Annotated in this window: 92 protein-coding genes, 1 tRNA gene, 1 other RNA gene and 8 pseudogenes (1 of these 102 running past the window's edge); 50 read left to right on the forward strand and 52 right to left on the reverse strand. The window is 51.9% G+C overall.

The genetic code is table 11. The features are described from left to right. A partial coding sequence (locus D6C13_RS10810; protein WP_120132905.1) for an MFS transporter occupies positions 1 to 570 on the reverse strand: 570 nt, incomplete at its 3' end. Between the two features lie 239 nt (positions 571 to 809). Between D6C13_RS10810 and D6C13_RS10815 the strand changes: the two genes are divergently transcribed. Beyond that, positions 810 to 1805 (forward strand): acyltransferase, encoded by a 996-nt coding sequence (locus D6C13_RS10815; RefSeq protein ID WP_120132758.1) that lies wholly within the window; start codon positions 810 to 812, stop codon positions 1803 to 1805. A 6-nt stretch (positions 1806 to 1811) separates the two neighbouring features. Here D6C13_RS10815 and D6C13_RS10820 read toward each other — a convergent pair whose 3' ends face one another. The 5 genes and pseudogenes from D6C13_RS10820 to D6C13_RS10840 form a co-directional block, all read right to left on the reverse strand. Further along, positions 1812 to 2726, reverse strand: coding sequence for a GlxA family transcriptional regulator (locus tag D6C13_RS10820; protein ID WP_120132759.1), 915 nt, complete (start codon positions 2724 to 2726; stop codon positions 1812 to 1814). Positions 2727 to 2772: 46 nt separating this feature from the next. After that, a pseudogene (locus tag D6C13_RS10825) lies at positions 2773 to 3315 on the reverse strand (isochorismatase family protein); the annotation flags it as partial. 143 nt (positions 3316 to 3458) lie between these two features. Continuing rightward, positions 3459 to 4055: a DJ-1/PfpI family protein gene (locus D6C13_RS10830; RefSeq protein ID WP_120132761.1), complete on the reverse strand. Its 597-nt coding sequence runs from the start codon at positions 4053 to 4055 to the stop codon at positions 3459 to 3461. An 87-nt stretch (positions 4056 to 4142) separates the two neighbouring features. Then, complete coding sequence (gene idnD, locus D6C13_RS10835; RefSeq protein ID WP_120132762.1) at positions 4143 to 5174, reverse strand: L-idonate 5-dehydrogenase; 1032 nt, start codon at positions 5172 to 5174, stop codon at positions 4143 to 4145. Positions 5175 to 5318: 144 nt separating this feature from the next. Then, positions 5319 to 6500: pseudogene (locus D6C13_RS10840) on the reverse strand (benzoate/H(+) symporter BenE family transporter); the annotation flags it as partial. A gap of 137 nt (positions 6501 to 6637) precedes the next feature. On the opposite strand from D6C13_RS10840, the gene D6C13_RS10845 reads away from it, so the two are divergent. Both D6C13_RS10845 and D6C13_RS10850 read left to right on the forward strand, forming a co-directional pair. Further along, on the forward strand, positions 6638 to 7204 hold the full coding sequence (locus D6C13_RS10845; protein ID WP_120132763.1) for a helix-turn-helix domain-containing protein: 567 nt from the start codon (positions 6638 to 6640) through the stop codon (positions 7202 to 7204). A 29-nt stretch (positions 7205 to 7233) separates the two neighbouring features. Continuing rightward, entirely contained in the window at positions 7234 to 7686 is a 453-nt protein-coding gene (locus D6C13_RS10850) for a GNAT family N-acetyltransferase (RefSeq protein WP_120132764.1), read from the forward strand. Here D6C13_RS10850 and D6C13_RS10855 read toward each other — a convergent pair. Next, entirely contained in the window at positions 7670 to 8152 is a 483-nt protein-coding gene (locus tag D6C13_RS10855; protein WP_120132906.1) for a GNAT family N-acetyltransferase, read from the reverse strand. The two genes, D6C13_RS10850 and D6C13_RS10855, sit on opposite strands and share 17 nt — an antisense overlap. 14 nt (positions 8153 to 8166) lie before the next feature. Then, entirely contained in the window at positions 8167 to 8706 is a 540-nt protein-coding gene (locus D6C13_RS10860) for a hypothetical protein (RefSeq protein ID WP_120132765.1), read from the reverse strand. A 162-nt stretch (positions 8707 to 8868) separates the two neighbouring features. On the opposite strand from D6C13_RS10860, the gene yfcF reads away from it, so the two are divergent. Continuing rightward, positions 8869 to 9501, forward strand: coding sequence for a glutathione transferase (gene yfcF, locus D6C13_RS10865; RefSeq protein WP_120132766.1), 633 nt, complete (start codon positions 8869 to 8871; stop codon positions 9499 to 9501). 40 nt (positions 9502 to 9541) lie between these two features. Here yfcF and D6C13_RS10870 read toward each other — a convergent pair whose 3' ends face one another. Together D6C13_RS10870 and bhsA are read right to left on the reverse strand one after the other, a co-directional pair. Beyond that, entirely contained in the window at positions 9542 to 9988 is a 447-nt protein-coding gene (locus tag D6C13_RS10870) for a GNAT family N-acetyltransferase (protein WP_120132767.1), read from the reverse strand. A 184-nt stretch (positions 9989 to 10172) separates the two neighbouring features. Further along, on the reverse strand, positions 10173 to 10430 hold the full coding sequence (gene bhsA / locus D6C13_RS10875; protein WP_120132768.1) for a multiple stress resistance protein BhsA: 258 nt from the start codon (positions 10428 to 10430) through the stop codon (positions 10173 to 10175). Between the two features lie 406 nt (positions 10431 to 10836). On the opposite strand from bhsA, the gene D6C13_RS10885 reads away from it, so the two are divergent. Continuing rightward, complete coding sequence (locus D6C13_RS10885; RefSeq protein WP_120132770.1) at positions 10837 to 11085, forward strand: GlsB/YeaQ/YmgE family stress response membrane protein; 249 nt, start codon at positions 10837 to 10839, stop codon at positions 11083 to 11085. A gap of 143 nt (positions 11086 to 11228) precedes the next feature. On the opposite strand, the pseudogene D6C13_RS25790 reads toward D6C13_RS10885, so the two are convergent. The 13 genes and pseudogenes from D6C13_RS25790 to atzF all read right to left on the reverse strand — a co-directional run. Beyond that, positions 11229 to 11339 (reverse strand): annotated as a pseudogene (locus tag D6C13_RS25790) (type II toxin-antitoxin system Phd/YefM family antitoxin); the annotation flags it as partial. Positions 11340 to 11427: 88 nt separating this feature from the next. After that, positions 11428 to 11811 carry a hypothetical protein gene (locus tag D6C13_RS10895; RefSeq protein WP_120132772.1) on the reverse strand — a complete coding sequence of 128 codons (384 nt, stop codon included), beginning with the start codon at positions 11809 to 11811 and terminating at the stop codon, positions 11428 to 11430. 310 nt (positions 11812 to 12121) lie between these two features. Next, complete coding sequence (locus tag D6C13_RS10900; protein WP_120132773.1) at positions 12122 to 13762, reverse strand: glycosyl hydrolase family 28-related protein; 1641 nt, start codon at positions 13760 to 13762, stop codon at positions 12122 to 12124. A gap of 593 nt (positions 13763 to 14355) precedes the next feature. Further along, positions 14356 to 14877, reverse strand: a complete 522-nt coding sequence (locus D6C13_RS25795; protein WP_208642885.1) for a hypothetical protein — start codon at positions 14875 to 14877, stop codon at positions 14356 to 14358. An 83-nt stretch (positions 14878 to 14960) separates the two neighbouring features. Further along, positions 14961 to 15135 (reverse strand): annotated as a pseudogene (locus tag D6C13_RS10910) (isochorismatase family protein); the annotation flags it as partial. 105 nt (positions 15136 to 15240) lie between these two features. Beyond that, positions 15241 to 15939: an urea ABC transporter ATP-binding subunit UrtE gene (gene urtE / locus D6C13_RS10915; RefSeq protein ID WP_120132774.1), complete on the reverse strand. Its 699-nt coding sequence runs from the start codon at positions 15937 to 15939 to the stop codon at positions 15241 to 15243. Positions 15940 to 15950: 11 nt separating this feature from the next. Beyond that, positions 15951 to 16748 (reverse strand): urea ABC transporter ATP-binding protein UrtD, encoded by a 798-nt coding sequence (gene urtD, locus D6C13_RS10920; RefSeq protein WP_120132907.1) that lies wholly within the window; start codon positions 16746 to 16748, stop codon positions 15951 to 15953. Between the two features lie 8 nt (positions 16749 to 16756). Next, complete coding sequence (urtC, locus tag D6C13_RS10925) at positions 16757 to 17830, reverse strand: urea ABC transporter permease subunit UrtC (protein WP_120132775.1); 1074 nt, start codon at positions 17828 to 17830, stop codon at positions 16757 to 16759. Then, on the reverse strand, positions 17830 to 19407 hold the full coding sequence (urtB, locus tag D6C13_RS10930) for an urea ABC transporter permease subunit UrtB (protein WP_120132776.1): 1578 nt from the start codon (positions 19405 to 19407) through the stop codon (positions 17830 to 17832). The genes urtC and urtB overlap by 1 nt, the downstream gene beginning before the upstream one ends. A 144-nt stretch (positions 19408 to 19551) precedes the next feature. Beyond that, on the reverse strand, positions 19552 to 20820 hold the full coding sequence (urtA, locus tag D6C13_RS10935) for an urea ABC transporter substrate-binding protein (RefSeq protein ID WP_120132777.1): 1269 nt from the start codon (positions 20818 to 20820) through the stop codon (positions 19552 to 19554). Between the two features lie 85 nt (positions 20821 to 20905). After that, the gene (locus D6C13_RS10940; RefSeq protein ID WP_120132778.1) at positions 20906 to 21628 is read right to left on the reverse strand and encodes a GntR family transcriptional regulator; all 723 of its coding nucleotides are present in this window, start codon (positions 21626 to 21628) and stop codon (positions 20906 to 20908) included. 26 nt (positions 21629 to 21654) lie between these two features. Further along, on the reverse strand, positions 21655 to 25302 hold the full coding sequence (gene uca, locus D6C13_RS10945) for an urea carboxylase (protein WP_120132779.1): 3648 nt from the start codon (positions 25300 to 25302) through the stop codon (positions 21655 to 21657). Positions 25303 to 25312: 10 nt separating this feature from the next. Next, entirely contained in the window at positions 25313 to 27163 is a 1851-nt protein-coding gene (gene atzF, locus D6C13_RS10950; protein ID WP_120132780.1) for an allophanate hydrolase, read from the reverse strand. A 342-nt stretch (positions 27164 to 27505) separates the two neighbouring features. Between atzF and D6C13_RS10955 the strand changes: the two genes are divergently transcribed. The 5 genes from D6C13_RS10955 (at position 27506) to D6C13_RS10975 (ending at position 30791) form a co-directional block, all read left to right on the forward strand. Beyond that, the gene (locus D6C13_RS10955; protein ID WP_425272712.1) at positions 27506 to 27970 is read left to right on the forward strand and encodes a MarR family winged helix-turn-helix transcriptional regulator; all 465 of its coding nucleotides are present in this window, start codon (positions 27506 to 27508) and stop codon (positions 27968 to 27970) included. Between the two features lie 136 nt (positions 27971 to 28106). Beyond that, positions 28107 to 28529 (forward strand): organic hydroperoxide resistance protein, encoded by a 423-nt coding sequence (locus D6C13_RS10960; protein WP_112291684.1) that lies wholly within the window; start codon positions 28107 to 28109, stop codon positions 28527 to 28529. Positions 28530 to 28771: 242 nt separating this feature from the next. After that, complete coding sequence (gene eptB, locus D6C13_RS10965) at positions 28772 to 30451, forward strand: kdo(2)-lipid A phosphoethanolamine 7''-transferase (protein WP_120132782.1); 1680 nt, start codon at positions 28772 to 28774, stop codon at positions 30449 to 30451. Between the two features lie 100 nt (positions 30452 to 30551). Beyond that, positions 30552 to 30628: transfer RNA gene (locus D6C13_RS10970), tRNA-Pro, on the forward strand. 33 nt (positions 30629 to 30661) lie between these two features. After that, a non-coding RNA gene (locus tag D6C13_RS10975) (RtT sRNA) lies at positions 30662 to 30791 on the forward strand. Positions 30792 to 30853: 62 nt separating this feature from the next. On the opposite strand, the gene D6C13_RS10980 is transcribed toward D6C13_RS10975, so the two are convergent. Both D6C13_RS10980 and D6C13_RS10985 read right to left on the reverse strand, forming a co-directional pair. Next, positions 30854 to 31333 (reverse strand): type II toxin-antitoxin system YhaV family toxin, encoded by a 480-nt coding sequence (locus D6C13_RS10980; protein WP_120132783.1) that lies wholly within the window; start codon positions 31331 to 31333, stop codon positions 30854 to 30856. Between the two features lie 6 nt (positions 31334 to 31339). Next, positions 31340 to 31684 (reverse strand): type II toxin-antitoxin system PrlF family antitoxin, encoded by a 345-nt coding sequence (locus tag D6C13_RS10985; protein ID WP_120132784.1) that lies wholly within the window; start codon positions 31682 to 31684, stop codon positions 31340 to 31342. An 831-nt stretch (positions 31685 to 32515) separates the two neighbouring features. On the opposite strand from D6C13_RS10985, the gene dppA reads away from it, so the two are divergent. The 5 genes from dppA (at position 32516) to dppF (ending at position 38312) form a co-directional block, all read left to right on the forward strand. Next, positions 32516 to 34123, forward strand: coding sequence for a dipeptide ABC transporter periplasmic-binding protein DppA (gene dppA / locus D6C13_RS10990; RefSeq protein WP_120132785.1), 1608 nt, complete (start codon positions 32516 to 32518; stop codon positions 34121 to 34123). Positions 34124 to 34328: 205 nt separating this feature from the next. Continuing rightward, positions 34329 to 35348, forward strand: coding sequence for a dipeptide ABC transporter permease DppB (gene dppB / locus D6C13_RS10995; RefSeq protein ID WP_120132786.1), 1020 nt, complete (start codon positions 34329 to 34331; stop codon positions 35346 to 35348). 10 nt (positions 35349 to 35358) lie between these two features. Continuing rightward, positions 35359 to 36273 (forward strand): dipeptide ABC transporter permease DppC, encoded by a 915-nt coding sequence (gene dppC, locus D6C13_RS11000; protein ID WP_120132787.1) that lies wholly within the window; start codon positions 35359 to 35361, stop codon positions 36271 to 36273. 10 nt (positions 36274 to 36283) lie between these two features. Then, positions 36284 to 37309 (forward strand): dipeptide ABC transporter ATP-binding protein, encoded by a 1026-nt coding sequence (dppD, locus tag D6C13_RS11005; protein ID WP_120132788.1) that lies wholly within the window; start codon positions 36284 to 36286, stop codon positions 37307 to 37309. Then, positions 37299 to 38312, forward strand: a complete 1014-nt coding sequence (gene dppF / locus D6C13_RS11010) for a dipeptide ABC transporter ATP-binding subunit DppF (RefSeq protein WP_120132789.1) — start codon at positions 37299 to 37301, stop codon at positions 38310 to 38312. The genes dppD and dppF overlap by 11 nt, the downstream gene beginning before the upstream one ends. A 267-nt stretch (positions 38313 to 38579) precedes the next feature. Here dppF and ompA read toward each other — a convergent pair whose 3' ends face one another. Then, the gene (gene ompA, locus D6C13_RS11015) at positions 38580 to 39629 is read right to left on the reverse strand and encodes a porin OmpA (RefSeq protein ID WP_120132790.1); all 1050 of its coding nucleotides are present in this window, start codon (positions 39627 to 39629) and stop codon (positions 38580 to 38582) included. A 160-nt stretch (positions 39630 to 39789) separates the two neighbouring features. Further along, on the reverse strand, positions 39790 to 40419 hold the full coding sequence (locus tag D6C13_RS11020; protein ID WP_120132791.1) for a helix-turn-helix domain-containing protein: 630 nt from the start codon (positions 40417 to 40419) through the stop codon (positions 39790 to 39792). A 325-nt stretch (positions 40420 to 40744) separates the two neighbouring features. Between D6C13_RS11020 and D6C13_RS11025 the strand changes: the two are divergent. The 7 genes and pseudogenes from D6C13_RS11025 to D6C13_RS11055 all read left to right on the forward strand — a co-directional run bounded on the left by D6C13_RS11025 (position 40745) and on the right by D6C13_RS11055 (position 45485). After that, a pseudogene (locus D6C13_RS11025) lies at positions 40745 to 41643 on the forward strand (DUF3289 family protein). After that, positions 41640 to 42080, forward strand: a complete 441-nt coding sequence (locus tag D6C13_RS11030; protein ID WP_120132792.1) for a DUF943 family protein — start codon at positions 41640 to 41642, stop codon at positions 42078 to 42080. The pseudogene D6C13_RS11025 and the gene D6C13_RS11030 overlap by 4 nt, the downstream one beginning before the upstream one ends. A 55-nt stretch (positions 42081 to 42135) precedes the next feature. Then, on the forward strand, positions 42136 to 42588 hold the full coding sequence (locus tag D6C13_RS11035) for a DUF943 family protein (protein ID WP_120132793.1): 453 nt from the start codon (positions 42136 to 42138) through the stop codon (positions 42586 to 42588). A gap of 225 nt (positions 42589 to 42813) precedes the next feature. Beyond that, entirely contained in the window at positions 42814 to 43260 is a 447-nt protein-coding gene (locus D6C13_RS11040) for a DUF943 family protein (RefSeq protein ID WP_120132794.1), read from the forward strand. Between the two features lie 379 nt (positions 43261 to 43639). Continuing rightward, a pseudogene (locus D6C13_RS11045) lies at positions 43640 to 44539 on the forward strand (DUF3289 family protein). Next, positions 44536 to 44979 (forward strand): DUF943 family protein, encoded by a 444-nt coding sequence (locus tag D6C13_RS11050; protein ID WP_120132795.1) that lies wholly within the window; start codon positions 44536 to 44538, stop codon positions 44977 to 44979. The pseudogene D6C13_RS11045 and the gene D6C13_RS11050 overlap by 4 nt, the downstream one beginning before the upstream one ends. Positions 44980 to 44984: 5 nt before the next feature. Further along, positions 44985 to 45485, forward strand: a complete 501-nt coding sequence (locus D6C13_RS11055; RefSeq protein ID WP_167458021.1) for a DUF943 family protein — start codon at positions 44985 to 44987, stop codon at positions 45483 to 45485. 72 nt (positions 45486 to 45557) lie between these two features. On the opposite strand, the gene D6C13_RS11060 is transcribed toward D6C13_RS11055, so the two are convergent. From D6C13_RS11060 to D6C13_RS11090, 7 genes are all read right to left on the reverse strand, one after another. Further along, complete coding sequence (locus tag D6C13_RS11060; protein ID WP_120132797.1) at positions 45558 to 46571, reverse strand: family 8 glycosyl hydrolase; 1014 nt, start codon at positions 46569 to 46571, stop codon at positions 45558 to 45560. A gap of 9 nt (positions 46572 to 46580) precedes the next feature. Beyond that, the gene (gene bcsD / locus D6C13_RS11065; protein ID WP_120132798.1) at positions 46581 to 47060 is read right to left on the reverse strand and encodes a cellulose biosynthesis protein BcsD; all 480 of its coding nucleotides are present in this window, start codon (positions 47058 to 47060) and stop codon (positions 46581 to 46583) included. 18 nt (positions 47061 to 47078) lie between these two features. Further along, entirely contained in the window at positions 47079 to 51041 is a 3963-nt protein-coding gene (locus tag D6C13_RS11070) for a cellulose biosynthesis protein BcsC (protein ID WP_120132799.1), read from the reverse strand. Positions 51042 to 51120: 79 nt separating this feature from the next. After that, a complete protein-coding gene (gene bcsB / locus D6C13_RS11075; protein WP_120132800.1) occupies positions 51121 to 53628 on the reverse strand; it encodes a cellulose biosynthesis cyclic di-GMP-binding regulatory protein BcsB in 2508 nt (835 codons plus the stop codon). After that, the gene (gene bcsA / locus D6C13_RS11080) at positions 53625 to 55724 is read right to left on the reverse strand and encodes a UDP-forming cellulose synthase catalytic subunit (protein ID WP_120132801.1); all 2100 of its coding nucleotides are present in this window, start codon (positions 55722 to 55724) and stop codon (positions 53625 to 53627) included. Before bcsA ends, bcsB begins: the two co-directional genes overlap by 4 nt. Before the next feature lie 29 nt (positions 55725 to 55753). Continuing rightward, positions 55754 to 56557 carry a cellulose biosynthesis protein BcsQ gene (bcsQ, locus tag D6C13_RS11085; protein ID WP_120132802.1) on the reverse strand — a complete coding sequence of 268 codons (804 nt, stop codon included), beginning with the start codon at positions 56555 to 56557 and terminating at the stop codon, positions 55754 to 55756. Continuing rightward, positions 56548 to 57357: a cellulose biosynthesis protein BcsO gene (locus D6C13_RS11090; protein WP_120132803.1), complete on the reverse strand. Its 810-nt coding sequence runs from the start codon at positions 57355 to 57357 to the stop codon at positions 56548 to 56550. Before D6C13_RS11090 ends, bcsQ begins: the two co-directional genes overlap by 10 nt. Positions 57358 to 57915: 558 nt before the next feature. Between D6C13_RS11090 and hmsP the strand changes: the two genes are divergently transcribed. The 3 genes from hmsP to D6C13_RS11105 all read left to right on the forward strand — a co-directional run bounded on the left by hmsP (position 57916) and on the right by D6C13_RS11105 (position 63258). Continuing rightward, positions 57916 to 59898 (forward strand): biofilm formation regulator HmsP, encoded by a 1983-nt coding sequence (gene hmsP, locus D6C13_RS11095; RefSeq protein ID WP_120132804.1) that lies wholly within the window; start codon positions 57916 to 57918, stop codon positions 59896 to 59898. Between the two features lie 235 nt (positions 59899 to 60133). Continuing rightward, on the forward strand, positions 60134 to 61426 hold the full coding sequence (locus D6C13_RS11100) for a dicarboxylate/amino acid:cation symporter (protein WP_112291844.1): 1293 nt from the start codon (positions 60134 to 60136) through the stop codon (positions 61424 to 61426). 314 nt (positions 61427 to 61740) lie between these two features. Beyond that, positions 61741 to 63258, forward strand: coding sequence for a M16 family metallopeptidase (locus D6C13_RS11105; RefSeq protein WP_120132805.1), 1518 nt, complete (start codon positions 61741 to 61743; stop codon positions 63256 to 63258). A gap of 223 nt (positions 63259 to 63481) precedes the next feature. On the opposite strand, the gene kdgK is transcribed toward D6C13_RS11105, so the two are convergent. Together kdgK and D6C13_RS11115 are read right to left on the reverse strand one after the other, a co-directional pair. After that, on the reverse strand, positions 63482 to 64420 hold the full coding sequence (gene kdgK, locus D6C13_RS11110; RefSeq protein WP_120132806.1) for a 2-dehydro-3-deoxygluconokinase: 939 nt from the start codon (positions 64418 to 64420) through the stop codon (positions 63482 to 63484). Between the two features lie 203 nt (positions 64421 to 64623). Further along, positions 64624 to 64827: a 2-hydroxymuconate tautomerase family protein gene (locus D6C13_RS11115; RefSeq protein WP_120132807.1), complete on the reverse strand. Its 204-nt coding sequence runs from the start codon at positions 64825 to 64827 to the stop codon at positions 64624 to 64626. A 324-nt stretch (positions 64828 to 65151) separates the two neighbouring features. Between D6C13_RS11115 and pdeH the strand changes: the two genes are divergently transcribed. Both pdeH and D6C13_RS11125 read left to right on the forward strand, forming a co-directional pair. Further along, positions 65152 to 65928: a cyclic-guanylate-specific phosphodiesterase gene (gene pdeH / locus D6C13_RS11120; RefSeq protein ID WP_120132808.1), complete on the forward strand. Its 777-nt coding sequence runs from the start codon at positions 65152 to 65154 to the stop codon at positions 65926 to 65928. Between the two features lie 211 nt (positions 65929 to 66139). Then, positions 66140 to 68194: an AsmA family protein gene (locus tag D6C13_RS11125; RefSeq protein ID WP_120132809.1), complete on the forward strand. Its 2055-nt coding sequence runs from the start codon at positions 66140 to 66142 to the stop codon at positions 68192 to 68194. Positions 68195 to 68326: 132 nt separating this feature from the next. Here D6C13_RS11125 and D6C13_RS11130 read toward each other — a convergent pair whose 3' ends face one another. The 4 genes from D6C13_RS11130 to D6C13_RS11145 form a co-directional block, all read right to left on the reverse strand. Then, on the reverse strand, positions 68327 to 69103 hold the full coding sequence (locus D6C13_RS11130) for a CDP-diacylglycerol diphosphatase (RefSeq protein WP_120132810.1): 777 nt from the start codon (positions 69101 to 69103) through the stop codon (positions 68327 to 68329). A gap of 58 nt (positions 69104 to 69161) precedes the next feature. After that, entirely contained in the window at positions 69162 to 70484 is a 1323-nt protein-coding gene (locus tag D6C13_RS11135) for an MFS transporter (protein ID WP_120132811.1), read from the reverse strand. Positions 70485 to 70770: 286 nt separating this feature from the next. After that, positions 70771 to 71895, reverse strand: coding sequence for an inner membrane protein YhjD (gene yhjD / locus D6C13_RS11140; protein ID WP_120132812.1), 1125 nt, complete (start codon positions 71893 to 71895; stop codon positions 70771 to 70773). Between the two features lie 84 nt (positions 71896 to 71979). Next, positions 71980 to 72879, reverse strand: a complete 900-nt coding sequence (locus tag D6C13_RS11145; protein ID WP_208642886.1) for a LysR family transcriptional regulator — start codon at positions 72877 to 72879, stop codon at positions 71980 to 71982. A 126-nt stretch (positions 72880 to 73005) separates the two neighbouring features. On the opposite strand from D6C13_RS11145, the gene D6C13_RS11150 reads away from it, so the two are divergent. Continuing rightward, positions 73006 to 73764 (forward strand): SDR family NAD(P)-dependent oxidoreductase, encoded by a 759-nt coding sequence (locus D6C13_RS11150; RefSeq protein ID WP_120132814.1) that lies wholly within the window; start codon positions 73006 to 73008, stop codon positions 73762 to 73764. 3 nt (positions 73765 to 73767) lie between these two features. Here D6C13_RS11150 and D6C13_RS11155 read toward each other — a convergent pair whose 3' ends face one another. Further along, positions 73768 to 74514 carry a flagellar brake protein gene (locus D6C13_RS11155; RefSeq protein ID WP_120132815.1) on the reverse strand — a complete coding sequence of 249 codons (747 nt, stop codon included), beginning with the start codon at positions 74512 to 74514 and terminating at the stop codon, positions 73768 to 73770. A 397-nt stretch (positions 74515 to 74911) separates the two neighbouring features. Between D6C13_RS11155 and D6C13_RS11160 the strand changes: the two genes are divergently transcribed. The 5 genes from D6C13_RS11160 (at position 74912) to mqo (D6C13_RS11180) (ending at position 79313) form a co-directional block, all read left to right on the forward strand. Then, on the forward strand, positions 74912 to 75490 hold the full coding sequence (locus D6C13_RS11160) for a cytochrome b (RefSeq protein ID WP_120132816.1): 579 nt from the start codon (positions 74912 to 74914) through the stop codon (positions 75488 to 75490). A gap of 30 nt (positions 75491 to 75520) precedes the next feature. Further along, complete coding sequence (locus D6C13_RS11165; RefSeq protein ID WP_120132817.1) at positions 75521 to 76063, forward strand: tetratricopeptide repeat protein; 543 nt, start codon at positions 75521 to 75523, stop codon at positions 76061 to 76063. A gap of 80 nt (positions 76064 to 76143) precedes the next feature. Beyond that, positions 76144 to 76599 carry an RNA polymerase sigma factor gene (locus tag D6C13_RS11170; RefSeq protein WP_244212677.1) on the forward strand — a complete coding sequence of 152 codons (456 nt, stop codon included), beginning with the start codon at positions 76144 to 76146 and terminating at the stop codon, positions 76597 to 76599. Next, positions 76596 to 77384 carry an anti-sigma factor family protein gene (locus tag D6C13_RS11175; protein WP_120132819.1) on the forward strand — a complete coding sequence of 263 codons (789 nt, stop codon included), beginning with the start codon at positions 76596 to 76598 and terminating at the stop codon, positions 77382 to 77384. The genes D6C13_RS11170 and D6C13_RS11175 overlap by 4 nt, the downstream gene beginning before the upstream one ends. Positions 77385 to 77672: 288 nt before the next feature. Further along, positions 77673 to 79313 (forward strand): malate dehydrogenase (quinone), encoded by a 1641-nt coding sequence (mqo, locus tag D6C13_RS11180; protein WP_120132820.1) that lies wholly within the window; start codon positions 77673 to 77675, stop codon positions 79311 to 79313. Between the two features lie 117 nt (positions 79314 to 79430). On the opposite strand, the gene D6C13_RS25470 is transcribed toward mqo (D6C13_RS11180), so the two are convergent. After that, the gene (locus tag D6C13_RS25470; protein WP_147408180.1) at positions 79431 to 79637 is read right to left on the reverse strand and encodes a hypothetical protein; all 207 of its coding nucleotides are present in this window, start codon (positions 79635 to 79637) and stop codon (positions 79431 to 79433) included. Positions 79638 to 79696: 59 nt separating this feature from the next. Here D6C13_RS25470 and mqo (D6C13_RS11185) point away from each other — a divergent pair, with 59 nt between their 5' ends. Beyond that, positions 79697 to 81349 carry a malate dehydrogenase (quinone) gene (gene mqo / locus D6C13_RS11185; protein WP_120132821.1) on the forward strand — a complete coding sequence of 551 codons (1653 nt, stop codon included), beginning with the start codon at positions 79697 to 79699 and terminating at the stop codon, positions 81347 to 81349. 89 nt (positions 81350 to 81438) lie between these two features. Here mqo (D6C13_RS11185) and D6C13_RS11190 read toward each other — a convergent pair whose 3' ends face one another. The 4 genes from D6C13_RS11190 to ebgR all read right to left on the reverse strand — a co-directional run bounded on the left by D6C13_RS11190 (position 81439) and on the right by ebgR (position 87613). Next, positions 81439 to 82938: an amino acid permease gene (locus tag D6C13_RS11190; protein WP_120132822.1), complete on the reverse strand. Its 1500-nt coding sequence runs from the start codon at positions 82936 to 82938 to the stop codon at positions 81439 to 81441. Between the two features lie 51 nt (positions 82939 to 82989). Continuing rightward, positions 82990 to 83442, reverse strand: coding sequence for a beta-galactosidase subunit beta (locus D6C13_RS11195; RefSeq protein ID WP_120132823.1), 453 nt, complete (start codon positions 83440 to 83442; stop codon positions 82990 to 82992). After that, positions 83442 to 86498 carry a beta-galactosidase subunit alpha gene (gene ebgA / locus D6C13_RS11200; RefSeq protein ID WP_120132824.1) on the reverse strand — a complete coding sequence of 1019 codons (3057 nt, stop codon included), beginning with the start codon at positions 86496 to 86498 and terminating at the stop codon, positions 83442 to 83444. The genes D6C13_RS11195 and ebgA overlap by 1 nt, the downstream gene beginning before the upstream one ends. Positions 86499 to 86632: 134 nt before the next feature. Then, positions 86633 to 87613: a transcriptional regulator EbgR gene (ebgR, locus tag D6C13_RS11205; protein WP_208642887.1), complete on the reverse strand. Its 981-nt coding sequence runs from the start codon at positions 87611 to 87613 to the stop codon at positions 86633 to 86635. Between the two features lie 212 nt (positions 87614 to 87825). Between ebgR and ygjJ the strand changes: the two genes are divergently transcribed. The 4 genes from ygjJ (at position 87826) to D6C13_RS11225 (ending at position 92062) form a co-directional block, all read left to right on the forward strand. Further along, the gene (gene ygjJ, locus D6C13_RS11210) at positions 87826 to 88908 is read left to right on the forward strand and encodes a protein YgjJ (protein ID WP_120132826.1); all 1083 of its coding nucleotides are present in this window, start codon (positions 87826 to 87828) and stop codon (positions 88906 to 88908) included. Beyond that, entirely contained in the window at positions 88908 to 91289 is a 2382-nt protein-coding gene (gene ygjK / locus D6C13_RS11215) for an alpha-glucosidase (protein ID WP_244212678.1), read from the forward strand. The genes ygjJ and ygjK overlap by 1 nt, the downstream gene beginning before the upstream one ends. A 241-nt stretch (positions 91290 to 91530) precedes the next feature. Continuing rightward, positions 91531 to 91788 carry a type II toxin-antitoxin system Phd/YefM family antitoxin gene (locus D6C13_RS11220; RefSeq protein WP_120132827.1) on the forward strand — a complete coding sequence of 86 codons (258 nt, stop codon included), beginning with the start codon at positions 91531 to 91533 and terminating at the stop codon, positions 91786 to 91788. Next, positions 91775 to 92062: a type II toxin-antitoxin system RelE family toxin gene (locus tag D6C13_RS11225; RefSeq protein WP_279630064.1), complete on the forward strand. Its 288-nt coding sequence runs from the start codon at positions 91775 to 91777 to the stop codon at positions 92060 to 92062. Before D6C13_RS11220 ends, D6C13_RS11225 begins: the two co-directional genes overlap by 14 nt. Here the strand turns inward: D6C13_RS11225 and cytX are convergent. After that, positions 92059 to 93321: a putative hydroxymethylpyrimidine transporter CytX gene (gene cytX, locus D6C13_RS11230; protein ID WP_120132829.1), complete on the reverse strand. Its 1263-nt coding sequence runs from the start codon at positions 93319 to 93321 to the stop codon at positions 92059 to 92061. The two genes, D6C13_RS11225 and cytX, sit on opposite strands and share 4 nt — an antisense overlap. A gap of 191 nt (positions 93322 to 93512) precedes the next feature. Between cytX and D6C13_RS11235 the strand changes: the two are divergent. From D6C13_RS11235 to D6C13_RS11260, 6 genes and pseudogenes are all read left to right on the forward strand, one after another. Next, a pseudogene (locus D6C13_RS11235) lies at positions 93513 to 95032 on the forward strand (type I restriction-modification system subunit M). Further along, on the forward strand, positions 95025 to 96293 hold the full coding sequence (locus D6C13_RS11240; protein WP_120132830.1) for a restriction endonuclease subunit S: 1269 nt from the start codon (positions 95025 to 95027) through the stop codon (positions 96291 to 96293). Before D6C13_RS11235 ends, D6C13_RS11240 begins: the two are co-directional and overlap by 8 nt. Beyond that, entirely contained in the window at positions 96286 to 97284 is a 999-nt protein-coding gene (gene rhuM, locus D6C13_RS11245) for a RhuM family protein (RefSeq protein ID WP_120132831.1), read from the forward strand. The genes D6C13_RS11240 and rhuM overlap by 8 nt, the downstream gene beginning before the upstream one ends. A gap of 3 nt (positions 97285 to 97287) precedes the next feature. Beyond that, positions 97288 to 100608, forward strand: coding sequence for a type I restriction endonuclease subunit R (locus tag D6C13_RS11250; protein ID WP_120132832.1), 3321 nt, complete (start codon positions 97288 to 97290; stop codon positions 100606 to 100608). A 7-nt stretch (positions 100609 to 100615) separates the two neighbouring features. Further along, positions 100616 to 101389 (forward strand): M48 family metallopeptidase, encoded by a 774-nt coding sequence (locus tag D6C13_RS11255; RefSeq protein WP_120132833.1) that lies wholly within the window; start codon positions 100616 to 100618, stop codon positions 101387 to 101389. A 29-nt stretch (positions 101390 to 101418) separates the two neighbouring features. Next, complete coding sequence (locus tag D6C13_RS11260) at positions 101419 to 102798, forward strand: DUF6880 family protein (RefSeq protein WP_120132834.1); 1380 nt, start codon at positions 101419 to 101421, stop codon at positions 102796 to 102798. Between the two features lie 5 nt (positions 102799 to 102803). Here the strand turns inward: D6C13_RS11260 and D6C13_RS11265 are convergent, their stop codons facing one another. Beyond that, the gene (locus D6C13_RS11265; RefSeq protein ID WP_120132835.1) at positions 102804 to 103460 is read right to left on the reverse strand and encodes a Qnr family pentapeptide repeat protein; all 657 of its coding nucleotides are present in this window, start codon (positions 103458 to 103460) and stop codon (positions 102804 to 102806) included. Between the two features lie 187 nt (positions 103461 to 103647). Here D6C13_RS11265 and dcp point away from each other — a divergent pair, with 187 nt between their 5' ends. The 3 genes from dcp (at position 103648) to D6C13_RS11280 (ending at position 107769) form a co-directional block, all read left to right on the forward strand. Beyond that, positions 103648 to 105792 carry a peptidyl-dipeptidase Dcp gene (gene dcp, locus D6C13_RS11270; protein ID WP_120132836.1) on the forward strand — a complete coding sequence of 715 codons (2145 nt, stop codon included), beginning with the start codon at positions 103648 to 103650 and terminating at the stop codon, positions 105790 to 105792. Positions 105793 to 105943: 151 nt separating this feature from the next. Further along, positions 105944 to 107002: a bifunctional transcriptional activator/DNA repair enzyme AdaA gene (locus tag D6C13_RS11275; RefSeq protein WP_120132837.1), complete on the forward strand. Its 1059-nt coding sequence runs from the start codon at positions 105944 to 105946 to the stop codon at positions 107000 to 107002. A 14-nt stretch (positions 107003 to 107016) separates the two neighbouring features. Beyond that, complete coding sequence (locus D6C13_RS11280) at positions 107017 to 107769, forward strand: isocitrate lyase/PEP mutase family protein (RefSeq protein ID WP_120132838.1); 753 nt, start codon at positions 107017 to 107019, stop codon at positions 107767 to 107769. Here the strand turns inward: D6C13_RS11280 and D6C13_RS11285 are convergent. After that, the gene (locus D6C13_RS11285; protein ID WP_120132909.1) at positions 107741 to 108955 is read right to left on the reverse strand and encodes an MFS transporter; all 1215 of its coding nucleotides are present in this window, start codon (positions 108953 to 108955) and stop codon (positions 107741 to 107743) included. The two genes, D6C13_RS11280 and D6C13_RS11285, sit on opposite strands and share 29 nt — an antisense overlap. 132 nt (positions 108956 to 109087) lie before the next feature. After that, the gene (locus tag D6C13_RS11290) at positions 109088 to 109789 is read right to left on the reverse strand and encodes a TetR/AcrR family transcriptional regulator (RefSeq protein WP_120132839.1); all 702 of its coding nucleotides are present in this window, start codon (positions 109787 to 109789) and stop codon (positions 109088 to 109090) included. 84 nt (positions 109790 to 109873) lie between these two features. On the opposite strand from D6C13_RS11290, the gene D6C13_RS11295 reads away from it, so the two are divergent. Together D6C13_RS11295 and D6C13_RS11300 are read left to right on the forward strand one after the other, a co-directional pair. After that, entirely contained in the window at positions 109874 to 111373 is a 1500-nt protein-coding gene (locus D6C13_RS11295; RefSeq protein WP_120132840.1) for an MDR family MFS transporter, read from the forward strand. A gap of 301 nt (positions 111374 to 111674) precedes the next feature. After that, on the forward strand, positions 111675 to 112127 hold the full coding sequence (locus D6C13_RS11300; protein WP_120132841.1) for a hypothetical protein: 453 nt from the start codon (positions 111675 to 111677) through the stop codon (positions 112125 to 112127). On the opposite strand, the pseudogene D6C13_RS11305 reads toward D6C13_RS11300, so the two are convergent. After that, positions 112120 to 112596 (reverse strand): annotated as a pseudogene (locus tag D6C13_RS11305) (Hcp family type VI secretion system effector). The gene D6C13_RS11300 and the pseudogene D6C13_RS11305 overlap by 8 nt on opposite strands. 303 nt (positions 112597 to 112899) lie before the next feature. Here D6C13_RS11305 and D6C13_RS11310 point away from each other — a divergent pair. Further along, positions 112900 to 114747 (forward strand): ABC transporter ATP-binding protein, encoded by a 1848-nt coding sequence (locus D6C13_RS11310; RefSeq protein ID WP_120132842.1) that lies wholly within the window; start codon positions 112900 to 112902, stop codon positions 114745 to 114747. Between the two features lie 4 nt (positions 114748 to 114751). Here D6C13_RS11310 and D6C13_RS11315 read toward each other — a convergent pair whose 3' ends face one another. Beyond that, on the reverse strand, positions 114752 to 115343 hold the 3' portion of the coding sequence (locus tag D6C13_RS11315; RefSeq protein WP_120132843.1) for a GNAT family N-acetyltransferase. 530 nt of this gene lie beyond the right edge of the window; the window shows 592 of its 1122 coding nt (coding positions 531-1122); its start codon lies off the right edge, out of view; the stop codon is at positions 114752 to 114754.

A 115343-nucleotide genomic window follows, 5' to 3' on the forward strand; every position in this document is an offset into this window, starting at 1 on the left:
TTTCCATAAACCCCACAGCGCAATGGCGGCGAGCACGGCAAATATCACAAACATCACCTGCCACGGCGCAACATGGATCAGCGCCGCACCGGCCAGCGGGCCGAGCAGTGGCGCAATCAGCGCGACGTTGGCCATCATGGCGGTGATTTTGATACACACCGATTCCTCAAAAGATTCCTGTATCGCGGCATACCCGACGGCGCCGATAAAGCACAGGCTAATCCCCTGAAGGAAACGCATCACCATAAACTGTTCGATGTTTTGTACGAATAAAATCGCCAGACAGGTAATGATGAAAAAGGTCACGCCGGTCAGCAATACCGGACGACGCCCGCGGCGGTCTGACAACGGCCCGAGCAGCCATTGCAGGAACATCCCGCCAGCAAGATAGGCGGTCATGGATGTCGGCACCCATTCTTCCCCGGCATTAAAATTAGCCACGACGGCCAGCATGCCCGGTTGGATCATATCGTTGCCGATATAGGTCGCGAACTCGAAAAGCACCAGACACAGAGGGAACAAAAGCGCCTGCCGACCCAGAAGGGACGCAGTATTTGGAGAATTATGCATTTTTAGTTATTTCACAGACGTTAGGCTAATTGGTTGAAAATTAGCAAAAAATAAGAGACTGTCCGGGCGGGTTTCGCAAGCGAGGCAGTAATGCCGGCTATTTTGCCGATTATTTGAGCGCAACGCAATCATCTGATTTATGTTCAGCACAATCTGAGATCAGTGCTTTTGCCTTGTTAGCCGCGTGAAAGCTCGCTACGCTGCAAAGAGACCCATCGATAAGAAGGAAATTGCAGGTAATGAGCCAAAAAATCAGCTGGATAGATAATCTGCGCGCGCTCGCCTGCATGATGGTAGTGGTGATCCACGCCAGCACGTCGCTGGTGGTGAATTTCGCTGCGGTCCATACGGCTGAATGGACCGTCGCCAATCTGCTCAATTCGGCTTCACGGGTCTGTGTGCCGCTGTTCTTTATGATTTCCGGCGCGCTGTTCTTTGGCGAGAAGAGTGCACAAAAACGGCATTTCCTGCGCGTCACGTTATGCCTGTTGTTCTACAGCGCCGTCTCGCTGATTTACATTTTCACGATGACAAAAATCGGATTTTGGCCGTCTTTGCGCCTGATTCTGGAAAAACCGGTGTTTTATCACCTTTGGTTCTTCTACGCGATTATCGTCATTTACCTGCTTTCCCCGCTGATTAACGTCAAAGCCGTTTCCGGAAAATACCTGCTTATTGCCGGGCTTCTGCTTGGCGTGCTGGCGAACCCGCAACTTCCGGCAGTGACATGGCAGAAAATCCATCTTCTGCCGCTGGATTTGTACATCAGCGGCGATACATTTTATTACGTCCTTTACGCCCTGATGGGGCGCGCCATCAGCCAGCTTCAGACTGAGAAAACGGCGGTCACGCTGGCGGCCAGCGTTACGTTTATTCTCAGCACGCTGGCGATTGCCACGGGCACATACAGGCAGATGCAAATTAACCAGAATTTCGCCGACACTTTCTACGTCTACAGCGGCCCGCTGGTGTTTATTTCCGCCACGTCGCTATTTGTGGTTTCCAAAAACGGACTGGCGCATCGTATCCTGCCGGGATTTGCGCCTATCTCCCGTTATTCGCTAGCTATCTACGGCTTTCACGCGCTGATCATCATCGGGTTACGCAGTCAGCACTTCGATTTTCCGCAATATCCGCTGCTGAACGTCGCGTATCTGTTTGCCTGCGGACTGGGCGGTGGTTTATTACTGGCGATGGCGCTGGGAAAAATAGACCGGCGGAATTGGGTGAGCTGAACGCCTTCAGCCCCATCGTTCCTGCGCCCGCCTGAATTGCCTTGCTGACGAGAATCCGGCGGCGAGGGCGGCTTTTTCGATACCCGCGCCCTGTTGCAGGCGCTGCTGCGCGACGGCGATGCGCAGTTGTTCGTGGTAGTCGCGCACGCTGATGCCCAGATGCTGGCGGAATAAACGGGTGAGGTGGCGGCCGCTGATGTGCGCTCTGGCGGCGACGTCTTCCACCTGCCAGGCGGATTCAGGTTCGGCGGCCATCAGGTTTTGCGCGCGATGTACGGCGGGGTGCAGGTGATTGCGGTAGCGCAGCCACGGGGAAAGTTGCGGATCATCGCCGCCACGGCGGAAATACACCACCATTTCGCGGGCGACATCCAGCGCGGCCTGCGGCCCTGAATGCGTGGCGATCAGATGCAGCGCCAGATCGATACCGGCGCTGATGCCCGCGCTGGTCAGCACAAAACGGTCTTCGACAAATATCCGGTTATCTTTTACCTGCGCGGCGGGTACCTGCTGGCGTAAACGGTCGATCACATCGTGGTGCGTGGTGCACTGATAGCCATCGAGCAGCCCGGCTTTACCGGCCAGCAGGCTGCCGGAACAGATACAGACCAGCGTTAAACTCCCCGTTTCAATCGCCTGTTTCTGCTGATGCAGCCAGTCGCAGGCAGTTTGGGCCACCTGCGAGGTAAAGTTTTCGGCGGATTCCGCCACGCCCGGCATGATCAGAATACTGCCTGCGGGGAGACATTCGGGCAGCGGCTGTAAATGGCTGACCGTCAGGCCGGTCGACATCATGACTTCCGCCTGCGGCCCGATGTAATGCAGGCGGAACTGCCCGCTCAGGCGCAGCGCTTCCGCCGGACCGGTGAGGTCTAACGACATCACGCCGGGTAGCGTCACAAAGTAGACATTGCGCTGCATAGTGTTCATCCGTCCGCAGGAGAAAACGCTATCTTCACACAGCGCGGTCGAGTTGCGCCAGCGCACCGGATACGTCGGTGATGGTGGCAAAGCGGTCGGCGAGAACCAGTTCGGTACGCAATTTAATGTCCTGCGCACTCAGCGTGACGCCGCTGGCGTGGGTCATCGGGAAAGTCAGCGTCGCTTCGGTCACAAAAGTCACGGAATAGCCGAGATCCGACGCCACGCGCGCCGTAGTTTCGCAGCATTGTTCGGTGCGCATTCCGGCGATGATCAGATGCGTGATGCCGTTTTCACGCAGCCAGCCGTCGAGGCCGGATTCGGTCAGGGAATTGTGCACGTGTTTATGCACCACGTGTTGCGACGTGTGTGTAAGAAAAGACATTGGTGTCACCAGACCGGAATCTAGCGAAAACACGCCATCAGGATTGACGTGAAACACGTCGATGGCCGGCACGTTGCGGGTCTGACAGCCGTCGATCAGGCAGGTTAATGCTGCTCTGAAAGCCGGTAAATCATCCTGCTGCCAGAAATCTTTTTCTTCGAAGGAACGCTGAACGTCGATATTTAACAGGGCGCTGTGTGTCATTTTCGGACTCCGTCTGATGAGTGTGAAGTCAGTGTGCGCCTGAAAGAGAGAAGGGAGAATGCCAAAAACGGACATGATACTGACGGCGGCGGACGACTTATGCCATCCGCCGGCAGTTCAGTGTTTTAATCACAGCATTTTGATCAGAGATTCTGGTCAGCGCGCCAGTGGTGATAATCGATATGGTCAGCCTGGAAATTAGTGGTTGCAGCGTCACCGGTCAGGCGGTACGCCAGCTGGAAAGCAAAATCAAACGCCAGCCCTAATCCTTTACCGCTCAGCAGGTTGCCGTCTTCCACAAAGGACTGATTGACGTAAACACCGTCTTTCACGTCTTTGTATAAATCGCCTGAACACACGTAGCGTCGCCCTTTCAGCAGGCCGTTCCCACCCAGCACGCGCGCCGCAGCGGAACACAGCGGACAGATAAGTTTTCCGGCTTCATCATGACGCCGGACAAATTCCACCACCTCTTTGCTGGCCGCCAGCGCCACTGAACCTTCCGGCCCGCCGGGCATGACGACGGCATCGAATAAACGGTCGCCCTGTGCAGAAAGCAATTCGTTGGCCTGCATCTGAATACCGTGATAGGTACGAAGCGTCAGGCTTTTCTGGCAGGCCAGCGTAGTGACCTGAATCTCCAGTCGCTCGAGAATATCGAGCACAATCACCGCTTCGCCTTCTTCAAATCCGTCGGCCAGCAGCAGCGCGACCTGCTTTTTCACGTTGTCCTTTACCATAATGCAAATGTCCTCTGAGGATAAAAATCAGAGGACATCATAAAATGAAACGATGTTTTAATATTGTGAGTGTCGTTGCAGACTGAACTAGAAAACCAGCTGCACTTTCGATGCTTTGGATTTATCCATCGCGTAATCCAGTGCTTCGACCAGACTTTCCTGCGGGAATTCGGCTGACAGTAACGGCATCGGATCGACGGTTTTATTCGCCAGCCATTCAACTGCGGTGTTGAATTCTTCCGTGAACCGGAAGCTGCCGACCCAGTTAATCTCTTTAGCAATCAGCATCATCAGCGGGAATTCATTCACCACCGGCCCCATGCCCACCTGTACCAGCGTGCCGCGTGCGCGGGTCACTTCCAGACAACGGCGGATGGAAGACGGATGGCCGGAGGCGTCAAAAGATACGTCGAAGAAACCTTTATCCGCCTGATATTCGCTGAAATCGCCCTGCGCGGCATCCAGCGCTTTACTTGCGCCCACCGCCAGTGCCAGCGTGCGGCAGCGTTCGCTGGGGTCTGTCACCACGATTTGCGCGGCACCTTTGGCTTTCGCCGCCAGTACGATTAAACAGCCAATCGGGCCGACGCCGGAAACAAACACCGTTTTGCCATGTATATCGCCCGCCTGATTCACGGCATGAATGGCAACGGCCAGCGGTTCTGCGAACACCATCAGACGGTCGCTGACCTGATTGTCGTAAGGAATGCACTGGTTGCTGTCGACGATTTTGTACTGCGTGAACGCGCCGTTGATGTGCGGGAAATACATCGCGCTGCCGAAAAATTTCATGGTGGTGCACTGATTTTCATCGCCGGAAAGACAATATTTACAGGCTTTGCAAGGCTTGCTCGGGTTCAGCGCGACTTTCTGGCCGGGCTTGAAATCCGGGTTATCCGATTTCTCTACCACACCGACCACTTCGTGGCCGAGTACCATCGCCTCGCGCACTTTGAAATCACCCACCGCGCCGTGTTCGTAATAATGCAAATCGGAACCGCAGATGCCGCCGCGGGTGATTTTCACCAGCGTGCCCTGGCCTGTGTAGTCGATGGTCTGGTCGATCACCGAGACGTCTTTTTTCCCGGTCACGACGCAGGATTGTGTGGCAATAGTCATGGAATTCTCGCTCTTTAAAGGGCCTGATTGCGCCCAGTAAAGAGGGTTTGCCGGTCAGAAAATGTGATCGTCGTCACTTTGCGCCGTGTTACGAAAACCTGTTACCCATAACTTGAACGGACTCAACCTTTCCCGGGCGGATTTATCACGGTTTCGCGCCGGAATGCTGAGGATCAGATGCGTGATTACGCCACCCGCCAGCCCCCAGAATGCCGAACCAACACCCAGCAGCGTGACGCCGGAGGCAGTGATCAGAAAGGTGATAATCGCCGCATCGCGCTGACGTTCGTTTTCCAGCGCGCGGTACAAACTGCCCGCAATGGTGCCGAGCAACGCCAGCCCGGCGATAGTGTGGATCAGCGCTTCAGGCAGTGCGGTAAAGACCATGCCGATAGAGCCACCAAACACGCCGGCAATCAGATAGAAAACCCCTGCCGCGACGGCGGCCATATAACGCTTTTTCGGGTCAGGATGGATATCCTCGCCCATACAAATCGCGGCGGTAATGGCGGCAATGCACACGGTAAATCCGCCGAACGGCGCTAAAATTAACGCCGTCAGCGCCGTCCAGGAAATCAGCGGTGAAACGGGCAGGTGATAGCCATGCGCTTTCAGTGTGGCGATCCCCGGCGCATTTTGTGAGGCCATGGTCACGACAAAAAACGGAATGCCAATGCCGATAATGGAGGAAAGCGTGAAATGCGGCATGACAAACGCCGGTGCGGCGAAGGTCAGTGTCTGGCCGTGCAGCGCGATATCACCCTGCAATCCGGCGACGATCAGCCCGGCCGCCAGCGCGAGCACCACCGCATAACGCGCCACGGCACGTTTCGCCAGCAGATACACCAGACACATGGTGCCTGCGAGGGCGAAATTGCTTTGCAGCGAGGTAAACGCATTCAGTCCGAAACGCAGCAGGATCCCGCCCAGCATCGCAGCCGAAAGCGCCTGCGGAATATAATGCATCAGTCTGGCAAACAGGCCGGTCACGCCGCACAGCAGGATCAGGCCGGTGGCAAAAACAAACACACCGATGGCGTCGTTAAGCGAGGTGCCGGGCAGGCTGGTGACCAGTAACGCTGCGCCGGGCGTTGACCAGGCAGTCACTACCGGCGTGCGGTAGTAAAGCGACAAGCCAATACTGGTGACGCCCATACCGAGCCCCAGCATACTCAGCCAGCCGCCGATTTGTGCCACGCTGGCGCCCGCCGCTTCCGCCGCCTGAAAGATAATCGCTGCGGAGCTGGTATAACCGACTAAAACCGCGACAAATCCGGCGATTACCGCCGAAAAAGTGACATCCTGCAAACTGAAACGTGTGGCCATTTGTGAAAATCCTTCGGGTGAGCGGATGCTGGCGGTATGCTGTTGTGCGTTATAGCGCACATATGATGCGCTCAAGATATCACTGTGCGTTATAACGCACAATCGCGATGAACGATCATCGTCGCAGAGGAGACAAAATGCAGGAACTCACCCGTCATATTGGCAGCCAGCTGAAAGCGGTACGCAGCGAGCGCGGCTGGAGTCTCACTCAAACGGCAGAGCAGACCGGCGTCAGTAAGGCCATGCTGGGTCAGATTGAGCGTGGCGAGTCCAGTCCGACGGTGGCGACATTGTGGAAAATTGCCAGCGGACTGAATGTCTCGTTCTCTGAGTTTCTCGAAACGTCACCTGAACAGTCAGCGGCGTTGCATCGTCACGGTTTACTGACCACGTTTAACAGCAAAACCTCGGGGATGTGCGTCGTGCCGTTATTTCCCTACGACACGACCTTGCGGATGGACATGTTTGTTATCGATCTCGAACCGGGCGGTTGCAGCGAATCCACGCCTCATGAAGCCGGGGTTATTGAGCATGTGATTGTGATTGATGGTGAGCTGACGCTGACCGTCGACGGTGTGACGCGCTTACTGGGTGCCGGTGAAGCCCTGCGTTTTGCCGCCGACTGCCCGCACGCTTACCGCAACGAAAGCAGCCATTCCGTGCGTTTCCATGACCTGATACATTATCCGCAGTCGCGTCCGTAACGTTTTTATTTCCTGAGGAGAATGACCTGATGAGCCAGCCGCAAGATATTGTGATCCGCCCGTTAACGCCCGCTGACCGCGAAGGTTGGGAAATTCTCTGGCGTGATTATCTGGATTTTTACCAGTCAGATTTGGATCCGGCGCAGTTTGATTACACTTTTCAGCGTTTGTCACAGCCTGACTATGCCGACATGTTTGGTTATGTGGCGGAGTATGAGGGGAAACTGGTCGGCCTGGTGAACTGCATCAATCACGATCACGGCTGGCACATGCAGCAGGTGGTCTATTTGCAGGATTTATATGTCGATGACACTGCACGCAAGCTGGGGATCGGGCAGAAACTGATTGAAGCGGTTTACGCATACGCCGACCAGAACGACAAAGCCAATGTCTACTGGACGACGAAAACCTCAAACCATACAGCCCGCAAACTCTACGACCGTATTGGCGTGCTGACTGAATTTATTAAGTATTCCCGCTAATCGGTTTACGCATATTCATTTTGGTCGTGACGTAACCAAGACTGGCGTACAGTGCCTGTGCACCGGGATTGCTGGCAAAGACATTCAGTTCGATTGCCACACAGCCCTGTTCCCGCAGGCGTTCTTCCATCAGTCTGAATGCCGCCGCCGCATGACCCTGACGACGAAATTGCGGATAAACTGTCAGTTCGTACACGAATGCGCTACGCATACCATAGCGTTCCACGTTGGAAAACCATAAATAACCTGCGGTTTCGCCGTGCTCTTCGGCTTTGATCTCGAATAGATAATGATCCGGCGTATCAATGCCTTGAGGCAGCGCACTTTGCGTTGAACTGCACGCACGTTCTAATGCCGACTCTGCCTGCCAAAGACCGGCGGTCACGTTCTCTTCGGCATAATCCTTCGCCAGCTGTCCAGCAAAATCCTGATAAAACGCGGCACTCATCGGTACTAAAACGGTCATCATTTCCCTCTGATTTATTTAGTGTTTTCCGGTTTCTTATAAGGCGTGACATAGCATTCGCTGATGGTCGTGGAGTGGCTTTCGACTTGCGTGATGATGTAGCCCTTATCGGTCAGCGCCACGGAGCTGTAAGGCGTTTCGTTATGCTTATCGGAAATCACGTCTTCGAATGACTGAATGATTTTCGCCTTCTCATTGGCACGCGCCGGATCGTCAAGCCCGTCAACCTGAATCATGGCCTGTTTGAATTGGTTGTTGAAAGAGGTTTCCCCCGCGCGGCTTTCGATAATCGCCTTGATGTTCACCGTAATGTCATTGCCGAGCAAAAACAGCGTATTACTCTGATAAATCAGCACGTTTTTCCGCTTCGACACGACAAAGCCGTTCTCAATGACTTTCATTTTGCTGTTGTTCGCATATGTCACGTCATCGAGGCAGATGGTTTTATCCCCGACCTTAAACTGGCTGAAGCGCGCTTTGATTTCTTTCGGCGTGGAAGCCGCCTGCGAACACAATGGGGCAAGCAGCAAAAGAGGTAAGAGCCATGACTTCATAGGAGTTCCCTGGAAAGGTGCTGAATCAGCCGACATAACAGCAGTATAGGGAGACGTGGGCAGGATGCGAACGTTTATCTTTACCGGCCGGTTTTTTAACGACACATCCCGCTTTCTGCGCTATGTTTTTCTTCCTTTGCTTTATTTTTTCAGGAGATTTCCATGAGCCAGTCTTCGCTGATTTTGTATTCCGATGCTAATTTTTTCAGTCCTTACGTGATGTCTGCTTTTGTGGCGCTGACTGAAAAGGGCATCCCGTTTGAACTGGAAACAGTCAGCCTGGCCGATGCGGAGAACCTGAAAGAAACGTATTCCGCGCTGTCCCTGACCCGTCGGGTTCCGACGCTGACCAACGGCACCTTTGTGTTGTCCGAATCTTCGGCGATTGATGAATATGTTGAAGAGCTTTTCCCTGCGCCGACGTTTCCGGCTATCTATCCGGCGGATCCGGAAAACCGTGCCAAAGCGCGTGAAGTGCAGGCGTGGCTGCGCAGTGATCTGATGCCAATCCGTCAGGAGCGCTCAACAGAAGTAGTGTTTGCAGGGGCAAAATATCCGCCGCTTTCTGCAACCGGCCAGCAGGCCGCTGAAAAGTTGTATGCCGCCGCCGAACGTTTGCTGGGCGACAAAGAACATTTGTTTGGGGAATGGAGCATTGCGGATGTGGATCTGGCGCTGATGCTGAACCGTCTGCGGCTTAACGGCGATGCCATGCCGGAGATACTGGCGGCTTACGCTGAGGCACAATGGCAACGGCCTGCGGTTCAGGAATGGCTGGCGTTGTCGGCTAAATAACTGAAACATTGCGCGGCCAGTGCAGCCGCGCGTTGATCATTTAGCCTAATGTCTTGGTCAGGAAATACCGCGTATGGGTAGACGGCGCATCTTCAGGCGTGCGGGTGTCGCGGATATAATCTTCCAGCGCCAGTTGCATCTGGTAGCCCATCCGCTCATAGAATGGCCGGGCCTGAAAACTAAAGGTATCAACCAGCGAATAGCGACATCCCCGCGTTTTGGCTTCTGCTTCCGCTTCTGCAATCAGCTGTGTCCCGACATCTTTTCCGCGTAACGACTCATCCACCCACAACATTTGGATATACATCCAGTTACCGACCGTTTCCGCCACAATCCCGGCCTGTTTGCTGCCGTTTTCATCTTCTACAAAAACACCTAACGCACGAAATTTCGACTGCGGGATAAAGTTGCGGTTGAAATTACGCATGCCAGTTTTGATCTCCTCGAGATCGTCTTCCGTCGGGGCATGGCTGAGGCGGGTCTTCATGACAGATTCCTTTTTTAGTTAACGTTTGGTCGTGGCGAAGCGAAGGCAAAAAAAACAGAATAGTTAACGAGATAGAGGATATGCAATGAGAATGTTAAAAAATGTGGTTTAAAGCCGGGGCAAATAAAAAAGCCTGTGGAAGTCGGGCTTCCACAGGCTTTTCAGAGGGTTTTATTACCGGAGATTATTTATAGATTTCAGCGTCAGCGTGCAGTTTGTTATTACCGGTCACAGAGATGATGCGGTAAGAAGATGCACCTGCGTCTTTAGCCTGCTGAGATAATTTCGCTTCCAGACCGCCGAGGGTGGTGGAGTTGGCTGCGGAGATTACGCCGATTTTCTGCATGTCATTGGATGGCTGAGTAATCTGTTGAGCCGCGAAGCTACCAAAAGAAATCAGGGAAAGGGTTGCAGCTACAGCAAAAATTTTGACGTTTTTCATGATGATTAATCCATTCAGGTTTGTGAGAGTGAAAGGTGTTTGCCTTTCGATGGATGCATAATAGGCCGGATAGCGGACGATGAAAAACGGATTGATTTGAGTATCTCGTTCAAAATATTTGTTCTATATTTTACGCAATTTTACGTCCCCGTGCGGGTGGCTGACGAAACCGCATTCGTGCTGACACAGCCTGAAAGTGCCTTAGATTTCTCTGCGTTTCTCTCCCTTCCTGCTGATTTTGGGCGGTTTTGTCGAAAGGGTGCTAGACTTTACTTGCAGTTCAAGAAGAGGGGCGTGGGTGTAAAACACACTTTCAGCTCGCAGAACCGGAGCGGTTCTGCTCTTGTTTAGCTAACTTGGTTGAACAATATTCACGGTAACGGAAATTTATTCGGAGGAGTCGAAAATGGGAATTTTATCCTGGATTATCTTTGGTCTGATTGCAGGTATTCTGGCGAAATGGATCATGCCTGGCAAAGATGGCGGCGGATTTATTCTGACTGTCGTTCTGGGTATTGTCGGTGCCGTGATCGGCGGCTATATCAGTACTTTCTTCGGCTTTGGTCGCGTAGACGGATTTAACTTCGGCAGCTTCGTTGTCGCTGTTATCGGTGCGATTGTGGTTCTGTTTATCTACCGTAAAGTCAGAAGTTAAGGTTTCGGCCTTATGTAGAAATGCTAAAAGCCGCGCAAGTCGCGGCTTTTTTGTGTCTGTTACTCCTGAAGAATCGCCTGATAACAGGCGTCAGGTTCATGCAATCTCATAGCAAGAATATCGGCTGGAGAACGGCTGTGATGCATGACTGCGACGGGTTTGCCGTTACGATTGATCTGAACAGGTTCACGCTGGACGCTCAAAAGAACATCGCCAAATTGAGTTTTTACTTCATTAGCGCTTAATGATTTCATTTTGCTTCCTTCGAATGTTTCGTTCGATTCATTCGAAGAATTTTACGCCTGATAGCCTCAGATTGCCTGAGATTTCATCAATTCAATTTCACTCCACCGGCGACGTCGGCAGCCGCACGATGTCCTGATTATCATTGCCCATCCAGTAAACGCCTTCCTTCGCCCAGAACGGCCCTTCGATAAAATCCAGCAGGTCGGAATACTCTTCGTAGAACTGTTTGCCGTCGCGATTGTACACACGCATATAACCGGAATAATGCCCACCATCACCCGGCATGGTCATGCGTGGGATAAATTCGAAGGTCCGGAACTCACGCACCACATATTGCTGATTCGGGCTCCACTGCTCGAAGACGAGTTTCCCCTGTTTCCACCACTGATAACCTGCCGTGATAAGCGCGACCAGTACCGCCAGCGTTACCCAGCGCTTGCGCTGACGCACCAGGGCTTCGTGACTTTTGATTTTTGGCATTTTGATCCCCAATCAATTTAAAACTATTTCACTTCCCGCACAGCTGCGCCTTAATCTCAGGATCCAGCAGGTAATAAAGTCCCTGCGCGCCAGTATAATGAGGCGAAGAAGGGGCTGACAGCGAAATGATTTTCCGGTGAGCGCCGAATATTTTGCAGCGGGATTTTTAGCAGGAAAGAAGTGTGAGATGCCGCAAACCGCAGCGGCGGGCAGCAAATAATTTGATGCTGACACGCCGCTGGTGAGGAGAATTTTGTCGAAAGAGTGTGATGAACGTTAGATAGTTTCGACTATGACTCACGATGAACTATTAATCTCCATAGTATGCGATGCGAAGCTCCTTCATCACGTTGTTTAGGACATTGTTTTTCATAGTAATTAATACGTCGAGACTATTATCCAATCCGTGAGATGACGTTTTATTAGGAATATATCCCGGTGTTGTAGCTGTAGCCTGTGTGACAAGATTTGTATCAATCGGTATATCAGAGATAGCATTTCTATTATTTGTCATCTCTATAAATGGTGTTGTATTACTATTCCCATCAAATGCCGTCATTCTTCTTAGTGAAAGATTTACACTTGATGCACCCGCTGGGTTACCTGTGAGAGCATTTTCTCCAAAAGTTAAATAGCATCGCACATCTGCAATGGCTTTCATGTTGTCTGGGATATTATAAAGAAATGATATTTCGGTTCCCGCTTTTGTTGCTACTGTTTTATTTAAGTTGACAATATTTGCATTTGACTTGTCGCTAAACATAATATCACCAGGTCTAAGGTATTTGTATTGATATTTCCAACCTTTTATGATGTTATTTTGTAAGTATACAGAAGGTAATTTATCTGTATTGAATTTGAAATTTTTCACATCAAAATTAATAGTGTTTCCCGTTGCATTAAGGTTTCCAAAATAAATATCATAAAGACAGTTCTTTGTCATTACGTTATCAAAGATATTGTTTTTGGAATAAATGCTAATAGCATGGTCACAACCATTGGCAGACACTCCATTAATAAAGTTCGGTCTCGATGCATCATTAAAGTCGGCTAATGTATAATACGTTGAAACAGCATTGATGGCATTACCAATAAAGATGTTTCTAATGATGCAACCTTTAGCATTATTAAGTAAAATTCCTTCAGATGACTTTGTACGTCCTAAGTTAGGAATGAATATATCTGCGATTTCTATATTTTCCACTACGTTTGTAGCAACACCTGAACCATTAGCAGTACCCGACGCCATTGGCTGAATTTGCTTGGCTCGTTTGATGGAGCAGTCTGTGGAGTTAGCTATGAACCCGATAGAATAATATGTTTTGCTTTGATTAGGAGTAATGACGTGTAAATCATAAGCATGGCACTCATAATTAGAAGGAGTCTCTGGAGTAACGTCTGAACCAATCCCGATAAGTTGAGTCCATCCTTCTCCCCAAATATTATAAACAGAACAAAATTGGCTATTGACAATATTTACGCCATAGCCACCATCAAGGGTGGTTCCGGTATATTTTGCTACGAGGTATAAATCATGTACGGAACATTTCGAGGATTGGACGAACTGTTGATTATCCCTTAAGAAAGTGCCAAGTTTAGGGTTAACGAAGGATCTATCTGTAACAGATGCAAGTGGGAATGTGCCTGCATTGTATGAAGCTATAGCTTTATCTCGGTTTATTTCATTACTTGAACCAATAACTATACAACCACGGCCCTTTATTGCAAATGTAGGGTCTTCCATTACAATACGACAGCAAGAACCCGTACCAAATAGCTCTGTATTGCTGAATAAAAAAATTGGATACGTAAGACGATACTCAACGTTCGGGGTGGGTACAAATACACTTCCACCCCCTAACTGATGAGCCGCCGTCAGTGCACTTTGGAAAGCTAAGGAATCGTCTGCTACTCCATCACCTACAGCGCCAAAATCAATAACTGAAATCATTTCGTTAACCTTTTAAGCTAGTATATTGGGAATATTTTCTGAAATCTCAGGATTAAAACCTATTGGATCAAATTTTTCTGGGTGAGTCGTGCTGAATTTCGTCGCGATTTAGCCAACCATCTTTGTATTACCGAAAGCGTGTTTTCCTTTATTAAAATGTTGCTAAAGCTAAAAGAATCGATGAAACTACATTCATTATGAGTAAAAGATTTCGTTAGACCAATTATTATTGAGGGTGTCAGGAGTAGCACAAAAAGTATCTTACTAGATAGGCGTTTTTTGTCATAAATGTGGCAACTGTCATTCCTGATTTCGGTGGGGTGGCCCATCAAGCCCAAAAAATATAAACCTGGATCGCCACCACGCCTCGAATCTTTTACGCCTCCAACCTCTTATTACAATACTAGGGATTGATATCAACCGTATAGCTTGCGGCAGTGATTTGCAGGAGAATATAAATACATTTTGGCAGAAATGCCTGTATGTAGTTATACGAATTGATGTTTTATTATTTGTGTAAAGCCGCGTTACTCAAGGAACAGGAAAAGTAATTAATACAACTTCGTCGTCGTTCTGGACGCCTGAAAAAACTGTTACTGGCGCTGATTCTGGTGATTATTACGCTTTTGGGTGTGCGGATTCATGACGCCTTGCAGGAGCCGCTGCTGGAGCCCTGGCATAAGCTGGCACCAGACGAGCTGAGTGCTGAGCAGCGGGCGTTTGTTGAGGTAAAGCAGTAAGTGACGGACAAACTCGATAGAGAAGATCATATCCCCCTGAACCGCTATTACGATCGCAGTCCGATTTAGCCTGAACATTTTGCGCAGGACTAGAATCACTCTTATGAGCTGATACCCGCCGGGAAGCAGCATCAGTTCGCTGTCTACCGGCTGCCTGCTCAGTTCGTCCACCAGAATCGCGTAATGCTGCGGCCGCTGGCCGGAAGGTACCGGTGTGATTTCCGGCTGCCAGATTTGGGCATTCTCCAGCCCGTTCATTTCACCGGTCATGTGCTGCCAGTCCCAGCCGTGTGGCAGATCAACACGCACCGCATCCGGCAGATTCGGATACCGGCTGGCATCAAGCAGTGGCAGCAGATGCCCGTCGTCGGCCATCAGGTTCATCGCATACTGAAAGCGGCTATGCCCTTTCAGCGCCTGCGTAAGCCGGTCTTTAACCAGATGCCCGTAATTTCACGTTATGCCTTTAAGCCGCCGACTATGGCGTCCGTGTTGCTTACCCAGCCAAAAATCGCGCCCTGTACTTTGATCATCCCTAGTGCAGATTTCTGGAATAATGCATCCAAAACCGCGGTCATTGGCTTCGCGCACGGTGGTGGTTACGCACAATTCGGTGGTCACGCCGCAGACGATCGGAAAGAAGTGTGAGATGACGCAAACCGCAGCGGCGGGCAGAAAATAATTTGATGCTGACACGCCGCTTGTGAGGAGAATTTTGTCGAAAAAGTGTGATGAACGTTAGATAGCCACCAGCCCCCGCACGCCTTCCGCCTCCATTTCTTCCCCGCGGCCGCGTTTGACGATGCTGCCGCGCGACATCACCAGATAGCTGTCGGCGAGTTCTGCGGCGAAATCGTAGAACTGCTCGACCAGCAGAATTGCCATGTCACCGCGGGCGGCGAGTTGTTTAATCACTGCGCCGATTTCCTTGATAACCGACGGCTGAATGCCTTCGGTCGGTTCGTCGAGGATCAGGAGATTCGGTTTGCACGCCAGCGCGCGGCCAATTGCCAGCTGTTGCTGCTGACCGCCGGACAAATCCCCGCCGCGACGATGTTTCATTTCCAGCAGGATCGGAAACAGATGGTAGATTTCATCCGGTACCTGCTTTGCATTGCTGCCGGAAAAGCGCGATAAGCCCATCAGCAGATTTTCTTCGACAGTCAGGCGCGGAAAAATTTCGCGACCCTGTGGGACGTAAGCAATTCCCGCCTGCACGCGCTGGTGCGGTTTGCGGGAATTGATCACCTGATCCTGCCAGCTGATGGTGCCGGATTTCGCCGGGATCAGCCCCATCAGGCATTTCAGCAACGTAGTTTTGCCGACGCCGTTGCGCCCGAGGAGGCACGTCACTTCGCCGATTTTTGCCTCAAAAGACAGTCCGCGCAGAATATGACTGCCGCCATAAAACTGATTCAGTTCATTCACCTGCAACATAATGCAATTCCTCAGCGCCCTAAATACACGTCGATAACCTGCTCGTTGGCCTGCACTTCCCGCAGCGAACCTTCGGCCAGAACCTGCCCCTGATGCAGCACCGTCACGTGATCGGCGATGGTTTCCACAAACCCCATGTCGTGCTCGACCACCATCAGCGAATGCTTGCCCGCCAGCTGTTTGAACAGCTCGGCGGTGTATTCCGTTTCGGCGTCGGTCATGCCTGCTGCCGGTTCATCGAGCAGTAATAAATGCGGCTCCTGTACCAGCAGCATGCCGATTTCCAGAAACTGTTTCTGACCGTGAGACAGCAGCCCCGCGAGGCGATGGCGCTCAGCCGCCAGACGCAGTGTGCCGAGCATTTCATCAATGCGGTCGCGCTGCTCGCTGTTCATTTTGGCGCGCAGGCACGCCCATACCGACTTATTAGTTTTCTGCGCGATTTCCAGATTTTCGAACACCGTCAGTGCTTCAAACACCGTCGGTTTCTGGAATTTCCGGCCGATGCCGGACTGCGCAATGCGTACCGGATCCAGCTTCGTCAGGTCGGTGCGCTGATCGTAAAAAACGCGGCCACTTTGCGGTTTGGTTTTTCCTGTGATTACGTCCATCAGCGTAGTTTTTCCTGCGCCGTTCGGGCCAATCACACAACGTAATTCGCCGACGCCGATGTTCAGCGACAAATTGGTCAGCGCCTTAAATCCGTCAAAGCTGACGTTGATGTTTTCCAGCTGCAAAATCGGATCGGTTTGCCGGCGATGCTTGTCCGCCAGGTGTGGCTGGGTAAACAGGTCTTCGGTCATGGTCATCGGGCTCATCAGGATTTCCTCTTACGCAGCAGGCCAATTACGCCTTGCGGCAGAAACAAGGTGACCAGAATAAACATGCCGCCGAGAACAAATTGCCAGTATTCGGGAATGGCGACGGTGAACCAGCTTTTCGCGCCGTTGACGATGCCCGCGCCGATAATCGGGCCGATCAGCGTGCCGCGTCCGCCAAGCGCCACCCAGATGGCGGCTTCGATGGAGTTGGTTGGCGACATTTCGCTGGGGTTGATGATGCCGACCTGCGGCACGTACAGCGCGCCCGCCAGCCCGCACAGCATGGCGGAAATCGTCCAGACGAACAGCTTGAAACCTTTCGGATCGTAGCCGCAGAAAATCAGCCGGTTTTCGGCGTCGCGCACTGCCGTCAGCACGCGGCCATATTTACTGCGCGCCAGCGCGAAACCGAGCGCAAGGCTGGCGACCAGCACCAGAACCGTCGCCAGAAACAGGCCGACACGCGTGCCGGTGGCGGTGACCGGAAAGCCGAGCAGGGTGGTGAAACCGGTGAAACCATTGTTGCCGCCGAAGCCGGTTTCATTGCGGAAAAACAGCAACATACCGGCGTAGGTCAGCGCTTGCGTCATTATGGAAAAATACACGCCTTTAATTTTTGAGCGGAAAGCGAAATAGCCGAACACAAACGCCAGCGCGCCGGGTACCAGAACAATCAGACACAGTGCCCAGGCGAAATGCTGGGTACCTGCCCAGAACCACGGCAGTTCAGTCCACGACAGAAACGACATGAAATCCGGCACCCCGCTGCCTGCGGCCTGGCGCATTAAATACATGCCCATCGCATAGCCGCCGAGCGCAAAAAACAGTCCGTGACCGAGCGATAACAAACCGGCGTAGCCCCAGACCAGATCGAGCGCGATCGCGACGATCGCATAGCAAAGGATCTTACCGAGCAGCGTCAGCGTGTAGGTGGAGATCGCCAGCGGATTAGTGGCGGGCAGCAGCGCCAGAAACGGCATCACAATCAGGATGATGAGCACCAGCGTGCCCACCGAAATCGCAATCTTCGGCGCTTTTTGTACGCCGGTAATCGTCAGCGGCTGGCTCATCAGTCAATCACCCTGCCTTTGAAGGCGAAGAGTCCCTGCGGACGTTTCTGGATAAACAGGATTATCAGCGCGAGGATCAGGATTTTCCCCAGTACTGCGCCAATTTCCGGCTCAAGAATTTTGTTCACGATGCCCAGACCAAAAGCCGCCACCACGGTGCCTGCCAGTTGTCCGACGCCGCCGAGCACCACCACTAAGAAGGAGTCGATGATGTAGCCCTGACCGAGTTCCGGACCGACGTTACTCAGTTGCGACAGCGCAACGCCGCCCAGACCGGCGATACCGGAACCGAGGCCGAACGCCAACATATCGACACGTCCGGTCGGTACACCGCAGCAGGCCGCCATCGCGCGATTTTGCGTCACGGCGCGCACGTTCATGCCGAGGCGCGTTTTATTGAGCAGCAGCCAGGTCAGGCCGAGTACCAGCAATACAAAGATGATCACCGCGATGCGGTTGTACGGCAGCACCAGATTGGGCAGCAGCTGAATTCCGCCGGAGAGCCAGCCGGGATTCGCCACCTCGACGTTTTGCGCGCCAAACAGCACGCGCACGCCCTGAATCAGGATCAGGCTGATGCCCCATGTCGCCAGCAGGGTTTCCAGCGGACGACCGTATAAATGGCGGATGACGGTGCGCTCGAGCGCCATGCCAATCCCCGCCGTGATGAAAAAGGCCACCGGCAGCGCGACCAGCGGATACAGTGCCAGCAGCCCCGGCGTGTAGTGCTGAAACAGCGACTGCACCATGTAAGTCGAATAGGAGCCGAGCATTAACATCTCGCCGTGCGCCATGTTAATCACGCCCAGCAAACCGTAAGTGATCGCCAGACCGAGCGCGGCGAGCAGCAGAATCGAGCCGAGCGATAAACCGGTAAAGGCCTGCCCAAGTAAATCGCCGATCATCAGGCGATGCTGCACGGCTTTCAGGCTGGCCAGCGCGGCGTTACGCACTGTGGCATCAGGCTCGGTTTTCGGATCCGTCAGACTTTGCAAACGGCCTTGTGTGTCCGGATCGCCCGATGTGCCGAGCAGTTCAACGGCTTTCAGACGTATCTGCGGGCTGGGATCGGCCAGCTGTAAATTTGCCAGCGCGATGGAAAGGGCGTCGTGAACCGTGCTGTCTTTTTCCAGTTCAAGACGATGCGTCAGCAGCGGCAACTGATCGGCCTGCGCTTCACGTTGTAAGGATTTGGCGGCCTGCAAGCGAACGGCGCTGTCGTTGCTGACCAGACGGTGCGCGGAAAGCGCGTTGGCAATCAAAATACGCAGGCGGTTGTTCAGCCAGACTTTCCTGGCCTCGCCCTGCGGTTTGACGTCGCCCTCCAGCGGCGTCAGATGATCGCCGTTCTGGATGAACGCGTGTTTTGCTTCGTCGATGACGACGTTTTCCTGCTTCAGCGCCTCGAGCAGCGGCAGCCTTTCCGGCTGCGGATCCGTCGCCCAAAGCTGTAATAACGTGGCCTGCTGACTGCGGCTGGCGGCAGCAAAGTCATTCGCCGCACCCGCCTCGGCCAGAAGCGGAAGGCAACAAAGCAGGAAAAGCAGTGGCCTGAAGTGAGATAAAAAATGCGTCATGATATTTTCCTGTTGCCCGGAGTTCGTTGCTAAACCCCCTCCCAGCCTCCCCCTTCGCAGGGGGAGGAGTGAAAAGCGCCGATCTGCTCCCTCCCCTGCGAAGAGGAGGGTTGGGGTGGGGTATTAATGGCGACTCATGAATTATCAGTGAGTCGTCTTCACCGGGGTATCTGGTTTTTTATCGTTACCCGCGATGTATGGGCTCCACGGCTGGGCGCGGATAGGTTTGTCGGTCTGCCAGACCACGTTGAACTGACCGTTGGATTCGATTTCGCCGATCATCACGGGTTTGTGCAGGTGATGGTTGGTTTTATCCATGGTCAGTGTGAAGCCAGAAGGTGCAGCGAAGGTTTGTCCGGCCATGGCGGCGCGGACTTTATCCACATCCGTCGTCCCGGCTTTTTCCACCGCCTGCGCCCACATATGGATGCCGACATAGGTCGCTTCCATCGGGTCGTTGGTGACAGCGGTATCGGCGTTTGGCAGTTTGTGAGCTTTGGCGTAGGCCTTCCATTCGGCCACGAATTTCTTGTTGGTCGGGTTATCAACAGACTGGAAGTAGTTCCATGCCGCGAGGTCACCGACCAGGGGTTTGGTGTCGATGCCGCGCAGTTCTTCTTCGCCAACCGAGAACGCCACTACCGGCACATCGGTCGCTTTCACGCCCTGGTTCGCCAGTTCTTTGTAGAACGGCACATTGGAATCGCCGTTGATGGTGGAGATCACCGCAGTTTTGCCGCCGGCGGAGAATTTCTTAATGTTGGAAACGATGGTCTGATAATCGCTGTATCCGAACGGCGTATAGACTTCTTCGATATCGCTGTCTTTCACGCCTTTGGAATGCAGGAAGGCGCGCAGGATTTTGTTGGTGGTGCGCGGATACACATAGTCCGTGCCGAGCAGGAAGAAGCGTTTAGCCGCACCGCCGTCTTCACTCATCAGATATTCCACCGCCGGAATAGCCTGCTGGTTAGGCGCGGCGCCGGTGTAGAACACGTTTGGCGACATCTCTTCGCCTTCGTACTGCACCGGATAGAACAGCAGACCGTTCAGCTCTTCAAATACCGGCAGCACCGATTTACGCGACACCGACGTCCAGCAGCCGAACACCACCGCGACTTTATCCTGCGTCAGCAACTGGCGGGCTTTTTCGGCAAACAGCGGCCAGTTAGAGGCCGGATCGACTACCACCGGCTCCAGCTTTTTACCCAGCACGCCGCCGTGGGCGTTGATGTCGTCAATGGTCATCAGTGCGATGTCTTTGAGCGGCGTTTCTGAAATGGCCATGGTGCCGGAAAGCGAATGCATGATACCGACTTTAATGGTGTCGGCAGCCTGGGCGCTCCAGGCTAAGCCCATGCTGACTACGGTGGCGGAAAGAGCAAAGGCTTTAATAAAACGTCGACGTTGCATAGATGAATCCTCTGTAAAAATGCTGTGATTTAAATAAGTTAAGAGAACGCTGTTATGGTGAAAGTCGAAAAAACATTTAAAAAAGTCATGACGGGTTGCCCTCGTCACTCTCCGCCCGCGCCCGGTGCAGCATATGCAGAGTAATTTTGCGCACCTCGGCTTTACTGACGGCAATGTGATCATGTAGCTGACGCTGTGCCTCCTCAGTTTGTTGATGAATGATGGCGAGCAAAATGCTCGCGTGTTCTTTGTAAGTGGCGTTCACACGCTCACCTTTGGTGAAATCCAGCCGCCGGATGATGCGGATTTTCTCCGTCAGCTCGCGATGTATTCGCGCCATCTCGGCGTTACCGGCGGCCGCCACCAGCGTCATGTGAAACTCTTCGTCATAACGCGAAACCAGCTGACCGTCTTCGAGTTGCGGCTGGTCAATCCAGAACGCTTTCAGCCCGGCAAGTTGTAACGGCTGCAGGGACGGCGGAAGGGCGCAAAGACGTTTCACCGCTTCCAGTTCCAGCACGATGCGCAGATCATAAAGTTGCTCGAAAAAGTCGAAATCGAACGGACGAACCTGCCAGCCGCTGCGGAAAAACACCTCGACGTAGCCTTCGTGTTCCAGCCAGAACAGCGCCTGACGCACCGGTGTCCGGCTGACGTCCATCCGGTCGGCGATGTCGTTTTCGCTGAACCGGTCGCCCGGCAGCAGACGAAAGCTGAAAATGTCGTCTTTCAGCTGCTGATAAATACGTTCCGCCAGTCCTTCCGGACGGCTTTTACTGCGTGAAGATTTCGGGCCCGTCAGTTGCATGAAATATTCCCTGTTTGTCGATAGCGTTAAACGGCTGCGTCCAGCCACAGCAAGGCATCACCCGGCCCGACCGGACGGCCCTGCTGGCAACTGATTTTCAGTACGGTTCCGGCACATGGCGCATTCACCGAGAGTTCCATTTTCATGGCTTCGACCACGATCAGCGGCTGGCCTTCTTCGACCTGCTGACCCGGCTCCACCAGGATTTTCCAGACGTTACCGTTGAGGTCAGCGCTGACTAAATGCCCGTCCTGACCTGCATCGTCTTCCACCCACTGCACGGCATTGGCGGCGGCTTCCACTGCGGCGCTTTCCGCTTCGTGCCAGTGCGCAACTTCGCGGGTAAAGGCTTCTGACTGCTTTGTGCGGAAATCAGCAATATCGGCGGCGTTATCAGCAAGAAATTGCGTATATTGCGTAAAATCGAACTCGGTCTCTTCGATGCGAACTTGTGTGCGGCCTTCGCGGAACGCCTCGCGCTGAATGTCCAGTTCGGCTTCGGTGACCTCGTAGAAGCGCACCTGATCGAAGAAGTGCAGCAGCCACGGCTCGCCGTTTTTAGACTGCTCGTTGCTGAGACTTTTATTTTTAAGGAAGGTGTTCCAGATCGGCAGCGTGCGGCCAACCAGCTGATAGCCACCCGGCGAATCCATGCCATAAATGCACATGTACATGCCGCCGATACCGACCGTGCCTTCAGCGGTGAACGTGCGTGCCGGGTTGTATTTGGAACTGAGCAGACGATGGCGCGGATCGACAGGCACCGCACAAGGCGCGCCGAGATAGACATCGCCGAGCCCGAGGATCAGATAGCTGGCGTCGAGGATGATGTTTTTCACTGCTTCGCGGCTCGCCAGCCCGTTGGTGCGCTGGATGAAATCGACGTTATTCGGCAGCCACGGCGCGTCGGCGCGCACGGTTTGCTGATAACGTTCGACTGCACCGAGCGTGGCGGAATCTTCAAAGGCCATCGGCATATGTACGATGCGGGTCGGGATTTTGAGCTGGCTGACATCAGTCAGGTTGTGTTCCAGCGTCAGCAAATGCTGGAGCAGCGCCGTCTGATGCAGCACGCGGCTGTCGTAGCGGATTTGCAGCGAACGCACGCCCGGAGAAAGTTCTTCAATGCCCGGCTGGCCCGCGGCTTTGATGGCGTTCATCAGCAGATAAATGCGCATACGCACCGCCAGATCCAGCACGTTATCGCCGTACTCAATCAGCACGTAGCCGTCGCCCGCCTGACGGTATTCCACCGACGGACAGTCTGCTGTGGCCGGTAGGGCCGCAAGAATAGTGGCGGATGCGGTGGTATCCGGCAGCAGCGACGGCACCGGCAGCGCCATCGCGTTAACCGGCATCAGCGAATCGAGCGTGCCCTGCTGCGCCAGTTCCAGCGCCTGCGCCTGTTCAAAACTGATCGGATGGAAACGGATCTTATCGCCCGGTTTTACCTGTCCGACTTTCCACAATTCGGCTTTAGCGATGGTCACCGGGCAGACGAAACCGCCGAGGCTTGGCCCGTCGCGGGTCAGAATGACCGGGAAATCGCCGGTGAAGTTAATCGCGCCGATAGCGTATTCACAGTCATGCACGTTCGACGGATGCAGACCGGCTTCGCCGCCGTCCTGCCGCGCCCACTGCGGTTTCGGGCCGACCAGCCGCACACCGAGACGGTTAGAGTTGTAATGCACCTGCCATTCAGATTGAAAGAAAATGTCGATGGATTCTTTGGTGAAAAAATCCGGTGCGCCGTGCGGCCCGTAAAGCACGCCGATATTCCAGATATCACCGTAAGGCGGCACGATATTTTCCGCCGCTGCCAGTGGTAAACCAACCGGGGCAGGCGTGGTGCAGGCGGCGAGTTCCGGCTGCGAAACGGTCAGCATATCGGCGACGCGCAGCGTGCGGCCTGCGTGCCCGCCAAACTGCCCGAGCGCAAAGGTGGAGCGGCTGCCGAGATAGACCGGCACGTCGAAACCGTTACGCACCGCGAGATAGGTACGGCAACCCTGCGTCGCGCGCCCCAGTGTCAGCGTCTGACCGGCTTTTACATCCACCGGCTGCCAGTAAGAAACCGGTTCGCCATTGAGCGTGGCAGGACAACGTGCGCCGGTCAGGGCGATAATTGCGTCGCAATGAAAACGCAGCACGGGCCCCTGTAATGTGAACTCCAGACCGGCGGCATCCAGATGATTACCGACAATGCGGTTGGCGAGGCGGAAGGCAAAATCGTCCATCGGGCCGGAAGGCGGCACGCCGACATCCCAGTAACCGAGACGTCCCGGATAATCCTGCACGCTGCTGTACGTGCCGGGCGCGATGACTTCGATGGCTTTCGGTGCATAGGCAAAACTGTCGAGCATCCGCGTCCACATGTTTCCGTCGCGGAACACCGGCGTGGCGACCACCTGACGCAGATAATCAATGTTGGTGGCGATGCCGTGCAAACGCGTAGCAGCCAGCGCGGCAGACATTTTTGCCAGCGCGTCCTGCCGGTCCGTACCGTGAACAATCAGTTTGGCGATCATCGGGTCGTAAAACGCCGACACTTCGCTGCCGGTAGAAACCCAGCCGTCGACACGCACGTCTTCAGGGAAAAATACTTCGGTCAGAACACCGGGGCTTGGCTGGAAGTTCTTCAGCGGATCTTCGGCGTAAATACGCACTTCTACCGAGACGCCCTGCGGGGCTTTTTCCATCGCAGACCAGTCCAGAGGCTCGTCTGCGGCGACTTTCAGCATGCAGTCGATGAGATCTAAACCGGTGACCATTTCGGTGACCGGATGCTCCACCTGCAAACGGGTATTCACTTCGAGGAAATAAAATTCGTCGCGCGCGGCGTCATAGATAAATTCAACGGTTCCGGCACTGCGGTAATTTACCGATTCACCCAGCTGCACGGCGGCGCGGTGTAATGCTTCGCGGCTGGCCTGCGGCAGATTTGGCGCAGGCGTTTCTTCCACCACTTTCTGATTACGACGCTGCAACGAACAGTCACGTTCCCCGAGCGCCACCACGCGGCCTTTACCGTCGCCAAAAATCTGCACTTCGACGTGACGGGCGCGATCGACAAAGCGTTCCAGAAATACACCGGCGTCGCGGAAAAACTGCTCGCCGAGACGCTTCACGCTGTCCCACGCGGCGCGCAATGCCTCTTCGTCGTCACAGCGTGTCAGGCCAATGCCCCCGCCGCCAGCGGTACTTTTCAGCATGATCGGGTAACCGATGTCTGCGGCTGCTTTGACGGCATCTTCAATGCTTGCGAGCAAACCGGTGCCCGGCGTCATTGGAACATTCGCAGCCCCGGCTAATTCGCGGGCGCGGTGTTTAAGGCCAAACTCGCGGATTTGTCCGGCAGTCGGCCCGATAAACGCAATTCCCGCCGCTTCACAGGCATCGGCGAATTCTGCGCTTTCGGATAAAAAGCCGTATCCCGGATAAATTGCCTGTGCGCCGGTTTTTTTCGCGGCGGCCAGAATTTTGTCGATCATCAGGTAGCTTTCACTGGCCTTTTCGCCGCCCAGTGCGATAGCGATATCGGCCTGCGTGACGTGTGGTGCGTTGCGGTCAGCGTCGGAATAAACAGCCACGCTGGTGACGCCCAGGCGTTTCAGCGTCCGGATGGCGCGGCAGGCGATTTCGCCACGGTTAGCAATTAAAACGGTGTTAAACATGTGCACGCCCTCAGCTTTTTACCGGTGAAGAATTCAGGCTCTGGATGTAATTTCTCCAGCCACCAAATGCCGTGATTTCCGTGGCTTCCGGGATCGCCCATGGCTCGCAGATAAAGCCTTTCACGATGCGACCATCGGCCAGTTCAAGCGACCCGATACCGAGCGGTGCCGGGATTTCAGCGACGAATTCGCCAAAGCGCGCCAGCGGGATATCCCACAATTCGACGATAATCGCGCTGCCGCTTTCAGCCCGCACCAGCCCCGGTTTTGGCGGTTTGGTGTTGGCGAGGGCGTAAAGTTTGTAGGTTGCGGCGGTGGTGGTTTGCTCGACGCGCACCGCGTTTCGGCGGGTGAGCTGGAAATTGAGCGGCATGCCGGTCAGGTGCGCCCCCACCACGGCGACGCGTACGCTGGCAGCACTGGCTGGCGCGGGGGTCATAAATTCTTCGGGCTTCATCGCCAGCCCGGTCGCGCCGAGCGGCAGGTTCAGGCTGCGCTGCCACTGGCGGCCAAAGATCGCCAGCGCATCGTCGTGCCAGGCAGGGGCGAGCAGCGTGATACCGGCGGGCAGGCCGTCGGCGCGCAAACTGGAAGGCAGCGCCAGTGCGGACAAATCAGCCAGATTGGTGAAGTTGGTGTAAATGCCGAACTGCGAGTTGTAGAGCACGGGCTCCTGCACCATCTCTTCCTGCGTGCGGATGGTCGGGGATGTGGGCACGACCAGTGCGTCAAATCCTTCCAGCGCCAGATTGATTTTACGCGACAGTTCAGCGCGTAAATATTCGGCGCGCCAGGCGTCGCACGCACTGTAGTTCAGGCCGTTGGCGACAATCCCGCGGACTACCGGATCCATCACCTCAGGGCTTTCTTCGAAAATTTCGCCGACGGCTACGGTGCGTTCTGCCACCCATGCACCGTAATACAATTGCTCCGCCAGCTCGCGGAACGGGGTGAAATCAATCGTCTCCAGCGTGACGCCATGGTGACGCAGGCGGTCGGTTGCCTCGCTGAAAGCCGCTTGTGCCAGATCATCACCAAAAAACTCCACACGGTCAGGGATGGCGATGCGCGGCTGTGCCGGAAAAGCCACCGGCGCGGTATGCGGATTTTTACGTGAATAGGCATCGGCGGCGTCATATCCGCCTGCGGCATGGGCTACGGTTTGGGCGTCGCCCACGGTGAGCGTAAAAATGGAGACGGCATCGTTGAGGCGACAGGCCGGAACCACGCCGGTATTCGACAGCCAGCCTTTGGTCGGTTTCAGCCCGACGACATTGTTAAAGCCAGCCGGCACGCGACCTGAACCGGCAGTGTCGGTGCCCAGCGAAAAGGCGACCAGACCGCGGGCCAGAACAGAAGCTGAGCCAGAGCTTGAACCGCCGCTGACGTAATCAGGATTGAAGGTATTGCGCACCGCGCCGTAAGGGGAGCGGGTACCGACCAGTCCGGTGGCGAACTGATCAAGATTGGTTTTCCCGATGACCACCGCGCCTTTGGCTTTCAGATTAGCAATCACGGTGGCGTCGGCTTCTGCGGTATAGGCAAATGCCGGACACGCCGCCGTCGTCGGCCAGCCCGCGATATCCATATTGTCTTTGACGGCAAACGGCACGCCAAACAGCGGCAGGGCGCTCAGCGAACCTTCGGCCTGAGCACGCAGGGTTTCAAGACGGATGATTTGCGCTTCAAGTTGTTCTGCCGTGGCGAGATAAATCCAGGCATTGTCTGTTTCACTCAGGCTCCCGAGAACCAGAGAAAGCGTGGTGCGCAGGCTGTCTGGCGCACTGCGGTAATGCTGCTGCCATTCCCGCAAGGTAAAACCGCGAAAGGGTGATGCGACGGTATCTGAAGCTGGAGGCATGTTTTGAATCCCATCTGGTATACAAGATTGAATTCATCTAAGCAAAGCCTGTGCCAGATTATTATTCATTGATATTGTTGGGTTTGTGTTTTGTTGTATGCCCGTGTTGTATATTTGTTGCACCACAGAGGGCATGCAACTGAACAAAAATGGGGCGAAAATTTGCGCTTCGCGCCGTCGTCACCAATCCTGATAACATTATGGTGTTTCTCTTATTGCTCAGAAGCGGCATATTTTTTAACTCAATCTTTGCGCCAAACTTTCTTTAAGGGATCCGCCCCGCCCCGGTGTAGTGAAAAGAAAGCGCTTGCGATTATATCGCACACTATATATATTGGTGGCATGAACATGACAACAGATACCGACTCAACACAAAACGGCATGCTGCATCTGGATCAACAGATGTGTTTCGCGCTGTACTCCGCGAATCTGGCGCTGCATAAGGTTTACCGTAAGTTGCTCGGGCAACTCGACCTTACGTATCCACAATATCTGGTGATGCTGGTGCTGTGGCAGCGTGATGAAGTGACGGTATCTGAAATCGGCGAAAAGCTGTTTCTCGATTCTGCTACCTTAACGCCGCTGTTAAAGCGTCTGGAAACCGCAGGTTTACTGATGCGTCAGCGGGCGAAAGCGGATGAGCGTCAGGTGATTATCTCCCTGACTGCAGAAGGCAGGGCGTTACGCGAGAAAGCGCAGGGTATTCCCGATGCTATTTTGTGTGCGACCGATTGTCAGGTAGGCGAGATTGTCGCGCTCAAACAGCAGCTGGAAGTATTGCGATCTAAACTTCAGGACAAAGCGTAAAACCGCGTTTTGCTCAAAGAGTGTTAAACAGACGAGTCTGAAGGAACAACGTGGATTCGTCTGGTAGAATCAAATAAGTAGCGTGCGATTAAATCGCTTAATATTTTTGTAACTCTCACTGATTAAGGAACGAAATATGTCTATTGAAAAAGTTGTGTATCGTGCTCATGCCTCAGCCACCGGCGGCCGTGATGGTCGTGCGACTTCTGACGACGGTGTTCTTGACGTCAAACTGGGTGTTCCAAAAGAAATGGGCGGTATGGGCGGCGGCACCAACCCTGAGCAGCTGTTCGCAGCGGGCTATTCCGCTTGTTTCCTCGGCGCTCTGAAAGCTGTGGCAGCACAGGAAAAAATTAAGATCCCTGCGGATGCGAAAATTGAAGGCGCGGTAGGCATCGGTGCAATTCCTGGCGGTTACGGTATCGAAGTACAGCTCGATATCACTTTGCCGGGCTTTGAGCGCAGTGAAGCCGAAGCGCTGGTAGCGAAAGCCCATCAGGTTTGCCCGTACTCTAATGCGACCCGTGGCAATATCGATGTAACATTGAATATTAAGTAATTTTTAATCAGACCGCTTTCACCAGAAGGCGTTTTAAGAAAGTTCAGGGAGGCTCAGGCCTCCTTTTTCACGTCTGAAATACTCTCTCTGGTTTTGTTAATTTTTCTGTGCAACGCCTGTGTCCTGCGGTTCATGTAGGTATGTATATAAACGTAATCTCAGCATATTCCGTGAACTCGACGAGCAGAAACATGTCACAATGATTCAGAATCTTTCAAAAAACTTCCGGAAAATTACATTACATGAATAGAGTGAAGACTCTATCGCAGCAAAATATCTCAATATTGTTAGCGATTTACATTGGCATTTTCCTGAATGTCTCCGTGTTTCGACGCCGCTTTGCCGCTTTAATTAACCACTTCACTTCTACTGAACTGCTGCAAGCGGTCACCGAAGTTTGTGCCATCGTGTTGTTTACCTTTTTCGTTCTGCGTTTAATTTCGCTGGGGGGAAAACTGTTTTTCCGCATTATCGCCACGTTACTGGTGCTGATTTCGGTCGCAGCCAGTTATTACATGGTCATGTTCAATGTGGTGATTGGCTACGGCATTGTCGTTTCGGTCATGACCACGGATATCGATCTGAGTAAAGAAATCATCGGATGGCATCTGTTTATCTGGATGGCGCTGCTCAGTGCGGTTCCGTTATTCCTTATCTGGAAAAACAACCTGCGTCTGACGCTGATGGAGCAGATAAGAACGCCGGGACAACGCGCGCTGCCGCTGATTGTTCTGCTGGCGACAGCATTGCTGGTCTGGCTGCCGCTGCGTTATCTCGACCACCAACAAAGTGTGAATGAGAAGAAAACCAACGTCGATTTGCCGAGCTATGGCGGCGTCGTCGCGCACTCTTATTTGCCATCAAACTGGCTGGCAGCGCTGGGTTTATATGCTTATACACAGGTTGATGAGAGCCAGGACTCCAGTAATTACTTTGATCCGGCTAAGGAATTTACCTATGTGCCACCCGCGGATATCGACGATACCTACGTCGTGTTTATCATCGGTGAAACGACCCGTTGGGATCACTTAGGCATTCTGGGGTACGAGCGTGACACCACGCCGCGTTTGTCGAAAGAGAAGAATCTGGTCGCGTTCCGCGGGACGTCCTGCGATACCGCCACCAAGCTCTCACTGCGCTGTATGTTTGTGCGCGAAGGCGGTACGGCGGATAACCCGCAGCGTACGCTGAAAGAGCAGAACATTTTTGCAGTGATGAAATCTCTGGGCTTCACCTCAGAGTTGTTCGCCATGCAAAGCGAGCTGTGGTTCTACAATAACGCGGATACCAATAACTTCTCTTTCCGTGAAATCATCGCCTCTGAGAAGCGCAACGACGGTAAACCGGTCGATGACATGTTGCTGGTCAACGAGTTAAAGGAATCGCTCAGGACGCACCCGAAAGGCAAGCATCTGGTGATCCTGCATACCAAAGGTTCGCATTACCTGTATTCGCAACGTTATCCGCGCAGTTATGCCCGTTATACGCCGGAATGTAAGAGCAACACCTGTACCAAAGCGGAACTGATCAATGCCTTTGATAACAGCGTGTTGTACACCGATACCTTCATCGACAGCGTGATTGATCAGTTGCGTGATAAGAAAGCGCTGGTGTTTTACGCCTCCGATCACGGTGAATCGATTGATGAGAATTCGCACCTGCACGGTACGCCACGCGAAATGGCGCCACCGGAGCAATTCCGCGTGCCGATGATGGTATGGGCATCCGACAGTTTCCTGGAGCAACCGGACCACAAACTGGCGTTTGAGCAGTTACAGGCGCAACAGCGGGTGGGCGCGAAGAAACGCCACGTTGAATTATTCGACTCGATTTTGGGCTGCCTGGGCTATACCTCGCCGGACGGCGGTATCAACCCGGCGAACAACTGGTGTGCAAAACCCCAGGCAGAACAGAAGCCATAGGTTGTTTTGACGGCGTTTCGGATAAAATCTGGTCAGTCAGTTCGGATGTTATAAAAAGCCGTTGACGCTCTGAGGGGGTCGCAGTAAGATGCGCCCCATTCGGCGAGTAGCGCAGCTTGGTAGCGCAACTGGTTTGGGACCAGTGGGTCGGAGGTTCGAATCCTCTCTCGCCGACCACATTTGAAAAACCTGCTTTAAAAGCAGGTTTTTTTTCGCCTGTAGTAAACGAGGATGAGAGCCTCCGAAGGAGGTTTGAGCCGAGCGAAGCGAGACCACGTTGCTTTAGCAACGGCCCGAAGGGCAAGCATCGAAGATGCGCGTAATCCTCTCTCGCCGACCACATTTGAAAAACCTGCTTTAAAAGCAGGTTTTTTTTCGCCTGTAGTTTATGGAATTTCAGGGTTAGGGCTGCCCTTCCTGAGTCACAACATTGCGCGACTCTTCCCAAAGCGCCTGCCAGTTGTCGGGCGGTTTGCCGCTTTTGAGCATTTTGCTGAACACCCGGTAGGCATCTGTTTTACTCTCATACGCCCGCAATTCTTTATCATCATTGACCCAGGCGTAAATAATGATCCGGCTTTTCAGGTTATAACGAAAAAACAGCCGATATTGTTGGAAGAATTTTGCCCTGAACCAGTGTGAGAATTCCCCACCTAAAGTATCCCCTTGACGGAATTCACTGCGGGCCGGATCTTGCGGGATAGCGTCAAACATCAGCTTATTGATAGCGGCCAGCCGTTTGGTGGCATTCTTGCTTTTATAGCCAGCTGGATCTTTGCGGCGTAGCAAAACAACCTGATCAGTGAGTTCCTGTATCTGTTGCAGGATCAGTGGATGAGCGAGAAGGGTCCATCCGTTAATCTCCAGAGCCTGATTGTGCATAATCCGTTACTCGTCATCGTCAGAAAGCGGGCTCTCAAGATCGATAGCCATCCCTGCGGTCAGTACATTGATTTTTTCATGCAGGGATAACGTCACCGGTTGCATATTTGCCGGGCTATTGAGCATATCCGTCGCAACGAAATCGAGGAAGGCATTGATGACGGGATCTTCCGTTTCTTCGAGTTGCCTCGAAATAACCACCTGTCCGTCCGGCAAAATCTTGTACTGAATACGATCGTTTTCGGTGAGATTTAATGCCTTACGAATAGTAGCCGGAATGGTGGTCTGGAAACGGCGGGTGACTTTAGATTCTGCTTTGAATTTGATTCCCCATACTGCCGAGGCTGACATAATGAGACTCCCTGATGGTGCTTATTTGAGCGATTTTGTCAGCGTAATGCATTTGCACGTCCAATGCAAATGCATTGGTTATACGTGTTTAAATCTGCATACCCGTGCGCAAACCTGTCGGAAACCATCGCGTAAAAACTAGCAATAACTACGCCAAAATTTAAAATTTGGTTAGCCTATTCGTATCAACCCATGTCCATGTGGCGTATCCCTACTGCCGTCAAAGCAGCCAAAATCCGCACGGATCATCACCTGCACCACCAGTGTGCATTTGCGCTATTTTGGGGTGTTTTGCCGGTGCCGGGGCAAACACGTTCCCTGTAAAGCCACAGCCGTTTACTGCACTTGTCAGCATTTTCAGCTGGTTTCCACCCCTATCTCAAAAATAACCGTTCATATATTCATCATTTAGCCAGAAATTTTTAGGGATTTAAAATGGGCGAATGAGCCAGAAATATTCTTTTACAGAGGGGATTATGTGGTTATTGCCGGAACAAACTGAACATTCATCCTAATTTGGTTAACGAAATGTTTTTTTATGTTTGTTTGTTGTAACTCACAGTCTGTGTAAATGCCTGATGGTTATATTGACGTCAAGGATAGGAGTTGCCAAATTGATAGCCCCAAGGAAGACCAGTGATTATTTCCGGTACGGTTTTGTAAACACAACTTTACAGATCACAGGAAAAAAATGGCAGTTCACCATGCGCTGGTTGGACTTATTGCAGCGCACGAGCAAACACAGTCACCCGCAAATAAAAATAAAGGGTGACGTGAGCTGTATACACAACACACACATCCACATCACCATTAATCGATGGAGCAGAAGCGATGACAATCTCTTTAGGTAAGTCGGGGCTACTGAAATTCAGTATGGGCCTGATTGCGCTGACCGTTGCGGCCAGTGTCCAGGCAAAAACGTTAGTATATTGCTCTGAAGGTTCACCTGAAGGCTTCAACCCTCAGCTGTTCACCTCAGGCACCACGTATGACGCAAGCTCCGTGCCTATCTACAACCGTCTGGTTGAATTCAAGATCGGGACCACTGAAATCCAGCCTGGCCTGGCTGAAAAGTGGGACATCTCTGCTGATGGCAAAACCTACACCTTCCATTTGCGCAAAGGCGTGAAATGGCAGGACAACAAAGAGTTCAAACCAAGCCGTGATTTCAACGCGGACGACGTTGTGTTCTCCTTTGAGCGTCAGTTGGACAAAAATAACGCCTACCACGGTGTTTCTGGCGGCAGCTACGAATACTTCGAAGGTATGGGGATGGGCGATCTGATCAACAAGATCGTGAAAGTGGACGACAACACCGTGCAGTTCGTACTGAACCGCCCTGAGTCTCCATTCCTGGCTGACCTGGCGATGGACTTCGCTTCTATCCTGTCTGCGGAATACGCTGACAACATGATGAAAGCGAAAACTCCTGAGAAAGTTGACCTGGACCCAATCGGTACTGGTCCGTTCCAGCTTGTGCAATACCAGAAAGATTCACGCATCCTCTACAAAGCATTCCCGGGCTACTGGGGTACCAAGCCGCAGATCGACCGTTTAGTCTTCTCCATCACGCCTGACGCTTCCGTGCGTTACGCGAAACTGCAGAAAAACGAATGCCAGGTGATGCCGTACCCGAACCCGGCTGACATCGCAGCAATGAAAAAAGATAAGTCCATCAACCTGATGCAACAACCAGGTCTGAACGTGGGTTATCTGTCCTTCAACGTTGAGAAAAAACCACTGGATGAAGTGAAAGTGCGTCAGGCACTGACCATGGCTGTGAACAAAAAAGCCATCATCGAAGCGGTTTATCAGGGTGCTGGCCAGCCGGCTAAAAACCTGATCCCACCAACAATGTGGGGCTACAACAAAGACGTGGTGGATTACCCGTATGATCCAGCCAAAGCCAAAGAACTGCTGAAAGAAGCAGGACACGCAGACGGTTTCACTATCGATCTGTGGGCGATGCCGGTACAGCGTCCATACAACCCGAACGCACGCCGTATGGCTGAAATGATCCAGGCTGACTGGGCGAAAATTGGCGTGAAAGCCAACATCGTGACTTACGAGTGGGGCGAATACCTCAAGCGTGCGAAAAACGGTGAGCATCAGTCTGTCATGATGGGCTGGACCGGCGACAATGGGGATCCGGATAACTTCTTCGCGACCCTGTTCAGCTGTGCTGCAGCAAAAGACGGTTCCAACTACTCCCGCTGGTGCTACAAGCCGTTTGAAGACTTGATCCAGCCAGCCCGTGCTGAATCTGATCACGCTAAACGTGCTGCGCTGTACCAACAGGCTCAGGTTGTGATGCATGACCAGGCTCCTGCGCTGATCATCGCCCACTCCACTGTGTACGAACCGGTTCGTAAAGAAGTCAAAGGCTATGTCGTTGATCCTCTTGGCAAACACCACTTCGAAAACGTAAGCATGGAGTGATCGACTACTGAGCGCGCCGGGAGCTGCGTTGTGAGGTGCTCGCAATTTTTGCCTGCCTGAGGGTATGCCTCAATTGCGATGTTCCTCCGCACTGCTCACTGAGCGCTCACTACGTCTTTTAGTTCAGCGGTACATAGTTTTGTGAGCTATCCATAAGCCCGGCGAGCTACGGTTTTCCGGGCATTTTATACAGAGAGTACGGGATATGTTGCAGTTCATACTCCGACGTTTGGGGTTAGTTATCCCAACGTTTATCGGCATTACTTTGCTGACTTTTGCCTTCGTACACATGATACCAGGCGACCCGGTCACCATCATGGCAGGCGAGCGCGGGGTTTCCCCCGAACGTCACGCCCAGTTGATGGCAGATATGGGGCTCGACAAGCCTCTCTACCAGCAATATTTCAAATACGTGAACGGGGTGCTGCATGGCGACCTGGGCACCTCCTTAAAAAGCCGCATCCCTGTCTGGCAGGAATTTGTACCGCGCTTTAAAGCAACACTGGAGCTGGGTATCTGCGCGATGATTTTCGCGATCATTGTCGGTATTCCGACGGGTGTGCTGGCGGCGGTAAAACGGGGATCGATATTCGACCACACGGCTGTGGGGATATCGCTGACCGGCTATTCGATGCCCATATTCTGGTGGGGGATCATGCTGGTGATGCTGGTCTCGGTGCAGCTGAATCTGACGCCCGTATCGGGGCGAATAAACGATACCGTTTTCCTGGATGACAGCCTGCCGCTGACCGGCTTTATGCTGATCGATACGCTGCTCTGGGGCGAACCGGGTGATTTCGTTGATGCCGTAATGCACATGATTTTACCGGCTATCGTCCTGGGCACTATTCCGCTGGCGGTGATTGTGCGTATGACCCGTTCATCCATGCTGGAAGTTCTGGGCGAAGACTACATCCGTACTGCGCGCGCCAAAGGCGTCAGCCGTATGCGGGTGATCGTCATCCACGCACTGCGTAATGCGCTGTTGCCGGTGGTGACCATCATTGGTTTACAGGTCGGTACGCTGCTCGGTGGCGCCATTCTGACGGAAACCATCTTCTCCTGGCCGGGACTCGGCCGGTGGCTGATCGACGCACTCCAGCGCCGCGACTATCCGGTCGTGCAGGGCGGGGTGTTGCTGGTCGCTACTCTGATCATTGTGGTTAACCTGCTGGTAGATGTGCTCTACGGCGTGGTCAACCCGCGTATTCGCCACAAGAAATAAGGGGCGCACAATGTCTCAAACCACTGAGCCGGTCGCTAACGAGTTAGTGACGGCTGCGCCAGTGCCGATGCCGCCTTTGCGCGAATTCTGGCATTACTTCAAGCGTAACAAAGGGGCCGTTGTCGGCCTGGTTTACATCATTATCATGTTGGTCATTGCGATTGGCGCGAACGTGATTGCACCTCACCTGCCTGCTGAACAGTTCCGTGACGCGCTGCTGCGCCCGCCGGTCTGGATGGAAGGCGGCAGCTGGAAATTCCTGTTGGGCACGGACGACGTGGGCCGCGATATTATGTCGCGGCTGATGTACGGCGCGCGTTTATCGCTGCTGGTCGGTTGTATGGTCGTGGTGTTGTCGCTGCTCCTCGGCGTGGTTCTCGGCCTGTTTGCCGGTTACTACGGCGGTGTGACTGACGCCATCATCATGCGCGTGGTCGATATCATGCTGGCTCTGCCGAGCCTGCTGCTGGCGCTGGTGCTGGTGGCGATTTTCGGTCCGTCGATCGTCAATGCCTCGCTGGCGCTAACCTTTGTCGCCCTGCCGCACTATGTCCGCTTAACCCGTGCCGCGGTTCTGGTGGAAGTGAACCGTGACTACGTGACCGCTTCGCGCGTTGCCGGTGCCGGTGCTGCCCGCCAGATGTTCGTCAATATTTTACCTAACTGCTTAGCGCCGCTGATTGTTCAGGCATCGCTCGGCTTCTCCAACGCCATCCTCGACATGGCAGCGTTGGGCTTCCTCGGTATGGGCGCACAGCCGCCAACGCCTGAGTGGGGCACCATGCTGTCGGACGTCTTACAGTTTGCTCAAAGTGCCTGGTGGGTTGTGACCTTCCCTGGCGTGATCATTCTGCTGACGGTACTGGCATTTAACCTGATGGGTGATGGCCTGCGTGATGCCCTCGACCCTAAACTCAAGCAGTAAGGGGTTGGAGATGGAAACAACATTAACGAATGACGTTCAGGTCGGCAAAACATTGCTGACCGTGGATAAGCTCTCCGTTCACTTCGGTGACGAAGGGACGCCGTTCCGCGCCGTAGACCGTATCAGTTACAGCGTGAAACAGGGAGAAGTGGTCGGGATCGTCGGCGAATCCGGCTCCGGTAAATCGGTCAGTTCACTGGCACTGATGGGGCTGATCGACTTCCCCGGCAAAGTGATGGCGGAAAAACTGGAGTTTGGCGGGCGTAACCTGCAAGGCATCAGTGAAAAAGAGCGCCGTCAGATTGTCGGTGCCGAAGTCGCGATGATTTTCCAGGATCCGATGACCAGCCTCAACCCATGTTACACCGTCGGTTTCCAGATTATGGAAGCTATCAAGGTGCATCAGGGCGGCAACAAAAAGACCCGTCGTCAGCGCACTATCGACTTGCTGAATCTGGTCGGGATCCCTGACCCGGCTTCGCGTCTTGACGTGTATCCGCATCAGCTTTCCGGCGGAATGAGCCAGCGCGTAATGATCGCGATGGCGATTGCCTGTCGTCCAAAACTGCTGATTGCCGATGAGCCGACGACCGCGCTTGATGTGACCATTCAGGCGCAGATCATCGAGCTGCTGCTTGAGCTGCAACAAAAAGAAAACATGGCGCTGATGCTGATCACCCATGACCTGGCGCTGGTGGCGGAAGCCGCGCATCACATCATCGTGATGTACGCCGGTCAGGTAGTGGAATCGGCAAAAGCCACGGAAATTTTCCGTGCACCGCGCCATCCGTATACGCAGGCGCTGCTGCGCTCATTGCCAGAATTCTCCACTGACAAAGCCCGTTTACAGTCATTGCCGGGCGTGGTGCCGGGCAAATATGACCGTCCTAACGGCTGTCTGCTGAATCCGCGCTGCCCGTATGCAACTGACCGTTGCCGTAAAGAAGAACCTGCGCTGCGTGACCTCGCAAACGGTCGTCAGTCGAAGTGCCATTATCCGCTGGATGATGCCGGGAGACCTACTCATGAGTCCTGATAACACCCAATCGCAGCCGCTGCTGCACGCGATTGATCTGAAAAAGCATTATCCGGTGAAGAAGGGCCTCTTCGGCCAGGAACGCACGGTGAAAGCGCTCGACGGCGTCTCTTTTACGCTCGAACGCGGTAAAACGCTGGCGGTGGTCGGAGAATCAGGTTGTGGTAAATCCACGCTGGGCCGTCTGCTGACCATGATTGAAGTGCCGACCGGCGGTGAGTTGTATTACCGCGGTCAGGATTTGCTGAAACCTGATGCGACCGCTGAAAAGCTGCGACGTCAGAAGATCCAAATCGTGTTCCAGAATCCTTACGGATCGCTGAACCCGCGCAAGAAAGTAGGGCAGATTCTCGAAGAGCCGCTGTTGATCAACACCAAGCTGACCCGCGAAGAGCGCCGTGAGAAATCACTGGCGATGATGGCGAAAGTCGGCCTGAAAACCGAGCACTACGACCGTTATCCGCATATGTTCTCCGGCGGTCAGCGTCAGCGTATCGCTATCGCGCGTGGTCTGATGCTGGATCCGGATGTGGTGATCGCCGATGAACCGGTATCTGCACTCGACGTTTCCGTACGCGCGCAGGTGCTGAACCTGATGATGGATTTGCAGCAGGATTTGGGGCTGTCATACGTCTTCATTTCTCACGATTTGTCCGTGGTGGAGCATATCGCTGACGAAGTGATGGTGATGTATCTGGGACGTTGTGTGGAGAAGGGCTCGAAAGACGCCATCTTCAGCAATCCGCGTCATCCGTACACGCAGGCATTGCTGTCAGCGACGCCACGTCTGAATCCGGACGAGCGTCGTGAACGCATCAAGCTGACCGGCGAACTGCCAAGCCCGCTGAATCCGCCTGCCGGTTGTGCGTTTAACGCCCGCTGCCGCCGTGCGTTCGGCACCTGCAAACAGTTCCAGCCTCAGTTGAAACAGTATGGCGACCAGTTGGTTGCCTGTTTCGCTGTCGATCAGGATGAAACCGGGACAACGCAGACTGTGGCGTAAAACCGGTTTAACAGCAGAAATGAAAAACCCACGAAAGTGGGTTTTTCATAGGTATAGCCTGTATAAATCCCAAAAAAAAGCCCGATAACGAGTATTGGGCAAAGGGACTTAATGAAAATTTGGATGCTATTTCTACGATCTAAGTGTGAAGGAAGATCGGTTATTGAGGTTACTGCTACCACATTAATGGTTCATTTATCCGCATGGCGGGCTACTGAGCACGGTATGAATTCGTGACTTAGCAGCCCGCAGAGGGCAATTTTGGACTTATTTCTGACCGGTGATTTCAATCACGACACGGCGATCTGGCGCAAGGCAATCTTTCAGCTGCGCGGAAGGCATACTGTTATCGCACTGGGTACCGGTGACGGAATCGTTGCTACCGCGGCCTTCTGAACTGACGTTCTGAGCTGACAGGCCCTGAGCAATCAGTGCATCAGCAACGACCTGAGCACGTTTTGAAGAAAGCTGCTGATTGTATTGATCAGCGCCCAGACGATCGCTGTAGCCGATAACCATCGTGGAGCTGTTTTTGGCACCCTGCATTTCCGGGCTGTTGTACAGCTGAGTAATGGCCGCGTTACCTTCAGGCGTCAGCGTCGCTGAATCGTAAGCGAACAGGACGTCAGATTTCATGTTGAAGGTGGTGACTTCTGGTGCCGCCTCTGCTGCAACAGCGACAGGAACAGCAACCGGGGTTTCGTCATGCTGACCAAAACGGTAAACCAGACCAGCAGACACGGAGCTAACATCGCTGCTGATACCGATCTGATTGGAGTTGCCTACGTTGCTGACCCATTGGTATTCCAGACGGCCAGCCCAGTTTTTGTTGAAGGCATATTCTGTACCAACCGCGGCCAGAGGGCGCACACCCGTTTCAAAATTGTCATGACCGGCAATTTTGGTTTCTGCGCGATAAGCCATCGCACCTGCACGGCCATAAAGGTCCCAGCTATCGGTCAGGCCGTAGCTGGCTTTCAGGGACATTTGCAGACCCTGGCTTTCGAGTTTTGCGCCCGGAGCACCGTGATTGCCGTGAATATCCATATTGCCGAGATAATCGTAGCCGCCTTCTACTGCCAACCAGGGAGTAATCTGATAGCCGCCGAATACGCCGCCGCTGACATTATCTTTGTCGTAATCAAAGTCATTGGCTTTGCTCAGGTTATCATCGAAATTACCTTTGCCGCTGGCGTCAAAATAATGTGACCAGCCCAGTTTCGCACCAGCGTACCAGGTATTCGCATCCCCGGCGGCATAGGCAGTTGAAACAGCACAGACATTTAACACGAGTAAAGCGACAAGAGTCTTTTTCATAATTTCCCTGGATTTTTATTTTCTGCCCATCAGGACAGAATTTAATTACGTGTGATGTTGATCGGCAGGGATACTAATTAAAAAAGCAGACTCTTTAAAATGGTAAACCGTTTAAATCTAAACTTTGGGAGAATGAGAATTATTCACACCCCCAACGTTATTAGAATTCTTCAGGCAACGGATTCAGTTCCAGTAAATATCCGCCACGGCTTGTCGAAATATAATCGCCTTGTTTAAGGGCATGGATGATATTTAATACCGTACTGCGAGATAAATGCGTCCTCTCCTGAATATATTCGAGAATGGAAACCCGTAACCGGGTCTCAAGAGGCAACTGGATCATCTCCTGCAAATGGTTGCAGATGACCGAGTAAGTACGCTGCTGCACGACCAGCGCGTCGCGGTAAAACAGATAGCTGCTGAAATAGGAAAATGAGCTCGCGACATCCTGCCAAAGTTGTTTTTCAGTAAGAATGTTCATGGCCTGTTCGGCATCCACCCGGCGCAGCGTAGCCTGAGTGTCCACCCGCAAGGTTTGACAGTGCACGCCTTGCATAGCTTCCGCCACGCCAAACAACAGCGGATCATAGGCAGTGGCCATCACCAGCCCGTCAGTGGCGCGCAGGACAGATACTTCACCTTCAAGAAACAGGTAAAACTGAGGTTTGCCCTGATATGACCATGCCAATCTTTTGCGCGGCACCACGCTCACCGGTGTACTTACCGGCATAAGGGCAGAAATCAGGCGCTGAATTGACGCTTCCGGGCGTTCGGGGGGCATTATTTTCACGGTTTATTCTCGTTTCAAAAGACAGCATTATGTTAGCTATTATAGCCAAATAAGCCCAGCTTACTTTTTATCGTAACAGATTCTTATAACTTTTTCTAAATTGCAGCTAAGGATGCAACATCTGTTGTTTACTTGGCGTGGTTTTTATTTAATTATTAAGTTTGCAAACCAGATCAATAATTATTTAAACAATAATACTAATGTAATGTTCACCATAAAGTTGCGCGATGCATTATCCGCATGAATTTATGGTGTTTTAACATAAGCGAATTTTATCTATTCTCTTATGAATGGAGTAGTTTGAAATTACGTAAAAGGAATTTATATGTCACAAATCAGACTGCCTGCCAGAATATATACAACCCCCGCAGGTGCGAGGTCCTCAGATGATTTGCAGTATGGTGATATGACGGAGCAGCAGCTCAGATCTGTCTACCATCTGAATGATATTTCAGCAAGAGTAAATCCTTATACCCTGACTAAATTTGAAGAGATAAACGCCTCTCCTTTTTCGGATTATAATTTCCCAGACCGACCCTCTTCTTTACTCATCGATTACTTTCCAAAAAAGACGTCACGTCTTCTTCAACCTTACCCGGAAACAAAAAGTACGCTTTCAGTGAAACAATGCAGCGATATTCTTTTTGATGAAATGAGGGAACTGTCTAAGCCTTTCGCGTTATATGGCGTTTACAGCGGATTGATCGTGAAGATGATCAACCATATGCAAAAGAACAGCGGGTTGCCATTCAGGGATTATCTTTTTAATAAGGCACTTGAGGAACAGATTAGATATGATTTTTCTCAGATTAGCAGTTTAAGTACTATAAAAGAGACACTACTGAAGAACATAAATTGGGAAAAAATCTTTACACTCAAGATACTGAAACATTGCTTAGAAGAAATTTACAGTCGTGCATTCTACCAAAATTCAAAAGATTCAAAGATAACTTTAATGGTATGGGGATCTCCGTTCACGATACTTACGCCACTCAGATAACATTGACATCACTCTCGATTGACAATAATGAATATAAGGCAACTATCAATTATAAAGTTCAGGATCATTTTGGGTTGGATAAGAAAGATATTTCAAATTCTCAATTTAAAATGCTGAGATTTTTCAGAATTTGGTTTGTTTTGCAACGTTGGGAGAAATTGGGATTTAAACCATTTACGACTGAGATGGAAGCAAACATTACTATTAAAGGGGGCATTCGGTGAATAAAAAACATGTCATCCCCATAATGATTTTAATAATTATATTACGTTATTTTTTTGTTTTAAGAGATCCGAAAATTATCTATGTCCACGAAGATGAAGATAGTACCTATATCATAGTTAGAAACTTTCCCATTACGCAGCGGGGTAAGATTGACTGGTGGGAACATCATAAGGATTTAATTAGAGAAAAATATCAATTACCCAGCGTTGATTCTGATGGGAATTATTATGTTGCTATATTAGATGTCAGTGATGGTTTTAAGAAAGTTACAGAAGCTAATTTATATTGGTTTAGTTTTGAACATACCGAGCTCTATTGTTTTAATGAAATTAAGTCAGAGGATCGATGCATTGAGAAAAATTTCATCATGCAGATTAATAACGGAATGCAAAATAAAACAGACTATTTTATAAAGGGGAAGTACGTTACTAAATGAAAAGATTTTTATAAAAATGGAATAATTATAATGTGGTTTTTTTAAGGAGTAAGTTATGAAAATCAAAATGACGATTACACTCATCACGTTAGTGATTACAGTTATTTATCTTATTTTTTTTAGAATTCCTGAGATTGTGCTTGTTCAACAAAGTGATACCTACACAGATATAGTGGCAAAAAACTTCCCTTTAACAAAATATGGAAAAATAAAATGGTGGAATGAAAATAAATTGTTTTTGAAAAATAAATACCAAATCCCCAAGCCAGATCAGCATGGAAACTATAATATAGTTATTTGGGATGGAGGTAGTGGCTTTAAGAAGATGCCAGAAGGCTCAACACTTTTTAGTCTTGGCACCAATGATCTCTACTGTTTTTCGGTAATAGACTCCAATAAAAATTGCATTGAGAAAAATATATTTATGGAAATAGAAAATTGGCAAGACGGGCAAGCAATGATCCGTATTGGCAATGATGAAATAATACAAATGCCACTTAAAGAATGATGTATTCATTTAACACGAATGGTATGTCACAAATCCGATTGTCAGAAATAATATATTGCAAAGTTCAGGGTTATTTCGGACTAGATAAATGGCATGTTAGGAAAATAGTAGGTCATACCTTAAGGTTTTTGAGGATTTGGTTTTTTGCAACACTATGAAAAATTGGCATTCAGAGCCTTTTGTGACTGAAATGGAAACGCACATTTATCTGTCAGGTGGAAGATCATGAAAAAAAAGACAGTCATCATTACATGCGCTGCTCTGAGTGTTTTAATACCATCATATTTTTTATTTTTTAGAAAAGCAGAAATTATTTTTGTACAACATATTGACGGGGTTACTGACATAGTAGTCAAAAAATTCCCAGTGACACAAAGAGGGAGAGTATCGTGGTGGGAAGATAACCAGGATATGCTTAAATATAAATATGGAATACCTGAGCGTGATAAAAATGGTGTTTACTATATTGCTATTTCAGATGTAAGTGATGGATTTAAAAAAGCCTCTGAGGAAAATTTTTCGGTATGGTATTCGCTTTCCAGAAGCGATCTGTTATGTTTCGATCAGATAAAATCAGAAAATAGATGTATAGAAAAAAATGTGCTTATGGAAATAATGAGTACAAAGGTGGGTGAAATGAGTTATATGTTCGATGGCGAATATATTAATTAATTTTCATTCATAAAAATCCATTCTGTGGCAATGATCTTCATAAACCCAACACGCTATCTAAAAGGGTGAGGGTTATTTAAAACCGCTTTTACCCTTTTTGACTCGTCCCGGCTCAGTAGTTGCAGTGTTGAGGAGTGGTAATCGTCTTTCGGTGCGAGAGTCGGACTGATAGCACTGGGGTTGGCCATGAAATGACGGATGGCTAATTCTTGATTTTGCCAACCAGATCAATAATTATTTAAACAATAATACTAATGTAATGTTCACCATAAAGTTGCGCGATACATTATCCGCATGAATTTATGGTGTTTTAACATAAGCGAATTTTATCTATTCTCTTATGAATGGAGTAGTTTGAAATTACATAAAAGGAATTTATATGTCACAAATCAGACTGCCTGCCAGAATATATACAACCCCCGCAGGGGCGAGGTCCTCAGACGATTTGCAGTACGGTGATATGACGGAGCAACAACTCAGGTCTGTGTACCATCTGGATGATGTTTCAGCAAGAGTAAATCCTTACACCCTGACTAAAATTGAAGAGATAAAAGCCTCTCCTTTTTCGGATTATAATTTCCCCGACCGGCCCTCTTCTTTACTCATCGATTACTTTCCAAAAAAGACGTCACGTCTTCTTCAACCTTACCCGGAAACAAAAAGTACGCTTTCAGTGAAACAATGCAGCGATATTCTTTTTGATGAAATGAGGGAACTGTCTAAGCCTTTCGCGTTATATGGTGTTTATAGCGGACTGATCGTGAAGATGATCAACCATATGCAAAAGAACAGCGGGTTGCCGTTCAGCGATTACCTTTTGAATAAGGCACTTGAGGATCAGATCAGACATGATTTTTCTGGGGGAAGTACCTTAAAAATAATAAAAGGAATTTTGATTGATAATATAGATTGGAAGGGAAAGGTATTTGATGAAACATCTCGAGGTTTATTAACTCTTGGAGTAAACCGTGGGGTTGTTCCAAAATTTGACCGATTTAAAGATAAAATTAATGGAATGGGGATTACAGTTCATGACACCTATGCCACTTAGATAACGTTAAAATCACTTTTAATTACTAACAGCGGATTCAACGCGTGTATTAATTATAAGTCTCAGGATCATTTCGGTTTGGATAAAGATGACATCTCAAAGGGGAAATTTAACGCTCTGAGATTTTTCAGAATTTGGTTTGTTTTGCAACACTATGAAAAATTGGCATTCAGACCTTTTGTGACTGAAATGGAAACGGATATTCATCTGTCAGGTGGAAAACCATGAGAAAGATAATAGTGATAGTCACTGTTCTATGCATTTCCGTATCAGCTTATTTACTGTTACTTAGAAAAACAGAAATCATTTTCGTACACCATGTCAAAGGGGATACAGACATAGTCGTCAGAAACTTCCCTCTGACTCAGGTAGGTAAAATAATTTGGTGGGAAACTAATAAGGATAGCCCTCTTATAAGGAATAAGATGTCTGATGTTGATGAATATGGCAACTATTTTGTTGGAATAGAAGATGTTGGAGTGGGGTTTATTAAAGTGTCAGAGGTAAGTTTTACATCATGGTATTCTTTTTCAAGAAATGATCTTATTTGTTTCGATGAAATAAAATCAGAAAATAGGTGCATAGAAAAAAATAATTTAATGACGATCCATAATGGACGAGATAATAAAACAGTCTATTATATTGACGGGAATACAATAAAAAAATGATAAGAATGTCTGCACGCTTTTTCATTAAATGGACTGGTGAGTTGCTGAGGAGTAAAAAAAACATCACAGTGTATATTCTATTGGCTGCACTTTTTTTATTTCGACTTATAACCAGAAGCCCTGAAATTATTTATGTCGATCAAGATGTAGGAACAATGGTTATTGTGGTCAAACAACCTCCTTTGACCCAGGAAGGTAAAATAACCTGGTGGGAAGTTCACGAAGGTGCTATTAAAAACAAATATGGTTCACCGAAGCCTGATGAAAATGGAGTTTATTACGTCTCTGTAATAGATGGCGGAAATGGATTTAAGAAAACATCTCAAGATAATTCAAATTGGTTTTCTTTTTATAACAGAAAGCTTTATTGTTTTGATGAAGTTAAATCAGAGGAAAGATGCCTTGAAAATGATGAGGTAATGACAGTCATCCATGATGAAAATAATAAAATTTCTTATTTGATAGATGACTCACAAATAGTGAAGCAGCCACAAAATGAATATTAAAATACATTTTGTGGCGATGTCTTCATTACCCCAATACGTTATAAAAATGGTGAGGTTTTTTTCAAACGGTATTTACCCTTTATGACTCGCCCACCAGCTCAGCAGTTGCAGCGTTGAGGAGTAGTAATCGTCTTTCGGGGCCAGGTTCGGGCTGATGGCTCCGGCGTTGGCCATAGTGAAATCACGGATGGCTAAAAGACCCGGCGACATGTTGTAGCTGGCTTTAGTGCCGGTCATAACGTCAATCCAGGCGGGCGTAGTGTTACGTGGCGATTTCTGCCACCACAGGATAAACGGTGCCAGCTGCGGGCTGCCAGGATGCGCCCAGCCGAGATACAGCGGGATACGCACGGCATCGTAACTGAAACGCGTCGGCCAGCGACTTGCCGGTTTCATGGTGCCATCAGCCTGCATATCCACCCAGTCGGTCGGCAGGCGGAATTCACCAAACGCCATTTTACTGAGCATCGCGGTGCCGCTTTCATCCAGATCCTTCCAGACTTTTAAATGACTGTGCGCGTAAAACGCCTGCCACGCAGGGAAGATGAAATAGGACGGATTGACGGTCACGTTGCTGGTCTGATTAAAACCCTTCACGCCCGGCAGCATCACTTTATAGCCGGCATAATCAATCACATTGTATTTGATCAGCGCCGCCTGCAATTTTTCGGAAGCTTTGGTGTAACGGCTGTCGTTCCACTTATCGCCCGCCAGCAGCAGCGCCCAGGCCATCAGCGTATCGCCATCGGAGGCATTGTTGGTGTCCGCCACATGCGGGGTGCTGTTCGGGTCATAGCGCCAGGAATACAAACCGATATCTTTGCGGTAAAGCGCGGTATTCGCCCACTGCCAGAGTTTGTCGAATGTTGCCTGATCGTCATTGAAGACCGCCAGCAGCATGCTGAATCCCTGGCCTTCTGTGTGACTGACGTTTTTATTGGCGGTATCAATGATGCGCCCGTCTGGCATCAGAAAGCGGCTTTTGTACGCTGACCAGCCAGAGTCCTGAGCCATTACGGCAGAGCTGAAAAAAGCGAAAACAAGGCCGAGCCACAGCACCAGACTGTAGCGCCGAAATAACGACATAGTGATTCCTTACAAACCATTTTGATAACGGAAAACGAACGCGCCTTCCGGTGTGCTTTCCTGCCAGCGCAGCGGAACATACGGCTGTCCGCCCTGTGATAACAACCACTGTGCATACAGACCTTCGAACAGGGAAATCAGCGCAATGCGCCAGAGCTCATCATCCTGCCCCTGCGGTGACACCGGCCAGGCTATGTGCACCAGCGCCAGCTGTTGCTGAGTGGCTTCCAGTTTCACCACACCCCAGTCGAAGCGGCTGAGGATGTGATTGATATTGTCTTCCAGCTCCCCCAGTGTCGCAGAGGCAGGAAGCTGATGCTGACGCGCCAGATTATTGCCCATCAGCGTGAGGAAACGACGACCATCTTCGTCGTCGGCGGAGGCCAGAATACCTGAAAATAGCACCTGCACCAGGCTTTGCCAGCCCGGAGTGGTATGACGCTGGCGATAATATTCCTGCGCGACCTGAGTATAGTTTTGTTCTTGCATGGTTTTATTTCACCGCGATTAATTTTGACCCATCAGGTAACGGAAGTAGACCTGTGCTGTACTTTCGTTGTAATCGCCGAAAGTATCGTAGCCAACCTTGCCGCCAATCTGCATGTTTTTATTCAGATGATAATTACCGCCCACGCCTGCGTTCCAGCCGATGCCGTTCTGCGTTTTCCCGCCGTAATAGGCTTCAGTGCCGTAACCTTCTGCCACCAGGTCTTCCAGCTGTTTCTGCAGGTCCGGGTTATTCGGGAAGTAGGCGCTCTTATCCTGAGAATAAGACTGATAACCCACCGCGCCGGACAGTTTCAGATCCCAGTCGTCATATTTCTGGGTGTATTCCACCGGGAAGGAGACGCTGACATAGTTTTGCGGGCTGAAGTAACCACCCTGACCATAGGTGTAGTAGCTGAGGTTTTTGTCGAAGTTCATATAGCCGACGTTGATACCAGTTTTCAGCTCGCGATCGTCATAACGGTAAGGGCGGACATACAGACCGGCATTGGCGTTCACCGACTGGTTGCTCTTCACGTTATTACCCAGATAACTGTAGTAACCCCCTTCGGCATAGAAACCGGCGTCGCCATCGTCGTAGGACAGATTGATACTGCCGCCGTTTTTGGTGACCTGGCCCCATTCCTTGCCGCTGTAATTATCTTTGGTCCCGACGTAAGACAAAATACTGTCGGTGACGGCGCGACGTTCAGCGGTCACGCGCAGGGTGGTGAAGTCCGTGAGTTTTGGTGCCCACTGCACGCCACCGACCAGCGAGTTCAGATCCTGCCCGAGCGGTGTACTGCCGATATCAGCTTTATAGCTCTCGCCGGTCAGCGCGGCGTTCACTTCCACGCCGGTCGCGCTCTGATTTCCAGCGGATGGCGCAGAATAGGTTGTCGGATCGGTGCCGGTAATGGTGTTGTACGCCACGCACTGATCGGACGTTGCGTTGGCTGACGTACAGTTGGTGCTGGAGTTAGCTGCGGCTGCCGCCTGCAATTTGGCAAAGGTGCTGTAGTTGGCGATATCCAGACCGGCTGCTGCTGCGGCGGCGGCCACATCTTTTTGCGCCGACTGCGCTGCAGCCAGTGCACCCTGTCCGAAGCGGGAATTGCCGGTGCCTGAAGGGCTGCCTGCGCTGAGGGAAACCGGCGTGACGCCGATGCTCAGACGTGACGTATCAAACGGCACGAAGGCAAAAGTCATCGGTGCTTTGGCTTCGGTCAGCTGGCTCAGACCGCTTTCGCCGTCACGGCCACGAATCGACATATTGCCCTGCGCCCAGGTAGCCGTTTTGCCCTGCAAATCGTCGAGCATCTCGTCGATCTGTTTTTCAGTCGCATTACGTTGCGCCACGGCTGTGGGTTGTGCGGTAGCCGCCGGAATATTGCCCGGCGTGGAAGCCTGATCAGACACCTGCCACGGCAACACGGTACCGTAAGAGGACTGTGTCGCCGGACGTGAAGCCGAAGTCCGCGTCGAGCGGTTGATGAACGGGTTGTCGCTTATCTGCAATCCGGCGACCTGCGCTGAACTGTCTGCGCCTTCGAGCCCGATCATCTTGCCCTTCGCGGAGCGCAACAGCGCCAGCGCCTGCTGGTGATCGCCCTGCGCTTCGGCGACGCGTGCTTCTAACAGCAGACGGTCTGGTGTCCGTGGCCCGGTCAGGCCTTCCATCAGGGTTTTCGCCCGCTGGTTATCGCCTTCGCCCAGCGCCACGTTAATCGCCCCCACGCGGGCATCCTGCGTCGGCGTATCGTTGCTCATCAGGTAGTTATAAACCTGACCCGCCTGTTTATTGAGTTTTCCGGACTGATATAAACGCGCCATCGCCAGCATCAGATCACGGTTTTGCGGATCTGCCTGCAATGCGACGACCAGTTTGTCGTAAGCCGCAGCGTACTGACCCTGCTCACGCAGCTGATCAGCCTGAGTAATCACGAAACCGTTACGCAGATTTGCCAGCGCCGTTGGTGAAGTACCGGACTGAATCTGCGGATTTTGCAGGAAGGCTTGCGCCTCATTGCTCAGACCCGCCTGATTGAGCACGGTAACCTGATCGGCATAATCACCGGCATTGCCTTTAACACCCTGACGCATATTCTGCCGAACCAGCTGCACCGCCAGAGGAAGCTGACCGGACGCCGCGAGGTTTTTTGCCAGTGCACCGACGTCCGCCGGTGCGGTGGGTGGATTTTGTGCCAGTGCGCGCAGCGTATTCGACGCCGCGGCGGTATTGCCCTGCTGGAGATAGCTTTCGGCATCGGCCATTTGTGCATTGAAGTTGGCGCGCTGCGCCAGTTCACGCATCCCCTGATTCTGACTGTTGCGCGGAATGCGCGAGAGCAGGGCGTTGGCGGTGGACCAGTTTTTGGTTTCGGAAGCAAAAAGCGCTGCTGCGTACAAATCGGCGGAAGACGCTCCCGGACGCGAAGACGGCGCCATGATCGACTGCGCCTGCGCGGTTTGTCCCTGCGATTGCAGGATGCGCGCCATATCCAGTTTCACCCAGACGTTCGACGGCTGGCGTTCCTGTGCCTGTTGCAGAATATTAAGTGCGCGCTGCGGATCGTTGTTCGCCACTGCCTGTGCGGCCTGACGGCGCATCGGCTCGATAACATCGGCCACGGTCGGCGGGTTCATTTTCGCCTGCAATCCGGCTGGCAGAGTTTTCAGCACCTGATTAGCTTCGGCAGTTTTATTTTGCTGACGGAGCACGTAATACAAGCCGGCACGGGCATCAGCATTATCGCCCAGCGCACTGTATTGCTGCTCCGCGCCGGGCAGATCGCCTTTGCGGCGCAGAATATCCGCACGCAGCAAGCTGGCAGACTGACCTTTCTCGCCACCGACCTGGGTCAGAGGAGTGACAGCGGCCAGCGCCGCGTCGTAACTGCCGGAACCGGCGGCTTCTTTGGCTTTGGCTAACTGCGCGTAAAACGCCGAATCCTGCGCCTGATTGCTCAACTGCGCGCTGTTCGGACCACCCTGTGCGGCGGCTTTGCTCAGATATTGCGACGCCTGTTCAAAGTTGCCGCTGCGCTGGGCGATATAACCCAGACCGGCCAGAGCATCGGCATCGTTCGGGTTATCGGCCAGCACTGTTTCAAATTTGGCTTTTGCGCTGGTGACGTCGCCGCTGTTCAGGGCAGTAAAGCCCTGACCTTTCGCCGCGCCGCCAATGTTTTTCTGGAAATAGGCCATCACGCTGGTGTCATTAGGATGACGCGCCTGATAACCCTGATACAAATCACGGTCGCCTTCCTGCGGCGCCATCCACAACAGAGCCTGACGCAAAGAGCGGTCAGCCTCAGTGCTGGAACCGGCCATGGTGCTCAGCAACTTAATGCCATCGCGACGGGTCGATTCCTGATAAGTCAGCACTTTACCCAGTCCGAGACGCGCCTGCGTGTCATCCGGACGTGCGGCGACGCGCTGTTGTAATCCGGCAATCGCCTGTGGCTGGAGCGATTTATCACCCGCCATCGTCAGATAATATTCGGTCGCCAGACTGTCGAGCGGCTGGTTGCCGTTAAAAATAGTGCGATAGGCCGAAAGCGCACCACTGACGTTCCCTTGTGCCGCCATCTGACGGGCAGAAGCCAACTGAGCCGGTGGAATGGACTGCATCGCTTTGGCGCTGTTGAGGGACGCCAGACGCGGATCGTCCGGTGATACGCTGACCAGCTTTTCGCGCCACTGATTAGCCGCCGCTTTATCGCCACTTTGCATGGAATACAGCGACATCAGGTACATCGCCTGCGCATTGTTCGGCTCAACCAGCAGCACTTTCTGCAGGGCGTCTTTAGCCAGATCGTCATGCGCGCGTTCGTGCCAGTAAGCGGCCTGATCAAACAGGGCTTTCATGGCCGGATTGGAGGTGTCCGCTGCAAACGTAGCGGCGCTAAAACTTGCGACTCCGGCGATCCCTACCAGATAAATAGCCCTGATCACCGCCAGGGACAGTTTATGTTTTTTCATTTTCCAGCTCCGGTAATCGCCAGAGGGTCGCCTGAAATACAGGCGACTTTCATTGTTTTTGTTATACAGCCTATGCTTTTCATTTCTGACCCAGACGTTTAGCCGCATGACGACGCAGGACGACGAACAGGCTCAGTCCGATCACCAGCGAAAGCAGGGTGGCAATCAGCGACAGGATCACGATATGCGTGCTGGCGTACCAGAGCACCATCATGTACCACGGCATTTGTCCGGTCGGGAATTGCTGGCCGACGGAGAAACTGCGGATGCCGTTTTCATCGGTAATGATCGCCAGGTCACCGCGCACGTTGGCGTTAATTTTTGGCGATTTCAGATCGTTATGGATTTTCAGCAACTGCTGATCGTCTGTGCCGGTCGCTACCACCACCACGTGATCGTTAGACCAGCGTGAGCGGTAACTGACGAAGCCACGCCATGCGCCGGTCGAGGACAGATAACGGTCAGCATCCACCGGCTGGCGGTACCAGTCACCGGTCAGCCAGGCCACGAGGCGCTGCACTTCGGTGGGTGTTTTCACGCCCATCGAACCGGCATTGACGCTAAACGGCGAGTCAGCCAGCAGTTGCTGATTGAACGGGGTATCGCCAAGCGTGGTGACGGCCAGAATATCGCGGTCAAACAGCGGGTTATTCTGCTCATCACCTTTCAGACCGAAGGCCACCTGAACGTGATTGACCGGCACACCGGTGGCTTTACCGGCGCGCGACGCGAGGTTTAGCAGCGTGTGGATTTCATCCGCCGTCGGCGTTTGCGGCAACAGCATCAGGGTGTCGGAGAAATCAGCCAGTTTGGAATACGGATATGACGCACCGACGAAATACGACAGGTTCGGTAACTGGGCGAAGTGATAGCTTCCGCTCAGGTCGATGAAGGATTTCGGATCGATACGGCTCTTGATGTTATCGCTGGTCAGAATGCTGCACGGCGCATCTTTTTTCGGCTTGATGTCGAAATAGAATTGCAACTGGTTATCACCGTAAATCAGGTATGGCGCGAGCTGAATGGTGTAGCGCTCCTGACGGCTGTCACCGCCGAGACGACGCCAGATGTTTTCCACCAGACCGACTTTGTTGACCGTCAGGCTGCGCAGATAGTTGCTGTTGATGGAGACATTAAGCTTCGAGTTATCTTCATCAATCCAGTTTTCCGTCGGGAACCGGTAATCGATGCGCACCGGAATATTGTGGCCATCCCACATAAATAAGTCCGGCGCGGCGCGGAACGCCACCTGAATACCGTCGTGATAAATCCCGTTGGAAATCAGTGAATCCTGATCTTTACCCGCCAGTTCACCCAGCGTGACCGGACGTGACGTATCTATCCAGCGCGGCGCGTCATACGGTTTGCTCGATGGAATAGTTTGCTGCGCGACATCCAGATGATCGGTATTGTTCGGCATGCCGCCATTGATCAGCCGGTATGCAGCCTGACGCAGTTCATTGTCGTCATTGCCGAGCACCAGCAGCAGTTTGTAGACCGGATTAATCGGGTTATCGATAATCTGAATGGATGCGCCGTTGCTTGGTGGCAGCGTCAGCGAACCAATTTTATCGCCAGGTCTGCCGAACAGAATGCCGTTTTGGTCGGGTAAATCATTCAGAATGACTGGGAAATCAACGCTGCGATAATCGGACAACATGCCGAGATAAGAAGAGACCATCGCCGCTGCGCTGACATCGCCGGGTTTCATTGACGCCGAGAAGCCCATGGTGATTTTGGACTCCTGCATTTGCAGGCCATCAAAGAACGGACGCGGGAAGTTACCCAGATTGCGGCCGATATTGAGCTGCTGACCTTCCAGACCAATGCTGGTGGTCGGCAAAATCGTGACCCAGTATTTATCCGACTGATCTTTCTCGCAGGTCATGGTGTTGCTGTCATGCACGCGAAAGCTCAGGTTGTTGCTGGACACCACCATCGCAGAAGGGATATCCAGATCGTAAACATCGCCGCCGTTGCTGCTCTGATTCAGCGGAAGATTACCCAGCGGCTGGCCGTTGAGCATCAGCTCGAGCGTGGTATCACGGGCAATCAGTGCCGGAGAAATTTTCAGAGCCAGAGAAAGATGGGCGTTAGTAACAACTTCGTCCGCAGGCAAGGTAAAGAGAATACCGGACTGCAACTGGCCGCCGCTGAGCGTCAGCCCGTTTGGCTGGCCCATTTCTGCCACGGTAATATTACTGGTGACCGGCTGAACCAGCGGGATCACCGGCGCTGACGCTGCCCCCGGATCGGTAACCGGAGCCACAGGTACGGAAAGTGAGCTGCTGTTGTTCACCGGCGTGGTATCGGCCTGCGGCAAGTCCGCGGAAGGTGCCGGAGTGGACGTTGCAGCATTGCTGGTGGGCGCGTTGTCTTCTGGCATCGGTGTCACCGGCGGCAGCCACGACGGCGCGGCAGGCAAACTGGTGGCAGGATCAACCGCCGGAGCAGGCGTTTCCTCCGCCTGCGTAAACGGCAGACTGCTGAACGTCAGCAACAAACCGGTGGTGATTTTCCTGAGCAGGGATGAGCCCGGCACAGCAGAGAAACGGCGCTTTACGGTCGGTTTACGTGGTCGGTTCATGCTGCTTCACTCTTGCTGGTGGCGTCAGCGGGTTTATTTTTAGCGCGGCGTTCTTTCCACGTGTTGTAGAACAATTCGAACACGCAACGGATGATGCTGAGCAATGACTTGAACGGGTTATCCGGCGGGTATTCTTCGCCAATCCAGGCATCCGCACGGCATAACACCACGCGCACCAGTTCACGACGTTTCGAGAGCGGCAGGTTTTCAAATTGCAGACGAATGCGCTCTTTGTTACCGCTCACCTGGCTGACCGGGAAACTTTCGGCGCCGGATGAAAGCTGGATCTCCACTTCTTCAATTTCTTCTTCGAGATAACGCGCATCCGGCGTGACCAGCTGTACGCCACCCATCGACATATCAATTGTGGTGGTGCGCAGCGAAATCCCGTTGGCGTAATGAATGATGGCCGGGATCGCCACATCAATACGGATGGTTTTACGCACCTGACGCGTTTCTTTTGCCACCGCAATCGCCGCCAGCAGGATCAGCACGCTGAAGCTGCCCCACGCCACGTTGAGTGCGATAACGTTGGGATCAATGGCAAAGTAATCGTGGAAGATGGCGCGCACCACGCCATAGCCGATGCCGATAATCATCAGAATGGCGACAATCAGGTGTGGTTTTACGATGTTGAAGTCAAAGAAGCCGACATCAAGCAAACCGCCTTTGTCCGTCACGTTGAACTTGCCGCGTTTGGGCGCGAACAGGGTCACAATCGTTGGCAGGATCAGGTGGAACGCCATGACGGTTTCATAAATTTCACCCCAGAAGGTGTAACGGAAACGGCCATTCATACGGGAGTTGATGTACAGCGACATCACCAGATGCGGCAGCGCGTAAGCGAAAATCAGGCTGGCGGATGAGGAAATAATGTTCAGGTTAAACAGCAGGAACGCCAGCGGGGCGGTCAGGAAGACCACGCGGGGTAAACCGAACTGGAAATGCAGCATGGCGTTCAGATAGCACAGACGTTGCTGCCATTTCAGACCACGGCCAAAAAGCGGATTATCGACGCGGAAAATCTGTGTCATGCCGCGCGCCCAGCGGGTACGCTGAATGACGTGCAGGCCGAGACGTTCCGTTGCCAGACCGGCAGCCAGCGGGATATCCAGAAACGCAGTGTTCCAGCCACGGCGCTGCATCTTCAGCGCGGAGTGGGCATCTTCGGTGACCGTTTCTACCGCAAACCCTCCCACTTCTTCCAGCGCTACGCGGCGGATAACCGCACAGGAGCCGCAGAAGAAGGTTGCGTTCCAGTTATCGTTACCTTGCTGAACCGGGCCGTAGAACAGCGCGCCTTCGTTGGGCATGGTGCGTCCGGCGGAAAGGTTACGTTCGAACGGGTCAGGCGAATAGAAATAGTGAGGCGTCTGAATAAGCGCCAGGCGCGGATCTTTCAGGAAGCTGCCGACGGTGGCCTGCAGGAACGCGCGGGTGGCTACGTGGTCACAGTCGAACACGCAAATCAGCTCGCCTTTGGTGAGTTTCATCGCATGGTTCAGGTTACCGGCTTTGGCGTGGGAGTTGTCGTTACGGGTGATATAACCGACACCGGCATCCGCCGAGAACACCGCAAATTCGTCGCGTTTACCGTCATCGAGGACGTAAATTTTGATTTTATCTTTTGGATAATCGATGCACTGCGCCGCCAGAACGGTATCGCGAACCACGTCGAGGCTTTCGTTATAAGAAGGAATATACACGTCGACGGTGGGCCACAAATTGGTGTCATCCGGCAACGGTTCGATAGTGCGTTTTAATGGCCAGGTGGTTTGCAGATAGCCCAGCAACAGAATCAGCCAGACATACAGTTCTGCGAGGAATAATCCAATCCCTAAAATGGCTTCAATCGTCGAATTAAAATGCAGCGTTTCCGTCGCACGCCAGTAAATATAACGAGTCGACATTATTATGGACATGATGACCATGACCACACTAATGCGGCGGCTTTTACTGATGCCGAGCAGGAATAACAGCCCGATGCTGATCAGGCCAAAAATGTACTGCTTCTGGCTGTCCATCGGAGTGATGATAATGACTGCTGCCACAGGCAACAGCAGAAGCAAAAGCAGGGAAAACAGGAATTTATTCATCGCTTTGGGGTCGCTGTTAACAGTGATAGTTAATAACTGCCAGATTTAGGCGCGGCGTGTAATTCACCATCACCAACTTTAATCCCTAAAATGGCGGCGACTTTTTTGCTGATCAGTTCAATATCAAATGCCGAAGCAGATACCGGACTGAAATCAATAATAGAGCGCTGCGAGGCATTGGCCTCTGGCACGCATTCATCCCTGTGGATTGTGCCTAATAACCTTTCGTTTAATCGCTGTTCAAAAAATTGTGTGACGTCGCGGCTTAAAGTCCGGCGGGTGTCACTTTGGTTAACAACGTAATATTCACCCTTCTTATTATTAAGAGGAGTGCCTATTAATTTGTTCTTTTCCATTAACGGCAATAAAGATAATGACGCGGTATCTGCCAGCATGACCACCACATGTAAATCGGCAATCGCCTGAACTGCTTTTAATGCCGGGCTCGGGCCCGGAGGAAAATCGGCGATAATAATTAAACCCGGATAATTTAAGACGGTATTTAATCCACGTTGTAAAAAATGCGGATCGGTCGCCAGCTGGTGTTCGAATTCCAGACGCTGGTCTTCGGTGACTTCGCCGTAAGGTAATACAAAGGTATTGGAACCCGCCTTGAGAATAAACTGGCTCCAGTCGGATTCATTACCTGAACCCGCTACAAAGCCGCGGGTATCGGAAATAGGCACACCGAAATGAAGGCGAAGGGCGTTCTGCACATCAAAATCGATGACCAGCACTTTGCTTCCGCTGCGGGCAAGCGAATAGGCCAGATTGGAGGCCACCGTGGTTTTTCCTACTCCACCTTTCGGTGAACAAACGCAAACTAACGGCATGAGGCAATCATCTCTAACAATGGTTGAAGCGGTGTGTCGCGATGTAAATAAGCGCTGGCAGGCTGCGGAGCCCGCTGTTTAAACATCTGTTTAAAGCGCTGGTTAACATCAGCAGACGACGGGGACGCAGGCATCACGGGCGCCGGACTGTGCACGGGCGCAGGGGGGTAAGCGGGCGCTGAATTTTGTACCGGCGGCTGGTGATACACCGTCGCGGCCGGTTGTTGTACTGGCTGAGATGCCTGAACCGGCGCGGGCTGAGCCGGAGCAGGCGCCGGAGATTTTGGCGCTTCAGGCATGGCTTTACGCAGCGAATCGAGTAAACCCGAACCGCTGTCAGGAATGACAGCCTGTGCATGCAGCGTCGGAGCCGTATGAACCGGCTGATGCTGTGCGGGCTGAACCGGTGCTGGCGCAGGTTTTGCTGCGGCAGGCGGCAGCGTTTCACGCAGGGCATCCAGCAAGCCAAAACCGGCAGCCGGAGGAGGCACTTCCGATGACAGCGGCGCGCTTTGCGCGTGCGTTACGGGCCGTTGTGCTGCCTGGTATTCAGGCACAGGCTGTGCAACAGATAGAGAAAACTCATCCGCAGAAATGGCTTGGGGAGTGGGTTGCGTCGAACGGCCGTTATCGAGGGGACCCGCAGGCTCTTCGCTGGCTGAGACTTGTTTAATCAGTGTCCATTGATTCATTGAACCGGTAATGGATTCACCGGTCGATTTTTCATTAAGCTCTTTATAATCAAGATTTTCCAACTTCGTCTTATCCATAAAACGTTTAATGTCGTCATATTTATTCATAAATCCTGCCCGGTAGGATTATATATTTCGGTGTTTTCTGGACGTCAAAACGACCCTGAATGGCCGCTAACAAAGAGTGTGAAAAAGTTTAATTTTTTTAAAGTTTTATGTGGGAATAAGACTTGTCTTAATATATCAGTTCTTTTACAGCATAGAGCGTTTTTTACAAAAAATAGGATTTTCCCGTATAAAAAGGTCACCTCTATAAATGATTGTCACAAAAGGCTTTTAGCATTTATTTGCTGCGTGTTTGTGTTAAAGCAGTTGAAATGTTCGTCTTTGATGTGATCAATAGCACACAAACTTCATCAGTTGCGCTGAAGTTAGTAGGTTCTTTTTTGAGTGATTTTCGATTACGTCCCGTAATGTATGTTTTTCGTAAGTGAATAGGCTCAACGATTAATTAGTGTAGAGGGCTTCTTTCAAACGTGTTGTTTTTTATAGTCAAAATATTGAGTTTGACGTGGTCTTTACCGGTTATCAGGTATACTGCGCATAAGTACCGTTCCTGATAAAGTGTGCGGGGAAAATCGTGTCTGCGGTGAATGGAGAATTAAGTTGCGGGTCAGGCGTTCATTAACGATCAAACAGATGGCGGCGGTATCAGGCATCGCTGTATTCACTATCTGTATCTTTATCGTCATCCAGCTGTTTCACTTTGTACAACAGCGGAGGGACGATTACGCCCAGCAACTTGAAAATATTGCACATTCTGTCCGTGAGCCGCTGTCGCAAGCCGTGCTGGATGTCGATCTGGAAGAAACTCAGGACATCCTGAATACGCTGCAACCGGTGGGCATTCTCAGTCGTGCCGATGTTGTGATGCCCAACCAAATCGCGGCGCTGCATACGCATTTCCCGCCTGGCCGCCCGGTACCGCAATGGGTTACCCGCGGGTTTAATTTACCGGTGACCATTTCAGTTCCTCTTTATTCTGCTGCCGCCAGCCCCAAAGCGCCTAAGCCTCTGGCCTTTTTAGTTCTTCAGGCCGATTCCTACCGCATGTATCAGTTTATCGTCAGCGCCCTGTCGACCATGCTGACAACTTATCTGCTGCTGGCGTTGATCCTGACGATTTCCCTGAGCTGGGTGATCAATCGTCTGATCGTTAAACCGCTGCGCACGATTGCCAGTGAACTGGAATCCCTGCCGGAAAGCGACATCCCTTATCACCAGCTGACACTGCCTGAACGTCATGAAGATGACGAAATCGGTATGCTGGTACGCAGCTACAACCGCAATCAGCAACAGCGTGAAAAGTTACCGCAAAATAGTGAAGGCGCGCTGCCGCGTTCCGAAACCGGTCTGAATAATGAAGAACAGTTCATACAGCATCTGCAACAACGGCTCAGTTCAGCGGAGTCGGAAAAAGGTTTCCACCTGCTGCTGATCGGCATCGAAAGCCTGCGCGATGACGGCCATGTCGATTGCCCGCTGATCTCTTCTGTTATGGAGGTGCTGCCAGAACACTGTCTGATGGCACGTCTGAGTTACAACGAATTTGCCCTGCTCGCGGGGGACATTGCGCGTCCCTTTATGGCGATGCGGCTGGCACGACAAATTATGGAACGCATTAACGCGCCGCAGGAAAGTCACGCGGGGAATATGTCGCTGCATCCGACGGGCAGTATCGGCATTGTTCAGCACACGGATGAATTCCCGGTGAGTGCGCAACAGATGATGTCTAACGCGCGTGCCGCCAGACTTTCCGCTTGTCAGCAGGGTAAAAATCAGATCCTGTTCTTTGAGCCGGAGCTGACAGAAAAGATTCAGAAACGCTTATTGCAGGAAAACGAAATTCTGCACGCCATGGAGCAAAGCGATTTCACGCTGTTTATCCAGCCGCAAATGAATATGAGATCCGGTGCTGTGGTCGGCGCAGAGGCTTTGCTGCGCCGTAAAATGGCCGACGGCAGCTACGGGCTGGAAAGTGATTTCATCGTGCTGGCCGAAGAAATTGGCGTGATGAGCCTGCTGGGTTACAAAATTCTTGAGCTCGGATGCCAGATACTCGCGGACTGGCAGCAGCGCGGTATCACGTTGCCCCTGTCGGTTAATCTTTCCGGTGTTCAGGTGCAGCAGCGTAATTTCCTGCCGGAGCTGCGCAGCCTGCTGAGCCGTTACAAAATCAATCCGGGACAGCTGGTTCTGGAAATTACCGAAACAGCGCGAATTGAAGATTTGGATCGCGCACTCGTGTTGCTGAGTGAATTACGCGCAGCGGGCGTATCGATTGAGCTGGATGATTTTGGCCTGGGTTATTCTGGTCTGGAATATCTCAACCGCCTGCGTTCTCTGCCGATTGATGTCATCAAAATCGACCGCAGCTTTGTCAGCGTTCTGCCTGAAGATGAAGTGATGGTGAACATTGTGGCCTCCATCGGGCGTGCAATGAATATCCAGCTGGTCGCCGAAGGCGTCGAAACCGAGGAGCAGCGTTTGTGGCTGCTGAATGCAAATATTCACCTCGGGCAGGGGTATCTATTCTCTCCGCCGCTTTCTAAAAAAGAATTCGAACGCAAATTCTGTCAGCGTTCCTGACTGCCCTGAATGGCAGGAAATTCCCTCCTGCCGGCTTTTTTCTGCCCCTCTTTAATTTCTTTACTTACTTAAATCCGCGCTGAATGGTTTCCGCTCTGGTTTTTAATGAGTCGTCATTGCGCAGAGAAACGAAATATTTCCATCATGTTGTGTTGATGTTACTTCAATGCACTCGCCTCATTATCTTTACTCTTAAAAAACCAAGGGCGATGCACTCACTTCAGGATGGGTATTCATGAAAAAATCACTCTTCAAGAGTCTGTATTTTCAGGTTCTTTTAGCAATTACTGTGGGCGTGCTGCTGGGGCATTTCTATCCGGATATCGGCGCGCAAATGAAACCGTTAGGTGATGGTTTTGTTAAGTTAATCAAAATGATCATCGCGCCGGTCATCTTCTGTACCGTCGTCACCGGTATCGCAGGCATGGAAAGCATGAAAGCGGTGGGGCGCACAGGGGCCATCGCGCTGCTCTATTTTGAAATCGTCAGTACTCTGGCGCTGATTATCGGACTGGTGATCGTTAACATCGTGCAGCCGGGCGCCGGGATGAATGTCGATCCCGCCGCGCTGGATGCCAAAGCTGTCGCGGTTTATGCCGAGCAGGCACAAAGCCAGGGCATCATTCCTTTCCTGCTCGATGTGATCCCATCGAGTGTGATTGGTGCGTTCGCCAGCGGTAATATTTTGCAGGTGCTGCTGTTTGCTGTGCTGTTTGGCTTTGCGCTGCACCGCATGGGCCACAAAGGCCAGCTGATTTTCAATGTGATTGAAAGCTTCTCCGGGGTCATTTTCGGCATCATCAATATGATTATGCGTCTGGCGCCTTTGGGGGCCTTCGGGGCGATGGCGTTCACTATCGGTAAATATGGCGTCGGTTCCCTGGTACAGCTCGGCCAGCTGATCCTGTGCTTCTACCTGACCTGTATTCTGTTCGTGGTGGTGGTGCTCGGGCTTATCGCGCGCTTCACCGGTTTCAGCATCTTCAAATTTGTGAATTACATAAAAGAAGAACTGTTGATCGTGCTCGGAACGTCGTCTTCTGAATCCGCACTGCCGCGTATGCTGGATAAAATGGAGCGTCTGGGGTGTAAAAAATCGGTGGTCGGTCTGGTTATCCCGACGGGTTATTCCTTCAATCTGGATGGCACCTCGATTTATCTGACCATGGCGGCGGTGTTTATCGCTCAGGCCACCAATACTCACATGGATATCTGGCATCAGATCACCCTGATTGTGGTGCTGTTGTTGTCTTCAAAAGGCGCAGCGGGCGTGACCGGCAGTGGCTTCATCGTGCTGGCGGCCACACTGTCAGCCGTTGGGCACTTGCCGGTTGCGGGTCTGGCGCTGATTCTGGGCATCGACCGGTTTATGTCTGAAGCGCGCGCGCTGACCAATTTAGTGGGTAACGGCGTTGCCACTATCGTGGTAGCAAAATGGTGCGATCAGCTCGATGAAGGGCAGTTAAAAGCGACATTAAACGGCCAGAAAGGTCTGACAGAGGCCGAGAAGTCCGCTTCAGGTTTCTGAAAAAGGCCTGAGAATGGCTGGAAATATTGTTAAACGTTTCTAAAACGCATCTTTTTAGTCTCAAACCCCCCTATAATCCACCGGTTACTTGATGTAACCGGTGGATTATCTTCATAATATGTTCCAGAACGCCGCATCCGGCGATCATTCCCAGAATATTTTTGATGACTGCGCGACTTTGCAGGAAAAGCGCGGTCTAACGAAGGGCTGTATTTTTCGTCCTTAAACTTACGCATTCAGTTCCTGTGGGCGAGTCAACTGACACCGGCAGGACAGCAAATTTAAAATTAGATTGTCATTACGTAGGGGTTCACATGCAGGGCACCAAAATCCGTTTACTCATTGGTGGATTGTTGCTGGCAGCAGCCGCAAGTCATGTGCAAGCTGAAGCATTACAGCCTGATCCTGCCTGGCAGCAGGGCAAGCTGAACAATGGATTTACCTGGCAGTTGCTGACCACCCCGCAACGCCCGAGCGATCGTATCGAATTACGCCTGGTGGTCCGCACCGGCTCGCTGGCAGAATCTGCCCAGCAATCGGGCTATGCCCATTTTCTTCCGCGTCTGGCACTGATGCACAGCGAAGGATTCAGCACGTCTCAGTTACAGTCTTTATGGCAGCAAAGTATTAATCCGCAGCGCCCGCTGCCACCGGCTGTCAGTTCTTACGACTTCACCATGTACAACCTGAGCCTGCCCAATAACCGTCCAGATCTTCTCAAGGATGCGCTGAACTGGCTGGCGAACACTGCCGGTAAAATCTCTGTCACACCGGCGCTGGTGAGTGCCGCGCGTCAGGAATCTCAGGATCCGGTGGGCTCGTTACCGCAAAATACGCAGGATGCCTGGTGGCGTGCGCGTATGGCGGGTTCGACGCTGGTCGGCCACAGTCCCGATCAGTTACCGACAAAACCCGTCAATATCGAAGCGTTAACGAAGTTCTATCATCAGTGGTATACCCCTGATGCGATGACGCTGTTTGTGGTCGGCAATGTCGATGGCCGTGGTCTGAGCGAACAAATCAACCGGACTTTCTCCGTTCTTAAGGGCAGCCGTCAGACGCCACAAACTTTGCCGACGCTGTCTGAAGTCACCACCAAGTCGATGACTGTGATGGATGAAAACCTGACTCAGGATCGTCTCTCATTAATGTGGGACAACGCCTGGCAGCCGATTCAGGATTCACAGGCGCTTTCCGCTTACTGGCGCAGTGATTTAGCCCGTGAGGCGCTGTTCTGGCATTTGCAGGAAGCTCTGAAAAGCGCTTTCGAATCGAAGAAAGATGCCACCACACCGGGCCCGGCGCTGGGCTTTGACTGCAACGTGCAGTATCAGCGCGCCCAGTGTGCTATCCGCATCGAAGCCCCGCAGGAGAAACTTGCGGAGCTGTTTAAGCGACTTTCCGAAGAGTTGCTGGTGGTACGTGATAAAGGCATTTCACAGGCTGAGTTTGATGCGCTGATTGCGCAGAAAAACGATCAACTGAGCAAGCTCTTCGCGACCTATGCGCGTACCGATACGGATGTGCTGATGAGCCAGCGTTTACGCTCTCAGCAGAACGGCGTCGTGGATATCGCACCTGAGCAATACCAGCAGTTGCGTCAGCAGTTCCTTTCCACGCTGACGTTGCCGGTACTGAATCAGGAGCTGAAACAGCAGCTTTCCCGTGAACCCGCCATGCTGATTGCACAACCGAAAGGCGAGCCTGAACTGAATGCCGGTGAACTGCGGGCTGTGTATGACAAAGTGATGGCCCCGGCGGAGGCAGCTCCGTCTGCGGATGCCCCGGTCACGGATGCGCCAGCGGCATCGGCGGCGACGAGTGCGCAATAAGGTTTATGGCAGGCAGTTAAGTAAAAGTTCGGTCTGCTCCCTCCCATGCAAAGGGGAGGGTTGGGGTGGGGTATTAAAGTCAAATCAGGCAGTTAAATTGTGCTTTGACAGTTGTTTAGGTTTGTAAAACCCCCTCCCAACCTCCCCCTTCGCAGGGGGAGGAGTAAAACCAAAGCGAATACAACCCGGTCTGCTCCCTCACTTTCTCAGGGAGGAGCAACGATTATACGTGCTTGGGCATAAACTCCATCGGGATGATCGCCCCGCGATGCTGGATAACGGTGCTTGCCGTTTCATGTCCGCGAACCGCTGCTTCCACTGCGCTGCCGCCGGTGAGCCTCACGGCTAAATATCCGGCGCTGAAGGAATCGCCTGCTGCGGTCGTATCAATCACTTTCTCTTTCGGCAATTTCACCGCTGGCACATCATGCTGCTCGCCTTCGGCGCTGGACACGATGCAGCTGTCGGCTCCGCGTTTCACCACCACTTCGCTGACGCCCAGCGCATGAGTGCGCGCAATCACTTCGTCATACGGTTTCTGGCCCCACAACATGTCTTCGTCGTCGAGCGTCAGGAAGGCGATATCCGTGCAGGAAAGCATCGCGTTGTAGGCGGACTGCGTCTGTTCTTTGCTGGCCCACAGACGCGGACGGTAGTTGTTGTCAAAAATGACTTTGCCACCGCGTGAACGGCAGGCTTTTAGCAGGGTCATCAGGCGGTCGCGACTTTCATCGTTAAGGATCGCCAGACTAATACCGCTCAGGTACAGATAGTCGAACTCTGCCAGCTTCTGGCAAATCTCTTCGGATTGCGGGCTGTCGAGCCAGTAACGTGCGGCAGCATCATTGCGCCAGTAGTAAAAAGTGCGCTCGCCGGTGGCGTCGGTTTCAATCACATAAAGACCGGGCAGTTTGTTTTCCAGACGCTGAGTCAGATTCGTGTTCACGCCTTCTTCCTGCCACGCCTGCAACATCTCATTACTGAAGCTGTCGGTACCGAGCGCGGTAACGTAATGCACGTTCAGCGCATCAGAGGAAACCTGACGGGAGATATAAACAGACGTATTGAGTGTGTCGCCACCAAAACCGCGGTGCAGGGCATCGCCTTTCTGAGATAGTTCGATCATGCATTCGCCGATAACGGCAATGTTTTTGCGGGTCATTGTACCTGGCCTATGTCTGAAGCATTAAAACGAAAGGAAAGAAAAGACTGTCATTATTGCGCTCTAGTCTCTTCATAAGAATGCGGTCAGTCAAACAAATTAAAACGAGGTTTTATTTTTTGTGCGGAAGATAGAAAAAAGAAGAAAAAGCGAAACAAAAACGAAGGGGAAAGTGGAAGCAGCAGCACTTCCACCTGAGGATGTTACTGACTTTCCTGACGCAGTTCAGTCACCGGACGGCCCCCCAGACCCCAGTTATCAGTATCGACCTCATCAATAATGACGAAAGTGCTGGCCGGGTTCTTGCCCAGCGTATCCACCAGCAGCTGGGTCACACCGGCAATCAGGGCTTTCTTCTGTTCTGCCGTCGCGCCCTCACGGGTGATTTTGATATTTACGTAAGGCATTTTTCTCTCCGGATTGTGAATAAGACGTTAGTTAAATGTTTCATCCTTCCCAATGTAGAGCCTGCCCAAAGGAACTTCCAGCCCGGTTTTCGGGTTATTTATGCGCAAATCTTGCAGAGAAATGCGGAGTGATTAAAGTTTCTGCGCGCTACGCCGATAGATAACTCTACTAATGAAAGCCAGGAAACCGGGCTACTTTGCCGCTATGAAACGCCGTGCTTCCCTGAAGTCCGGTTTGTTGACATGGGACCCATTGTAGTCACGCAACACATGTTGCCGCATGTCACCTGATGATCTGATTCTTATTCATGACGGCAGAAAAATATGATAACTAAGATGATGTTAGGGCTGATTACGCCTTCTTTTACCGCGATTGAACGCGTAAAAGCACAGTCTTACTGGCGTCAGTGTCAGAGAGTGTACCGTTTTCAGCCTATTTATCGCACGACAGGAAAACTGTTGGGGATTGAATTGCTGACCGGGGTTTTCCACCCTGCGAATCCGCACAAATTTATTTCGCCTGAAGAATATTTCGTTGCGATAGCCGTGGGTAAGCGTCTGCAAATTGTGCAGGAGCAACTCGACTTGTTACAGCGCTGGCAAAGTCTGTTTATCGACCATGAGTTACTGGCTTCTATTAACGTCGATGGTCAGGTGCTGGAAATGTTGCAGTCTGACACAGCGCTGCGTGCGCAAATCAGCGCGATGCCTTATGTGCGTTTTGAACTGGTCGAAAGTGCTGAACACGCACTGAGCATTCCGTTGTCGCAAATTGAGCAATCTGATCGTTTATGGCTCGACGATTTTGGGCAGGGGATCGCTAACTTTTCTTCTTTCACCACCTGGCATTACGAATACATCAAAATCGCCCGCGATTTGTTTATTCTTTTGGGACAGAGCGAAGAGGGCTCGCGCCTGTTTTACACGCTGGTGACGCTGATGAACCGCTACAGCAAAGGCGTGATCATCGAAGGGGTTGAAACTGCTACGGAATGGGCGATGGTGTGTAATTCCGATGCGCTCGCCGCCCAGGGGTATTATCTGGCGCGTCCGGCGACGTTCGACAATCTCGATAACCTGCCAATACATTTCAAAGGATAATGGATCACACCTTATCCGCTGAGGTGAAGTCTCAAATTGCCCGGTGCGCAGAAGTGGTGTGATCCCTCGTTATTTTATTGATTTATATAATTTTATAGTCAACATTCCTGCTTTTTTTACCTCCTTTACCCATGCCGTTTCCGGCAAGCTGCGACGAATTCAACTATGGTTAAACTCTGGGATTCGTTAACTGTCTGAAAGGAACAGCTTTATGACGCGCACAGGTAAAGTGATCTCCTGGATTGTGGGCATCATTGTCATTCTGTTGATCGCTATCGTGATTTTTATCGCGACCTTCGACTGGAACCGCCTCAAACCAACCATCAATCAAAAGGTCAGCACTGAACTGAACCGAACTTTCGCCATTCGCGGCAATTTAGGCGTGGACTGGTCGCGTCAGAAAGACGAGGCGGGCTGGCGTGCGTGGGTCCCCTGGCCGCACATTCATGCCGAGAATATTGTGCTCGGCAACCCTTCAGACGTTCAAACCGGCGAAAAAGACGCGCAGATAGTGAAACTTGCCCGCGTGGACGCCAGTATTGCTCCACTCGCGTTGCTGCATAAAGAAGTGCTGATCCCACGTATCTGGCTGAAACAGCCGGATGCGTCGCTGCTGCGCCTGGATAACGGCAAAAACAACTGGACGTTCAATCTCGCCAACAGCGACACCAAAGATCCGGCGCAGCCACCCTCTGCCTGGTCATTTACCCTCAATGACATCGTGTTTGACCGCGGACAAATCGATTATAAAGACGCGAAGCTGAAAGCCGATTTCCGCGCCGTGATTGATCCGCTGGGCAAACCGCTGCCGTTTACCGAAGTGGTTGGCGATAAAAAAGACGCGCCGAAAACCAAAACTCCTCCGTACGTTTTTGGCTGGAAAGTCGACGGAAAATATAACGGCGAATCGCTCTCTGGCAGCGGTAAAATCGGCGGCATGCTGGCGCTCAAAGACCCTGATGCGCTGTTCCCGTTACAGGCCGACGTACGCTCCGGTAATACGCGGGTGGCGGTAGCCGGTACCTTGCAGGATGCAATGAACCTCGGCGGTCTGGATTTACGCCTGAAATTCTCCGGTCAGACGCTGTCTGATTTATACGGTCTGACCGGCGTACTGTTGCCGCAAACTCCGCCATATTCTACTGATGGCCATTTATCGGCGACGTTGCACGGTAAAGACGGCGCAATATACCGTTATCAGAACTTTAACGGCGAAATTGGCGACAGCGATATTCACGGTTCACTGACCTATCAGGCCAGCAAACCACGGCCTAAACTGACCGGTGATGTGGTATCCAAACAGCTGCGTTTTGCCGATCTCGCGCCGCTGATTGGTGCGGATTCCAACAAAGATAAAGCCAAGCGTGGGGAAACTACCCGTCAGCCTTCCGATAAAGTGCTGCCGGTGGAGAAATTCGATACCAAGAGCTGGCGCGTAATGGATGCCGATGTGAAATTCAGCGCCAAACGCATCGAACACGGTAAATCTCTGCCGCTGAGCGATTTGAGTACGCACCTGAAACTGACCGACGGGGAAATCCTGCTCGATCCCCTGCGTTTCGGTGTGGCGGGCGGTAACCTGAATTCCACTATCCGTCTGGAAGGGGATAAATCGCCGATGCAGGCACGTGCCGACATCCACGCACGCCATCTGAAACTGAAACAGTTGTTGCCCAGTGTCCAGTCGATGGAACGCAGTCTGGGTGATCTGAACGGCGATGCCACGCTGACCGGTACCGGTAATTCTGTCGCAGCACTTCTTGGCACCAGCAACGGTGACATGAAAATCCTCATCAACGACGGCGTGATCAGCCGCGGGCTGATGGAGCTGGCAGGGCTGAATGTCGGTAACTACGTGGTCAGCAAACTGTTTGGCGATGACGAAGTAGCGATCAACTGTGCGGCCGCCAACGTCAACGTGAAGAACGGGCTGGTGACGCCAAGGCTGTTTGTGTTCGATACCGAAAATGCGGTCATTAACATCACCGGTAACACCAATATGGCGACCGAGCGGCTTGATTTGTCGATCAACCCGGAAAGTAAGGGCGTGCGTATCCTGACCTTGCGTTCACCGCTGTATGTTCGCGGCACCTATAAAAATCCGGATGCCGGTGTGAAACCGGGGCCGCTGATCGCCCGTGGTGCCGCCGCCGTTGCGCTCGGCGCTGTAGTGGCTCCGGCCGCTGCCTTACTCGCCCTGATTTCCCCAAGCGACAATGAAGAAAATCAGTGCGGCCCGATATTGCAGCAGATGAAAGAGAAGTAACAGGAGTTAAGTTGCCATATTGGCAACCTGGCGATGCGATATTATGCTGTTGCCAGGTTGTCAACTTTTGGAAGAATGCATCTGATTACAATGAGATCATTAGCCGAAGCCGCTTTGCGATTTCCGCGCTATTTATTGGATAGACGTCGGCACCGGATCCAGAACCGCACACTTGTGGTCCTGGATTTCCTCGGTTGAGGCGTTATTGAGTTTCAGTAAATCACGCTCGCTGGCGAGCAGCAGGAAGTCGCCGCCAGGCAAACTGACCATCGCCATGCCGAAATGCCCCATCTTCTTATCTGCTTCAGGCACGCCTTCGGCCAGAATACGGAAAGCACCTTTCTCATTCAGCTCAGATTGTGTCACTTTGCGCGCCAGATAAGTGTGCCCGAGCAGCTTATCCGGCAGTGCCTGCCAGTTGTATCCCATCTGGGCACCGTCTTTACTCAGCGTGGTTTTCACCTGCGGGAGAAGGCAGGAAATATGGATATGCAGCTGATTTTGCGAGCGGCCGTATTGCGAATTAATCGCCAGCGAGACATTGCTGTCATCAATCGGCTTACCGTATTTATCCGCCATAAAATGCCGCGCATTCCATGCCTGACTGAAAAAGTTAGGGGTGGCGGGTTCCAGCAGGGCCGGGCTTTCCATGCCGGTGATCCGCGCGGTCGGCATCAGCAGATATTGCAGCGGACCGTTCAGGTCTTTCAGCACCACAAAACCTTGCTGTTCATCGACCTGCGCGCAGGGATCGGGTTTGCCCGTGCTTTGCTGATTTGGCACGCATTTCTTGCTGATGATGTTCCACAGGGCGTTGGGATTTGAAGTGTGTGGCCAGAAATACCAGAAGGCCGCAGCAATAACGATAAGCAGGATCAGGACGGGCAGGATAAGTCGTCGTAAGCGCATAAGAAACCTTCGCTGAAGGCACCGTGCCGGGCGCGTACCGGGCACGGTGTCGGGTCAGTTACAGTGACTGATGGGCGGTTTCTTTGGACAACAGCAGCGCGATCAGTGTCAGCGTTGCCATCGAGGCCAGATACACGCCCACGTAGAACAACCCGTAATGAGTTGCCAGCCAGGTGGCGATATACGGCGCGACGGACGCACCCAGTATCGAAGACACATTATAGGAGAAGGATGCGCCGGTATAGCGGACTTCTGTCGGGAAAAGTTCCGGCAACAGCGCGCCCATCGGACCGAAAGTCAGCCCCATCACCATAAATCCGCACAGCAGGAATACCATCACCAGCGCCTGAGAACCGGCACCCAGAATAGTCGGGAAGCACAGCGCGAAGACAATCATCAGCAGCGTAATGCAAATCATAGTTTTGCGACGGCCAAACTTATCTGCCAGCTGACCGGCAACCGGCACCATCACGCCGAAACCGATCACGCCTAACATCAGCATCAGCAGGAATTCGTTACGCGGAATGCCCAGACCGACCGGCTGTGCGGCTGTGCCGTAGCCCAGGGAATAGACGGTCATGATATAGAACAACGTGTAAGTCGCGACCATGATGAAAGTACCCAGCAGCGTCGCTTTTTTGTATTTGGTGAACAGCGTGCCGATTGGCACTTTCACCTGTTTGCCGGCTTGAGCGATTTTGGCGAACACAGGCGTTTCGTGCAGGGAAACACGCACGTACAGACCGACAATCACCAGCACCGCAGAAAGCAGGAACGGCACACGCCAGCCCCAGGCAATAAACTGTTCGTCGGTCAGCAGCCACGACAGCAGCAGGAACATGCCGTTGGCGAAGAAGAAGCCAATCGGCGCGCCGAGCTGCGGGAAAGATCCGTACAGGGCACGTTTTTTCGCCGGTGCGTTCTCGGTGGCGAGTAATGCCGCGCCGCCCCATTCACCGCCCAGCCCCAGACCCTGACCAAAACGCGCTAATGCCAGCAGCAACGGCGCGAAGACGCCAATGGTGGCGTAGGTCGGCAGCAGGCCGATGACTACGGTAGATACGCCCATCGTCAGCAAAGAGGCTACGAGGGTGACTTTACGCCCGACGCGGTCACCGAAGTGACCGAACAGTGCGGAACCGATCGGACGTGCAATAAAAGCGATGGCGAAAGTGGCGAGAGACTGCAGCGTGGCGGCAGTCGGATCACCCTGCGGGAAGAAAATGTGCGGGAAAACAATTACCGCGGCCGTGGCGTAAATATAAAAGTCGAAGAATTCGATGGCCGTACCGATTAGCGATGCCACGATGACTTTGCCGCGGGAGTTCTGACTCACCAGGTTGGCGTCAGCTTCTAATTCTGGAGTGATAGTGGCTTGCATAAGTGTTTCTTATTTGTAATGAGTGGGAGGGATCTAATGTAAATAAATGTATATCGAAAAGGCATCTTATGCAGAGCAGGGCGGTATTTCAACGCAGCGAAAGCCCTGAAAAACGACGGGTAAAGCCGGAACGGGGGAAAGTTTTAACGGGGCGGGATTTCACCAATCATAAGTTTGTCGAATAGATAAAAAGCAGAGTAACTGACTGCAAAACCGCGAAATAAAAGTGCGGCCTCAGTCAGTTATTCTGGTTTTAGCAATGGTGTAATACCTTAAATGGCATAATTCACTGCTTATCCGGCTTGTTATCAGAACTAACGGCGGTTATATGCATTTCATCTGGCACGATGAGGTTGTCAGGTGTGTATTCGCTGTCGTTTTCCGTGGCGGTTTTCTCATTTTTGCCTGCCTTGTGACGCGGATCCGGCATCTTCGGGTCATCTTTGTATTTCGCGGTGGCAATCCACGCGGCGACAAACAACGTCAGACGGGCGAAGAAATAGAAGAACGCCATCAGCCCGATCACCGAACCAAACGCCGCGCCGGAAGGCGAAGTCGCCAGTTTCGGCAGCGTCATGGTCATCACGAATTTGATCACCTCAAAGCCAATCGCCGCCAGCAATGTGCCACGCAGCAGCGCTTTTTTGCGTGGTTTGTGGCGCGGCAGCATCCAGAAAATCCACAGGAACAGCAGATAATTGGCGGCAATAGAAATCACCAGCGTGATGCTGGTCATCACCGGACGCAGCCAGTCGATGCCGCCAAGACCCAGGGCATCGACAATGGTTTTTTGCGCGGCACCGGCAATGGAGGTCAGCGACAGCGTGATAATCAGCGCCAGCACCAGCCCGGTCAGGGAGATAAAATCACGGATGTAACGGCGGTAAATCTTCTCCTGATCTTGCGGATTCCGTTCCCACACATCGCGCGATTGTGCGCGGATCGCCTCACGCAAATTCCCCATCCAGCTGATACCGGAATAGAGCGCAATCAGCAAACCGGATATTCCCACCGCAGTACGCTGCTGAATGGCGGTATTTACGGTATTTTTGAGTGTATTCGCCAGATTCGGGTCGCTGATGCTGTTCACTATTTTATTAATCAGCTCCGCCAGCAGGTCGGGATTTGAGGCCAGCACAAAACCCACAGCGGCGAAGGACACCATCAGGATCGGGATCAGTGACAGGAAGGAAAAGTAGGTGATTGCCGCGCCAAACTGGCTGCCCAGGCGGTCGTTAAAGCGTTCCGTCGTCCGCAGCAGGTGTGCGACCCAGCCCCAGGACTGAACGTATTCCACCAGCCGTGAAAATCTGCCGATGTTTTTATCCACCATTAAATTGCCGGTTTTGATATTAATCAGCGGCTCGGATTTTTCCTGAGTATTCGTTTCTTGTTTAGAAGTGATGGGCATTGATCCATGTTGTCCTTAAAATTTCATCCAGCCTCAAGTATAGACCCCTGAGCGGTGAGGGATATGCCAGAGGCGTCCTAAAGGTCAGGCAATGAACGTTTGGGTAAGATCCGTCAGCCAGTCCATAAACACTTTTACGCGGCGGGAAAGATTCAGCCGGTGCGGATACACCAGCGTCACCGGCATCGGCGGTGCGCGAAACTGCGGCAGAATACTCACCAGCTGACCGCTCGCCAGCGAATCACGCACACCCAGCAGTGGCGCCTGAATGATCCCCAGTCCGGCCAGACAGGCCGACACATAGGTTTCGGTGCTGTTGACTGTCACCGCGCCACCGCTTTTAACGGTTTTCACCTGTTTGCCGTCGAGATATTCAAAGGCCGACGTGTGGCTGCCGAGGGTTTGTTCGTAATGCACCATCGCGTGCTGGGCCAGCTGGTCAGGGTGATCCGGCGTACCATAGCGGCGCAGGTAGCCGGGGCTGGCGCAGTTCACCACGCTGAGTTGTCCGAGCGGGCGGGCGATGAGCCCGGAATCTTTCAGCACCCCGGAGCGGATCACGCAGTCGAAGCCTTCGCGCACCACATCCACCCGGTGATCGGTACAACTCAGCTCTATTTCCAGCGCCGGATAACGGTTAAGGAATTCAGCCAGACGCGGTAAAACCAGATGCGTCGCCATACCGGTGGACATATCGACCCGCAACCGTCCGCTGACGCTGGCAGGATTAGACTGAAACATCGACTCCAGTTCTTCCATGTTTGCCAGCAGCTCTTTGCAGCGCTGATAAAACAGCTGCCCGTCCTGCGTCAGCTGCACACGGCGCGTGGAACGGTGCAGCAGGCGTGCTGACATGCGCGTTTCCAGCTGCTGCACCAGTCGGGACACACTGCCTTTGGGTAGACCGAGACTTTCAGCCGCACGGGTAAAATTACTCAGCTCTGCCACACGTACGAAAACCTGCATTGATTGAATTTTATCCACATTTCGCCTGATTGTTGTTGGAGATGAGACAGTGAAACTCATTATGAACCATTTATCGCGCTGTCGTAATCCAATAGGCTATGTTTCAACCAGTGTCGTCGTGACATAAAGCCAAAGAGGTCTGAAATGAATCGTAAAATCGCTATTGTGACCGGCGGAAGCCGTGGATTAGGCAAGAATGCCATTGAAAAGCTGGCAAAAAATAACGTTGATATCATTTTGACATACCACAGCCAGGCGCAAGCAGCGCAGGCGGTGGTGCAATCTGTCGAAGCGCTGGGCGGTAAAGCCGTTGCATTGCAGCTGAACGCCGGGGAGTCTGGCAGCTTTGATACTTTCGTGGCGCAGGTGAAAACCCAGCTGCAACAGGTCTGGCAGCGCGATACTTTTGATTTTCTGGTCAACAATGCCGGTATTGGTCTTCACGAATCTTTTGCCACTACTACCGAAGATCAGTTTGATCTGATGATGAATGTCCACCTGAAAGGGCCGTTCTTCCTGACTCAAAAACTGCTGCCGCTGATCAGTGATGGCGGCCGCATTCTGAACGTCTCCAGCGGACTGGCACGTTTCGCCCTGCCGGGCTCTTCGGCTTACGCCATCATGAAAGGCGCAGTTGAAGTGCTGACCCGCTATCAGGCAAAAGAGCTGGGTGCGCGCGGCATCACCGTTAACGTACTGGCACCGGGAGCGATTGAAACCGATTTTAGCGGCGGTATGGTGCGTGATAACCCGGAAGTGAACAAAATTGTCTCCGGGAACACGGCTCTGGGACGTGCCGGTCTGCCGGACGATATTGGCGGGATGGTGGCGATGATGCTCAGTGATGAAGCAGGCTGGATGACCGCCCAGCGTGTGGAAGCGTCAGGCGGTATGTTCATCTAAAACTTAATCGTGCTGGAAACGCTTCGCTTTCATATGCTGCTGTTTTTCCAGCTCGAAAATCGCCCGTTGCAGGTCGCGTTCCTGCGCGGGCGATAAATGCGGAAACCTAAAACTCAGCCGCTGCGTGCTGACAGTTTCGCCTTTATTGCTCACCGATTTTCGCGCCATCGCGCCGATATACTGCAAATCGACTTTGAATTTCCCAAGTTCAGCCAGTTCAATCAGGGAATCTTTCAGCACCGCGCCTGAATTGATTTCCGGCGGCGTCATGCCGTCAATCTCCAGCCCCAGCCCGCCAAGGGAAATATCCCTGACCCGATAAGCAAAGTCAGTGGTATCAGGCAGTTTTCCACTGCAACGGTAATCCGGCAGCCACGGCACATTCACGCGGAAATACTCACGACGCTGAATGGAATACAAAACCGGCGGGATATCGCAGGTAAACGTCGGCAGCCCTTCGTAAGTCACCTGACGCACTTTACTGCATGAGAACTCGACTTTTGCACCGGTAGGCTCCGCCACAAAACTCAGTGATTCTGCTTCCATCGCCAGACCGTTTTCGTAATCTGAGCTGCCCAGATCGAATAAGAACTGATGATCGTCGGAATTCACATCCAGAATTTTGCTGATAAATTGCCCGCGGGAATGGCTGACCATGACCAGCGTCTGGTTCTTCTTTAAGTCACGCAGAACGGACAAGATTGCCAGCGTGTTCCGCTTAGCAAACGACTCTTTAGATACTTCGCTCACCTGCCACACCTCATAAGAAATAAATGCAAATTGATGGCGCAGCCGTTGACGTGTAAGGCGCCCAATACGGTTTATCGGCCACTCAGAACAAAACTTTATTGTGTAATAACGGGTATTTTGATGCTCCCAAAGGGAAATTCAGGGCGGCGGGCACGTCATGTGCGCTTCCCTGTCTTTATATATAGGCTATCTTTCACACTCCTGAAGGCTATTTTCCTGCCTGTCCAACCCAGACTTTCATGGATTCCTGTACGGTGTTGTATTAATCCAGACAGAACGACGAGTGTTTGAATTAACCCTTCCCGCTTTGCCGACAAAATATTTTTCACTTTCCACCGAATAAAAACCGGGGTTCGGGTGTTTACCTTATATCGAACACTTAGGGACACTGTTTTTTATGCAAACCTCATCTCCAGTTCTTCGCAGCCGTTATGACGGGCTGACTATTTTGCTGCACTGGCTGACGGCGCTGGCCGTGATTTTCCTGTTTGCCAGCGCGCATATCTGGGAAATTCTCGAACGCGGCACGCCGCTGCGCAAAGGGCTGCAATCGGTGCATATCTCGGTCGGCATTTTGCTGGCGGCGATTATCATCGGTCGTCTTTTGTGGCGGTTGTTTACCGTCAGCACCGGTCGCAGCAAACAGCAACCGGTCGCCATGCCGACGCTGATGAAAGCCGCCGCACATCTGACCCACCTGGCGCTCTATTTATTGCTGGTTGCGCAAATCATTCTGGGCTTTCTGTTCCGCTGGTCGCAGGCGGAGCCGTTCTATTTCTTCGGCTTATTCCCTATTCCCGACGTATTTAATTTCGACAGCATCATGACCAAAACTTTCGGCTCGCTGCATAACAACGTTGCCTGGGCGCTGATAATTGTGGCTGGCGTGCATGCGCTTGCGGCGCTTTTCCACCATTACGTTCTCCGCGACGGCATTTTGCGCCGCATGTTACCGGGCAGCGAAGGCCGCCCGTAAGTCATCAGTCAATCCCTACAGGACATCATCATGAAGACAAAAACGGTAATAAAGGCGCTGTCAGTTGTGTGTCTGGCTGGCAATCTGCTGTGGTTCAGCGCCGCAGCTAACGCCATGGGCGACGATTCGGATGCGAAGAAAACGCCGGACTGCCCGAAAGGACAAATCTATGACAGCAAAACCAAAAGCTGCATGGTGGATAAGGGCAGCATGATTTCCGATCAGGATAAAACCCAGTACGCCTACCACCTGGCGAAAACCGGCCGATATCAGGAAGCGCTGACCGTGCTGGATACGCTCAAAGATCAGAACACCAAAGAGGCCTGGAATTACCGGGGTTACGCCACGCGTAAACTCGGGCGTACCGATGAAGGCATCGGCTATTATCAGAAGTCGATTGCGATTGACGCCAATTACGCCAAAGTCCGGGAATATCTCGGCGAGGCTTATATGATTAAAGGGCGTCCTGATCTCGCCAAAGCCCAGCTGTCGACCATCAAAGGCTTATGCGGCACCGGCTGCGAAGAGTACCGCGACCTGAGCGCCGCTATCGACGGTCATCCGGAATCCTGAATACGGAGAAACGATAAATCTTACCCGCAGACTTACGTTCTGAACTGAGCCAGTACCTGTCACGTTTGTGGCGCTACGCGATGGTGTTATCGCGAAAGCACGATGTGGCAGACGATCTGGTGCAATCCACCTGCGTGCGGGCGCTGGAACGCTGCGCGCAGGTGGCCGACAGCACCGGCGTGGATCGCTGGCTCTTTTCAATTCTGCACTCGATATGGGTTAACGAACTCAGGGCGCAGCACGTCCGTCAGGGCCAGGGATTTGTCGATGTCGGGGAAATGGAGTCACCTGCCGATACGCTGTCTTTCGAAGAACGTCACTGGCATACGCAGGTGATGCAGCGGGTGAACCGCTTGCCGGAGGCCCAGCGCAACGCGGTGTTTCTGGTTTACGTCGAAGGTTTTACCTATCAGGAGGCGGCAATGACGCTTTGTGTGCCTGCGGGCACCATCATGAGCCGTCTGGCGGCCGCACGGCTGACGCTGGCAAAAGACGCCGGTGCCGCCACACAACCGCAGCAGGGAGAGAATAAATGACCCGTGAAATCCCGTCTGCGCCTTATTCCGATGAAACGCTGGTCGCTTATCTCGACAATCAGTTAAGCGAACCGCAGCGCGCAAAACTTGAAGCGCAACTGGCGCAGGATGACGTGCTGGCGCAGCGTCTGGCACAGATGTCGCGCAGCAATTTACCGTTCCACGACGCTTTTGGCGCGATGTTGCAGGATGCGCCGGTGGCGAAATTACAGGCTGCGCTGGATGCCATTCCTGACGTTCCGGCTGCCGGTTCGCGCCGTTTCAGTCGTCGCGCACTGCTCGCTGCATCGGTCAGTTTTCTGGCTGTCGGGCTGCTGGCCGGGCGCTATTCCACGCTTTTTGCAGCCGACGATGGCTGGCGTGCCCGCGTGGCGGATTACATGTCGCTGTATACCGCGCAGACGCTGGCGGACGTTTACGACTCTGCCGGACAGCAGCAAATCCAGCTTTCACGGGTGCGGAATGCCTTAGGAATTGCGTTAAACCCGGCGGGGCTGGCGGTACAGGGGGCGAGCCTGAAAGATGCACGGATGCTGCATTATGACGATTACGATATCGCGCAAATCACCTATCTCGACCGGAAATATGGCCCGATGGCGTTATGTATTACGCGCAGCGAACATCGCGGGACGACCGCGCAGGAAAGTGAAATCCGCCGGGGGATGAACGTGGTTTACTGGCGTCACGCCGGTTACAACTTCATGCTGATCGGCCACAGTCCTGCCAGCGAAATGGCCGCGCACGCCATGGCGTTGCAGGCTAACATCCGGCAGGTAGTTTCGTAACGGAACTAACTTATGTAATTATTTAAAGTATTAAACAATTTTTAATCGACGTAACCACAATGTTAAATTGTTTACGAAATCTCGATAATATGAGTATTCGTTAACATTTATGTGGTTGATTTGTCGTTCTGCGCCGCTGTTTCGTTGCTCCCCATTATTGTCCTTTCATACTCTGTGGAAATAATCGCTTATTTCCCGCTCACCGGGTTGTTGATTTCGTTTATCCAGGGAATTTTGGATAGCTTTCACCTGCAAAACTAAAACTAAACATTCAGAGAAACAGACGTCATGAGAAAGATACTTGCCATGATCTTCTGCCTTAACGTGGTGGCCTTCAGCCAGTCCGTACGGGCAGAAGATGAAAAGCCCGTTGATGTGTTACTGATCGGCGGCGGCATTATGAGCGCGACGCTGGGGACATACCTTCAGGAATTAGAACCAGACTGGTCAATCGACATGGTTGAGCGCCTCGACGGCGTGGCGCTGGAAAGCTCCAACGGCTGGAATAACGCCGGTACCGGCCACTCTGCGCTGGCAGAAATGAACTACACGCCGGAAAAAGCCGACGGCAGCATCGATATTTCCAAAGCGGTCGAAATCAACGAATCCTTCCAGATTTCCCGTCAGTTCTGGACTTATCAGGTTGAGAACGGTGTGCTGCACAATCCGCGCTCCTTCATCAACAGCACGCCGCACATGAGTTTTGTGTGGGGCGATGACAACATCAATTTCCTGCGTAAACGTTTTGCGGCGCTTGGGCAAAGCACGCTGTTCCGCGGCATGGAATATTCAGAAGACCCGGCGCAAATCAAACAGTGGATCCCGCTGGTGATGGAAGGGCGTGATCCGGCGCAGAAAGTTGCCGCGACCCGTATTCCGATCGGTACCGACGTGAACTTCGGCGAAATCACCCGCCAGCTGGTGGCCTCCCTGCAAAAGAAACCTAATTTTGCCCTGAGTCTCGGCCATGAGGTCCGCGACATTAAACGTAATCCTGATAACACCTGGAACGTGACCGTCGCTGACCTGCAGAACGGCAGCAAAGAAAGCGTCATCAAAGCGAAATTCGTGTTTATCGGCGCAGGCGGCGCTTCACTGACGTTGCTGCAAAAATCCGGTATCCCGGAAGCGGATAACTACGGCGGCTTCCCGGTCGGCGGCGAATTCCTGGTGACTGAGGATCCGGACGTGGTGAAACGCCATCTGGCAAAAGTGTACGGTAAAGCGTCTGTCGGCTCACCGCCGATGTCTGTCCCGCACCTCGACACCCGTATTCTGGATGGTAAACAGGTTCTGCTGTTCGGGCCATTCGCCACTTTCTCCAGCAAGTTCCTGAAAAACGGTTCCCTGTGGGATCTGTTCGGCAGCGTGAATTTTTCCAACATCATGCCGATGACTCACGTGGGTATCGACAACTTTGATCTGGTGAAATATCTGGTCAGCCAGGTGATGTTGTCTGACGACGACCGTTTCGATGCGTTACGTGAATACTTCCCGGATGCGAAGAAAGAAGACTGGCGTCTGTGGGAAGCGGGTCAGCGCGTGCAAATCATCAAAAAAGATGAGAAAGAAGGCGGCGTTCTGCGCCTCGGCACCGAAGTGGTGAGCTCGAAAGATGGCAGCATTACTGCGCTGCTGGGTGCCTCACCGGGTGCTTCCACCGCGGCACCGATCATGCTGCACCTGATGGAAAAAGTGTTTAAAGACAAAGTCGCGACCCCGGAATGGCAGGCCAAACTGAAAGAAATCATCCCTTCTTACGGCACTGAACTGAACGGCAACGTGGCCGCGACAGAAAAAGAACTCGGTGACACCAGCCGCGTTCTGATGCTCGATAATCCGCAGCCAAAAGCGGCGGAACCGGCTCCGGCAGCCGAGGCTTCTGCACCGAAGAAAGAGCAAAAAGTGGTGGCTGACGTCGCGCTTTAAGCTGTAACGTCGTTTCATCCTCAGAGGCGCGGGCAACCGCGCCTTTTTAACATCCCACTTTCGCTTTAAAATGCGATTTAGCACGAATAGCTCGTTGTTTGTACGTCCCAAAGCCCTTCAAAACTCCCTTTCATGACTCCTTAAATCCAGCAGTGGCACGGTCTGAGCTGCTATCAGACATCCCGTTTGCCTGTTTTTTTGAAAGGTTAAATCCTTTTTTAAATTATGTAGTGATAATGTTATATTCGTAGCCAGTAGTTTAAAAAATGAAGTTTCAGTAACGATCCCACGTGTTTTTTTGCTAATTTCTTGTTCGACAAACATAACAATATTCTTAAACGAATCGCCAAAAACAGAACTGAACATTTAGAGAAACAGACGTCATGAGAAAGATACTTGGTATGCTTCTCAACCGTGACTCACTGGGTGCCAGCGAGCCTGCGGCCGCAGAAGACGAAAAATCCGTTGATGTATTGCTGGTCGGCGGCGGAATTATGAGTGCCACCCTGGGGACCTACCTCCAGGAACTCGAACCGGACTGGTCAGTCCATATGATTGAACGCATGGACGGCGTGGCGCTGGAAAGCTCCAATGGCTGGAATAACGCCGGTACCGGCCATTCCGCACTGGCAGAAATGAACTATACCCCGCTGATGCCCGACGGTTCTGTCGATATCACCAAAGCGGTGGCGATCAACGAAGCCTTCCAGGTTTCCCGTCAGTTTATGGCGTATCAGGTGCAGAAAGGTGTGCTGAATAATCCGCGCTCGTTCATTAACAGCGTGCCGCACATGAGCTTTGTCTGGGGCGATGACAACATCGATTTCCTGCGCAAACGCTTCGCTGCGTTGCAGGAAAGTACCCTGTTCCGCGGGATGGAATATTCAGAAGACCCGGAACAAATCAAACAGTGGATCCCGGCAGTGATGGAAGGCCGTGATCCGGCGCAAAAAGTGGCCGCAACCCGCACCACCGCAGGCACCGACGTGAACTTCGGCGAAGTCACCCGCCAGCTGGTTGAGGCGCTGCAGAAAAAATCCAATTTCACGCTGGCAAACGGTCAGGAAGTGCGCGACATCCAGCGCAATCCGGATAAAAGCTGGCGCGTGACGATTACCAGTCTCAAACACAGCCACAAGCACCATGTCGTGAATGCGAAATTTGTGTTTATCGGCGCGGGCGGCGCTTCACTGACGCTGCTGCAAAAATCCGGTATTCCGGAAGCACGTGAATACGGCGGTTTCCCGGTCGGCGGCGAGTTCCTGGTGACTGAAAATCAGGATGTAGTGAAACGCCATCTGGCGAAGGTTTACGGCAAAGCAGCCGTGGGCGCGCCACCGATGTCTGTTCCGCATCTCGACACCCGTATTATTGATGGTAAACAGGTTCTGCTGTTCGGGCCGTTCGCCACCTTCTCCAGCAAGTTCCTGAAAAATGGTTCTTTGTGGGATTTGTTCGGCAGTGTGAACAGTTCTAACCTGTTGCCGATGACCCGCGTGGGCATGGGCAATTTCGATCTGGTGAAATACCTGGTCGGGCAGGTCATGCTCAGCGATGAAGACCGCCATGCCGCGCTGAAGGAATTCTTCCCGCAGGCCGAGCAGACAGACTGGAAACGCTGGGTGGCCGGTCAGCGCGTGCAGGTCATCAAAAAAGATGGCAAGCACGGTGGCGTATTGCGTCTCGGCACCGAAGTAGTCAGCGCGAAGGACGGCAGTATCGCCGCCTTGCTGGGTGCTTCACCGGGTGCCTCAACCGCCGCGCCTATCATGATGAAACTGCTGGAAACGGTCTTTAAAGAGAAAGCCGCCAGTGCCAAATGGCAGGCCAAATTCCGCGAAATCATCCCGTCTTATGGCACCAGGCTGAATGGCAATATCGAAGCGACTGAGCAAGAGCTGCTGGAAACCAGCCGTATCCTGCAACTGGAAACGCCGTCGATGATCACCACGCCGGTGGCCGAAGTGGTTCAGTTGCGCCCGCTCGACGTTCAGGCGAAACAAGAGCCGAAACAGCCTGCGGATATTGCGTTGTAAGTTCTGCGTAACTTCGGGAGCAGAAAAACAAAAACCGCCTTTTCAGGCGGTTTTTTTATGTCCTTATTTTCTCTTAATGTGCCGCAGTTTTATGCCCCGGAAAGCGACTTTGCCCTATTCTCTTTTTTCACCCGTGCAGTTTCAGTTTGTGATTCCAGCACAATTCTCGCCAGCGGCGTGTCTTCGTGATAACGGGTTTTATCGTCCAGTCCTTTGGAATATTTATTGTATTTCCACCAGGCATAGCCGAGGAACAACACCAGCCCGCCGACGTTATAAAACACAATCGTGATAATACTGGCTCCGGTCGGGAAGGTTGAGGCGATAAACCCGACGGTGAAAATCACAATCAGCGTGCTGACGATGGTGATCCCCTGCATTCTCGATCCCATTTTGAAATCACGCTCAACGCTGTCGTATTTCAGACGCAGGTTCAGGTACGCCAGCATAATAAACAGCGGCGGCAGCATTGATGCGGCGGCGGTCATGTTAATCAGCGTATTCATTAAATCCTGCACGCTGTTGGAGCCTAATGTCGGAATTAACATCAGCGGGATAACGATGAGAAACTGGATCCACGCCGCGCGTGTCGGTACACCGTGTTTATTCAGGCGAATGGTTTTCTCGCCAAAAATCCCTTTAGGAATTTCAGTAAAGAAGATTTTGACCGGAGCCGCCGTCCACATCAGTAATGAACCGAACATGGCGGTGAAGGAAATTACGCCGACGAAACGGTTCATCAGCACGGCCGGTAATCCAAAGTGCGCGGATAAACCTTCAAATACCTGCACCGTACCGCCGGTAAAATGCAGCGAAGATTGTGCCACGAAGACGTTAATCAGCAATGAGGCGATGGAATACAGCACGCCTATCACCAGCCCGGAAATAATGATGACTTTCACGAAGGCACGGCTGCCCCCTTTGACGTCATTGACGTAAACCGCGACCGATTCGGCGCCGCCTGCTGCCTGGAATATCCACGCAATAATGCCTAAAAATGCCCAGTTAAAATGCGGCGTCATCGCCTGAACGTTAATCGGATCCGCCGGTTCTACGCCGCCTATCAGCGCCGCGCCTGCCAGCACGATATAAGAGAACGTCAGCAGCAGCATTAATGTCGACGTGACCGAGGTCATCGGCCCGAGTAATTTCGCGCCGCTGTTGGAAATCAGCGTGGAAAAGGCAAACAGACAGATGCTGATCATCGCGGTCGTGAAGGGCGTGAAAATATAATCGTGCCCTAAGAAGGCGTAAGACGCATAAGCGATCACGCGGGGAAGCAGCGCCGTGAAGAAAAACAAATTCACGAACCAGTAAGTATAGGCAGTCATAAATGCCCAGCGGCCGCCGAGGGCGCTTTTCACCCAGGCATAAACACCGGCTTCCGAATTCTTATTTAACGAGACAAATTCGGCGATGATCAGACAAAACGGAATAAAGTAAATGAGGGTCGCCACCAGAAATACCGGTGCCGAGGCGATGCCTAACTGGATGTTATTGTTGATGACGTTATTGAAGCTGAAAACGGCGGCAAATGTCATGGATAACAATCCAAATTTGCCTATGGTATTTCGACTGGACCCGGCCATAAATACTCTCCAACTGCGATGTTTGTAGGGTAAGTGGTTTTAGTTTTTTTATTATTTATTAACGAAATAACTCTCTTCGACGGTCACTTTTAAGATGACTTTGCTGACGTCTTTTTCCGGCCTGAACCGGCAGGCTTCGTGGTTTTCAAAAATGATGACGCTGCCTTTATTCACCTTTACCGTTTCACCCTGACCGCTAAAAAGTTCGCGATCGGTTTCATCGTCATAAGGCACCAGGCTGTGCAGGGCTGATTTCGTGGCAAACTCGATTTCTTCGGTGCCCTCAAGGTAGTAATGCACATCGAAATAACGGCGGTGACCTTCGAATTCCGACCGCGGCTTTTCGCTGCCGCTGGCGAGCCGGTAAACCAGCGAATCGCCGACAGAATGGAAAACGCCGGGACGAATATTTTCAAGGTTATTAATGGCTTCCATACAGCGCTGCCATTTTTTTCCGCTGCGGTACAGTCGCTGAAATTCGGTTAAAGAATCGAGAATAATCATCAGTTTTCCTCCCCGGGATGAAAGGTGAATTCCGCAAGGTGCTGGCTGTCCGTGTCATTCTGGCTGAACGGCACCATCGTGAAGCCGTAGCGGAATGTCGAAAAATACACGCGATAAGAATCGAGCACTTCGGAACCCCAGGAATTGGAGCCCAGTCCGGAAATCTTGTGGTCGAGATTGAGCGTCAGGCAGCTGTCCGGCGTGAGTTCATCGATATGCTGCGCCTGTTGCAGCATTTGCGAACTGTACGGCCACAGGCTGAAATTGAACGGCTGGCGTGGCTGAATGAAAATCCCTTTTCCTGCACCGTCGCGAAGACTCAGCCAGCGGATATCCTGCCGGTTGCCGTTGTCCTGCGGCATCGGATAGTTTTCAAATAAACGGCTCACCGGCTGCTGATAATGTCCGATGAGATTGGCCTGACAGCTGTCCTGATAGTTTTCATCCGGCCCGCGACCGTAATATTCCACCTGCGTGAAACGACGGCTGACGCCAAAATCGAGGCCGATTTTCGGGATAATTGAATCGAAATTACCGTAAGGCGTGCCGGATAAATCGAGGCTCACCACGCCCTGAGGCGATATCCGCCAGCGATAAATGCAGCGCATACCGAAATCGAAAACAGGCGGCGCGATGATGCTGTGCACTTCAATCACCACGTCGTCCTGCTGGCGTTCCCAGTGCATCTGCCGGAAATGCTGTTGCATGATATGCAGATGATTGGGCTGCCAGAGGCCTTCAAACTCCTGTTTATGATTGTCGATGACCGGCTTAAAGAAATTGAGTTTCGGCGCGCGGCCGACAATTTCTTCGTCATCTGCTTGCCAGCTTTTCAGTTCACCATCCAGACGTGAAAATGCCAGCCGGAAGCCATCGCCGCTGACGATAAGCTGATGTTTTTGCTCATCACATAACAGCGTTGCGGCTTTTTGTGGCGCAGGTTTTGCGGCAAAGGGGCGGGCTGCCTGCAGCAGCATCTGGTAATGTCCGAGTGAATGTTGCGCTTCGCTGTATGCGGTCTGGCTGTTTTTGCGGATGCCAACATTAAGGAAGATTTCCTGCCCGCTGGCGGAAAACTCCGGCAATTTTAGTGTTTCGCATTCGCCCGGTTGCAGGTGCGGCAGGGATATTTCACGGGTTTCGAGGCAGTGTCCGGCGACCTGGAGGGTCAGCGACAGCGTGATGTCTTCCAGTGAACTGAACCAGTAACGGTTTTTGATGCGCAGCGCGTCGCCGCTGAGGCTGACGCCGACCGGGCACAGCACCTGTTTATATTCGCGCAGGCCGGGGCCGGGCGTCTGGTCGGGGTAAATCAGCCCGTCCATACAGAAGTTATAGTTGTTCGGGTAATCGCCGTAATCGCCGCCGTAGGTGTAACGCGTCTGGCCGTTTTCACCGGTTTCCAGCAATCCGTGATCGCACCATTCCCAGATGTAATGGCCCTGAAGGTTGTCATGGCGATTAAAAACGGCCTGATATTCGGCTAATCCGCCGGGGCCGTTGCCCATCGCATGTGCGTATTCGCAGATGATGCGCGGTTTGGCGTGCGGGTATTCGCCGAATGCATTCATCATTTGTACGCGGGAATACATGGTGCTGATGACGTCGGTCACTTCGGCGTCGCGGTCTTCTTCGTAGTGAACAAGCCGCGTCGGATCGAGGGTTTTGCAGCGCTTCGCCATCGCGCGGATATTGCAGCCATAACCGGATTCGTTGCCGAGCGACCACATGATGATCGACGGATGATTTTTCTGCGCCATCACGTGACGCCCGATGCGCTCCACATAGGCGTTTTCCCAGCGCGGATCGTCGGTGATGCGGCTCAGATCCCCGACGTTCGCGAAACCGTGACTTTCCAGATCCGTTTCGGCCATTACGAATAAACCGTACATATCGCACAACTCGTAAAAGCGAGGATCGTTCGGGTAATGCGCGGTGCGTACCGAGTTGATGTTGTGTTGTTTCATCAGGATGATATCGCGCTCAACCCGCGCCATATCGACCGCCCGGCCTTTGCGGTGATCGTGGTCGTGACGGTTCACGCCGTGCAACTTGAGATAACGCCCGTTGACGTAGAACAGTCCGTCGCGCACGAAGATATCACGAAAACCTACGCGCTGCGGCACGACCGAAATCACCTGACCCGCGTCGTCATACAGTGTCAGTAACAGCTGATACAACTCAGGATGTTCGGCATTCCACTGGCGCGGATGACTGACCGGAATTTCCAGCCGGCAGCGCGTTTCATCGCCGATATTCAGGTTATTTGCCGACATTTGTGCCACGCAGAGGCCATCGTCGAATAACTGCGCGTGCAGGCGATAACCGCAAACCGGCTCGCGTGTATTACACAGAACGGCATCGATGTTCAGCACGGCGTCGCAGTAGTTTTCATCGAACGCGGTGACCACGGTGAAATCGTTGAGATGAACGGGATTTTGGCCGGTGAGATAAACATCGCGGAAAATTCCGGCCATCCACCACATGTCCTGATCTTCGATATAAGTCGAATCCGCCCACTGTAAAACGCGCACGGACAGCAGGTTTTCACCCGGTTTAACGCAGGCGCTGATATCGAACTCTGCGCACAGGCGGCTGCCTTTGCTGAATCCGACGTATTGCCCGTTCACATACACCTCGAAATAGGTTTCCACGCCGTCGAATTTAATCAGCGTTTGTTTGCCTGTCCGGGATGCATCGAGGGTAAAACGCTGCTGGTATGCGCCGGTGGGATTATTTGTGGGAACGTAAGGAACGTCGATCGGGAAGGGAAAACCTTCATCGGTGTATTGCAGATGACCGTGGCCTTCCATCTGCCACATGCCGGGAACGGTGACAGTGCCCCATTCCGTCATCGGCTGACGGTAGAATTCTTCCGGGACTAACGCCGGATGCTCAAAAAAGCGGAACTGCCAGCTGCCGCTGAGCAACTGAAAGTACTGGCTGGCGGCGCGATCGAAGCGCAGCGCCTCCTGCGGGTTTTCATAGCTGAAAAAGGAGGCGCGTGGCGGTAAACGGTTCTCTGACTGCTTCTCGATATTTTCCCAATTATTCACGTGATCTCTCCTGAGACGTGTTTCTATGGGAGAGAAGATAGTAAATATTTAGTAAAAATAACTAAAAAAATTTACTGATTGTCAGAGAGATCACAAAAAATAAAAAATCGGTCTGCGGATCATGCAGTTAAATTTTACCGGCGGGTGGTGTCCCGAAGTTGCAGCGATCCCGGCACAAATACCGACAGCGGCACGGTGCGTTCGTCACGCAGACGTTCGGTCAGCAGGTTAACCGCCTGAGCGCCCATGGTTTCGGAATGGATACGCACTGTCGATAACGAAGGGAACACAAAGCGTGCTGTCGGAATGTCATTGACGCTGATCAGCGCGATTTGCTCCGGGATTTTCACCCCGTGTTCCAGCAGCGCGCGGGTCACGCCCAGGGCAATGGTATCGGTGGCAATCAGCAGCGCCGGGGGATAAGGCGCATTTTGCTGCAACATTTTCTTCGCACACTGATAGCCGGACTGGCTGGTGAAATTGCCGTACCAGATATCATCTGGCTGGACGACGTTTTTCGCACGACCATATTCCACAAAGGCCTGCTCGCGCTGATCCGGGAATTCAGGGTGATCGCGACCGCCGATAAAGCCGATCCTGGAATATCCCTGACCGATAAAGAAGTCGATGACCTTCTGGCTGATCTTAAATAAATCCACGTTTACGCAGTCAGACTGCGGGTCTTCCATTACGCCATCAATGAAAACGACCGGTGTAGATTGTTGCGCGAGTTGGGTATGCAGTGCGGCCTGAGGTTGCCCGATAACCAGAAAACCGTCCGCCGAAGGCAGCGCTTTTTCGCCGGTGAAGTCATAGCCGGATATCAGGGTAATACCCAGTTTTTCACATTGCGTTTCAATGCCATAGCGCATAGAGAGATAGTAAGGATCATCAATTTCCAGCCCCTGGCGGTACGTGAACAATGCGGCAAACGTCATGCGTTGGGTGGCATTGCGCCGGGAGGGAGAAATTTTATATTCCAGGCGTTCCGCCGTTTCTAAAATCTTCTGGCGGGTTTGCGCTTTCACGCTCAGGCTCGGATCGTCATTGAGCACACGTGAAACCGTCGCAACGGATACGTTCGCGGCCTCAGCGATTTCCTTCAAAGTAGCCATCAGCGTCTCATAATCAGGTAAACCAAAGCCGTAGCTTAATGTGATCAGCGCCTTATGTACACCGCTCACCGGTCTGCCTGCCCGCAAAATCTCACTGTGACAGAGTTAACGCTTTACCTAATTTTAAGTATATTTTAGTAAAATATTTACTAGTATGCGTTTTATCTCTGCTTGTCCTATTCATAATAATCAAAACAGTGAAGCGCATAACAATGAAGAACATATCACTCAACAAAATATTCTTACTTTTATTATTCTCCTTACCGATGAATTTGCTGGCGCAGGAACCGGTTGTCCCTGCCCAACATAATGAATTAACGCCGCCGCAAATAACCCCGGCTACCCCCGATGCCACCGCCTATCGTTTTTATGGCGAAATGGGGGGCGGTGGCAGCGTGTATTTAAATGGTAAAGATCAGCATAAATACAGCGACGGAACCTATATAGAAGGCGGCCTGGAAATAAAGCACGGCAACTGGTTCGGGCTTATTTATGGTGAAGGCTGGACGGTGCAGGCCGACCATCAGGGAAATGCCTGGGTGCCCGACCACAGCTGGGGCGGATTTGAGGGAGGGCTGAACCGTTTTTACGGCGGTTACCGTACCGATCAGGGCACCGAATTTATCCTGAGTATGCGCAATGATTCTTCGCTGGATGACCTGCAATGGTGGGGCGATTTCACGCCGGAATACGGCTACGTTATTCCTAATACCCGCGATTTAACGCAGGCGGTAAAGGTGCAAAACCTGACCGGTAAGTTTCGCTACAGCGTGACCGCTGCGCCGCAAAGCCGTGTTAACGAAAGCACCGCATTACTTCATTTCGGAAAATACGACCGTTATTCAGATAAATACACCTATCAGGCGATGGTCAACGGCTACACGCAATATGATTTGGCGCAGGGGCTGACGCTGCTCAACGGTCTTGAACTTACCGACGGCACGGGGCAATTGTTCCTTGTGGGTTTGCAGGGCAAAAATCTGGCGGGGCGCATATGGCATCATACCGGCAAGGGCGACAGCAGCCATTCAGGCCACGAATCAGGAATGATGGTCAGCGCCATGGTCGAAGCGGCCTCCGGTCTCTATTTATCGACAGCGTACAGTTACGCCGAACATTCGCGGGATAATACTTTCGACACCACCACGTCTTACGCACAGGCCGGTATCTGGTATGAATATTACGGCGGCCGGTTCGCGACGGCATTGGACAGCAAATTCTATATGAGCAATGACAATACCGGCGCCAGCAATTCGGTATTTCTTATGCAATATTTCTATTGGGGTAAATCATAATGAAAAAAATTAATTCGCGTCAGCCGCTCAGTGTCATTATCTGCGCTGCTTTATTTATTTCCGCACAGGCACCGGCAGAAACAGCCCATACTTTACGGGCTGATTCTTTTAAAAACGTCATTAACCGCACCGGCGCACCGCATTATATGCTCGATTATGATTTCGACGAGCATCAGCGTTTTAATCCTTTATTTGATGACGGTGCCTGGCACGGGCATTTACTTCCAGCTGGCCCGGAAGGCATGGGCGGATTCCCCGGACCGGCGCTGCTGACCGAAGAATATATCAACTTTATGGCCGATAACTTTGACCGGCTGACTGTGTATAAAGCAGGGCAAAAAGTTGCGCTGAGCATGAATGCTTACAGCATTCCCGGCGCGCTTATCCAGACGCTGACCGCGCCCGGCATCCGCATAGACATGACGTTACGTTTCGTGACGTCACGCACTTCATTGCTGGAAACGAAAATCACTACCGATTCCCCGCTCGAACTGGTCTGGGACGGCGAACTGCTGGAAAAACTCCGCGCTCAGGAGGGAAAACCGCCGTCGGATAAAACGATTGAGCAGGAATATCCGGCGTATACACGCCAGATCCTGCCTGTCGCTGATGGCCTGCGAGTGACTTTCGGCAAAGTGCGTGAGGCATCCAGCCTGATGACGTCCGGCGAGTCTGAATATCAGATCCACAAATCCCTGCCTATGCAGACGACGGTTGAAGGGCATCAGTTTACCGGCAAAGCTAAAATCACCGGTTCCACCACGATTTACACCACTTATTCGCATCTGCTGACGGCTGCCGAAGTTCAGAAAGAGCAGCCGAAAATTAAAGATATTCTGGCGCATCCCAAGCCTTATCTGGATGCCTCGCAAAAGCGCTGGGAAGGGTATCTCAATGCGGGGCTGACTAACCCGAAAGCGACGAAAGATCAGGAACGTGTGGCGGTGAAAGCCATCGAAACATTAACCGGTAACTGGCGCGGTGCGGCAGGTGCGATGAAGTTTGATTCGGTGACGCCATCAGTCACCGGCCGCTGGTTCTCCGGCAATCAGACCTGGCCGTGGGACACCTGGAAACAGGCGTATGCGATGGCGCATTTCAATCCCGACGTGGCGAAAGACAATATCCGTGCCGTGTTTGCATTTCAGATCCAACCCGGCGACAAAGTGCGCCCGTGGGACGCCGGTTTTGTGCCTGATCTTATTGCTTACAATCCGAGTGCCGAACGTGGTGGCGACGGGACTAACTGGAACGAACGCAACACCAAACCGAGTCTGGCAGCGTGGTCGGTGATGGAAATCTACAAAACCACCGGCGATAAACAATGGCTGACCGAAATGTATCCGAAACTGGTCGCTTATCACGACTGGTGGCTGCGCAACCGTGACCACAACCATAACGGCGTGCCGGAATATGGCGCAACGCGCGATAAAGCGCATAACACTGCTGACGGCAAAATGCTGTTTACCGTCACGGAAGGGAAGAAAGAACAGACCGAATCCGGGCTGAAAAACTACGACCGCGTGGTGAAATCTGGTCAGTACGACAGCATAGAAATCCCGGCGCAGGTGGCCGCTTCCTGGGAATCCGGGCGCGACGATGCGGCAGCCTTTGGATTCATCGATGCCGATCAGCTGGCGAAATACATCAAAAATGGCGGTAAAAAACAGGACTGGCAGGTCAAATTCGCCGAAAACCGTTCTGATAACGGAACGTTGCTGGGATATTCCCTGCTGCAAGAGTCGGTCGATGAAGCCAGCTATATGTACAGCGATAACAAGTACATGGCCGAAATCGCCGACATTTTGGGCAAGAAAGCCGAAGCCGCAGATTTTCGGGCGAAGGCAGTAAAACTGGCCGGTTACATCAATACCTGCATGTTCGACAGCCGCAGCGGCTTCTTCTACGACATCCGGATTGAAGATAAACCGCTGGCCAACGGCTGCGCGGGCAAGCCGATTGTTGAGCGCGGCAAAGGTCCTGAAGGCTGGTCACCTCTGTTTAACGGCGCGGCGACGCAGGCGCATGCCGACGCGGTTGTGAAGGTGATGAAAGACGTGCGTGAATTCAATACCTATGTGCCGCTCGGCACCGCCGCACTGACCAATCCCGCGTTCGGCGCAGATATATACTGGCGCGGCCGCGTCTGGGTCGACCAGCTGTATTTCGGCCTGAAAGGCATGGAGCAATACGGTTACCGCGAAGATGCCGTGAAAATGGCACAGGCATTCTTCGAACACGCCGATGGCCTGGTTTCGGATGCGCCTATCCGGGAAAACTACAATCCGCTCAACGGTCAGCAACAGGGTGCACCCAACTTCTCCTGGAGCGCGGCGCATCTTTATATGCTGTACAACGATTTTTTCGGGCAGGGTAAGTGAGACGGAACGGGCTGAATTTTTAATACAAAACCTCATGATCTGGAAGGTATCTTCCAGATCGTGAAACATATCATCAGAATATGTGGATCCTTTCTCCTGCCAGACAAATGATAAGGACGATTTTACATTTAGGGAGAAAGGCGAGTCACATGGATAGCGTAAATATCATACAAAAAGAGAGTTCAGATGGTATGATTTATGATACTAAATTTAGTATTTAAATCTTGCTGAAGAGGTCTCTATGCCAGTCCAACCCGTTTATGCCAATGCTGCCGTGAGTATCAGCGATTTTAAAAAATCACCGAATGCCGTATTGAAAGAATCCAACGGGCAGCCGGTTGCCGTACTCACCAATGGCAAGATTTCCGGCTATTACGTCTCAGCCGAAACATGGGAAATGCTGTCTGAATACTTAGAGGATATGGAACTGGGGGAAATAGCCCGTTCACGAATGAACGGTAAGAATAAGCGTGTCAGGGTTAACCTTGAGGACCTATAACCTGGAGTTTGATTCACGGGCACTCAAGGAATTTCAGAAAATGGGCGAGCCGGTAAAACTTCAGTTTAAAAAGAAACTGGCTGAAGTTTTAGAGCAACCGCATATACCCGCCAACCGTCTGCGCGGATTACCCGACTGCTATAAGATAAAATTGCGCGCTTCGGGTTACCGGTTGGTGTATCAGGTGACTGATGCGCAAATCATTGTTTTGGTTTTGTCCGTTGGAAAGCGTGGGCGGTCTGAGGTTTATCAGACCGCCAGGCATCGTCTTTAAATCGCTCTTTTCCCCCGCCCTAATCCCCAGCATACCAGCCCTGCTACCAGCAGCGACGGAATGGTCGCGCCGACGTCAGGGAGCAGATTTGCCATCAGATGATAGACCGCGATACCAATAAACCAGGCCGCGACAGAACGGAGATTCAGGTTTTCAGTAGTCTGACGGCGCAGAACAAAATGATGCGTCAGCACCACGCCGAACAACGGCGCAAATACTGAACCAATCAGCAACAGGAAGTTTTCGTATTGCGTCAGCGGCACCGCCCAGGCAATCAACGTGCATAGCAGGCCGATGCCCAGCGTCAGCTTACCCACGCTGACGGGGACAGATGTCCCCGCTGAAACCGCCGCCGAGTGAATATCCGCAAAAGCATTTTCATGCTCATCTACCAGAATCAGCAGCAGCGGAATACCCAGCGCAACGCCTGAGAGCGCCAGCAGCAGTGCATTAGCATCGGTCGACGTGCTGACAAAAGCCAGCGTATACGCCACCCCGAGAGACATCATCCACACGCTGCCGAGGAAATATCCGCAGGCGGTTCCCCAGAAATTCTGCCGCGCAGATTTGCCAAAGCGGGTGTAATCCGACACCAGCGGCAACCACGAAAACGCCATCGACACCACGATATCGCAGGCCAGCGCGAACGGCATCGAACCGTCTCCGGCCTTATGCCACAGCGTGGATAAATCCGCATGCAGGAACAGATAGCCGGTCAGCCACGCGCAGCTCGCCAGCAGCAACCAGATCCCCCAGCGGCGCAGCACCACGCGGATAAATGCCAGTGGTCCGCTGGCCGCCAGAAGGGTGGCGACGACGCCGAAAATAAATGTCCAGAGCATCGGATTTGCCCAAAAGCTGCCGCCGCCCCAGGCCCGCTGCGCCAGCAAACTGGCCGCATCGCGCATGACCACAATTTCGAACGCGCCCCAGCCGATCAGCTGGATCAGGTTGAACAGCACCGGCAGCGCCACGCCGTGTTTACCGAGGCTTAATCTGAGCGACGCCATTGATGACATACCGGTTTGCCCGCCGATCACGCCGACCAGCGCCAGCAGGGCAACACCGACGGCGGATCCCAGCACAATCGCCGCCAGTGAGCCCGCCAGCCCGAGGCCGGGCGCCAGAATCGCACCGGCCTGCAATACCATCAGGCCCATGCCGAGCGAGAACCACAGCGAGAATAAATCAGACCAGCCCAGCACCCGTGACTGTTGTGGAACAGACGCTTGCGGGGAATAAATACTATTATCTTTCAAAGGGTTAATTTAGTGGCTAAAGCGAACGCCTGTTATAGCATATCCGTGTGAAATTCTGAGAGTGACGGATGTAACAGAGCATTTTCTGCGGCGTACCGGACGTTATGGCAACAGCACTATTTTGGCCGGGGAGCGATAAGGGTAGATTGCCGCCATGCTTTTCCATGACCTATTAAGAGTGGCTGACCCGAATGACCGATAAAGTAAAACAAGACGACATTAACAAAGCCCTTTGGACGCCTGCGATACCTTCCGTGGCACCATCAGCGCGGACACCTACAAAGATTTCATCCTGACGATGCTGTTTTTGAAGTACATCTCCGACGTCTGGCAGGATCATTACGACACCTACGCCAAAGAGCACGGCGACTCGCCGGAGCTGATTGAAGCGCTGATGAAAAGTGAGCGTTTTGTTCTGCCGAAAGACGCCAGCTATTACGCCATTTATGCCCGCCGCCATGAAGCCAAAAACGGTGAGCGTATCGATCAGGCGCTGCACGCCATTGAAGAAGCCAACGGCACCAAGCTGAAAGACGCCGGAAAGAGCGTGTTCCAGGATATCTCTTTTAACACCGATAAACTGGGTGAAGAGAAGCAGAAGAACGGCATTCTGCGTGAACTGATCGAGCACTTCGATAAACCTGAGCTGAACCTTAAACCGAGCCGCGTCGGCACACTGGATGTGATCGGCAACGCTTATGAATACCTGATCAAGAAATTTGCGTCTAACGGCGGTCAGAAAGCCGGTGAGTTTTACACCCCACCGGAAGTGTCGGATTTAATCTCTGAACTGCTGGATCCGCAACCGGGCGATACCATTTGTGACCCCGCCTGTGGTTCCGCCTCGTTGCTTATCAAATGTGGTGCCCGTGTACGCACCAACCACGGTTCGAAGCATTACGCGTTGTACGGTCAGGAAGCGATCGGCTCCACCTGGGCGCTGGCGAAAATGAACATGTTCCTGCACGGCGAAGACAACCACAAAATCGAGTGGGGCGATACCATCCGCAACCCGAAATTGCTGGATAAAAACGGCGACCTGATGCTGTTTGATATCGTCACCGCCAACCCGCTGTTCAGCCTCGATAAGTGGGGCCACGACGATGCGGCATCTGATAAATTTGATCGCTTCCATCGCGGTGTGCCGCCAAAAACCAAGGGCGACTATGCGTTTATCTCGCATATGATCCAAACGCTAAAACCCGCCACCGGTCGCATGGGCGTGGTGGTGCCGCACGGCGTGCTGTTCCGGGGTTCCAGTGAAGGGAAAATCCGTCAGCAGCTGATTGAAGAAAACCTGCTCGACGCGGTGATCGGCCTGCCGGAAAAACTGTTTTACGGCACCGGTATTCCGGCGGCGATCCTTATCTTTAAGAAAGACAAAATCGACAACAACGTGCTGTTTATCGATGCCAGCCGGGAATATAAATCCGGTAAAAACCAGAACGAACTTAGCCCGGAAAATATTAAAAAAATTATCGCGACTTACCGTGAAGGCGGCTCTGTCGATAAATACGCCTATATCGCCAGCCTGAAAGATATTCAGGATAACGACTACAACCTGAATATCCCGCGCTATGTCGATACCTTCGAAGAAGAAGATGAAATCGATCTGGTGGCGGTGCGCACAGAGCGCTTAGAATTAACTGCTCAGTTGGATGCGCTGGAAGCGGAAATGGCGGGATATCTGAAGGAGCTGGGTTATGAGTAAGGTTCCGGCGGGGTGGGAAGTTAAAAATTTGGGTGATATTGCGACAGTAACGTCTGGCGGTACACCAAGCAGAGATAATATTGAGTACTGGAACGGCGCAATACCTTGGGTTCGAACTACAGAGGTTAAAAACTGTCCTTTATATTATAATGATATAAAGGAGTTTATTACTGAAGACGGGCTTAAAAATTCATCAGCAAAACTTGTACCTGAAAATTCCGTACTGATTGCAATGATAGGTCAAGGTAAAACTCGTGGACAAGTGGCTATATTGAAGCTTCCTGCTTGTACAAATCAAAACTGTGGAATTGCAATTTTTGATTCTAACTCTGATGCTGATTTCTATTTCCAGTTTTTACTAAGTCAATACGAAGCTATTCGTAAATTTAGCAATTCGGCGGGGCAGAGTAATCTAAGTGGTGCATTACTTAAAAAAATCACAATGCCTGTCCCCCCACTCCCAGAACAAACCAAAATCGCCCAAATCCTCTCAACCTGGGATAAGGCGATTGCGACCACTGAACAACTGATCGGCAACAGCCAGCAGCAGAAAAAAGCGCTGATGCAGAGTTTGTTGACGGGTAAGAAGCGGTTGCCGGGGTTTGAGAAATTGAATGAATATCAAACTACAAGATATGGAAAAATACCTTTAGATTGGGGTTTTAAACAGATCGATGATATTGCTAAAAATATATCTATAAAGAATAAAGAAGGTAAAGACTATCCTGTTCTTTCATGTTCAAAACATAGTGGGTTTATAGACTCTTTAAAATATTTTAATAAAAAAGTCTATAGTGATAATACTAGTGGATACAAAATAATAAAAAAAGGATGGTTTGGTTTTCCATCTAATCATATTGAGGAGGGGTCTATCGGGCTTCAGGATTTATATGAGGTCGGAATTGTTAGCCCTATTTATATAATTTTTGGAGTAAATGAAAAGTTCATTTCATCCTTATATTTATACGCATTATTCAAAACAGATCATTACAAGCAAATTTTTTCAGCTTCAACAAACGCTTCGGTTGACCGCCGGGGGAGTTTGCGTTGGGATGAATTTGGGAAAATTAAAGTGCCCGTTCCCTCTCTCCCTGAACAACAAAAAATCGCCCAAATCCTCACGGCTGCCGATAACGAAATCGAGCTGCTGCAAAAGAAACTGGTGTTCCTGAAGCAGGAGAAAACCGCGCTGATGCAGCAATTGCTGACCGGTAAGCGCCGCGTGAAAATCAACGCTACAGAGGAATGCATGGATGCCTGAAAATGATGTGATTTTGTATACCAGTGAAGATGGATTGGCGCAGTTCACTCTGCGTCAGCTGGGTGGGCAGGTATGGCTGACACAGCTCGAAATGGCGGAACTTTACCAGACTAGCAAGCAAAATATCAGTAAGCATGTGAAAAGCATTTTCTCAGAGCAGGAGCTGGTTGAGGAGGCAGTTGTCAACCGTAAGTTGACAACTGCGGGTGACGGAAAAGAGTATCTGACCCAGCTTTATGCTCTGCCACTGATCCTCGCCGTAGGCTATCGGGTTCGTTCGACGCGCGGCACACAGTTCAGACGGTGGGCGACGCATACTCTGGGTGAATATTTGTCTAAAGGCGTCGTGATGGATGACGAGCGCCTTAAAGATCCCAAGTGGGATTACTTCGATGAACTCCTCGAACGTATCCGCGAAATTCATTCTTCCGAATTACGTTTCTATCAAAAAATACGTGATTTGCTGGCATTATCAGAAGATTACCGGGCTAATGAGAAAGAGACTTCATTATTATTTGCCGAAGTTCAAAATAAGTTGTTTTTTGCCGTGACGGGTTTTACAGCTGCCGAGTTAATTGTACAAAGAGCAGACCCAAATAAACCGAATATGAACTTATTCAGTTTCAAAGGGCAGCGTGTGCGCAAAGCGGATGTTGTAGTGGCCAAAAATTATCTGAATAACGATGAACTGGACAGCCTCAACCGGCAGGTTTCCATGTTCTTTGAATTCGCAGAATTCCGTGCCGAGAGGAAACAACATTTAGTTTTGAGCGACTGGCAAGAGTACATCGATAAGTTCATGGCATTTAACGATCAGCCGATATTAAAACGTGCGGGTTCAATAAGCCGTGAGCAAATGACGTTAAAAGCACATCAATGCTATGAAGTATTTGATCAGCAGCGTAAAAAGCAGGATGCACTGGAAGCTGACAGGGCTGAGCTGGAACAGCTGGATCAACTCGAGAAACGTTTACAGAAGAAAAAGGACTAACGGATGTCACAGCCTGAACCACACCCCCTGCCGAAGTTTGAAGAAGAATATATCGCCAAATTACCGGCGCTGACGCTGATGACCCACATGGGCTGGACGTTTCTGTCGCCCGCTCAGGCGCTGGCGGCACGCGGCGGCAAGCTGGATCAGGTGGTATTGCGTGATGAACTGCACCGGATGCTGAAAACCCGCCGTTTTCATTACGCGGGGAAAGTGTATCCGCTGTCTGAAAAATCCATTGAAAATATTATTAGCGAAGTATGCAGCCCGGCCCTGAATGAAGGGTTGATGTCGGCTAATCAGCGGATGCACAACCACTTGCTGTACGGCATAACGGTCACTGAGTTTGTTGATGGGCGTAAATCCAGCCAGACCGTTGAACTGGTCGACTGGAAAAATATCGCCAACAACAGCTTTCTGGTCACCGAAGAGTTTCGCGTGACCCGCACCGGCGGCATTGGCTCATCGCATTATGATTGCCGCAAACCGGATATCGTCGGTTTTGTGAATGGCATTCCGATGGTAGTGATCGAGGCTAAACGCCCGGTCAGCCAGGGCAAAAGAGGCCCGACTATCGAGGAAGGTATTTCCCAAAACCTGCGTAATCAGATGGACGACGAAATTCCGCATCTGTTCGTCTACAGCCAGATTTTGCTCTCGATTAACGGCAGCGACGGGCGTTACGGTACCTGCGGCACGCCGCTGAAATTCTGGGGTGGCTGGCGCGAAGAAGATATTACCGACGCTGAAATGCTGGCGGTGAAGAACAAAAGACTGAACCCGCAGCAGGTTTCCGGCCTGTTCAGCCACCGTAAGCCGGAAGATTTACACTGGTATCAGAATCTGATTGCCGGCGGCCATCTGGCGGTGACGGGACAGGACCAGATGCTTATCAGCCTGCTGTTACCGGCGCGCTTATTGGAGATGGTTCGCCTGTACACGCTGTTCGACACAAAAGTGGGCCGGGTGATTGCCCGCTATCAACAGGTGTTTGGCATCAAACGGCTCACCGATCGTATCAAACTCAAAAATGCGCAGGGCGGTCGTGAAGGGGGCGTTATCTGGCATACCACCGGTTCGGGCAAATCCCTGACGATGGTACTGTTCAGCAAAGCGCTGTTGTTAGATGAATCACTGAAAGCCTGCCGTTTCATCGTCGTCACAGACCGCGTGGATCTGCAAAGCCAGCTCAGCAAAAGCTTCGTGTCGGGCGGCGAGCTGGCAGGCAAAAATGATTATAAGCATGCGATGGCCACGTCGGGCGCGCGTCTGGCGCAGCAAATCGGCCAGGGTAAACAGCGGATTATCTTCTCGCTGATCCAGAAATTTACCTCGGCAACCGAATTACCCGAGTGCCATAACGACGATGCCAATATCGTGGTGCTGATCGACGAAGGCCACCGCAGCCAGGGCGGTGAAAATCACATCCGCATGAAGCTGGCGCTGCCCAACGCGGCTTTCGTGGCCTTTACCGGCACGCCGCTGCTCAAAGACGATAAAACCACCAACAAATTCGGCCCGATTGTTCACGCCTATACCATGCAGCGCGCGGTGGAAGATAAAGCCGTCACGCCGCTGTTATATGAAGAGCGCCCGCCAGAACTGAACGTTAATCAGAAAGCCGTCGACAGCTGGTTTGATCGTATTACTGATGGTTTGAGCGACGCGCAGCGCGCCGACTTAAAACGTAAATATTCCCGCAAAGGCGCAGTGCAAAGCGCCGACGATCGTATTCATTTAATCGCGCTGGACGTCGCCAATCACTTCAGTAAACACATCACCGAGGGGCTAAAAGGTCAGTTGGCGTGTGACAGCAAACTGTCTGCCATCAAATATAAAAAGTACCTCGACGAAGCGGGCTTGTTTGAGTCCGCCGTGGTGATGAGCCCGCCGGATACCCGCGAAGGTAATACCAGTATTGATGAAGCAACCCAGCCGGAAGTGTCGAAATGGTGGAAAGATAACGTTGGCAGTGAGGATGAGCGGAAATATACCCAGAAACTGATTGGGCGTTTTGAGAAAGACGAAAAGTTGAAATTGCTGATCGTGGTCGACAAGTTGTTGACCGGTTTCGATGAGCCGCTTAATGCTGTGTTGTATATCGATAAATCCCTGAAAGGGCATAACCTCATTCAGGCCATTGCCCGCGTTAACCGACTGCATGATAAGAAGAAAGAAGGGTTGCTGATCGACTATCGCGGTGTACTGGCGGAGCTGGACACCACCATCGCCAAATATCAGGACCTGGCTTCGCGCACACAGGGCGGCTATGACATCAATGATCTCGACGGTCTTTATCATCAGATGAGCAGCGAATATAAGCGCTTGCCGTTATTGCATAAAACGTTATGGGCAATCTTCGACGCGGTGCCGAATAAAAGCGATACCGAGCAGCTGCGTCAGGCTCTGGTACCTAAAATGGAGCAATGCAACGGCGAGTTTGTCGATATTCACCTGAAGGCACGTGAAGATTTCTACGAGGCACTGAGTGAGTTTGCCAGTTGCCTGAAAGTGGCATTGCAATCGGCGACGTTCTTCGAAGACAACAGTTTTAGTGATGCCGACCGTAAAAGTTACAAAGAAACCGTCAGGCAGCTTTCGCAGTTACGCCAGCAAATAAAAGCCGATGCCGGTGAAACGGTGAATTACGACGAATACGCCGAACAGGTGAAAAAACTGCTCGATAAACACGTGGTCGGCGTGCAAATCAAAGAGCCTGACGCCGTGTACGACGTGTCGAAAATGGGGCAGCAAAAGCCCAAAACACCACATCCGTCGTGGTCAGAAGATAAAACCCGCAACGAAACTGACATCATTAAAACGCGTGTCACCAAAATGATTGAGCAGGAATTGCACGATGATCCTTATGCGCAGGAAGCATTCTCGGCTCTCCTACTAAAAACGATAGAGGAAGCGGAAAAACAGTTCGATCATCCTTCCAAGCAATATCTGCTTTATACCGAGTTTATGCAGGATGTTGAAAACCGCCGGTTGCAGGATATCCCCGATGCCTTCGGCAGTAATAAACATGCGCAGGCTTATTACGGCGTGTTCAAAAAAACTTTACCGCAGGTTTTTGCCGTGGCAGACCCGCAAGTCGAGAAGAAATGGACAGAACTGGCCTTTGTCATTGATACCGCGGTCGAACGCGCAGTGACTGAAAACTCTATCAATACGCAAAATATTGAAGCGGAGATCCGCAAAAATCTGCTGACGATGCTGTTTCATGAGTGCAGGGACGTCGGTGCGGGTATCGATCAAGTGAATAGGATTGTCGAAAGCGTGGTGCAAATCACCCGCGTCGGCCTGAATGGTGTGTCATAAGGCAAATATGAGCGTACGCATCGCGATTTCCCGCCCGAGAAAATACTCTCCCACTCTCTGTTTTCACTATGGCGATGAGCGGATCTGTTTTGAAATCAGCGCCCGACGCAGTGTGAAAAGCAAGGTGCTGATCAAAGTACACCCGGATTGCAGGGTGCAGGTCGCCGCGCCTGAAAACAGTTCCGATGAAGACGTGCTCGGTGCGGTGAAAAAACGCGGACGCTGGATCTGGCAACAATTGCGGGATTTCCGCGCGCAGCAGCAACATATTACCGAACGACAGTACATCAGCGGTGAAAGCCACTTTTACCTCGGCAAACAGTACATGCTGAAAGTGCTGGTGGAGCCACAGGAAAAGCAACGGGTTAAAATGCTGCGCGGCAGGCTGGAAATTACCGTGCGGGAAAGGAACCCGGAGCGTATCCGCGTATTGCTCAATGAATGGTACAGAGATCGCGCTAAAGAGGTTTTCGCCAGACGGCTGGAAGAAATGCTCGGGCAGGCATTGTGGGTCAGTGAACGGCCACCATTACGGGTGCAAACCATGCAAACGCAGTGGGGAAGCTGTTCGCCGCAGGGGCGCATCACGCTGAACCCACATCTGGTCAAAGCGCCGCGTGAAAGTATCGATTACGTGATTTTGCACGAGCTTTGTCATCTGGCAGAACACAATCACAGCGAGCAGTTTTACCGCCTGATGAAGCAGGTGATGCCGCACTGGGAGAAGGTGAAAACGCACCTGGATGGTATGGCGGCCGCATTACTGAATGGCAGTCATTAGAATGTTTATAAACGGGAAGGAGCAAGTAAATGGAAAAAGAAAATCAGTTAGTAAAAAATCTTGCCTCGCTCAATTGCCAGGTTTTAGCCGATTTTATTGCCTCGTTATATGGTGAAGATGATTTTTTGGACTCAAGAATAGAACGTCTGGTATTGAGTAGTGACAGTGATGCATTAGCGAAATTGCTAAAAAAAGAGATAGCCTCACTAAAGCGAAGTAAAAGTTATATTGATTATTATGAGTCATCAGGTTTTGCCCATGAAATTAATGAAATAAGCATGGGAATTGAGAATGACGTATTGCCGGTGTTACCTGATCAGGCTTTTAAGCTCGTTGATGGCTTACTGAATACGGCTGGACATAGCCTGGAGCGATGCGATGATTCTGATGGGTATATTGGTGATGTTTACAGAAAGATATGTTTGTTGTGGTTAAAAGCAGCCAGTTTGAGTTCTGCACCCAGATCAGGCTGGGTGCAGACTGTCAGAAAACTGGCAGATAATAATGATTATGGTGTGCTTGATTTGTTATTGCCTAATGCTGATATTTTGCTTTCAGAAGATGAGTTATCCCAGTTAGCGGCTTATTATGAAGAGGGATTGCGTACTTCATTGGAAAAAAAGGAAAAGGACGAGTTTGGTACGAATCACTGGTCGGTTAATCTTCATGGCATCGCTGAAGCATTAAAAGATCCCGAGATGTACCAACGGTGTACGCTGCTGGTCAGTCCCTCCCCCAATTACCTGCAGATAGCCGATATGGTAGGATTCTTCATGCGCTGCGAGGAATATGTTCTGGCCATAAAATGGCTGGAAAATGAGTGGAAAAACACCGGGTGGGATAAGCCCAATGCACAACGACTATCTCTACTGGAAGAGTGTTATTTGGCTTTAAATCAGCATGAGAAACGCCGGGAGACATTAATCTTACTGTTAGATATCAGCCCGACATATCATAATCTTCAGAAGACGCTTCCGCTGGTTTCTGCCGGTGAGGCTCAGCAGTTACGTGTGAATTTTATTGCCTCGGTACTAAAACAATCTGATATTTATGAGAAATTATCGCCGTTACTGCAACTTGAGGAATATGCTTTGGCAGAGAGTGTGGCGCTGGCTGAATTTGAAACGTTGCAGGCCTGTAGTTACACGACATTATTGTCTTTACTTAAAATTTCTCCTGACGATTTATCTCTGGTTCGTATTATTCTGTTGCGCTGTCTGCTCGGGGATATTTTGCATCGGGCTAAAACGCAGGCTTATCATCACGCCGCCGACTATCTTAAAGAATTAGACCAGTTGGATAAGAGGGTGACATCCTACAAAGCGTTGCCAAACCATGCAGATTATATGTTGAAGGTTAAAGAGAAACATGGGCGTAAGTACAGTTTTTGGTCGAAATACAATACCTAATCATATTACTTCGAATGAATCACAATCATCCCCAGTTTTTCCAGCAAATGACTTTGTTGCCAGTCGTCAATTTTCACGCCATCAAGATCGACCTTACGGATATTCAGCTCGCCCAGATCTGAGTTCGTCAGGTCGCAATGGGTGATGTTGACGTTATTCCAGTCGAATTCGGTGAATTCGCCGCCGGAAAGGTCGGAGCCGCTGAAGTTTGCGCCCTGCACATTCGCGCCGGTCCAGCGGTTTTCCCACAGCTCGCATTTCTCCAGAATGACTTTGCTGAAGTTGGCGTAGCTGAAGTTATTTTTGGTCATGAACGCGCTGCAAAACCAGGTGCGTGAGGTGATCATATTCATAAAACTCGCGCCGCTGAAATCTGCGCCAGTGGCTTTGCATTCGCGGATTTCACAGCCCAGCGCCTGAGCGTTTTTGAAATCCGCCATTGTCAGGTCGCAACGTTTGAAGCTGGCATCCTGCAATTTTGTATGCTGGAAAGAGCAGCCTTTTTGTTCTTCATCATCGTAAAACAGACAATCGACGAACGCCGTTTCTGACAGATCGGCGCTGTCGAAACGGCAGCGATAAAAGCGACAGTTCTCCAGCGTTTCACCGGTAAATTGCTTCATGCTAAAACGCTGGTCGCGGAAAGTCTGGTCTTTGATCATCGGATCCTCTGTCGTCTTTTATGCCTTACTAAGACCGGTATCCTGACAGAAAAATTTTATCGAAAATATGGAATACGCCTCGTAATAACACGATTTACCTACGTTTGCCTTTTGCCGGATCGGTAAGTGAGGTCTATTCTCAATGACTTAACGGAGCACTTCTCTCACTCAGATAAGGAAGACTGAAATGCGTTTGTCATCTCTCTTTTTGGCAACCAGCCTGGCACTCAGCCAGTTTGCAGGGGCTGCACAGCCCGCCACGCAGGAGCATGCTATGAATCACGCCATCAATGCAGATAACCCATTTCTGAAACCCAGCCCCCTGGAATATCAGGCACCGCAATTTAATCTTTATAAAGACAGCGATTACGAGCCCGCTATTCTCGAAGGTATCCGCCAGAAGCTGGCGGAAGTCGATAAAATTGCCAGCGACAGCACGCCGCCAACTTTTGAAAATACCTATGTGGCGCTGGAAAAATCCGGCGTCATGCTGCAGCGCGTACAGAACGTTTTTGGTGCGATGACCGGTGCGAATACTGACGATACGTTGCAAAAAATCGATGAAGACACCTCGCCAAAACTGGCCGCGATGGACGACAGTATTCATCTCAACAGCAAGCTGTTCGCGCGCCTGAAAGCGGTGTATGACCAGCGTGGCAGCCTGAAAATCTCCCCGGAATCGCAACGCCTGATTGAAGTGACGTTTAAGGATTTCGAACTGGCAGGTGCCAATCTTTCTGATGCAGATAAAGACAAACTCAAGGCGCTGAATCAGCAGGCTGCAACGCTCAGCACCCAGTTCACCAACAAATTACTGGCCGCGACCAAAGCGGGCGGGCTGACGGTGAAAGATAAAGCACAACTTTCCGGGCTAAGCGATGCCGAATTGTCGGCAGCCGCGCAGGCTGCAAAAGACCGCAAGCTGGATAACGCCTGGCTTCTGGTTCTGCAAAACACCACTCAGCAACCGTTGTTACAGTCGCTGGACGACCGCGATACGCGCAAGGCGCTGTATGAAGCTTCTGTTAATCGCGCCGAAAAGGGGGATGCCAATGACACCCGTGAGCTGATTGCGAAGCTGGCCAAAGTCCGCGCTGAGCAGGCTCAGGTGCTGGGTTTCCCGAGCTATGCGGCGTGGAAGCTGGAAGACCAGATGGCGAAAACGCCGCAGGCCGCGCTGGATTTTATGCACAAAATTGTGCCCGCAGCGACCGCCCGCGCACAGCGTGAGGCCGCCGATATTCAGGCGGAAATCGATAAACAGAAAGGCGGCTTCAAAGTGGCGGCCTGGGACTGGCAGCATTACGCCCAGCAGGTGCGCAAAGAGAAATACGATCTCGATGACGCGCAGATCAAACCCTATTTCGAGCTGAACAATGTGCTGGAAAACGGCGTGTTTTATGCCGCTAACCTGCTGTACGGAATCACCTTTAAAGAACGTAAAGACCTGCCGGTCTATAACCCCGATGTGCGGGTTTTTGAAGTGTTCGATAAAGACGGTAAATCGATGGCACTGTTCTACGCCGATTATTATCAGCGCGATAATAAAGGCGGCGGCGCGTGGATGAGTAACTATGTCGATCAGTCGAAACTGCTGGGCAATAAGCCAGTGATTTACAACGTGGCAAACTTCCAGAAACCGGCTGCGGGGCAACCGGCTTTGCTGTCGTGGGATGACGTGATCACGATGTTCCATGAGTTCGGCCACACCCTGCACGGGCTGTTCGCCAGTCAGGAATACCCGAGCCTTTCCGGCACCGCGACGCCGCGTGATTTTGTCGAATTCCCGTCACAGTTCAACGAGCACTGGGCGAGTGACCCGAAAGTGTTTACTCACTTCGCCAAACATTATCAAACCGGTGAAGTGATGCCGCAGGCATTGCAGGACAAAATCGAGAAGGCCAGTAAGTTTAATAAAGGTTATGACATGACCGAGTTGCTGGCCGCGGCGCTGCTCGATATGCACTGGCACAGCCTGAGTGCGAGCGATCCGCAGCAGGATGTTGATAAGTTCGAAGCCGAATCGCTTGCGAAGGACAACGTGAATCTGGCTTACGTTCCGCCGCGTTACCGTTCCAGCTATTTCCAGCACATCTGGGGTAACGGCTATGCGGCCGGTTATTACGCCTATCTGTGGACAGAAATGCTGGCTGATGACGCCTTTGCGGGCATCACTGAACAGGGCGGGCTGACGCGGGAAAATGGTCAGAAATTCCGGGATGAGATCCTCTCACGCGGTAACAGCGAAGACCTCGAAAAGCTTTATGAAACCTGGCGCGGCAAAGCGCCGTCGATAGAGCCGATGCTGAAAAATCGCGGTCTGGAAGAGTAAAAATGGCCGTGCCCGGTATTGCGCCGGGCACGGATTTTCTTGCCGGAAAGCGTTAATAGAAATAGTTAAAATCAACGCCCGAAAAACGTCGCTACTCCCGCTCAGATTCCCCTATGCTTTTCCTCAATGTTTCCAGTCTGCGAGTTAAATCATGCTCTTCGATTTGCCTGACGATGATGTTCTCTATGCTGCGCTGATTGCCCGTGATCCGGCCTATGACGGCTTTGCCTTTGTCGGCGTGAAAAGCACCGGGATTTTCTGCCGGCTGACCTGTCCGGCGCGCAAGCCCAAACGTGAGAACTCGGTGTTTTATCCGTCGATGGTCAGCGCGATGGAAGCCGGATTCCGGCCTTGCAAACGCTGCCGTCCGCTGATGCAGGGCGGAGAAAAAGACCCGCTGGTGCTGAAATTACTGGCTGCACTGGAAAATGAACCGGACAAAAAATGGAGTGAAGGTGATGTGCAGGCGCTGAACGTCGACCCTTCGACGGTCCGCCGGGCTTTTAAGCGGCAGTTTGGCATCACTTTTCTGGAAATGGCGCGCCTGCGCAGGGTCGGGAAAGGTGTCGATGCGCTGGCCGGAGGGGAGCCGGTTATTGATGCTCAGCTGGATGCCAGCTTTGAATCTGGCAGCGGATTTCGTGCGGCCATCACCCGGCAAATCGGGCTCAATCCCAGTCAGGCCAGAAAGCATCAGTTTCTCAAAGCGGACTGGCTGGATACGCCGATCGGTTCGATGCTGGCGATTGCCAGCCGCGACGCGCTGTATCTGCTGGAGTTTATTGACCGTCCGGCGCTGCCCAACGAAATTGAGCGGCTGAAAAAGCTGACGTCATCAGAAATTATTTTTGGTCGCAACCCGCTGATTGAACAAGTCGGACAGGAACTGGCTGCCTATTTTGCGGAAGGAAAACAGTCGTTCGTCACGCCGCTGGCGGAGTTCGGTTCATTGTTTACCCGTAAAGTGTGGGATGCGCTCAGAGCCATTCCGGCAGGCGAATTGCGCAGTTATTCCGCGCTGGCAGCGGATATCGGGCAGGCAACGGCCTCACGCGCCGTCGCCCGGGCGAATGGCGCTAACCAGATTTCTATCCTGATCCCTTGTCATCGCGTAATCGGTGCCGATGGTTCGCTGACCGGTTATGGCGGTGGATTATGGCGCAAGCGGTGGCTGATTGAACACGAACGAAGAATGGCGCTGAGCCGCTAAACGAGGAGCAGGGTATGAGTCAGCAAAGTCAGGCACTGGCATTTTCAGAGCTTCATCAGAAACACAATCCGGTCATTTTATACAACGTCTGGGATGCGGGCAGCGCGCTGGCCGTGGAGCAGGCGGGGGCAAAAGCCATCGCGACCGGCAGCTGGTCATGTGCGGCGGCACAGGGTTATCAGGATGGCGAAACCATGTCTTTTTCCAGTCTGTTACAGACAGTTCAACGCATTGCTGCGGTGATCAGTCTGCCGCTGACAGTAGATTTTGAAACTGGTTACGGCGCAAACCGCCGCGATAATCTGAGCGCTCTTTTGCAGGCGGGGGTGGTGGGAATTAATGTCGAAGATCAGCAAATGGGATTATCTGCGCTAAACGACATCCGTGAGCAGAGTGAGATCCTGAAGTCGCTTCGTCAGGTGGCGGATTCTCAGGGGAGCACGCTATTTATCAACGCCCGAACTGATGTCTTTTTGCAGCAACCCGACGCCACGCAACATCCTGCGCTGATGGCCGAAGCCAAAAAGCGGCTCACCGCTTATCAGGATGCGGGCGTCAGCGGTTTTTTTGCCCCGGGTTTGAGCGACCTGACGCTGATTGCCGAACTCTGTGACGTATCTGCGCTGCCGGTGAATATTATGGCTAACAGCCTGACCCCGCCATTGGCCGGACTCACCGATGCGGGTATCAGCCGGTTAAGCTACGGTCCTTATCCTTATATCGGACTGATGGAGGCCCTTAAACAGCAGGCACGCGCGTTGTATTAGCCGCCAGCCGGTGCCCCATCCAGAAGAATACCAGGCCGCTAATTGAGGAGGCGATCAGCGCAATAAACATCACCGACGGTGCGGCATAGCTGAGCAGAAAGCCGCACATGACCGGATTGATGGCGCCGCCGAGATTGCTCAGGTTCTGCATTCCGTAATAGCTGCCTTTCATGTTTTCCGGCGCGATAAAGTCGATAAACATGTATTCCACCGGAATGACGATCAGTTCGCCGAAGCTGAAAATCGCCATGGCGATCACCCAGAATAGTACAGATTGTCCGGCGGTCATAAAGCCTATCAGGCCGATGATGAAGAAAAGGGTGCCGAGCAGCAGCCATTTCAGCAAAGTATTCTGCTTCATCCGGCTGCTTAAAACGTACTGGAAGGCAATGACAATCACGGCGTTGGTGATCATCACTGCGCCGATAATTTTGTACGCGAAGGCTGCATTCGAAACCAGAATCAGATACTGCGACAGATAACCGGCGAACTGCCCGAACACGATTGACCCCAGCGTACTGCCCAGGGTGAAGTAAATCAGGCGGCGGTCATGAGACAGAATACTCAGCGTCTGGCGCAGATTCGGTTTGGGCAGCGGTTTTTGTTCCAGCGAGGTTTGCGGAGGCTTGTGTGGAATATTCCGCAGCCCCCAGGTCAGGGAAATCACGGTGCCCAGCGCCAGCACGCCGGAAATCACGAACGGCAGCATCGGGCTGAAACCCGCCAGCCAGACACCCAGCGATGATCCCACCGCCCAGCCGACGTTGACCAGCGTGTAGTTCATCGAAAACGCTTTTACCCGTTTTTCCACCGGCAACCAGCTGGCGATACAGGCCTTGAGCGTAATGCTGAGCAGGGCGTAAGAGGCATTCAGCAGCGCCAGAACCAGCAGCACACCGGTCACATTGGGCAGAAACGGCAACAGTAAAAAGCTCAGGCCGAACAGGCTGACAGAGACGGTTATCAGCGTCCGGTGATTGAATTTATCCACCAGATAGCCGCCGTACAGACTGCTGAGAATACCGATTGCCAGACTGGCTCCGAGAATAATCCCGACGCTTTTGGGCAACAGATGATAATGCTCGGTCAGATAAATAGTGATAAACGGCAGCGTGACACCGCGTCCGATAGTAAGTACTAACGAACTGGTGAGCAAAGCGAGGATCAGTGGTGGCATTCCCTTCATGTTAAACGGCATTCCCTGAGTAACGGCAACATTTTCGTTACATCATAAAGTAGTCTGCGCAGTTTTTTTCATTACAAAATAAAGGGATTTAAGTGAGTTGCGCGGCTATACCCGCACTCCTTAGAATTTCGCTTAGGGCTTCTGCGGTGCAACGCCGTGAAACAGTAAAAGGGCGACGTGTTTGCGCAGCATATCGGGAGAAATCGGCGATGCATCTCCCTGCCGCATTTTCATTGAGGCCATCGGGAACAGCGTCAGACCAAAAAGTGAAATGAACAGTAATGCCGGATTCAGATCCGGATTCAGCCGTCCTTCGGACTGCCAGCGGCTGATGCATTCCTGCACAATTTTGCGATTCTTATCGCCGTTCCGTTCTTCCATGCGTTTTTTCAGCATGCCGCTTTCGCTGATCACTTCACGTACCCACAGCGGCGCCACCCACGGATATTTTTCTGCCGCATCAATCATGCACTGCGCCATGTTAGTGATCGCCATCAGCGGATCGTCGGCGTGGGTTTCAAAAATGTCGGTAAAACCGGCACGAACCGGCTGAAAACGCTCATCAATCATCACGTCCAGCAGTTGTTCGCGGGTCTTGAAATAGTAATGCAACATGGCGGTGGTAACGCCCGCTTCTTTGGCGATCATGCTCAGCGGCGTTTCGGCAATGCCGTATTGGGCAAACAGCTTCAGGGCGGCATCCAGCAACAGTTCACGTTTATCCGCTCCGGTTTTCCCACTGCGCGGACGCCCCGGACGACGCACGGTTGTCGTCTCCGGATTTTGATCCATTTGTGCGGATTTAGTCGTTTCTGAGATTTTTCTGTCTGCCATAAGGTGTTTGATCCATTGACCAGATGAATTTGATGCTTCAATATTAATTATACAGTTAATTAATTACAAGTCAGGATGTCATTTATGACGACAATAAATTCGGCACAGAGCGAAGTGACGGAACAGAAGCCATCGATAAAGCTGCTGTTCTCCGCGCTGATGCTGGTGATGCTGCTGGCCGCCCTCGACCAGACCATTGTGTCCACCGCGTTGCCGACCATCGTCAGCGAGCTCGGCGGACTGGAACAGCTTTCATGGGTTGTGACCTCTTATCTGCTGGCTTCCACGATAGTAGTTCCGCTGTACGGCAAGTTTGGTGACCTGCTCGGGCGTAAAATCGTGCTGCAAACGGCGATTGTCGTGTTCCTTCTCGGTTCGGTATTGTGCGGACTGGCGCAAAATATGACGCAGCTGATCCTGATGCGCGCCCTGCAGGGGCTGGGCGGCGGCGGGCTGATGGTGGTCAGTATGGCGGCGGTCGGCGATGTCATCTCGCCCTCTGAACGCGGGAAATACCAGGGGCTGTTCGGTGGCGTATTCGGTCTGGCGACGGTCATCGGACCGCTGATTGGTGGTTTTCTGGTTGAACACATGTCATGGCGCTGGATTTTCTACATCAACCTGCCGCTGGGTATTTTTGCCCTGCTGGTTATCGGCGTGGCACTGAAATCGCAAAGCGCACGTATTCGCCATGAAATCGATTTTCTCGGCGCGGGTTATCTTGCGGCGGCGCTGACCAGCATCATTTTGTTCACCAGTGAAGGCGGTACGGTGTATCAGTGGTCTGATCCACAGCTGTGGTGCATTCTGGCTTTCGGGCTGGTAACGCTGGGTGGCTTTATTTATGAAGAGACGCTGGCGGCCGAGCCGATTATCCCGCTCGGCCTGTTTCGCGAGCGGACGTTCCTGCTCAGCTGTGCGATAAGTTTTATTATCGGTATGTCGCTGATGGGCTCGATGACTTTCCTGCCGCTGTATTTGCAGGTGGTGAAAGGTTCGTCGCCGTCCCAGGCGGGGATGCAGCTGCTGCCGCTGATGGGCGCATTGCTGGTCAGTTCGATTATCAGCGGGCGTCTGATCAGCCGTATCGGTCGTTATCGCATCTTCCCGATTATCGGTACGCTGCTGAGTTTCGCCGGTATGGTGCTGCTGGGCTTTCTGAAAGTCAGTACGCCGGTACATATGTTGTATCTCTACATCGGCGTGCTCGGTTTCGGTCTGGGGATGGTGATGCAGGTGCTGGTACTGGCGGTGCAAAACTCGGTATCGATGAAACAGATGGGCGTGGCGACGTCCGGTGTGACGCTGTTCCGCTCGATTGGCGGTTCGATTGGCGTGGCGATGTTTGGCGCGATATTTACCCACGTGCTGCGTGACCAACTGATAGCGCGGATCCCGGAAGGCACTGTCCTTCCTCGTTCAATGGGCGCGCAGGCGGTGCAGGAACTCCCGGCCGCCATCCGTGATGATTATTTACAGGCCTTCGGTTCGGCGCTGCACTCGGTGTATCTGATTGCCGCGTGCGTAATGGTGCTGGCGTTTGTCCTTTCACTGCTGCAAAAAGATGCGGTGCTGAAGAAATAGTGACGAGTTTAAATTTCTTTCTGTGGCGAGGCGTTGAGTATTCATGCCGCAGAAAGAATGATCAATAATTTCCCCCCCCTTATTTCTGATATTTATAAAATACCTTTCTGACTTTTCTCTGTTATTATTTCTTCTTAATAATCTATATGTGCAATGAATGAATTATCGTAATTAATTCGATGTGAAATATAATTCACGGTGCGTGACTTCATAACAATAAGGATATTGGTATGCCTTCATCATTAAGCAGGAACGTCGGTTATTTTGGCGAGAACTTATTCCTCAACGGAGTCTGCGCACGATGAGATCATTGAAAGTTATTTCTTTGATTACCTTGCTCTCTGTCGATTCTCACGCTGAAGGATATAAACTGCACCCGGGTATTCGTACATTTCAGGGACAAAAATTTGAGATCGAACTGAAGGCGCATTGTCCTGAAACCCGTCTGGCATGTAACGACGTGAGCTATGAGGCTATTAACAAGAAGACAGGAGAGAGGCTTCATCTGAAAGGTCGGGTTCTCACAAACTATTACAGTCATGATTTTAGGGGGTTTGAATTCAAAAACGGAAACTATATTTATACGTTACGTCCTGACTCAGGAGCATCAAATGATGTATCTCAAATCTGGAATTTAAATGTTCCCTACATGATAAGATTATCGCTACTGATCAGGGTATCATGCATTAATTTCAAAATTCATTTACTAATGCCATTTGAAGTTCCGCAAATGGCATTAGTTTGTTCTACATGACTCTGTCAATCCATAGGCTATAGCCCGAAGTCCCGGCTATATGATGGGTCATCAATGGTTTCATAGCGCAGTGAAAGAGTTTCGTAAGGCTGTGCATCTCCGCCTGGTAATGTGCTCGGGCAGGTTGAGGAAATACTTTCCAGAGTGGCATCGGTCAGTTTTATGGTGAGATATTTCTCCTGAGTACCATATTGTGATGTTCTGTAATAGTTAAAATACACTGAATAATCTCATTATTAGAAATTGCCACCAGTAATAGCGGTGTTGATTTATCAATAGGCTTGGTGATCCTTATCGGGTGATGATTCACGTTCATTTCCCGGGTAATATCATGTTGGGATGAATACACCAGTATCTGATCTGCATGGCCTGCCTGAAAGCGATTACCAATCGAGCTATACGTTGAACATCCTGCTGATATCAGTCCTTGAGTCTTTCCTGTCAGTGACAGATAGGTACAGTTTGACATTATTAGATTTCCTTTCTAAAAGTAATTATTGTTTCTGAATAAGTTTCTGAGCGTATTTATATTGCCCGGCTGTTATATCATTAAATGATCTTAAAAATAAGATCTAAGCAGCATCTGTAATTCAATGCCTTTTCATCAATATATTTAATTTCAATTTGGCTTAATTCTATCTGTAAGCGAAAAGAATACTAATTTCTGGGGCGAACGGCAGAAATACTCTACTCTTATAGGTTCTGTCAGATTCTCCGAACCAGAACATCAAAGCAGGATAGCTTTGACGATGAACAATTTAAGAGGTGCGCCATGCTGTTTCGCCGTTTCGAGCGAATGATCGACATCTTCCGTGAGGCACCGGCTGCTCAGCCGCCGGATCAGGTCTTGCCTTTCTATCTTTATTACCTGCGCCAGGTCTGGCCAAGTTTTGCGATTTTACTGGTAGTGGGGCTGATCGGCGCGCTGATTGAAGTCTCGCTGTTCAGCTATCTCAGCCAGATTATCGACTTGACCAAAGACACGCCGCCGGGCAGTTTTTTCACCGACCATATGGGCGAGCTTTTGTGGATGGCGGCGGTGGCGATGATCCTGCGGCCGATATTTATCGGGCTGCATGATTTGCTGGTTCACCAGACAATCAGCCCCGGCATGACCAGCATGATCCGCTGGCAGAATCACAAATATGTCCTCAGGCAGAGCCTGAATTTTTTCCAGAGTGATTTCGCCGGACGTATTGCCCAGCGCATTATGCAGACCGGTAACTCGCTGCGCGATTCTGCGGTGCAGGCGGTGGATGCCATCTGGCATGTGGTGATTTACGCCGCCAGCGCATTATTCCTGTTCGCCGAAGCCGACTGGCGACTGATGATCCCGCTGATTATCTGGATATTCGGTTACGGCGTTTGTCTGCGTTATTTTGTGCCACGCGTGAAACAACGCTCGGTGCAGTCGTCGGAAGCGCGCTCAAAACTGATGGGCTGCATCGTCGATGGCTATACCAATATCACCACGCTGAAACTGTTCGCGCATACCGATCTGGAGCAGAAATACGCCCGTGAAGCGATTACCGAACAGACCGAGAAAACTCAGCTGGCAGGGCGTCTGGTGACCGGCATGGACGTGTCGATCACCACGCTCAACGGTCTGCTGATTGTCAGTACCACCGGTCTGGCCCTGTGGCTGTGGACGCAGTCACTGATAAGCGTCGGAGCCATCGCGCTGGCGACCGGTCTGGTGATACGTATCGTGAATATGTCCGGCTGGATCATGTGGGTGGTAAACGGTATTTTCGAAAATATCGGTATGGTTCAGGACGGTCTGCACACCATTGCGAAACCACTGAGCGTCACCGATATACCCCAGGCGAAAGCGCTGAAAGTCGATCAGGGTGCGATCCACTTTGATCACATTGAATTTAATTATGGCAAAGAGAACGCCGGAAAAGGTGGGAGGGTGATCCCCAATCTGGATCTGGCCATCCGTCCCGGTGAGAAGATCGGCCTGATCGGGCCTTCCGGCGCCGGGAAATCCACGCTGGTGAATCTGTTGCTGCGCCTGTACGACATCGACGGTGGCCGCATTCTTATTGATCAGCAGAATATTGCCGACGTCACGCAGGAAAGCCTGCGTGCGCAAATCGGCATGATCACGCAGGATACCTCGCTGCTTCACCGTTCTATCCGCGATAACCTGCTTTACGGCAGGCCGGGCGCGACGGAAGAGGAGTTGCAACTGGCCATCCGTCAGGCGCGGGCCGATGAATTTATTCCGCAACTGTATGATTCGTTGGGCAGAACGGGGCTGGATGCGCATGTCGGGGAACGCGGTGTGAAGCTTTCCGGCGGTCAGCGTCAGCGTATTGCCATTGCCCGCGTGTTACTGAAAAACGCGCCAATACTGATTATGGATGAAGCCACTTCGGCGCTCGATTCTGAGGTGGAAGCGGCGATTCAGGAAAGTCTGGAGACGCTGATGGGCGGCAAAACAGTGATTGCGATTGCGCACCGGTTGTCGACGATTGCCAAAATGGACCGTCTGGTGGTGCTGGAAAAAGGGCAAATTGTCGAGACGGGGAATCACGCCGAACTGCTGGCCCATGGCGGGCTTTACGCGCGCCTCTGGCAGCATCAGACCGGCGGTTTTGTCGGCATGGACTAAGGCATCATTCGTGCCGGTAGGGCAGCACTTCGCGGGCTTCATCTGCCCAGCGCTGCACGCCGGCACGTTCTTCCACTAAAAAATCTTCCACGGCATCACGTAAACCCGGATGACGTAAATAGTGCCAGGAGTCGGTGATCACTGGCTCAAAGCCGCGCAGCAGTTTATGTTCGCCCTGTGCGCCCGCATCAAAGCGTTTCAGACCGCTGGCAATCGCGTATTCCATTCCCTGATAGAAACAGGTTTCGAAATGAAGCCGGTCGAATTCTGCCAGACAGCCCCAGTAACGTCCGTAAAACGTATCGCCGCTGATTAAACTGAACGCCATCGCCACATCGCGCCCGTTTTGCTGCGCGAAAACCACGCGGATCGCCTCCGGCATACGTTCTGCCAGCAGGCTGAAGAACGCGCGGGTCAGATAGGGAGACTGGCCGCGGATATGATAGGTGTTGCTGTAGCAGGCATAGACGAAATCCCATTGCGCTTCAGTCACCTGTGCACCTTCCCGCCAGATAAATTCGATGCCCTGTGATGCCACCTGCTCGCGCTCTTTGCGAAACTGTTTACGCTTGCGCGACGTGAGCGCGTCGAGATAA

It is taken from the genome of Rahnella woolbedingensis (assembly GCF_003602095.1).
Lineage (GTDB): Bacteria > Pseudomonadota > Gammaproteobacteria > Enterobacterales > Enterobacteriaceae > Rahnella > Rahnella woolbedingensis.

Bases quoted from the DNA above. Each gene is read 5' to 3' on its own strand.
- D6C13_RS10815 (WP_120132758.1), top strand. From the start codon at position 810: ATGAGCCAAAAAATCAGCTGGATAGATAATCTGCGCGCGCTCGCCTGC.
- D6C13_RS10820 (WP_120132759.1), bottom strand. From the start codon at position 2,726: ATGCAGCGCAATGTCTACTTTGTGACGCTACCCGGCGTGATGTCGTTA.
- D6C13_RS10830 (WP_120132761.1), bottom strand. From the start codon at position 4,055: ATGGTAAAGGACAACGTGAAAAAGCAGGTCGCGCTGCTGCTGGCCGAC.
- idnD (WP_120132762.1), bottom strand. From the start codon at position 5,174: ATGACTATTGCCACACAATCCTGCGTCGTGACCGGGAAAAAAGACGTC.
- D6C13_RS10845 (WP_120132763.1), top strand. From the start codon at position 6,638: ATGCAGGAACTCACCCGTCATATTGGCAGCCAGCTGAAAGCGGTACGC.
- D6C13_RS10850 (WP_120132764.1), top strand. From the start codon at position 7,234: ATGAGCCAGCCGCAAGATATTGTGATCCGCCCGTTAACGCCCGCTGAC.
- D6C13_RS10855 (WP_120132906.1), bottom strand. From the start codon at position 8,152: ATGACCGTTTTAGTACCGATGAGTGCCGCGTTTTATCAGGATTTTGCT.
- D6C13_RS10860 (WP_120132765.1), bottom strand. From the start codon at position 8,706: ATGAAGTCATGGCTCTTACCTCTTTTGCTGCTTGCCCCATTGTGTTCG.
- yfcF (WP_120132766.1), top strand. From the start codon at position 8,869: ATGAGCCAGTCTTCGCTGATTTTGTATTCCGATGCTAATTTTTTCAGT.
- D6C13_RS10870 (WP_120132767.1), bottom strand. From the start codon at position 9,988: ATGAAGACCCGCCTCAGCCATGCCCCGACGGAAGACGATCTCGAGGAG.
- bhsA (WP_120132768.1), bottom strand. From the start codon at position 10,430: ATGAAAAACGTCAAAATTTTTGCTGTAGCTGCAACCCTTTCCCTGATT.
- D6C13_RS10885 (WP_120132770.1), top strand. From the start codon at position 10,837: ATGGGAATTTTATCCTGGATTATCTTTGGTCTGATTGCAGGTATTCTG.
- D6C13_RS10895 (WP_120132772.1), bottom strand. From the start codon at position 11,811: ATGCCAAAAATCAAAAGTCACGAAGCCCTGGTGCGTCAGCGCAAGCGC.
- D6C13_RS10900 (WP_120132773.1), bottom strand. From the start codon at position 13,762: ATGATTTCAGTTATTGATTTTGGCGCTGTAGGTGATGGAGTAGCAGAC.
- D6C13_RS25795 (WP_208642885.1), bottom strand. From the start codon at position 14,877: ATGGCCGACGACGGGCATCTGCTGCCACTGCTTGATGCCAGCCGGTAT.
- urtE (WP_120132774.1), bottom strand. From the start codon at position 15,939: ATGTTGCAGGTGAATGAACTGAATCAGTTTTATGGCGGCAGTCATATT.
- urtD (WP_120132907.1), bottom strand. From the start codon at position 16,748: ATGACCATGACCGAAGACCTGTTTACCCAGCCACACCTGGCGGACAAG.
- urtC (WP_120132775.1), bottom strand. From the start codon at position 17,830: ATGAGCCAGCCGCTGACGATTACCGGCGTACAAAAAGCGCCGAAGATT.
- urtB (WP_120132776.1), bottom strand. From the start codon at position 19,407: ATGACGCATTTTTTATCTCACTTCAGGCCACTGCTTTTCCTGCTTTGT.
- urtA (WP_120132777.1), bottom strand. From the start codon at position 20,820: ATGCAACGTCGACGTTTTATTAAAGCCTTTGCTCTTTCCGCCACCGTA.
- D6C13_RS10940 (WP_120132778.1), bottom strand. From the start codon at position 21,628: ATGCAACTGACGGGCCCGAAATCTTCACGCAGTAAAAGCCGTCCGGAA.
- uca (WP_120132779.1), bottom strand. From the start codon at position 25,302: ATGTTTAACACCGTTTTAATTGCTAACCGTGGCGAAATCGCCTGCCGC.
- atzF (WP_120132780.1), bottom strand. From the start codon at position 27,163: ATGCCTCCAGCTTCAGATACCGTCGCATCACCCTTTCGCGGTTTTACC.
- D6C13_RS10955 (WP_425272712.1), top strand. From the start codon at position 27,506: ATGAACATGACAACAGATACCGACTCAACACAAAACGGCATGCTGCAT.
- D6C13_RS10960 (WP_112291684.1), top strand. From the start codon at position 28,107: ATGTCTATTGAAAAAGTTGTGTATCGTGCTCATGCCTCAGCCACCGGC.
- eptB (WP_120132782.1), top strand. From the start codon at position 28,772: ATGAATAGAGTGAAGACTCTATCGCAGCAAAATATCTCAATATTGTTA.
- D6C13_RS10980 (WP_120132783.1), bottom strand. From the start codon at position 31,333: ATGCACAATCAGGCTCTGGAGATTAACGGATGGACCCTTCTCGCTCAT.
- D6C13_RS10985 (WP_120132784.1), bottom strand. From the start codon at position 31,684: ATGTCAGCCTCGGCAGTATGGGGAATCAAATTCAAAGCAGAATCTAAA.
- dppA (WP_120132785.1), top strand. From the start codon at position 32,516: ATGACAATCTCTTTAGGTAAGTCGGGGCTACTGAAATTCAGTATGGGC.
- dppB (WP_120132786.1), top strand. From the start codon at position 34,329: ATGTTGCAGTTCATACTCCGACGTTTGGGGTTAGTTATCCCAACGTTT.
- dppC (WP_120132787.1), top strand. From the start codon at position 35,359: ATGTCTCAAACCACTGAGCCGGTCGCTAACGAGTTAGTGACGGCTGCG.
- dppD (WP_120132788.1), top strand. From the start codon at position 36,284: ATGGAAACAACATTAACGAATGACGTTCAGGTCGGCAAAACATTGCTG.
- dppF (WP_120132789.1), top strand. From the start codon at position 37,299: ATGAGTCCTGATAACACCCAATCGCAGCCGCTGCTGCACGCGATTGAT.
- ompA (WP_120132790.1), bottom strand. From the start codon at position 39,629: ATGAAAAAGACTCTTGTCGCTTTACTCGTGTTAAATGTCTGTGCTGTT.
- D6C13_RS11035 (WP_120132793.1), top strand. From the start codon at position 42,136: ATGAAAATCAAAATGACGATTACACTCATCACGTTAGTGATTACAGTT.
- D6C13_RS11040 (WP_120132794.1), top strand. From the start codon at position 42,814: ATGAAAAAAAAGACAGTCATCATTACATGCGCTGCTCTGAGTGTTTTA.
- D6C13_RS11050 (WP_120132795.1), top strand. From the start codon at position 44,536: ATGAGAAAGATAATAGTGATAGTCACTGTTCTATGCATTTCCGTATCA.
- D6C13_RS11055 (WP_167458021.1), top strand. From the start codon at position 44,985: ATGTCTGCACGCTTTTTCATTAAATGGACTGGTGAGTTGCTGAGGAGT.
- D6C13_RS11060 (WP_120132797.1), bottom strand. From the start codon at position 46,571: ATGTCGTTATTTCGGCGCTACAGTCTGGTGCTGTGGCTCGGCCTTGTT.
- bcsD (WP_120132798.1), bottom strand. From the start codon at position 47,060: ATGCAAGAACAAAACTATACTCAGGTCGCGCAGGAATATTATCGCCAG.
- D6C13_RS11070 (WP_120132799.1), bottom strand. From the start codon at position 51,041: ATGAAAAAACATAAACTGTCCCTGGCGGTGATCAGGGCTATTTATCTG.
- bcsB (WP_120132800.1), bottom strand. From the start codon at position 53,628: ATGAACCGACCACGTAAACCGACCGTAAAGCGCCGTTTCTCTGCTGTG.
- bcsA (WP_120132801.1), bottom strand. From the start codon at position 55,724: ATGAATAAATTCCTGTTTTCCCTGCTTTTGCTTCTGCTGTTGCCTGTG.
- bcsQ (WP_120132802.1), bottom strand. From the start codon at position 56,557: ATGCCGTTAGTTTGCGTTTGTTCACCGAAAGGTGGAGTAGGAAAAACC.
- D6C13_RS11090 (WP_120132803.1), bottom strand. From the start codon at position 57,357: ATGAATAAATATGACGACATTAAACGTTTTATGGATAAGACGAAGTTG.
- D6C13_RS11100 (WP_112291844.1), top strand. From the start codon at position 60,134: ATGAAAAAATCACTCTTCAAGAGTCTGTATTTTCAGGTTCTTTTAGCA.
- D6C13_RS11105 (WP_120132805.1), top strand. From the start codon at position 61,741: ATGCAGGGCACCAAAATCCGTTTACTCATTGGTGGATTGTTGCTGGCA.
- kdgK (WP_120132806.1), bottom strand. From the start codon at position 64,420: ATGACCCGCAAAAACATTGCCGTTATCGGCGAATGCATGATCGAACTA.
- D6C13_RS11115 (WP_120132807.1), bottom strand. From the start codon at position 64,827: ATGCCTTACGTAAATATCAAAATCACCCGTGAGGGCGCGACGGCAGAA.
- pdeH (WP_120132808.1), top strand. From the start codon at position 65,152: ATGATAACTAAGATGATGTTAGGGCTGATTACGCCTTCTTTTACCGCG.
- D6C13_RS11125 (WP_120132809.1), top strand. From the start codon at position 66,140: ATGACGCGCACAGGTAAAGTGATCTCCTGGATTGTGGGCATCATTGTC.
- D6C13_RS11130 (WP_120132810.1), bottom strand. From the start codon at position 69,103: ATGCGCTTACGACGACTTATCCTGCCCGTCCTGATCCTGCTTATCGTT.
- D6C13_RS11135 (WP_120132811.1), bottom strand. From the start codon at position 70,484: ATGCAAGCCACTATCACTCCAGAATTAGAAGCTGACGCCAACCTGGTG.
- yhjD (WP_120132812.1), bottom strand. From the start codon at position 71,895: ATGCCCATCACTTCTAAACAAGAAACGAATACTCAGGAAAAATCCGAG.
- D6C13_RS11150 (WP_120132814.1), top strand. From the start codon at position 73,006: ATGAATCGTAAAATCGCTATTGTGACCGGCGGAAGCCGTGGATTAGGC.
- D6C13_RS11160 (WP_120132816.1), top strand. From the start codon at position 74,912: ATGCAAACCTCATCTCCAGTTCTTCGCAGCCGTTATGACGGGCTGACT.
- D6C13_RS11165 (WP_120132817.1), top strand. From the start codon at position 75,521: ATGAAGACAAAAACGGTAATAAAGGCGCTGTCAGTTGTGTGTCTGGCT.
- D6C13_RS11170 (WP_244212677.1), top strand. From the start codon at position 76,144: ATGGTGTTATCGCGAAAGCACGATGTGGCAGACGATCTGGTGCAATCC.
- D6C13_RS11175 (WP_120132819.1), top strand. From the start codon at position 76,596: ATGACCCGTGAAATCCCGTCTGCGCCTTATTCCGATGAAACGCTGGTC.
- mqo (WP_120132820.1), top strand. From the start codon at position 77,673: ATGAGAAAGATACTTGCCATGATCTTCTGCCTTAACGTGGTGGCCTTC.
- D6C13_RS25470 (WP_147408180.1), bottom strand. From the start codon at position 79,637: ATGTTTGTCGAACAAGAAATTAGCAAAAAAACACGTGGGATCGTTACT.
- mqo (WP_120132821.1), top strand. From the start codon at position 79,697: ATGAGAAAGATACTTGGTATGCTTCTCAACCGTGACTCACTGGGTGCC.
- D6C13_RS11190 (WP_120132822.1), bottom strand. From the start codon at position 82,938: ATGGCCGGGTCCAGTCGAAATACCATAGGCAAATTTGGATTGTTATCC.
- D6C13_RS11195 (WP_120132823.1), bottom strand. From the start codon at position 83,442: ATGATTATTCTCGATTCTTTAACCGAATTTCAGCGACTGTACCGCAGC.
- ebgR (WP_208642887.1), bottom strand. From the start codon at position 87,613: ATGGCTACTTTGAAGGAAATCGCTGAGGCCGCGAACGTATCCGTTGCG.
- ygjJ (WP_120132826.1), top strand. From the start codon at position 87,826: ATGAAGAACATATCACTCAACAAAATATTCTTACTTTTATTATTCTCC.
- ygjK (WP_244212678.1), top strand. From the start codon at position 88,908: ATGAAAAAAATTAATTCGCGTCAGCCGCTCAGTGTCATTATCTGCGCT.
- D6C13_RS11220 (WP_120132827.1), top strand. From the start codon at position 91,531: ATGCCAGTCCAACCCGTTTATGCCAATGCTGCCGTGAGTATCAGCGAT.
- D6C13_RS11240 (WP_120132830.1), top strand. From the start codon at position 95,025: ATGAGTAAGGTTCCGGCGGGGTGGGAAGTTAAAAATTTGGGTGATATT.
- rhuM (WP_120132831.1), top strand. From the start codon at position 96,286: ATGCCTGAAAATGATGTGATTTTGTATACCAGTGAAGATGGATTGGCG.
- D6C13_RS11250 (WP_120132832.1), top strand. From the start codon at position 97,288: ATGTCACAGCCTGAACCACACCCCCTGCCGAAGTTTGAAGAAGAATAT.
- D6C13_RS11255 (WP_120132833.1), top strand. From the start codon at position 100,616: ATGAGCGTACGCATCGCGATTTCCCGCCCGAGAAAATACTCTCCCACT.
- D6C13_RS11260 (WP_120132834.1), top strand. From the start codon at position 101,419: ATGGAAAAAGAAAATCAGTTAGTAAAAAATCTTGCCTCGCTCAATTGC.
- D6C13_RS11265 (WP_120132835.1), bottom strand. From the start codon at position 103,460: ATGATCAAAGACCAGACTTTCCGCGACCAGCGTTTTAGCATGAAGCAA.
- dcp (WP_120132836.1), top strand. From the start codon at position 103,648: ATGCGTTTGTCATCTCTCTTTTTGGCAACCAGCCTGGCACTCAGCCAG.
- D6C13_RS11275 (WP_120132837.1), top strand. From the start codon at position 105,944: ATGCTCTTCGATTTGCCTGACGATGATGTTCTCTATGCTGCGCTGATT.
- D6C13_RS11280 (WP_120132838.1), top strand. From the start codon at position 107,017: ATGAGTCAGCAAAGTCAGGCACTGGCATTTTCAGAGCTTCATCAGAAA.
- D6C13_RS11285 (WP_120132909.1), bottom strand. From the start codon at position 108,955: ATGAAGGGAATGCCACCACTGATCCTCGCTTTGCTCACCAGTTCGTTA.
- D6C13_RS11290 (WP_120132839.1), bottom strand. From the start codon at position 109,789: ATGGCAGACAGAAAAATCTCAGAAACGACTAAATCCGCACAAATGGAT.
- D6C13_RS11295 (WP_120132840.1), top strand. From the start codon at position 109,874: ATGACGACAATAAATTCGGCACAGAGCGAAGTGACGGAACAGAAGCCA.
- D6C13_RS11300 (WP_120132841.1), top strand. From the start codon at position 111,675: ATGAGATCATTGAAAGTTATTTCTTTGATTACCTTGCTCTCTGTCGAT.
- D6C13_RS11310 (WP_120132842.1), top strand. From the start codon at position 112,900: ATGCTGTTTCGCCGTTTCGAGCGAATGATCGACATCTTCCGTGAGGCA.